Below are 115,343 nucleotides of genomic sequence, written 5' to 3'. Positions count from 1 at the left end.
GCCTTGGTGACCGCCGCCGGTGACAGCGCGGTCCGCCGGCCGATCTCGATCCGGGTGAGCGGACCGTGGGACAGCACGGTGGTGAAGACCAGGGAGGCGGCCGGCGTCGCTGCCGGAACCACGTCGGTACGAGGCGACGAGTGCATGGCCGAAACGTAAGGGGGTTCTTTTCCGCTGTCAATGAAAGAAGTAAGCTCCTTTCAAGATGTCGCCCCAGTGGGATCTTGACCTCCAAATGCAGGTGCCGTCATGGGTATTGACAGGTGATCGCAAGCGGGGTTGGCTGCCGACTGCTCTCGAGGCGCTATCTGAACGTAAGGATCCATGCCTGTGATCTCCTTCGCCCCCGACACCGGGGTCTGGCTGCTCCGCACCCCGCGCACCTCGTACGCGCTGCGCGTCGACGGGACGGGAGCGCCCTGCCACCTCGCGTGGGGACCGCGGCTGACCCTCGCGGAGGCCGAGGAGCTCGCCACTCCCCCGCCCCCGCCTGCCAGCAGCTTCGAGGGACCGCCACCCGTCGGTGAGGAACTGCCCGTCGACGGCGGAGCGCGGTTCGGGGTCCCGTCGCTGCAGGTGCGCTTCGCCGACGGGACCCGCGCCTTCGAATGGCTCGCGACGGGCCACCACGTGCACGAACCGGCGCCCGGGGCCGCCGAACTGGTCCTGGAGTTCCGCGACCGCCACTACCCCCTGGAGATCGCGCTCCACTACCGCGTCCACGACGACAGCGATGTGATCGAACGCTGGACGGTGCTGCGCAACACCGGCGACGACACCGTCACGCTGCCCCGTGCCGACTCCGCCGCGTGGACCGTTCCGGCCCGGGAGGACCACCGGCTCAGCCATGTCACCGGCCAGTGGTCGGCCGAGACCCAACTGCACCGCGACCGCGTGCCGTTCGGCGAGACGACGCTCACCAGCCGCCGGGGCATCACCAGCCATCACACCAACCCCTGGGTGATGCTGGACGCCGGCGACGCGACCGAGGACCACGGCCAGGTGTGGAGTGCGGCCCTCGCCTGGAGCGGCAGCTGGCGCATCACCGTGCAGCGGTCCCCCGACGGCCGGGCGGGGTTCACCGGCGGCGCCGGCCACGACGGGGCGGTCCTGCCGCTCGGCCCCGGCGAGGAGTTCACCACGCCCCGCTTCGCCGGGCTCCACTCGGACGGCGGTTTCGGCGCGACCAGCCGGGCCTGGCACGCGTACACCCTGGCCCACGTACTGCCGCACGCCGACGAGACGCGCCCCGTGCTCTACAACTCGTGGGAAGCCACCGCCTTCGACGTGGACGAGCCCGGCCAGCTCAAGCTGGCCGCCCGCGCGGCGGCGCTGGGTGTGGAGCTGTACGTCATGGACGACGGCTGGTTCGGCGCGCGCCGCAGCGAGCGGGCCGGACTCGGCGACTGGACCCCGTCCCCCGACCGTTTCCCCCAGGGCCTCACCCCGCTGGTCCGTGAGGTGCACCAGCTCGGCATGCGGTTCGGCCTGTGGGTGGAGCCCGAGATGGTCAACCCGGACAGCGACCTCTACCGGGCGCACCCGGACTGGGTGCTGCACTTCCCGCACCGCGCCAGGACCGAGCTGCGCAACCAGCTGGTGCTGAACTTCGCCCGCCGGGACGTCGCGGACTGGGCGTACGGCTGGCTGACCCGGCTGGTCGGCGACAACGGCATCGACTTCCTCAAATGGGACATGAACCGCGCCTTCAGCGAAGCCGGCTGGCCGGATCAGCCGGACGGCGCCGACCGCGTGGGAACGGCGTACGTGCACCACCTCTACGAGATCATCGACCGGCTGCGCGCCGACCACCCCGGCCTGCGGATCGAGACGTGCAGCGGTGGCGGCGGCCGGGTGGACCTGGGCATCCTGTCCCGCACCGACCAGGCCTGGACCTCCGACAACACCGACGCGGCCGACCGGATGCACATCCAGCACGGCTACGGCCAGATCTACCCGGCCCGGACCATGGCCGCCTGGGTGACCGATGTGCCCAACCAGCTCACCGGCCGCACCGTGCCGCTGCGTTTCCGCTTCCATGTCGCGATGGCCGGAGTACTGGGCATCGGAGGCGACCTCACCCGCTGGTCGGACGACGAACTGACCGAAGGCGCGGCCCTGTTGACGCAGTACAAGCGGGTACGTCATCTGGTGCAGCACGGCACCCTGCACCGGCCGCGCGGTCCCGTCGACGAAGGCCCGGCCGCCGTGCAGTACACCGCGGCCGACCGGAGCGAGGCGCTGCTGCTGGTCTGGCGGCGCACTCCGCGGCACGGCGGTCCGCGGCTGCCGCTACGGCTGGCCGGCCTCGACCCCACCGCCCGCTACCGCGACGCCGACAGTGGCTCCGTGCACTCCGCGGCGGTACTGACCGGGTACGGCCTGCTCCCCGACCTGCCGCACGGCGACTGGGCGAGCACGGCGGTGCACCTGGTCCGGGTCCCCTGAGCCGCGAGTGGCCCGGGGCTCACCGGCGTCCGCTCCGCAGTGCTCGGGCGTTCCGCCATGGCCGGGCCTTCCGCAACGGCCAGGCGTTCCGCAGCGGTCAGGCGTTCCGTTCGCCGTTGCGGCCGCTGCCGCCGTCGGCACCGTCCTTCTCGACCCAGTAGTCGCCGTACGCGAGGTTGCGGGACGGGGTGTGCTTCCCGGTGGGCGGGGCCGTCCGGTCGCCGTCCTCGCGGGGCCGGGTGGGGGCGCCGGGCAGCCACTCGTCGCCGACCTCGCCGAGCGGGTGGCCCATGGGCAGGCTGGAGGGGGCCTCTACGGCTCCTTGGCGACGGCTGCGCTCCGACATGACCATCCGCTCCTCACAGCAGGGGCTACCGAGCCGATCATGACCCGGATGCCGCGGTCGCGCCACACCGGCAGGCCAATCGAGGGACGCGGACCACCCGGGCGGCGGACACCGGTGGGCGGACAGCAGCGGGCGGACAGCAGCGGGCGGACATACTGATGGGCCCGGAGGGAGCCCGGGCCCACAGCTGGACCAAGTGTACGGAAGCGCGTCGCTGCTATCAGGGATACGGCGGCCTAGCCCGGGACCAGATCGGCCCACACCCGCTTGCCTCCGGCCCGCGGGACCACACCCCAGCCGCCGGACAGCCGTTGCACCAGGTTCAGACCGTGCCCGCCGGGCAGGTCCGGCCGCGCCGGTCGCACCACGGGCAGGACCGTGGAGGAGTCGTCCACGGCGATCCGCAGCCGCCGCTCGTCCCACATCAGCCGCAGGCCCACGGCGCCGGAGGCGTGCCGCACCGCGTTCGTCACCAGCTCCGACACCAACAGGGCGACCACGTTGTAGTCCGGCCGCCAGTGCGCGGGCCAGCTGAACCCCTCCAGCTGTGCACAGGCCCAGGCCCGCGCCTCCGCGACGCCGCCCTTCGCGACGGAGACCTTCAAGAACCGCTCAACCATCATCGAGAATCACCCTCGTCAGCCTTCCTCCTGGGACCGGCGACCCCACCACCCAGCGCCTCCCGGCCATTTCACGCCTGCCCTGCGCCTGCCCACCCCGGCGCGATCCACCGCCTCCGCACTCCCCCCGCTTGCCCCGGACGCTCCTGTTCCGCTTCGGAACCGGTGGGACGGGAACAGGCGATCGAGCCCGGTGGGGCCGAATACCGCCCCTAAGGTGTGCCCATGACTGCAGCGATCGCGGCCGAAGGGCTGCGCAAGCGGTACGGGGACGTCCAGGCCGTCGACGGCGTCGACCTGGAGGTGAAGTCCGGGGAGTTCTTCGGGGTGCTCGGGCCCAACGGGGCCGGGAAGACCACGACCCTCGAGATCCTGGAGGGGCTGCGCAAGCCGGACGAGGGCAGTGCACGGGTGCTGGGACTGAGCCCCTGGCCGCGCAACTCCGCGCTGCTGCCGCGGATCGGGGTGCAGCTGCAGGCGTCCGCGTTCTTCGAACGGCTGACCGCGCGCGAGCAGATCGTCACGTTCGGCTCGCTGTACGGGGTCGGAGCGGCGCGGGCGGACGCGATGCTGGCCCGGGTCGGACTCGCCGACTCGGCGGGCACCGCGGCCGAGAAGCTGTCCGGCGGCCAGGGGCAGCGCCTGGCCATCGCCTGCGCCCTGGTCCACGACCCGGAGCTGCTGTTCCTCGACGAGCCGACCACGGGTCTCGACCCGCAGGCCCGCCGCAATCTGTGGGATCTGCTGCGGGAGATCAACGCCGAGGGCCGGACCGTCGTGCTGACCACCCACTACCTGGACGAGGCCGAGATCCTGTGCGACCGGGTCGCGGTGATGGACCACGGACGGATCCTGAAGACCGATCCGCCGGCCACCCTGGTCAGGGAGCTGGACGCACCGACCCGGCTGACCGTGGAGTCCGGCCGGCTCACCGCCGACCGGGCACGTGAGCTGCTGGCCGGGTCCGGAACGCGCGCCGACGTCGCCGACGACGGCGTCACCCTGACGATCGCCACCCGCACCCCGGCCCCGGTGCTCGCCCTGCTCGCGGAGCAGGACGCGCTACGCGGCCTGGAGGTGCGCGGGGCCACCTTGGAGGATGTGTTCCTGCAGCTCACCGGACGGGAGTACCGCGCATGACCGCCTTCCGCTCCCTCGCCAGGGCCCAACTGCTGGGCTGGAGCCGCGACCGCGCCGCGGTGTTCTTCACGGTCCTGTTCCCGCTGCTGTTCCTGCTGCTGTTCGGCTCGTTGTTCAAGGGCGCCTCCGCACCCCACATCACGCTGCTGCAGAACGGCCCGGTCGTCCTCTTCGACTCCATGACGCCGGACCAACGCGCGCAGCTGAACGAGGAGGTGACGCTGGTCCGGGACGACGACCAGGCGGACGCCCTCGAGAAGGTCAGGAACGGCGACGACGACGGACTGGTCAGCCAGGGCCCCGACGGCCGGCTGGTGCTCCGCTACTCCGTCGCCGACGCCACCCGCGCCGCGACCGTGCAGGGTGTCGTCAACGGCATCGTCCAGCAGGCCAACCAGGACGCGAGCCACGCTCCGCCCACGTACGTCCTGCAGGCGTCCCAGGTCGAGGATCTGTCGACCAAGCCGATCCAGTACCTCACCCCGGGCCTGCTGGGCTGGGCCATCGCCACCTCCGGCACGTTCACGGCCGCGCTGACCCTGGTGGTGTGGCGCAAGAAGTTCATCCTGCGCCGGCTGCGGCTGGCTCCGGTGCGGCTGCCCGCCGTGGTCGCCGCCCCGGTCGCGGTGACGCTCCTGGTGGCGCTGCTGCAGACGGCCGTGTTCCTCGGGGTGGCGACGTTGCCGTACTACGGGCTGAAACTCACCGGACAGTGGTGGATCGCGCTGCCGCTGGTGCTGTCCGGGTCGCTGGCGTTCATGTCGATCGGCCTGCTCGTCGGATCCTGGGCGAAGACCGAGCAGACGGCCACGGCGGCCGCACAGTTGATCGTGCTGCCGATGGCGTTCCTGTCCGGATCTTTCTTCCCGCTGGACAGCGCTCCCGGCTGGCTCAAGACGATCTCGACGGTGCTGCCGCTGCACCATCTGTCCACGGCCATGCAGAACGTGCTGACCAGGGGCGGCGGCTGGGGCGACGCGCTGCCGACGATCGGCGGGCTGCTGCTCTTCACCGCGGTGCTCACCCTGCTGGCGGTGCGGCTGTTCCGCTGGGACGACGCGTGAGCGGCGCCGAGGTGAGCGCGCCCGGCCTGTTGCTTCGGGACACGAGGGTCAGCGGATGATGCCCGCGGCGGTGGCGGCGGTGATCCAGGAACCGAACTCCTGCGTGAGCCGCTGATAGAGCTCGGCATCGGACAGGGCGCGCGGATCGTCTCCCGCGGGGAAGAACCCCGCGTTGTCGACCACGCGCTTGGCCGGTACCGGCAGGTCGTCGAGCTTGCGGAGGAAGTCGAACTGACGGTCGTCGGGGTTCCCGAAGGCCACGAACTGCCAGAAGATCGGCAACCGGGCGGCGGTGCACAGGACATGCTCGGCGGCGGTCCTGGAACTGGGGCTGCCGTCGGTCTGGAAGATGACGAAGGCCGGATCGGTGGCGCCCGAGTCGGCGTAATGGTCGATGACCGCCTGCATGGCCAGGTGGTAGTTGGTGCGGCCCATGCGGCCGAAGCCCGCGTGCAGGGCGCCGATCCGGCCCTCGTAGTCGGTCAGGCCGAGGTCCGCGACACCGTCGACCTCCGTCGAGAAGAAGACCACCGGCACGACACCGTCGTCGTCGAGGTTCGCGGCCAGGCCGAGCGCCTGCTCGGCGAGATGCTGGACGGTGCCGTTCTTGTAGTAACGGCGCATGCTCCCCGAGCGGTCCAGGACCAGATAGACCGCGGCGCGCTGACCGGCCATCCCGGCCTTCTCCAGCGAGACCCGGGCCGACTTGTACAGATCGACGAGCCGGGGCGCACTGGCCCGCACCTTCACGAGATCGATCGCCGGGCTGGGGGCGGCGGGACGCTTGACGTAGTCGATGGCCATGAGATTCCCCCGTGCGAGCTGCGAAAGCGACCTTGGGAGAACGGTACGTCCAACCCGCCGGGCCCCGGACCCTGTTGGGAGCGTGCGCGGCCCGGCGCCTCAACGGGTCGGAGGTTCAACGCGAGCTCCTGTACGGAGTGCCGCGGCAGATGGCTCCTTCGTGTGACGAACGTCAGCAGAGCTCCTCGGAACGTTCACCCAGAGTGACGTCTCCCATCACCTGAACAGGTGAATCAACCCCGCAAAGGGTGTTCCGACCAATCCGGGCAAACAGACTGCAACGAACACCTATTGGTGATCGAAGCGGCGATCGGCCCCTTGTGCGTGGACGCAGCGCACGGCGGGCGCTGGGCGTTCGCTCTTCGTCACCGGGCTGTCCGCCGACTCCTCCCGGGTCACGTCATACAGGCGGAACGGTCCGGACGCCGTTCCCGCCCGCCGCGGCCGGGGACGGCGTCACACCGCCCTCCCTGAATTCTGGAGCCCTTCATGTCCACCGACACCGCACCTCCCCAGGACCGTGGGGCGGACCGGCTCGGCGCCACCGCCACCCTCCCCGGACAGGCCCAGGCGGCCCACGGAGTCCTGGGAGACCAGGGGACGACCCCACCCGTCCGGGTGGAGGAGCGGGATCTGACCTTCGACGGCTTCCGCTTCACCTGCCGCATCGTGCGCCAGGGCACCCCCCGCACCGAGCCGGTCCTGGTTCTCGGCGGATCGTCCCAGGACCGCAACTCCTGGGTGCGCCACGAGAAGTGGCTGGCCCCGCTGGGCCAGGTGATCACCGTCGACCTCCCCGGCTACGGCACCGCCGATTTCCTGCCCGCCAAGTACGGGGTCGACTTCCTGGCGGCGGCCGTCCGCCACCTCGTCGAGGAGCTCGGCCTGCCCCGCATCAACCTCGTCGCCGCCTGCTACGGCGGGGCCATCGGTCTGCGTTTCGCCCAGCACTACCCCGCACTCGTCAAGCGCCTCCTGCTGGTCGGCATGACCACCCGTATCCCCGCCGGCTACGCCGAGGCGATGGAGCGCTGGTCCGTCATGATCGAACGCGGTGAGACGGAGCCGATCGCGCGCGAACTCGCGGACCGCTTCATGTCCCCTCCGGGCACCGGCCATGTCCGCAAGCACGCCGCCGTCTCCCGGCTGGTCTACCAGCAGATCGTCGGCCAGAGCCCCGAGGAGCTGCGCAAGTCCGCCGAGCACAACACCCGGTTGATGCGCCACGAGTGGTACCGCCCCGAACCGTCGCCCGCCATCCCCAGCCTGGTGGTCACCGGTGAGTACGACACGCTGACCACGCCCGAGATGGGCCGCGAGGTGGCCGCCCAGCTGCCCGCGGCGTGGTTCACCACCATCAAGGAGACCGATCACCTGGCGCCCGTCGAGCGCATCGCGGACTTCGCCGACCTCGTCACCCGGTTCTGCACCGACCTGTCGCTCTCCGATCTGCCGTACGGGAACACCACCGAGCGGCTCGGGACGACCCTCGCCCCACGCTGAACCACGGGTCGTCCCGCACGACGAGGAGCCCGGCCCCCCGTGCGGGCCGGGCTCTCCGCCGGGTTCTTCGCCGGTCGCCGATGGCCGGTCACGTCACCGGCCCTGTCGGCTCTCGGACTCAGCCGGCGATGCCGATCGCCCGGCCGACCGTCTCGGGGCGCTCGAGGACGTCGAGCATGCAATGGGCGACGTCGGCGCGCGATACCGACCAACCGCCTCGTACGTTCTGTTCGTACGCGGTGCGGTAGGTCCCGGTCAGGGCCTTGTCGGTCAGCTTCGGGGGCCGGACCACGGTCCAGTCCAGGGTGCTCCCGCGCAGGATGTCCTCCATCCGCGCGAGGTCGGCGTAGTGGTCCCGCAGTGCGGCCTTCACCAGCGGGCCGAACACATGACGCATGAGGAATCCGTCGCCGGGATCGTGCTTCGGCGGGTTCGGAACGCCGGGCGAGGCCACTGTGCCGATCGGGGCCGCGCTGACGACGACGATGCGCCGGACATCCGTCGCCCGCATCGCCTGCACCATGGCCCGCGTCCCCTGCCAGGCCACGCCCGCCTCGGACTTCGAGCGGGCACCGAGACCGGACAGAACGGCGTCCGCGCCGGAGATCGCGGACTGGAGTGTCTCCGGATCGGCGGAGGCCAGGTCGGCGGTGACGATGCGTATCGGTCCGGATACCTTGGCCGGGTTCCGCACGACCGCGGTGACGTCATGGCCCGCCCCGACGGCCTGGTCGAGGATCTGCCGGCCGATCCCGCCGGTCGCGGCGAAGATGGTGAGTTTCACTGGGTGCTCCCTGTGTCGTGGTCACCATCTGAGAGCGGCCCGGCCACTCGCGATGTGACATCCACGCCAGGGATGTGGCCCACGTCTCGTCCGCGGCCCGGGACGGCCTGCGGGAGAGAGCGGGGTTCCGGGAAGAGACCGGGCCGGCGGGGCGCCGGTCTCTTCCCGCACCCGGGGTGTCAGCCGCGGACGATGTTCTCCGCCTGCGGTCCCTTCTGGCCCTGCGTGACATCGAAGGTCACATGCTCGCCCTCCGCGAGCTCGCGATAGCCGGTGCCCGAGATGTTGGAGTAGTGGGCGAAGACGTCGGCGCCGCCGCCGTCCTGGGCGATGAACCCGAAGCCCTTTTCCGAGTTGAACCACTTCACCGTGCCGCTGGCCATCGTTTTTGCATCCTTCGTCCGTGACAGTGCCGCCCGCAACGGGCGCCGCGGACACCCCGGATCAGGATGTCCGCCACCGTTCTACCCCACCTGCGGCCCGCTTATACGACCGCCTCGGTGCGTGATCACGCCGCAGCCGGCGACCCTCGTCCGACGCGGCGGACCGGTACGGTGACCGAGCGTTTCGTACCTCACCGGAAGGCGTCGGCGTGAGCGCGGGCCCAGTCCTCGAAGGTCCGGGGCGGACGCCCGGTGAGGTCCTCGACCGTGGGGAGAACCGGGGTGTCGTCGAACTCGCCGTCGACGAAGAAGCGGAAGAACGCGTCGACATAGCGCTCCGGAACCCCGTTGCCGAGCATCTCGGCCCGTGCCTCGTCATCGGGCTGCCCCTCGAAGCGCAGCGGCCGGCCCAGCACCTTGGCGAGGATCTCGGCGCGCTCGACGGGGCGCTGCGCGGCGGGGCCGCTGAGGGGGTGACTGTGGCCGTGGTGCTCGTCACGGCCCAGCACGGCCGCGGCGACCGCGGCGATGTCGTGGGGGTCGATCGCGGCGATCGGCACCCCGGCGAACGGCGCGCGCACGATGTCGCCCGCACGGAGCTGGCCCTGCCACTCGAAGGTGTTGGACATGAATCCGCTCGGCCGCAACAGCGTCCAGCCCAGGCCGGATTCGCGCACCGCCACTTCGGAGCCCTGGTGCATCGCGACGACGGCGTTCTCCGGGTTGCCGCCCACGACGGAACGTGAGGACAGCAGCACGACATGCCGCACGCCGGCGGCTCGCGCGCCGGCCAGCACACCGGGCATGTCCGCGAACCCGCCCAGCAGGAACATCGCGTCGACCCCGTTCAGAGCCTCCGTCAGACTCTCCGGCCGGTTGAGGTCTCCCGCGGCCACCTCCGCGCCCGGCGGCGCCTCGAACGCCGACGGGTCGCGCACCAGGGCGCGCACCGCACGCCCCTGCGCGGCGAGTTGGGAGACGAGCTCCCCACCGACGTGGCCGGAGGCCCCGGTGACCAGGATCTTCATGAGGAGCGGCCTTTCCTTGACGGCGATCAGGCAGCCAGTCTCACAGCGGGTGCGGCAGACGGTGAATGGGGGTGCGGGCGAGGCGCTACGAGGATCGCCGGCGCAGCCGCGGGATCCGGTCGAAGACGGTGGCGATCCGAGCGGCCTGGTCGAAGAGCGCCGCCGGACGCGACCGGTCGCCGTCGAGGTGGGTGAGGGTCTCCATGCCGAGGTAGAACGCCACGGCCGCGCTGGCCACCACGGGCACCCGCACCACGGAGGCGAGGGGCTTGCCGCGCAGCAGCGTCGTCAGCAGCTCCTCCGCCAGTTCCTCCCAGCGCCGGGTCTCCAGCGACAGTTGGGCGGCGAGCCGCGACCCCGGTCGCGCTCCGGCGTAGATCTCCTGGACTGCGGCGATGTGCCCGACCGCGGTGTCCTCGTCGTAGAGCATCCGGAGCACCTCGACCGCGCGCCCGGCGCGGTCCACGTCCGACAACTCGGCCCGGTACCGCTTGGCGCGCGCCTCGCAGGTGTGCGCGAGCGTCGCGACCAACAGGTCGTCCAGATCGGTGAAGTGGTAGTAGATGACGCCGGGCGCGAAGCCGCCCGCCTGCGCTATCGCCCGCGCGGTGGTGCCGCCGAAGCCGTGCGCCACGAGGCAGGACAGGGCGGCGTCGAGTACCCGGCCACGGGTGTCAGACAACACGCACCGCCCGGACGCCGTTGGCGGCGAGGTACGTCTCGAGCCGGCGCGCCAGTTCCGGCAGATGGTGGCTCGGCACCTGCGGGTACAGATGGTGTTCGAGGTGGTAGGTCAGCTCCAGGAACATCGCGGGGATGATCCGGCCCCGCAGCGTACGGGTCTGGGTCAGCGGCGTGTCACCGTAGTCGTGGTGCGGCAGATACACCGTCAGCAGTGGGTACACCCAGCTTCCGACGATCATCATCACCGCGTAGGCCAGCACTCCGGGCGTGTACGGCCAGAGCACCACGCCGCCGCCGAGCACCGTGACGGGCACGGCCGCCTCCGCGAGGAGCCAACCGCGGTCCCGGCCGCGCCGGTAGGACCAGAACCACAGGCGGACGAGGAACACCGGTCCGTGCAGCAGCGCACCGAGGAGCGACAGGTCGGCGGGGTGTCCCTCCGGGTCGTCGGGGTGCGGGAAGAGCCGGTGGTGCTGGGTGTGCGTGGCGCGGTACGCGTGCCCACTCTCCAGCAGCACCAGCCCGGTCGCGAACAGCGCCCAGTCGGTGGCCCGCGCCGACAGGCCGATCGTCCGGTGCACGACGTCGTGCGTGACGGTGACGACCGAGACGAAGACGCCGAAGACGATCACCGGTGTGAGCCACCACCAGCGCAGCCACGCCACGACCGCGAAGAGCGACACCCCCGCGAACGGACGGCACAGCGCGATCAGCCGCCGCCGGCGCGAGGTGACCAGCAGGTCCGCACCGAGCTCGGCCAGGCTGGGCTGGTGGACGGCGTCGGGCCGGTCCACCGGGTCGGACTGCTTCACCGGGTCGATCCCTTCTCACGCAGCATGCCCTCGGCGACGATGCGGCTGCCCAGCACGCAGGCGACGGTGCCCAGTCCTGGCCAGGTCGAGTCCCCGACGAGCCAGAGGCCGGGTCCGCCGAGATCGTGCGGGACGGCGTGCTGATTGGTGTTGCGCAGGTGCTGGCGCGGACCGCCGACCGCGCCGGCGGGACGGAACCCGAAGCGCTCGTAGCTGCGGGGCGTGCCGGTCTGGGCGATCACGGCCCGCTCCCCCAACCGCGGGTAGGCCCGCCGCGCACAGGTGACGAGGCGCTCGCCGATCTCCTTCTTGCGCTGCTCGTACGCGGTCGCGTCGAGCCCGGCCCAGTCGGCCAGATCGGTGTGCGTGGAGATCATCACCGCCCGGTGCCCCGGCGGGGCGCTGAGCGGGTCCCCCGGCTCGGAGACGGAGACGAACATGTTGTTCCCGTCGCCCAGCGGCCGGTCGTACGACTGCAGCAGTTGATGGTGGGTCAGCTCCTGGCCGGACACCTCGGAGTCGGGCACCCCGAGGAACACCACGCACGCGCCGCCCGACGCGTCCGCGTCGCGCTCCAGGAACGGCCGCAGCCTGCGGGCGACCGGCAGTGTGGCGCAGATCCTGGCGGTGGTGACGGCGGGTATCGCGCAGACCACGCGCCGGGCCAGGAGAACGCCCTGCCGGGTCGTCACCCGATAGCTCCCCGCCGCGCCGTCGACGCGCGACACCTCGCACCCCGTGCGGAGCCGGCCGCCGAGTCCCCGGTAGTGCGCCACCAGGACCCGCCAGAAACCGTGCATACCGCCGGTGTGCCGGCTGAGTCCGGCGCCCCGGATCGTCACCCCGAGCGCCGCGTTGATCAGCGGCGCGTCGTCGACACCGGTGTGCACGGTGTCCTCGACGAGCATGCCGAGCAGCCCGACCAGCGCCGCGTCGTCCCGCAGGCCGTGGGCGCGCAGCGCGTCCCCGAGGGTCCGGTTCACATGGCGGGCGAGCGGAATCCCGGCGATGCCGATCGCCCGCAGGTCCCGCAGCGCGTCGGCGGGACCGCGGACCGGCAGCCGCACACCCGACCGGCTGGCCCGCCAGAAGGTCCCCGCCAACCGGTCGAGCAGGTCCCAGAAGCGCCGGTGCCGGTCGGTGTCACCGAGCATCCGCAGCCGCTCGGCATGCCAGGCGGCCGGATCGCGGTGCAGTACGACCTCGCGGTCGGGCAGGAAGGCCCGGTAGCCCGGCAGTTCGTGTGCGTCCAGCGGTGCGATACCGACGCTCTCCAGCAGCTCGGAGCCGACCCCGCCGGGCGCGAAGTCGACCAGCGTCGTCGCCCCCACGTCGAACGAGAAGCCCCGCTTGCGGTAGTAGCCGGCACACCCGCCGGCATGACCGTGCGCCTCCAGCACCACCGTGGACACTCCGGCGGCCTGCAGCCGCAACGCCGTCGCCATTCCCGCCATACCGCCGCCGATCACCGCGACGTCGGCCGGCCCGAGTTCGTTCTGAACGTTCGTTCTGAACATGCGTTCAGAATGATGGGCAACACGGTGCGGGTCAATACCCGGGCCCGGAGAACTCCGTCCGGATCAGGGCGATATGGAGACGTGGGCGCCAGGGCGGGGACGGGTGCGCGGCACACGGCCGGTGAATGTCCGCGGGTCCGCCCGGTGGGGTCCCGCGAAAGGCGCGGGCGGGAGATAGGTACACTGGCCACGTATCCGGTGAGCGAGGTCAGAGCGAGTGGTCAGTGCCTCAACCCGCCCTCTGGGAACGGTTGATGGCATTGCGCCGGCGCCTCCTGCGCACACCTCCTGATCCCGACAGGAGACCACGTGGCGTCCCTTCCCCCGAAGCAGTCCTCCGAGCGTCCCGACAGCTCCGAGCCCCGCTTCTCCGACACCTTCGCGCGCCGCCCCACGGTGCCCCGGAGCGGGCTGCTGCCCGGCCGGCGGGTCTGGGCGACCACCGTCGCCGTGGCGGCGGTGGTCGGTATCGCCGCCCTGACGGTGCCGCTGATCAGCCATATCGACCTCACGATGGAGACGGCGGCAGCCGACCGTCCGGTGGTCGCCGCGCCGTCCAAGGGGACCCCGACCACCCCCGCCGCGACCCCGCGGCAGACGTCCTCCGGGACGCAGCCCCAGTCACAGGCAACGGCCCAGCCGCCCGCCGCCCCGAACGGGCCCGGTTCGGTCGCGGCCCCGCCGATCGCCGCTGGGGGGCAGCCGCAGAGCAGGCCGCGGCCCGCTCCGCCGGCTTCGGTGCCGTCCAAGGCGCCCGCGCCGAAGCCCAAGCCCTCCATCGCTCCCGGCTCGGCCGTGGTCGGCACGGGTTCGGGTCGCTGCATCACCGTCCCCGGTGGCACGGGGACCGACGGCCTCGCTCTGCAGATCGGCAGCTGCAACGGGGCCAACAGCCAGCGCTGGGACTTCCAGTCCGACGGCACGGTGCGGTCGATGGGCTACTGCATGGACGTGGCCTGGGGATCCCATGACGACGGGGCCCTCATCCAGCTGGCCCGGTGCAGCGGCAACCCGGCCCAGCGCTTCATCATGAGCGGCGCAGGCGACCTGGTGAACCCGCAGGCCAACAAGTGCGTCGACGTGGCGAACAACGCCACCGCGAGCGGCTCCAAGGTCCAGTTGTGGACCTGCAAGGGCACGCCCAACCAGAAGTGGCGGCTGCGCTGACCCGACAGGGGCAGCCGCCCGGGCGCTACGTCGCGGGCTGGGTGTCGAGTTCCGGCAGGTCGAGCTCGGACAGCGTCACCAGATCGTCATCGGTCGGCTCGTCGATCTCCGCGACCCGGTAGGCCTGCCGCTCCGTCATCGCCTGGAACGCCTGGCGGGCGGAGCGGCCGTTGCCGAACCGGCCGTCCCTGGGCACATGGGCGAAGTAGGTGTCGAGCATCGCCCGGGCCGCGTCCGTCAGGTCGTACTGGTGCGAGGCGGCGTGCTGTTCGACGATCCGCACCAGTTCGGCGGTGTCGTAGTCCTCGAACAGCAGCGTCCGGTTGAACCGCGACGCCAGCCCGGGGTTGGAGTCGATGAAGTGCTCCATCTCGGCGGGGTAACCCGCCACGATCACCACCACCGAGTCCCGGTGGTCCTCCATCAGCTTGACCAGGGTCGCGATGGCTTCCTGGGCGAAGTCGTTGCCCGCGCTGCCGCCGACCGGCGCCAGTGAGTACGCCTCGTCGATGAACAGCACACCGCCCATGGCCTCCTGGAACACCCGCTGGGTCTTCGGCCCGGTGTGGCCGACGTACTCGCCGACCAGCGCCGAGCGGTCGGCCTCGACGAGGTGGCCGCGCTCCAGCAACCCGACCGCGGCCAGGATCCGGCCGTACAGCCGGGCCACGGTGGTCTTGCCGGTCCCCGGGTTCCCCGCGAAGACCAGGTGCCGGCTCAGCGGGGGCGCCGCGAGTCCCGCCGCACTGCGGCGCTGCACCATCCGCATCAGCTTGACGAGCGACGCCACATCCTGTTTGACGCGGGCCAGTCCGATGAGTTCGTCGAGTTCGCCCAGCAGACTGTCCAGGCTCTCCTCGGGCTCCCCGGCCGGCTCGCTCTCCCCGGAGCCCTTCACCTCAGGTGCTCCCGACGGGCCGGACGCCACCGCGACCGGAAGCGAAGCGGCGGGCCACAGGGGGGATGTCACCCGGACCGAGACACAGTCCTCCACCACGGGATCGGCCCCGGGGTCGGCGCTCAGGTCCTCGTCCGCGTCATGGACCCGGATCCGCCGCAGCACGGGAGTCGCCCCGGCGCCTAGGTGCACGGCGGGAAAACCGGGTCCGGTGATGTCGCAGTCCTCGAACAGTCCCGCTCCCCCGGCCTCGACGATGAGGCCGTTCTTGCCGGGCCGGACGATGCGGACCCCGCTCAGCCGCGGCTCGGCGTCCCCGGCCACCACCACTCCTGAGCCGGCCGCCTCCCGGACCTCCAGATCCGTCACCCGTGGCCGCGCGCCCGCCTCGACGACGAGCCCGGCGGTGCCCGGCCGCAGCAGCCGCCCGCCCGTCAGCTCGATCTCGCCGGGCCCCAGCACGACGGCGGCCCGCTCCCCGTCGGTCACCTCGCAGTCGAGCAGCCGCACCGGACCCCGGGACGCGGACGTGATGCCGTTGCGGCAGCGCAGCACGCTCAGTCCCCGTACCTCCGCGCGTGACTCCCCGGCGATGTCGAGACCGGACATCCCGCACTGGGCGATCGACCCGTCCGTCATCTCCACGGTCGCGTCGCCGACCACGTGCACGCCGTGCTCCGGTGATCCGGACGCCCGCAGCCTGGTGAGGACGACGGTGGCCCGCCCTCCGATGTGGACCGGGCTGAAGCGGCACTCGCCGACCTCGCAGTCCTCCAGCCGTACCGTCGCGTCGTCCGCGGCGAGCAGGCCGTTGGCGGCCGAGTCCCGTACGGTGCTCTGCCCGGCGGTCAGCCGGGCGGCGCCGTGCACCCGGAGCGCGGCGGCGGCTGTGCGGACGATCCGCGTGTCGGCGAGCCACACCCGGGAGTCGTCCCCGGCGCTCACGCCCGAACCGCCGCTGTCGCGCAGCACGCACGCGGTGAGCAGCACATGGCCGGGGCCGGTGACGCTCACCGCGTCGGTGCCGGAGCCGGTCAGTTCGCAGCCGTGCAGGCGTACGCCGTCGTCGGCGCGGACCGTCCGGTCGTCGGCCCCGGCGGGGTCCACGGGGGCTGGCGAACTGCCCAGGACGCGGACCGCCTCGGCGCCGCAGTCCCGGATCCGGCAGTCCGTCAGGAGCGCGGAGCCCTGGTCCTCGACGAGCAGGCCGCTGCGGCCCGCGCGGTCGATCCGGCTGTCGCGCAGGAGGACCCTGGCGCTCTCGCGGATGCGCAGCGCGGAGCCCGACGCTCCTCGTACGGTGGTGCGTTCCAGTTCGAGGTGGGTGGAGCCGCCGGCCACCAGTCCGGTGCCGTCGGCGTCGGCCAGCACGCAGTCGGTCAGATGCACGGTGCCGGTGGTGCGCAGCAGGGCGCCGGTGAGGGTCGCTCCGGTGAGCGTCGTGTCGCACAGCCGGGCCGCCGCGTCGCCCAGGACTTCCAGCCGGCCGCGGGTGATGCCGCCGCCGGACCATGCGGTGCTGCCGCCGGCGAGTCGTACGGCGGGACGGTTCGCCGCGCCACCGCGGATCGTCAGCCCGCGCAGCACCACCCTGGCGCCGGCGGCCACTTCGAGGCCGGGCCGGTCCTCGTCGGGGGCGTTGACGGTCACCGGGCCGTGGCGGACGGGTGCGTCCTCACCATCGGCCGTCCAGGCCAGCAGCGAGACACTCCGTTCGACGCGCAGGGCCTCGGCGTAGTCGCCGGGGGCGATCCGGATCTCGTCGCCGTCCGCCGCGGCGTTCAGGGCCGCGGTGATCGTCGGGTGCGCCGTCGGCTGCCGTTCCGGATCGGCGACGTAGAGGATCGCCGGTCGGGCGGGGGGCGGGGTCACGGGGCGTCTCCGGAGGGCGGTGGCGGCCGGTGGCGGCCGGGGTTGAGGGTGAGATTGTGCATGGCGGCCTGCAGGTCGATGCCCAGTCTGCCCAGTTCGGCCTCGGCCCGGTTCAGGGCCGTGTTCGCCCGGCGCATCAGGTCCATCGCCTGGTTGTAGGCGTGCGAGGCGCCGGACGTGGCGCGGGAAGTGCCCGCGCCGGCGCTGCCGGTCCCCCGTTCCAGCGCCTGCAGTGCCCTTTGTGCCGAGCCGAGTTCACCGGTGGCCTCGGTGTACGCGCGCCATGCGGCAGCCTCGGCATCGACGCGCGTGACCTGGGGAGCGGCCGAGGTGGAGCCGCCGGGCTCCACGCCCCGTGTGGACGACGAAGCGGTGGCCGACGCCCGGCCCTTCCCCTTGACCTGAGTGCCCGGGTCCGTCGACGGCACGCTGTGGTCCGGGCGTCCTGGCGCGTGCGGGGGCCGGCCGCCGGGCGCGTCGGTGCGGGGTCGCTTGGTCGGACCGCGACCGTCGGCGCCCGGCGGCGGGCCGTCGGACAGCCGTGCGTGCCAGCCGCCGCCCCCGGGGCCGTCGTGCCAGGTGATGTCCAGGAGGTCGCGGGCGCGCTTGCCGCTGGTGGGCCCGTTGATCAGGTGGGCGACTCCGTCGCCGCCCGTCACCCGGATGTCCCGGCCCACCGCGTGCGCGTAGAAACTGAGTACATGCAGGCTGCCCTCGTCCATGGCGAAGTGCGCACCACCGACGGTCGCGCGCAGACCCTGCAGGGTGTCCGTCGGCGGGTGGATCCGTCCCTGGACGAGCCGGACGAAGAAGTCCTCGACACCGATGTTGTGGGCGTTCAGACCGTCGGTGAACAGCTTCAGCCGCTTCTGTGCGGTCGCCGCCGTCACCCCGCCGACGCTGTCGATCCGGTCGAAGGCACGTTGCAGCATCCGGGCCGGGTCCAGATCACCCGCCGTTCCGTCGGCGCGGTCGAGCGCCGCGAAGAGCGAGCCGGGTGAGAGGTCGATGGCCCGGGTCGGCAGGTGCTCCGCGGCGAAGTACCGCAGGTGGCGCAGGAAGTGGGTGGTGTCCGCGCTGAGCGCCAGGCTGTGCGACACCAGCCGCAGTTCGGCGGGGTCGATCCCGGCGAACACCGCCGCGCCCTCGCCGGGCAGCGGGGTGGAGACCGCGGTGCCCACCGGGTGCGTCACCGGAGTGCCCAGCCGTGGGTCGAGACCGTCGGACAGGGCCCCGGCCGTGGGACGCGGCGGGTCGCCGGCGCCGTGGCGCGACGGCCACAGAGGGTCGAACGGCCGGCCGTTGTTGAGGTCCGGCCGCAGTTTGGCGTACTGCTTCGCGATCCAGTCGTCGCGGTGCGGGGCCAGGGCGAGTCCGCTGCGGCCCGCCTGCGCGTTGCCGCCCGACGCGTCGGTGTTGAACAGCCGGTCCAGCGGCTTCTTGATGTGCGCGTGGTCCTGCGGAAGGGTGCCGTCCTTCCACAGGTCCTTCAGCAGCCGGGACACGTCGGTGGGGATCGCGGCGCCCTGGAAGTCGGTGAGGAACGCGGTTCCGCGTTCCGGCAGGACGTGGTTGGCCGCGTTCAGCTCGCGCAGGGTCAGCCGCGCGTCGAGCGCCTCGCCGGTGCGCCACAGGATCTGCCGTGCCTCGCGGGCGGCGGCCGCCGGGACGCCCGGCAGGTGGGCACCGCGGCCCAGCGCGTCGGCGAGCCCGTCGAGGACCGTCGGTGCCCGGTCGGCCTTGAGCGCCCCGACCAGCGGGTCGCCGTTGCGTACGGCGTTCGCCAGGTCGTGCAGCACGGCCTGGGCCTGGTGGAGCTCCAGTTGGTTCAGCGGCGGGCGGTCGGTCCGGAAGGCGTCGTCGATCCGGCTCAGGAGGTCCGACAGCTGGATGTGGCTGACACCGCCGAAGGCCGGCAGCGGCAGGTTCCGGTCCAGTTCCCACGCGTTGAGCAGGTTGAGCCGCTCGCTGAGGGTCTGGAACTCCGCGCCCCCGTTGCCGAACCGGACCGGCGGCGCGTCGGGGCGGTGCAGCATGACGGCGGCCGCGTCGACGAAGAGGTTGGGCTCCGGGGAGTAGGGCAGTTGCGGGTGCATGCCCGCCAGCCGGTCGCGGATCCGCATGTCGAGGCGGATCCGCGCGTCGAGCGTGGGCAGGAAGTCCTCGGTGACATCGCCCTTGACCTTGGGCACCCTGGGCTTCTTCACCGCCCCGTCGGTGGCCGCCTTCGCCGGCTTCGGGGCCTTCGCCGCATCGGCGGCGAGCCGTTCGTTGGTGACCTTGACCAGGTCCTCGGAGACGCCGGCCACCGCGGTGTCGGGCATGCGGTAGCCGCCCGACATCATCAGCGGCCGCAGCGGCGGGAACCCGGGCGAACCGTGAGCGCCCAGCGCCTCGTCGAAGTGCCGGAAGACGTGCTCACCGCTGGGCACCGTGTGCGGGTGGGCGTCGAAGTCCATGATCGAGAAGTAGGGGTGCTTACCCTCTTTGATCATCGTCTCCGCCAGATGGGTGCTGGCGGCGCTGGTCATGGTCGCGTTGCGGGCCGTGCCGTACGCGAATTTGGCGCTGGGTGCCATCGGGGTGGCGACCAGGGCGAGGGGGTGCGGGAACGAAGCCCCGCCGAGCGCGTTGTCGATGGCCCCGCGGATCGCGGCGAGTTCGCTGCGCGGGCCGTTGACGCCGATGACGACGGCGACCCGGCCGTCGAAGCCGGTCAGGTTGTGGGTGACGGAGTCCAGGAACGACTGCAGGCCGCGCAGCTCCCGGTAGTTGACGATCGCGTTCACCACGTACGCGATGGGCCGGGACTCCTCGACGCTTCCGTGCACCAGGGCCGCATAGCGGTCGGCGGTCAGCGGTTCGGGGGTGTGCCCGCCCAGGTGCGCGAAGGCGTCGTTGACCGCGGTGTGCTGATCGGCCGTGGCACCCGCCGGCGGGTGCCAGGTATGGGCGCCGCCGGTCGGGGCGGGCGTGTCGATCTGCATCGCGTCGTCGCCGTGCCGCGCGGGCGGGGACATGGTGACGTCGTGGCCGGCCGGGTGCGGCACGGTGTGCGGGGTGGAGCCGCCCGGGACTGTCCGGCCGGTGGTGTGCGGGCCGGTGGAGGGCACGTCGACGTCCATCGCGTCGTCGGCGGCGGTGTGCGAGGCGGTCGGTGACGGTGTGTTCAGGTCGGCTGCGCCGGGGCGCGGCGGACGGGGGCGGGTCGAGGGGGCGCCGCCGAGCAGGCCGCCGCGGTCGGTGAAGATCTTGCCGGTGACGGAGCGGATCTCCATGCGGGTGGCACGGGCGTCGATGCCGAGCGCGATCAGGGCGTCCTCGGCCTTGTCGACGGCCGCTCCGGTCCGCTCGACGTCGGCCAGCGCCGTCCGGTAGGCGGCGGTGGGCCCGGTGGAGGCGCCCTGGCCGGGCGGCGGGGTCACGTGGTCGAGCTGTTGCTCGGCCTTGCCCAGCTTGGTCGTGGACTGCTCGTACCTGGCCCAGGCGTTGAGCTTCGCGACGGCCTCGGAGCCGCTGGAGCCGCCGATGACGATCTGCCGCGCGGCGTGGATCCGCTGGTTCATCACCAACTCCGCGGCACGGCCACCGAACCGCCCGCCGGGCGGCAGCGGGGTGACCACGGCGGGCTGATCGACCGCTATGCCCTTGCCCTTGTCCACGCGCGGGGGAAGATGCGGCACCGGGACCTCGGCCACCGCCACGTGCAGGGTGCCGGGTAGGGGCACCTCGTCGGCCTTGACCGGGGTGCCGGGTCGGGCGACCAGGTCGAGCGCGCCCTTCGCGGAGCCGGAGTGGCCGGCGCCAGCGGCGTCCAGTCCCGGCTTGGCGGAGACGCCGGCCGGGGCACCGGAGTGGGCGCTGAGCCCGGTGGGAACCGGCGCACGGAGCTCGTCGTCACCACGCAGCAGGCTCATCGCCAGGTCGTGCGTGGACAGGGTGGGTTTCGGGAGCGGTCCAGGGGTGTTGAACGCGCGCGGCGCGGGGGCAGGGTGCACCGCCGCCCCATGCGTGACGGACGGCAACGGGCGGTCCGCCAGAGCGGTGGGCGTGGTCCGGACGCCCGGCTGCACCGGCACCGTGAGCGCGTGCTCGCCCTGGACGCCGTGCACCCCGGCCGAGGGCACGCCCGTCACGGAGCCGGTCGCCACATGGGCGACGGGCGCGGGCGGGACCGGGGCGGTGTTGGCCACCGCGTGCGCGTCGATCGTCTTGGGCGCGGAGTCCCCGATGCGCAGGGTGATGCCGTCGGCCCGGATACCGGTCACGGCGACGTCCCCCGAGGCCAGGGCGCGCAGTTCGGGGAAGGTCAGGTCGTTCAGCGCTTCGGCGTGGCCGACGGCGCCGCGGGCCATGGTGACGCCTTCTCCCATGCCGACGGTGTGCGGCACGCTCGTCGTTCCCGGGTGCACCCCGGAGACCACCTGGTCCATGTGCACCATCGGGGACGAGCCGTGCGCGTCGCGCAGCAGGTCGATGGCGGTGTGGCCGGGCAGCAGCAGATTGCTGTCGAGCCGTACGTGGCCGGCCGCGAGGTCCGCGTTGTGGACGAGCTGCGACCCGGCGGAGATGCCGGCGCCGTGGGTGAGCGGCACGCTCAGACCGCCCGGCAGCATCGTCATGCCGTGCGGCAGCGGCGGGGTGACCAGGGACGACCCGCCGACGCTCAGTCCGCCCGGGTGCGGCGCCCCGAGACCGGTGATGTGCAGGCCGGGCGCACCGCCGGCGTGGCCGACCACGGAGGGGGATCCGATGCCGTGCAGACCGCCGATGCTGAGCGCGCCCGAGCCGGGGTTCACCGCGGTGGGGACGCTGAGGGAGGCTCCCGGCGCGTGCAGGCCGTCGAGCCCGGCGCCGCGGATGGTGCCGAGCGAACCGATGCCGAGGTGGGCGAGGTTGACGGTGGGCATCGAGCCCAGGGCGAGGTGGACGAGGTTGGTGGTGCCGGCCGCGCCGAACCCCGCGCCCGGCCGGAAGAGCGAGCCCAGCGAGGAGTTGGGGCTGAACGTCCCCGGCGAGAAGTGCAGTCCGCCCGGCGACACCATCGGGGACGGCACCATCGTGCCGTGTCCGCCGCCCGCCAGCGGCGAGCCGAAGTGCAGCGCGGCGTCCGTGCGGCCCGCGTTGACGAGCAGTTCGTGCAGCTCAGGGTGGGGAATGCCCAGGACACGTTCGCCGAACGCGAGCCGGGCCGCGCCGCCGAAGCCGAGGACGCCGATCTCGGTGGCGTTGAGCGGCACGAGGGCGGCGATCCCGAACCGTCCCATCCGCTGGATGTTGACCAGCCCGTAGGTTCCGACCTTCGCCCAGTCGCCGACGACGTTCCCGGTGAACTTCACCCAGTCGCTGTGGATGGCGGTGACCATCGTGTTCCAGCCGCCCTTGGCACCGTTGCTGATCCCGCGCAGCAGGCCGGACAGGTCGATCTTGAGGGCGGGGCCGAGGTGGGAGCCGATCACCATGGGCGCGATGACGAACTTCGGCAGGCCGGTGAGCGTGGAGAAGTGGCCGATCTGCGACCAGATGTTCTTCCCGGCCATCGCCAGGCCGTTGACGCCACCCTTGAGGCTGTTGCCCAGCCCCTTCAGCAAGGCGCCGACGTTGATGCCCTTGGTCGTCGGGAAGAGCACACCGAGGAAGGCGAGTCCGAGCTCCAGACCGCTGGCCTTTCCCTGGCTGAACGAGACGATCGTCTTGATCAGCAGGACGGCGTTCATGCCCCAGGCGATGACGGCGAGGATGCCGCCGGTGAAGATCGCGAGCACCGACAGGATGATCGTCAGCCACTGGAAGACTTCCCAGAACAGGTCGCAGTCGCTGACCGGTTGGACCATCAGCTCGCCGGCCGTGTGCAGCTGCTTGCGCAGTTCCTTCGCCGCGGTGGACACGTCGCCCTTGGCGTCACTGGCGCGCTGCTTGAGGCCGGGCAGCTGCGCGTCGTCCTGCGGCAGCCCCTGCGCCGCGGACAACGCCTGGTCCGCCTCGGCCTGGGCGTTGGTGACGACGGTGCTGTAGGTGCGCAGCGCGGTCTCCGCCGTGTGGAAGGACTCCTCCACCCGCCCGACGAACTTGAACAGGTGGTCGTCGACCTTGTCGCGCAGCGCGTCGGCGGTCTTGCCGATGAAGCGCTGGCCGTCGCCGGCGGTGACCTGCAGTTCCTTCAGCCCGGTGTTGATGGTCCCGGCCGAGGTGGCGAGATCGCGCATCGCGTCGGCGACGACGGTGAGGGTGGCGGGGTCTCCCGGGGTGGGATCGCCGTCCAGGCCGAGCGCACTCCAGTCCCCTGGACGCGTTCCCACGTTCAAGCACCCCCTGGCGGCGATCGGCCGTAGGCAAGAGCCGGGCTCCACGGCACCGGACATCATGTCTACGCAGAGCGCGCCTGATCGGTTCACTCTGTGAACGACGTCACAGGCTGACGTCACAGGCCGCGGAGCCGGGTGTAATCCGGATCACTGAACCGTTCGGATCCCGGGTGCGTTTGATCTTACGTACGCGTCCCGTCCCCGACTCCGTCCCCCGGGAGTGGCTGTGCCCGACATCGCGGTCGACTACGAACTGCTCAACCAGGTCGCCCAGAAGGCCCGCACCCTCAAGGGGCAGGTCCAGGCGGCGCGCGAGGGCAAGCAGGACTACACGGTCAACGAGACCGGTGCGGCGTCGGTCTCCACGGCCATCCGCGCCTACTACTCCGTGTGGAAGAGCTCCTTCAAGCGCTCGGAGGAGAAGCTGGAGAAGCTCGGCAACCTCTACGACGGGGTGGCGCGGGGCTGGGCGGACTGGGACTTCCGGCTGGCCGGTGAGGCGAGCAAGCAGGAGGCGTCGCTCGCCGCGGATCTGTACACGACCCAGAAGAAGATCTGGGACGACTGGCAGGCGGCGGTCGCGGCCGGAAACGCCGACCCCAACGACCCGCACGCGCCCAAGCCGCCCGCGGACCGGCCCGGCACCTGGACCACCGACGACGGTCACGGCAACACCACCACGACCACGTACGAGTACGGCCCGGACGGCAAGCCGACGAAGATCACCACGACGCAGCACACGAACACCGGCCTGACCAGTACGGACACCACGAACTACCACGCCGACGGCACGTACGACTCGTCCGCCACCGATGTCTACGGCAATGTCACGACCACGACCGGCAACAGCCAGACCACCGAGTCGGGGAACACCAAGAACACCAACGACCACTTCACCAGCACCACCAAGGACCCCGACGGCAAGGAGAGCACGACCACGGGCACGACCACGTCGGTCTACGACACGACCACCGGTCACCGTGACTCGGACACCACCTACACCACCGTCGGCCCCGACAAGGACGGCAACCAGCAGACCGTGAAGGGCACCACGCACTCCTCGGTGGACCTCAACGGCCACGAGGTCGTCACGACCGTCGAGGTCAACGAGGACGGCAGCGGCACCAAGACCGTGGTGACCGACGGCCGGACCGAGGAGTGGAAGAGCGACAGCGCGGACCACGACAGCGGCTGGACGACGTCCGACGACGACTAGGGCCGGAACCGGCCCGACCCGTGAGCCGGGAACGGCACCACGGTCACCCCACAACCAAGGGAGCGCACCATGCCCGCAGGCAACATCAACCTTGACTACACCGAGATCCTGCGCGTCTCAGGCGTGATGAACCAGGCGGTCAACGACATCAACCCGCACCTGCTGTCGACGAAGACCTCCGTCGAAGGGCTGCTGGACAACGGCCTGTTCATGCAGCAGAGCAGTCCCGCGATGAAGGCCGCCTACGAGAAGCTGACGGCCTCGCTGCAGCAGGCCGTGGAGAGCATCAACAGCTTCGCGATGCAGTTCACCAAGATCAAGGAGTCCGTCGAGAAGATGGACGCCGACATCGCGGCCAGCACCAACCAGGCCTGACGGCAACGCGCGCGCCCGCGGCCACCTTTCCGGGTGGCCGCGGGCGCGCGCGTTTTCCGCGACAGGCCGACGACGGATCAGGCGTCGTCCGCCCGCAGCACCGTCTCCGGGACGAGCACCGACACCAGCAGACCCGACACCGGGTCGACGGTCAGCCCGCGGCCGGGCGTCGGCCGGCCGCGCAGCAGGTCGTACGGGACGCGGATGCCCAGCAGATCGCCCTCGGCCGGGGACTGCGGGGACAGCAGGACGCCCTTGCGGACCCGTCGTACCTGGCCCAGCCAGCCGATGCCCGCCGAGGTGAGGGTCTCCGCGGTGGCGGCGACCGCCAGCCCGTAGCCGCGGTCGCGTCCGGTGGCCGCGATGTCACGGAGCACCGAGTCGGCGGCCGGCATCTGGGCGAGCAGGTCCGCGTCGTCCACCAGCACGACCGCGGGCCCGGTCCCGGACTCCAGCGCCTCGCGGACCTCGTCGGCCATCGGGTCGGGCGACTCCAGCACGACGGCCTGCGGGTGCCTGCGCAGCCCGCGCAGCGGCGACTCGCGCGGGGTGATCGCCACCACCCGGGTCCCGCCGGCCAGCAGCGAGACCGCGAGACTGGCCAGCGCGGTGGAACGGCCCGCCCCGGGAGGACCGCTGATGAGGAACGACGGCGAGTCCGCCGCGAAGTCCACACCCACCGGCTCCAGATCGTCGCCGCCGATGCCCAACAGCCCCCACAGGGGACGCCGCTGGGCCGCCGGCACCTTCGCGTAGGCATCGGTGAACGTCACCTGCTTCGGCAGCGTCATCACCCGGGCCGGGCGCCGGGCGGCCGGGACGTCCCGGTCGCGGCGCGTCGCCTCGGCGCCGATGCGCTGCAGCGCCTCCGCCTGTTCGCGGCCGGTGGGCACGCCGCCCGACACCTCGCCGAGCAGCGCCACCTGCACCTCCGCGGCGCTGCCGCCGCGCCAGCCGCGCCCCGGCGGGACCACGGCCGGGATCAGCTTCGCCGGGATACCCGCCAGCATGTACTCGCTGCGGTCGGTGAGCCGCAGCAGCAGCCGCTCGTCGTTGAGCGAGGCGACCTTGCCGGACAGCAGGGCGCGTTCCGAGGTGGCGATCACGTGCACGCCCATCGGCGCGCCCTCGCGGATCAGCGCGGTGAGCTCCTGGACGGGCCGGCCGCCGTCGTGGTCGCCGAGCAGGGCGGTCAACGAGTCCCAGCCGTCGATCAGGACCACCAGGTGGGCGGGCCGCTCGGCCGCCGGCAGCAGGGTGCGCAGTTCGGCGAGGTTGGCCACGCCGTGCTGGGTCAGCAGCTCCTGACGGCGGCCCATCTCCCCGAGGAGGCGGGCCAGCAGGCGGTTGAGGCGTTCCAGGTCGGCCCGGGGGACGACGGCACCGCAGTGCGGCAGCGCGCTGAGCGCCGCGAGCGCGCCGCCCGCCGCGTCGATCCCGTACAGGTGCACGTCCGCCGAGGAGTGCCGGCGGGCCAGCGCGCCGCCGATCGTCCGCAGCGCCTGGGAGCGCCCCGACCGCGGGGTGCCGATGATGTACAAGTGCCCGAACTGGGAGAAGTCCAGCTCCAGGGGCTCCTGTCGCTGGATGCCCGGCAGGTCGGCGAGCGCCCAGGGGACCGCGGCCAGCCGGCCGTTCGGCAGGTCCGGCCGGTCGGGCAGGTCGTGCAGCGAGACGGCGTGCTCGAGCGCCGGCAGCCACGGGCTGGGCTGGTGCGGCACGTCCAGTTCCTCCGCCGCCTCCCGGATCGCTTCGACCAGCGCCGTCAGATCGGTCGGGGCGTCGGGGTCGTCCGAGTGGTCCGGGGCGTCGGCGTCCGAGGCGTGCTCGGGGCCGGGCTCGGCGGCCGTGCGGCCCAGCAGCGACCAGTTGACCTCGCTGGTCCAGACGGGAGGCTCAGCCGTCGGTCGGGCTTCGACCCCGGTACCGGCTGCCGCGTCCGGACGCGGCAGCTCGCCCTCGGCGCTCTTCCCCGCGCGGGGCGCTCCGACGAAGGCCGTCTGGAACGGCAGGACGGAACGGTGTCCGATCCGGGCCAGGGCGCGGCCCGGAGTCGCGGCGGAGATGGTCACCGCGTCGTTGACCTCCAGAACATCCATGCTGTCCATGCTGTCGGTGACACGCAGCGAGATCCGCAGGTTGGTGTTGGCGCGGATGTCGGCGGTGACGACGCCGGCGGGCCGCTGCGTGGCCAGGATCAGGTGCAGGCCGAGGGAGCGGCCGCGCTGGGCGATGGAGACCAGGCCGGGGATGAACTCCTGGACGTCCCGGGCCAGCGTGGCGAACTCGTCGATGATCAGCAGCAGCCGGGGCAGCGCGGCCAGCGACGGATCGCGCCGCCGCATGGCGCGGTACTCGATATGGTCTTTGGCGCCCACATTGGCCAGGATCCGCTCACGCCGGGTGAGTTCCGCGCCGAGGGACGCCAGGGCGCGCTCCACCAGGTGGCTGTCGAGGTCGGTGACCATGCCCAGGACGTGCGGCAGTCGCACGCAGTCCTGGAACGCGCTGCCGCCCTTGTAGTCGACGAGCACGAACGTCATCTCGTCGGGCCGGTTCACGGCGGCGAGCGAGGCGACCAGCGTCTGCAGCAGCTCGGACTTGCCGGCGCCGGTGGTACCGGCGACCAGCCCGTGCGGGCCGTCCTTGACCAGGTCGAAGGTGACGGGACCGGTGTAGCCGACGCCCAGCAGCGCCGCGGTGGAGGCCGGCCGGTTGGACCACCTGCGGGCCAGTTCCTCGCCGCGCGGCGGCTCCAGCTCCAGTAGGCCGAGCAGCCCGACCCGGTCCGGCAGACCGTCGGAGCCGTCAGGAGTGACGTCACGGACGGGCGCGAGGGCCCGGCCGATCCGCTCGCACCAGTCGGTGTCGACCAGGTCCGGGCGGATCTCGGTGAGGTCGGCGCTGCCGGTGCGGCGCAGCGTCACGTCCCGGGCGTTGACGACGCAGACCGAGACGCACTCCTCGGGGAGCATGCGCTCCTCCTGGTCGATGCAGATCAGGAAGACCCGGACGGCCGGGCCCTCCTTCAGCACCTGCACGACACCGGGCACGTCACGCAGCCGCCGCGCCCCGTCGAGCACCACCACGAGGTCCGGTTCGCTGAGCAGCGCCCCGCTCATCGCGGAGTTGCGGGCGCGCATCCGGGCGCGGACGGCCGAGACCAGTTCCGAGACGCGGTTGGCGACGGTCTCCGGGTCGTTGCCGAGGGTGACGGCCGGACCGCCGGAGTTCTCCGCGGAGACACCGCCACGGCCGGGCCGGGCGTGCGGCAGCCAGCGCACCCATTCCCAGGCCGGGGCTCCCGCCGTATCGGTGAGGACGGTGATCCGCACATCGCGGGGGCTGTGCAGGATCGCCGCCTGGGCCACGGCCCAGCGGGCGAGCGCGCGGGCCGCGTCGCGCTCGCCGGCGATGCCGAGCACACCGTCACCGGCCAGGTCGACGCCGACCGGCATGTCGGGGATCCGCCAGTTGACGGAGCGGTGGTTGTCCTCGCGGGAGGTGTCCTCGACAGTGAGCAGCGAGGACTGGTTGACCGTTCCGACCCGCAGTACGAGATGGTCCGGGTGACCGCGGCGGCGCTCCCACAGGCGGGCGCCGGGGCCGACCGCCCACAGTCCGGCGTCGGCCGGGTCGGGCCCGCCCGCCACCCGCAACCGCCGTTCCCGGTCGACCTTCTGCTGGATGTCCTGTTCCAGGGAGGCGCGCCGGGCGCGGTAGCTGGCGACGCCGTCGGTGTACTCCCGGCGTCCGCTCTTGCGGCCGCTCATCCAGTTGCCGATGGCCAGGACCGGGCTGAAGACCGCGAACATCAGGTAGAAGTACGAATGGAGGATGGTGACCATGCCGACGCCGAGGAGGAGCGGCGCGAACACCACCAGCAGCGGCACCGGGCGCTTGGTGGGCGGGCTCGGCGGCGACGGCAGGACGAAGCGTTCCGGCAGCAGCGGCGGAATGATCCGCGGCGGCCGGTTGAAGTCGAGGAACGCGCCGTCGGCGGAGACGGTGACGGCCGCGTCCGCCTCGGTGGGTTCCGCCACCCGCAGCAGGAATTCGCCCAGCACCAGTTCACCGCCGAGCGGCCACTCCTGCCAGCCTCGCGGCAGCGGCTCATGGGCGTCGGCGTACGGATCGGGCAGTTCCGGGGCGGGGGCGGGCGGCAGCGGGATCGCGTCGGCGCGCGGCCGGGCCGGCGGCGGCTCGGGCGCGGACAGCGCGACGCCCTCGGCCTGATGGGTGTTGAGCAGGACGGTCCCGTTGGGACGGACGGTGATCCGCACTCCCTGCGACGGCACGTCCCGGCCCTCCAGGAGGACCGCGCTGCCCGGCAGCGGGCCGGCACCGTGCGTGCCGGGCTCCAGCAGCCAGACCCGCCCGGCGTCCCGGCCGCCGACCAGCTGGAGTTCCACCCGGGGGCCGCGCGGCAGCCGCTCGCCGTCCGCGGACCGGGACGGCGGCGGCAGCAGGTCGCGCAGCGGGCCGTAACCCCCGCTCTCCGGCGCGGCCGGTCCACCGAGGCCGAGCCTGGCTCCGTCCCGCACCCCGGCGGCGGACAGCGGCAGCTCGGCGGGAAGCCGGCGGTCCCCCAGATACAGCGGGGGCAGTTCATCGCCGCCGTGAGCACCCGTCGTCTCCCGGCCGGCAGAGGCCAGTCTGGCGACGAGCGCGCCGACGGTGGTGGCGCCGGTGGCGTCGATCATGAGATCGCGGCCCTGGTCCGGCGTTTCGGCCGGAGTGATGCTGAGGAAGAGTCTCACTGGGTGGAAGAAGTCCGATCCGGGATTTCGCCGGGGGCGGCGGGCAGGGGACGTGACGCGGCGGAGATGCCCGCTGACCGCGCGGGCGCGGCGGCGGGCTCGGGCTCCGCGAGGTCGAGGTCCGGGTCCAGGGAGAGGGCTGGGACGGCGGCGGAGGCGGCGGCCGGGGCGGCGCTTGGAGCGGGTTCCGGGTCCAGTTCCCCTTCCGGGTCCGGGTACGGGTACGGGTCCGGGGAGGAGTCCGGTGCGGGCGCGGGGGCGGGGACGACGGCCGTCGCGGGGAGCGGATCGCGTTCGTTCCGGGAAGGGTCCGCGGGCCGCGTCGAAGAGCCGGCGGTGGCAGCGGGCGATACGGCGGCTGGTTCGGTGAAGTCCGGGTCGCCGGAACCGGGTTCGCCGGCCGTCGCTTCGGCGGTCGTCGCCACCGGCGGCGTTTCCGCAGCTCCAGGCGCTGCGCTCACGGAAGGAGTCGTCACCGGAGCCGTGGCACGAGCGCGCGACCGGAGGCGCCGGATGGCGCGGCCCACGGCCCGGCCGAGCGAGGCCGCCTCGACGTCGATCTGCATGCCGGGGCCCAGCAACCGCCCGTCGGACTCCGCGTGCAGGGTCCAACTGGAGCCGGGGAGGCTGCCGCCGACGAGTACCCGGGCCCTGCCCTCGGCGCTCAGCACGGCCAGCCGTTCCGCCTGCTCCGGTGTCGGCATCCAGCACGCCAGGATCGGCGGCAGCCCGGCGTACGAGCCACCGTCCGGGTCCGTGTCCCCGTCCGTATCTCCGTCCGATTCCCTGTCCGGATCGACTTCCGGTGAAGCCTCCGTGCGCTCGCGCACGGACAACTCATCGATGAGTTCGTCGAGTTCAGGACCGGGAAAACGCGGATGCAGGCCCCGTGAGACGAGGACCTCCGGCCCGTCCGGCAGGCTGTCGAGCTGCGCGGTCAGCGCGTGCACGACGCTGCGCGCCACCCGCCCGTCGCCTTCGACCACCAGCGAGGGCGGGCCGCTCAGCCAGTCGACGAGGACGACCCCCGGCACTCGGCGGTCGACACCGACGACGAGCAGCAGCCGGTCCCGGTCCTCCGCGACGGACGAGGGCTCCGGCGGCTCCGCCTGCGCCGGGGCGGACCAGGTCCACTCCCCCGGCCCGTCGGTGGCATCCGTCCACTCCCCGGAGGGGCCGAGCGGATCCCGGCCGGCGATGACCACCCGCGTCCGGTCACGCGACGGAGCGATCCACACGGTCGGGGCGTAGCAGCCGACGCCCTGGGCCGCGTCGGCGCGGTCGAGCGCCGCGCCGGCGAGCACCCGGGCCTCCGGGTCGGCGAGGAAGGACGTCAGCATCCGCGCGCAGCGGCGGTGCAGCCGGTAGGCGCGGAACGGCTGGGAGAACGCGAGGCGGGTCATCCGGGTCTCCCAGACGACGCGCCGGCACGTTCGCCGGAACCCGCCCTGGGACTTGATGATCCGGGCGGCCACCCAGATCAGCAGGACCAGCGCGACCAGCAGGCCGATGATGATCAGCCAGGAGTTCCGGTCCGGCATCGCCAGGGCGAGCGGCTGCGGGCCGGCGACGGGTGCCGTCCGGCCGGTCACGCGCACTCCCGCGAGTAGGCGGCCGAACGTCGCAGGTCGCGCATCGCGTGGTGCAGACGGGACTTGACGGTTCCGGTCGGGATTCCCAGGGCGAGTGCCGTGTCAGGGCCGGAACATCCGAGCAGGTACGTGTACACCAGAACCTCACGGTGGGGGCGGGAGAGTGGGGCGAGCAGCTCGACGAGGTGGGTGCGGTCGACCACCCGGGCCTGGTCGTCCGCGACGGCGGCGGTCTCGGGCAGATACGCGGTGGGCAGGGCGGGGCGGACACCGTCCCTGCGACTCCAGTCGATGACCACGTTGCGGGCCACGGTGCAGAGCCACGGCAGACCGGGCTGGAAGCCGTCGGCGCGCCGCGACCCCGAGCCGGTGGGGGACGCCAGCCAGGCCCTCAGAAGGGTCTCCTGCACGGCGTCCTCGGCCCGCTGCGGGTCGCTGGGCAGGAGCGAGCGCACGTAGCGCAGAAGCGGTTGGCGGTGGGGTCCGATCAAAGCGGTGAACCGCTCGTCCGTCTCGCGTGTCGCGTACCGCGGGGCGGAGAGTGCCGCTGAACTCATGGTGCTGCTGCCTCGGAGTGTTCGGGGTGATCGGGGCGCCCGGCGCGCGGGGAACCGGGCGAGGGAAGGGAGCGCCGGATAGGTGGATCCACCACAGACCGCACACCCTAGTCACCGGACGCAGCCGGAGGCAAAGGCGCCAATTGGCCAAATCGCCCTTGGGGAAGGCAGTTTGCGCCATCTTCGCGTGATGCGTCACCCTGCCGCGTGCGGCCGCTCAGCGGGCCTCCGGCCGCGGCCCGCACCCCTTCGGGCCAACGGGCGCAAGGCCTCGGAAGCGATCACCCGGCCCGTGACGGCTCCGCCGGGAACGAGTCGACCATCACACTCGGTAGCCGCCCGTGCGGGGAGCGGGTTCCCTGGCCCGACCTGCGGAAAGGGCCGGGAATAGAGACGCGGGCCCCGTCGTTCCCGGTGATAGTTGAATCAGCAACTACATGGATGTGGTGAGCACAGTGCAGTTCGGGATCTTCAGCGTCGGCGACGTCACCGCCGATCCCACCACGGGGGCGACGCCCACGGAGAACGAGCGGATCAAGGCGATGGTCGCCATCGCGCTCAAGGCCGAGGAGGTCGGTCTCGACGTCTTCGCGACCGGCGAGCACCACAACCCGCCCTTCGTGCCGTCGTCCCCGACGACCATGCTCGGCTACATCGCGGCGCGCACCGAGCGGATCATCCTCTCCACCTCGACGACGCTGATCACCACCAACGACCCCGTGAAGATCGCCGAGGACTTCGCGATGCTGCAGCACCTCGCCGACGGCCGCGTCGACCTGATGCTCGGCCGCGGCAACACCGGACCGGTCTACCCGTGGTTCGGCAAGGACATCCGCCAGGGCATCCCGCTCGCGGTCGAGAACTACGCGCTGCTGCACGAGCTGTGGCGCAACGAGGTGGTCGACTGGCAGGGCACGTTCCGTACGCCGCTGCAGTCCTTCACCTCCACGCCCCGGCCGCTCGACGGCGTTCCGCCGTTCGTCTGGCACGGCTCGATCCGCAGTCCGGAGATCGCCGAACAGGCCGCCTACTACGGCGACGGGTTCTTCGCGAACAACATCTTCTGGCCGAAGGAGCACTACGTGCGGCTCATCGAGCTCTACCGGGAGCGGTTCGCCCACTACGGCCACGGCACCCCCGAGCAGGCCGTCGTCGGTCTCGGCGGGCAGGTGTTCATGCGCAGGAACTCGCAGGACGCGGTGCGGGAGTTCCGCCCGTACTTCGACAACGCGCCCGTCTACGGCCACGGCCCGTCGCTGGAGGAGTTCACCGACCAGACACCGCTGACCGTGGGCAGTCCGCAGGAGGTCATCGACAAGACCCTGACCTTCCGTGACACCTTCGGCGACTACCAGCGCCAGCTGTTCCTGATGGACCACGCGGGCCTGCCGCTGAAGACCGTCCTGGAACAGCTCGACCTGCTCGGCGAGGAGGTCGTGCCGGTCCTGCGCAAGGAGTTCGCCTTGGCCCGGCCGGCCGGGGTGCCCGACGGCCCGACCCACGCCGCTCTGGTCGCCCGCGACCGGGCCGCCGACCCGGCCGGCCCGGCCGACGCCGCCTGAGCCGTCGTATCCGTCGACCCCTGTCGACCCTCCGGAGAGAAGGAGCCCATGAACACCGTGCATCTCGTCGTCGTCTCGGCCGGCCTGAGCCAGCCGTCCTCGACCCGGCTGCTGGCCGACCGGCTCGGTGAGGCGACCCGGCGCGCGCTGAGCGACCGGGACGAGGACCGTACGGTCACGGTCCGCGTCATCGAACTGCGCGAACTCGCCGCCGACATCGCCAACCACCTGGTGACCGGTTTCCCCGGTGCGGCACTGCGGGACGCCATCGAGGCGACGGAACAGGCCGATGGCCTGATCGCCGTGACCCCGATCTTCAGCGCCTCCTACAGCGGCCTTTTCAAGTCGTTCTTCGACGTGCTCGACAACGGGGTGCTGGCCGGAAAACCCGTACTCATCGCGGCCACCGGCGGTACCGCCCGGCACTCGCTCGCACTGGAGCACGCGATGCGACCGCTCTTCGCCTATCTGCGGGCGCTCGTCATGCCGACCGCGGTCTACGCCGCATCGGAGGACTGGGGCTCAGGCGGGGACGCGACGACGGACGGTCTCGCCGCCCGCATCGCCCGCGCGGCGGGAGAGCCGGCCGACCAGCTGGCCGGCAGGCCCGCCGCCGCCCCGGCCGCGGCCGAACAAGTGGTGCCGTTCGCACAGCAGCTGACGGCACTCCGGCCCGCAGGCCGCTGACAGCATCCACGCACCTCGATGAACCCACCGCCGGCCGCCCTGCTCAACGGGGCGGCCGGCGGTGGCATTCCTCAGGCGGACGGCAGCAGCTGGAACACCGGATGAAGCACGGACTCGGCGGCGAACTCCTCGTCCGTCGAATCCTGAGTCACATCGAAGTACGCACGGGTGACCGGGACTTCGCGCAGGTACTGGCGCAGCACCGGGACGCTCTCCGCCGGCCCGAGCTCGACGCTGCGCAGGTCCTCTGAGCGGCCGCCCCGGCTGATGGTGACCTGCCCCGCGGCCCGGGTGTTGTGCACCCAGTTGGTGACTCCGTACGCGGCGACCAGCCAGCGCCGGCCGTCGGACTCCATCACATCGACGGGCGTCGAACGCGGCTGCCCCGACTTCCGGCCCCGAACGGTCAGTATGTGCCGGTACCCCTTGCCGATACCGAAGCGGGTCATCACCGCGAACACCCGGTTCACCACCCGTGCACCGGCACCGACCCGATAGCTCTTCGCCATCACCGCTCCTGCTCTCAGCAGAGGTCCAACGGGCCCCGCAGCACTGCGGGACAGACCCCATCACGTTCCTGGATACAAGCACATCCCCGGTCGGGGATGCCCTGGCCGGGGCTATCGCGGGGCGTTCTCCGGTTCCTGGTCGAACTCACCGTCCGACTCCGCCGCGGTGAACGGGAGAAGGGCCGGCGAGAGGAACGGATCCGTCGACGGTCCCGGGGACTGCTGGTTCGGGCTGGTTTCCGGGCGGAGCGTTTCGGAGAACAACGAAGACATGGGCACCTTCTGACAATCGGTCCCGTCCGCTGAGGCGAACGGGCAGCGCTACCCGAAAGGTACACGCGTACGAATCAGCCGAGATCACACCACGCCGCCGTGGCCGGTCCCCGCCCGTCGAAAGATCATCATGTCCGGGCACATTGACGGACCCTTTCGGCCGCATTAACTTCTGTGAGCGCTCTCCGACTTCGTGCCCGTCGCTCCCCCGGCCGTCAAGTCTCCGGAGGTCCTGTGAAGGCAGTCCGGTTCTTCGTCATCGTGCTCGCCGGAGCACTGTCGACAACGTTGTCAGTGCCTGCTGTGTCGGCTTCGCCGGAGGCATCCTCCCTCCCTCCGGTCCAGGCCGTCATGGCGCCCGTCTGCAACAGGTACTGCGACGGCCGCGATCCCGCCCTCTCCCCGCAGGACCGCGCGCCCGTGACCGCGGGCGTCTTCTCCCGTGTCATCGCCCTGCACTTCGACGACCAGGACGCGATGGGCTGGGCGTCGATCGACAACGGCAACGCCGGCGATGAGGTCTGGCTCGACCGGTCCTTCGACGGCGGCCGTACCTGGAGCTCGGGCAGCCGGCTCGGGGACGGCACCGTGCCCGCGGGCCTGCGCGGCCGGCGGACGCCGATGTACAATTTGGACGACTGGAACGCCCACGGCGTCGGCGCCCTGCGCGCCTGCGGCAAGGCCGGCGACCGGGCGGACTTCGCCTGCACCGCCTGGGCGCGCTCCACCTGGAACGCGGGCGAACGGCGGACCGCGGCGGCCACCGCGCAGATGCAGTTCTACGACTACGGCACCGGACTGTTCGACACGACGGGCTGGTGGAACTCGGCGAACGCCCTGACCGCGGTCATCGACAACATCCGTGTAACGGGCATGGCGAGCTACACGTACGCCGTCGCGCGCACCTACGACCTGAACATCAACGCCCAGGGCGGCCAGTTCCGCAACGGTTATCTCGACGACTCCGGCTGGTGGGGGCTGGCGTGGGTGGCGGCCTACGACCTCACCGGCGACAGCCGGTACCTGAGCACCGCCCGCGCGGACGCCGACCACATGGCCGCGTACTGGGACACCACCTGCGGCGGCGGGGTCTGGTGGAACACCTCGCGGACCACCAAGAACGCCATTCCCAACTCCCTGTACATCCAGCTCAACTCCGCGCTGCACAACCGGATTCCGGGCGACACCGGCTATCTGCAGCGGGCCCAGGCCGGCTGGTCCTGGTTCCAGCGGACCGGCCTGGTCAACTCCTCGCACCTCGTCAACGACGGGATCAGCATGTCCACGTGCAGGAACAACGGCAGCACCGTCTGGTCCTACAACCAGGGGACGCTCCTGGCCGGCCTCACCGAACTGCACCGCGCGACGAACGACGCGGCGGTCCTGGCCGCGGCCCGCCGGATCGCGGTCGCGGCGACGACGTCCACGGTCCTCAACACCGCCGACGGCATTCTCCGGGACCCCTGCGAGACGGGCGGGTGCGGCGCCGACGGCCCGTCCTTCAAGGGCGCTCACGTGCGCGGCCTGGCCCGGCTCGACGCGGCCCTGCCCGACCATCCGTTCACCGCCTACCTGCACCGGCAGGCGGATCGCGCGTACGCGGCCGACCGCAACCCGCTGGACCAGTACGGCCTGCGCTGGTCGGGCCCACCGGACGCGGCGGACGCGGCCCGGCAGCAGAGCGCGCTCGACCTGATGAACGCGGCGTCATGAGCCCGCGCACCAGGACGCGGCGGATCGGCGGCGCCCTCACCGTCACCCTCGGCGCAGCCGTGGCGCTGGCGCTGCTGCCTTCCGCAGCGCACGCCGCGCAGCCCGCCCCGCCGCCCGTCCTCCGGGTGATGCCGCTGGGCGACTCGATCACCTGGGGCGTCGGCAGCGCCACGAGCTCGTCGTACCGGCTGCCGCTGTGGAACCTGGTGGCCGGCCAGTCCCGCTACTCCGTGCGGCTCGTGGGCTCCCAGGCCTCAGGAACCCTGCCGGACTTCTCCAACGAAGGGCACAGCGGCTACACCATCGACCAGATCCGCAGCGGTGTCGACGGCTGGCTGGCGGGGACGCGGCCGGATGTCGTGCTGCTCCACATCGGCATCAACGACCTGGACCGCGGCATCGACATCGCCCATGCCCCGGACCGGCTCACCGCACTGGTCGACCGCATCTTCGCCGACCGGCCCGGCATCACCGTCCTCACCATGGGTCTGATCCCGACCACTCCCGGCCTGGAGACGCAGACCGGCGTGTACAACGCGCGGCTGCGGGCCCTGGCGGGCGCGGAGCAGCAGGCCGGCAAGGAGTTCCGCTACGTCGAGCCGCCCGCGCTGACCGCCGCGGAGCGGGTCGACCGTCTGCACCCCAACGACGCCGGTTACCGGCGCATGGCCCAGCCGTTCTACGGGGCGCTGGACCGGGCCTTCACCGATGGCTGGGCGGTGGGCGGAGCTCCGTTGGGCGCGGGGACCGAGGCGGGCGGTACGGGCAAGGTCCGCTGGGCCGACTTCGACGGTGACCGCAAGGCGGACTACCTGGCCGTCGCGAGCAGCGGCGCGGTCTCCGTGCACCTCAACCGCGGTGGCGACGGGCACGGCGGCTGGTCCGACCTGGGCCGGGTCGCCGCCGGTCTCACCACCGATCCCGCCAGGGTCCGGTTCGCGGACTTCGACGGAGACGGCCGCGCCGACTACGTCCTCATCAACGCCAACGGCTCGGTCACCGTCTACCTCAACCGCGGAGGCGACGGCCACGGCGGCTGGTCCTCACTCGGCCAGATCGCCACCGGCGTCACCACCGACGCCTCCAGGGTCCGGTTCGCGGACTTCGACGGAGACGGCAGAACGGACTACGTCCTCATCAACACCAACGGCTCGGTCACCGTCTACCTCAACCGCGGAGGCGACGGCCACGGCGGCTGGTCCTCACTCGGCCAGATCGCGACCGGCGTCACCACCGACGCCACCAAAGTCCGGTTCGCGGACTTCGACGCGGACGGCCGCGCCGACTACAGCGCGATCGCCGCGAGCGGTGCCGTCCAGACGTACCTCAACCGGGGCGGTGACGGCCACGGCAGCTGGTTGTCGCTCGGCGGGATCGCGTCGGGCGTGACCAGCAACGCCGCACTGGTCTCCTTCGCCGACTTCACCGGTGACGGAAACGCGGACTACGTCCTCACCGAGGCGGGCACCAACGCCGCAGGTGTGTACAGCTGGAACGGCGGCGACGGTCACGGCGGGTGGACCGACCGCGGGCGTGTCTTCGCGGGAATCCCCATCGGCTGACCTGCCCAAAACGGCCTTCCGACTCGGTGCTTGCATCGTTGTTTGCCTTGGTTTTTGCCTTTGCGGTTCCTTTGCATTCACCTTTGCGATCACCAAGTTGACAGGAGCCGCGCAGGCGTTGACGATGAGTGACGACCCCAAAGCCCGCGTGCCCGAGACCGGTTTCTGACGGTCTCGACGTTCACGCGATGGCGCGGGGCACCGTGCGGACACCGTTGCCTTTGGCGCGCCCGCCGTCATGAACTGTGTGGAGGAATCTGTGATATCCAAGCGCGGGCTGGTCGCCGCCACCGCAGCCGGGGCGGGCGCGCTTCTGCTCGCCACCGGTCCCGCCGTCGCCTGCAGCATCGGTGACTTCAGTGCGAACGCCGTAGCGGCGTGCGACACGAGCACCGGTACGCCGATGGCTGCGATCACGGTCACGGACAAAGACCCTTCGGATACTCCGGCCGACATCTCCGTGGTGCTCCGCATGGCGTCCGGCATGGCGGGACCGGTGTTCGGCACCGTGCACATCGCGCACCCGACCGCGGCCGGGGTCACCAGGAAGATCCTCGTGGAGTGGGCGCCCGGATATCAGTGGTACGTCCAGGTGACGGCCGGAAACCTCGTCGCGCAGAACCTGGACGTTCTCCCCACGTCCCCCGACACCGCCTGCACGGTCCCCACGAAGCCGACGACCACGCCGGCGAAGCCGTCGTCGACCCCGACGAAGGCCACACCCGTCTCCGCGACGCCGTCCACCACGCGTCCCGCCACGCCGTCCCCTTCGGACTCCTCCAGCGCAACGGTCCTCGCGACGACCGGTGGTGGCGGCGACAGCACGACGATCGCGGCGCTCGCCAGCGCGTTCCTCCTCGTCGGTGCCGGCGGTCTGTTCGTCCTGCGCCGCCGTGCCGACACGGGTCGGCACTGACACAGCACCCTCCGACGGCACAGCTCGCGGACGACACCTTCCCCCAGGCGCTCTGGGCGGTGTCGTCCGTGAGTGGTTAGCTGGTCACCGTCCGTAACGGATCGGTTCGCGGCCGCCAGGCCCTGTCGTCGAGGAGACACGTATGACCTACCGCTCGAAGCCGCGAGGTGCCGCGATCGGCGCCTGTACCGCGGCTCTGGTGGCGAGTTGTGGCCTGCTGGTCCTTCCGGCGCAGGCCGCCGACGGGGCGGCGCCCGCCTCCGTGGCGGCCGTTCGTCAGGAGTCGAACGCCGTCAAGCGGGTCACGGCCTTCTACGACCAGTACCGTGCCGCCGTCGAAGGCACCAACCCGGCCATGAACCCGCGCGAGGTCCGCAACGAGTTCCTCACCCCCGCGCTGAACCACAAGCTCGATGCCTGGGCCGAGACGAACGTGGCCGACCCGGTCTTCCGAGCACAGAACGTTCCGGCCGACAGGTCCGTGCGGTACGAGGGCAGCGGCGCGGGCCACGCGACGGTGGTCGTGACCGAGTACTGGGGCTCCGGCTCCCCCACCGAGGTCTGGTACCAGGCCCCTCTCGACGGCTCCCGCATCTCCGACCTGACAGACCCGCCCTCCGCCTGACCCGGCTGCCTCCCCGCCCCCGGCCCGGCGTCAGGTCCCGGGCAGCTGCTCCTGCTCGACATCATTGACCCCCGGCCGGGGCGCACTACGGGTATCAAGCTTGTTCCGACACCCCTCCCCCAGCCCCCACAACCGCGATTCCGGATCGTTCAACGGCCGCCCACAGAGCCGACACAGCACCCGCGGACGCCCGCCGACCGGCTCGTCGGAGGTGGCGAAGCCGGGCAAGGTCGCGGGGTCGGAGTCCGGTTCGTGAAGCATGGCCCCAGGTCTATCAGCTCGCGGTGCCGCCCGGGCGGTCCGGTGGGGTGATCGCTGATCACTACTATCGGGTCCATGTCCAGTGACAGCGGGACCGTAGGCGCCGACACCGGCCTTCCGGCGAAAGGGGTCTCCTGGGTCGAGCTCTACTTCGACCTCGTCTATGTGTACGTCCACCGGCAGCGAACGCACTCACCGGCCGCCTGACGCCGGCGGACGACCCGACGACAGCCGCGACAGCCACGGCGGCCACGCGCCGCCGCCCGCCCGGGGGCTTCCGGGCGGGCGGCGTTACTGCGACGACAGGACTCAGGACCGCGCCTAGTTGAACGGGTCCAGAGTGATGTACGCCTGCTGCGGGTTCGAGTCGTTCACCAGCGACTCGTGGTTGCCGACGTCGTCGAAGGCGAAGGCGTACGCCTTGCCGTCGGCCATCTGCGCGTGGATCTTCCGGGCGAAGTGGTTGGTCACCGCGTCCTGGTAGAAGCTCGCTGAGCTCGTGTCGGGCTGGTTCGCGTTGACGAGCAGCGTCGAGCGGTTGTACGCCGCGCACAGGGTGCGGGAGATCGGGCCGCGCACCAGGTCGTTCGGCGCGTCCAGCAGCTTGTAGCAGCCGAAGATGCTGTCGGCGTCGGGCTTCTGGAAGGTGGTGACCACCGCGCCGGAGCTGTTGGTGAAGTTCATGACGTTGCCGGAGACCTTGCCGAAGTACTTGGTGTTCGGCTGGTCGGCGAACGGCGTCACGGTCAGCGTGGAGCTCGCGTACTTGCTCCACACCCGGTTGATGTAGTCGTTCATCACGGTGGCCGGCAGCGCGCCGGATTCGATGCCGTGGCCGGGCGCGAGCGCGCGCAGCACGGTGCCGTCGGCGCGGGTCTGGATCAGATGGGCCCAGCCGCCCGGCTGACCGCGCAACGCGCTGTAGAAGCCGTTGTATCCGCCCGGCTTGAGGTGGCCGGTGGACTTGGTCGAACCGTTGGGAAGCTTGACGCCTACGGCGTAGGGCGCCGAGAACATGTCGACCTGGGTGCTGTTGATCCACAGCCCGGAGTCGTTGAGCGTGTATTCGGACCAGTTGAAGAGAATGTTGTGGTTCGGGTCGCTGGGATTCTGCACCGCGGGCTGCACCAGCCCGCCGAGGGCCAGTTTGAAGACGAGCTTCTGGCCGTAGGAGAAGTAGACCCGTCCGGAGAACTTCGGCATCCGGAGCGTCATGGACTTGCCGTTGGCAGGTCCCGTGATCGCGGCGTCCGGCGCCGGGGCGGGGGGATTGGCACCGCCGGGCCAGGCGTGGAACGTACCGTTCGCGTCGGCCCAGCCCTGCCGGCCCGTCGAGAGCTGCGTCCCGAGGTTGTAGATGTAGATCTGCTCGCCGCGGCCGGAGTTGTTCGTAAAGGTGAGCGGAATCGTCGCGGGTATCGCGGCTCCGGCGGGCGCGATGGGCCCGATGGTGGCGAGACCTGTGCCGATGACCGCCGCCGATATCAGCGACACCAACAGCTTCCATTTTTTGGCGAACACGCTTGCTCCTTGCTCTTGCACACCACGTGGGGGGAGGTGGGGGGTCGGGGCCGGTACGGCCGCCCGGGGGCCGGCTCCTGGCCGGGTGGTCCGGACCACCCGGGCTGAGAGCGCTCTCAGAATGCGAGCGCAGCAGTGCCCTGTCAATGGTCCGGACAGAAACTGCTCCAACTCCGACAAGCCCCATGAGGAAGATCCCGGTTTGACGAACAGCCCGCCCGGGCCCGTACCGTCGACACGGTCGTCGACGTGATCGACACCCTGCCGAACACCTATGAAGGAGCCTCACCCGTGGCCAAGCCGATCGTCGGGATCCTCCACCCGGGCAGCATGGGTGCGGCCGTCGCCGCCCAGGCCGCGACCCACGCGGCGACCGTGCTGTGGTGCCGAGCCGGGCGCAGTGAGCGGACGGTGGCCCGCGCCACCCGGTTCGGGCTGGAACCCGTCCCGACGGCGGCCGAGTTGCTGGAACGGGCGGACATCGTCATCAGCCTGTGCCCGCCGGCCGCGGCCGAGGACGTGGCGCGGGAGGCCGGCACGCACGGGTTCGAGGGCCTGTACGTGGAGGCCAACGCCATCTCGCCGGAGCGCATGGAGCGGATCGTGGGCCTGCTGCCGGAGGCGCTGGTCCTCGACGGCGCGGTGACCGGGACTCCCCCGTCCGGCCGTGAGGCGCCGACGCTCTACCTCTCAGGGCTCGCGCCCGCGGCGGCCGTCGTGGAGAAGCTCTTCGCCGGAACGGACGTGACGACGAAGGTGCTCGGAGCCGAGGTCGGCCAGGCCTCCGCACTCAAACTCGCCTATGCGGGCCTTCGGAAGACGTCCGAGGTGATGGCCGCGTTGTCGCTCGGGATGGCACAGGAGCACGGCGTCGGGCAGGAGCTCATCGCCCTCACGTCGCGCCTCACCGGCTCCCCACTCGCCGAACCGGGTCGCATCGCGGGTACGGCCGCCCGGGCCTGGCGTTGGGGACCCGAACTGGAGGAGGCTGCCGACCTGGCGGCCGCCGCCGGCCTGCCGGACGACCTGCTGCGGGCAGCCGCCAGCACCCTCGCCCGCTGGAACGACAGCAAGGACGACGACTCCCTCAGCGCCGAGGAGGCCCTGCGGCGGCTTCGCCGCGCCTGACCGTCGTCGCAGCGCCGTGGAGCGGAGGTGGCGGCAACCGGCGGAAACACCGCGCCACCGTCCGCCCCGCCAACTGCCCGCCGGTGGCCCCGCTCAGCCGAGTGGGATCGTGAAGTCGTCCTCGACCGGCGGGGCGACTTCCTGCTCGCGGTAGCCGGTCGCCGCGAAGCACCGGATCCGCAGGTCCTGCGGGGTGACGTCCAGGCGCAGGAAGCTCTTGAAGAACGGCGGGGTGTACGTCACCGAACCCGGTGAGAGCACCTGTGTGTAGATCTTGCGGACCGGGAGCCGGAACCAGGACCTGCCGTGCGGACGGGAGGGCACCCCGAGAAGGGAGGCGACCAGCCGGGTCCGCAGGGTCACCGCAGCCGTCGTCGTGCGCGTCGGGGGAATGCCGAGCCTTTTGGCGATGACCGCCGACGCCTGCTCGGAGGTGAGTGCGAAGAATCGTTTCATCCGCAACCGCCGACCGTAGAGCCCGCCGTAGAAGGCCAGTGAGTCCCCGCGCAGCGGATAGCAGTGGAAATCCTGCTCGGTGACTCCGGCCACCGTCACCCGCGGAATGATGTGGGTGGCGTGCATGAACGCTCCGCCGCCTCCGGAGACGACGTACTCGATGGTGCGGCCGTCCACATCCACCGGATAGTGCTGGTAGTTGTGGATGTCACCGCCGATGGCCGCCACATAGTGGCAGTCCGCGTCGCGGACTATCTCATCGACGGTGCCGCCGCCCTCGATGGCGCACGGATGGTACTTGTCGTCCACGTATATCGGTGAACCGGTCACGAGGATCTTGGGCCTGGGGCCCTGGGAGACGCGGCGCAGCCACTCCCCCTGCTCCTTGTCGATCCCGCCCAGCAGCCCGGTGTCGATGCCGATGATGCGCAGCGGCCCCGAATCGATGGCCCAGTACGGTCCGGGCTGCTCGGACTGTTGCGCGGGGGCCGACCGCAGCGAGCGCGCCTCCGCCAGCCGCTGCTCGTCGGCGGCCGCCGGGCTCTTCCACAGCAGCGTCCGCCACCAGCCGGCCGACAGGACCTTCGGGCGGGCGGCCGCGGGCAGCGCCAGTGCCTCGCAGAAGACCCGCATGAATCCCGTCAGACCGTCGTACCAGTCGTGGTTGCCGGGTATCGCGTAGATCGGCGCGTTGTAGTCCCGGTAGGGCCGGAAGAACTTGGGCCCGTAGTCGTCGGCGCTGCCGACGGGGTAGATCACGTCACTCGACAGCACCGCGAACCGGGAGCCCTCGCCCGCCTCCAGCAGTCCGGGAACCACGGCGTACTGGGGCGCGTCGCCCTCGCCGGTGTCCGCGATGAGCATGAAGGAGTACGTTTCCGGGTCGTCCCGCTCGATGACGAAGTCCGCCGGGACCCCGCGGTCTAGCTGCCCGGCCACCCAGCGTTGTCGTTCCTCGTTGGTCGGGTCACCGAAGAGGGAGGCGAGCGGTCCGTTGCGGGCGCTCCACAGGGTCGCCGGGTTCAGCCAGGAGAGCTTTTTGACCCGCTCCGGCATCAGGCTCTCGAACTGGCCGGGCTCCTGGCCGTGCCATCCGGCACCGGCCGCTGAATCGCGCGAAGAAACTGACACCGGCGCACCCTAGCAACCCCCCGTCCGGCGAACCGATTTGGAGCCCGTTCCCGGTTCGTCGCGAGGAACCGCAGGGAGTGGCGGGGAGCCGCAGGCGGTCGGAGCGGCGGCGCGGGCCGCGTCCGGACAACGTCCGTCCGGGCCCGCGCCGCGGCTCCCGCAGTTGTCACCGTTCGCGGCTACGCCTCGTCCGCGGCGGCGTAGATGGCGGCCACATCGAGCTTCTTCATCCCGAGGACGGCCGACATCGCCCGCTGGGCGCGGCCGGGGTCCGCGTCGTTCAGCAGCTCGTCCATTCCGGCGGGGACGACCTGCCAGGACAGCCCGTACTGGTCCTTCAGCCAGCCGCACGGGCCCTCCTCGCCGCCTTCGGAGAGCTTGCTCCAGTAGTGGTCGATCTCCTTCTGGTCGGCGCAGTTGATCATCAGCGAGACCGCCTCGGTGAAGGTGAACTCCGGACCGCCGTTGATCGCGATGTACTCCTGGCCGTCGAGCACGAAGGCGACCGTCAGCACCGTTCCCGCCGGCCGCGGACCGGCGTCGTTGTAGTGCGTGATGCTCGTGATCTCCGAATTCGGGAACACGGAGACATAGAACTCGGCGGCCTCCTTGCCCTCGGTGTCGAACCAGAGGTTGGGGGTGATCCGCGGCATGGGACTCTCCTCGCTTCGTCGGTGTTCTGCCCTGCTCCTGTATTGACCGTCGCACCGGTCGAAAGTCATCGCTACTCAGGAAGAAAATGTGGGAGCCCGGGTGGCGGGGCAGGGCCCGCCCCGACGGGCCGGTCCTCGACGTTCCCTGCCAAGACGCCCGATAGCGGCGAGGATGGGAGAACGACCTCGTCAGGAGATGCCATGACTGATGCAGCACACCGTCATGCCGGCCTTCGCCGGTCCGCCGCCGCGCTCCAGGCCGAGCTGGTGGCACTGCGCCGGGCGCTGCACCGGGAGCCGGAGATCGGACTGGACCTGCCGTTGACGCAGGCCAGGGTGCTGGCCGCGCTGGAGGGGCTGCCGCTGGAGATCACCCTCGGCAAGCAGCTCTCTTCCGTCACCGCCGTGCTGCGTGGCGCGCTGCCGGGACCTGTGGTGCTACTGCGCGGGGACATGGACGCGCTGCCGGTGCAGGAGTCCAACGACGTGCCGTACGCCTCCGCCGTGGCCGGGGTGATGCACGCCTGCGGCCACGACCTGCACACCGCGGCGCTGGTCGGCGCCGTACGGCTGCTCTGCGAGCGGCGCGACGAGCTGGCCGGGACGGTGGTGTTCATGTTCCAGCCCGGCGAGGAGGGCCTGGGCGGCGCCCGGCTGATGATCGAGGAAGGTGTGCTGGAGGCAGCGGGGAGCAGGCCCGTCGCCGCGTACGCCCTGCATGTCGCCGCCTCGCAGCTGCCCAACGGCTGGGTCGCCACCCGCCCCGGACCGATCATGGCTGCGGCCGACACCCTCACTGTGACGATGCACGGACGCGGCGGGCACGGCTCCAGTCCCCATCTCGCCCTGGATCCGATCCCGGCCGCCTGCGCGGCCGTCACCGCACTGCAGACCATGGTGACCCGCCGTTTCGACGCGTTCGATCCGGTCGTGGTCAGCGTCGGCAGCTTCCACGCCGGCACCGCCGAGAACGTCATCCCGGACGAGGCGGTCTTCGGCACCACCATCCGCTCCTTCTCGCCCGAGGCGCGGGCCCGCGTGCTGGAGGAGGCGCCCCTGGTCGTCCAGGGAATCGGCCGGGCACACGGGCTGACGGTGGAGGCGGTCGTCACCGAGGGCTACCCGGTCACCGTCAACGACCCCGAGGAGATGGCCTTCGCGGCCGAGACGGCCCGCCAACTCCTGGGAGCGGGCCGCTACCTCGACATGCCGCGCCCGGTCGCCGGCTCCGAGGACTTCGCCGTCGTCGCCGAACTCGTCCCGTCGGCCTATCTGATGCTCGGCGCCTGCCCGGCCGACCGCGACCCGTCCACCGCCGCGTACAACCACTCCCCGCAGGCCGCCTTCGACGACTGCGTCCTGGGCGACGCGGCGGCGCTCCTCGCCGAACTGGCGCTGGGCCGGACCGTCAGAGGCTGAGAGCCTGCCGAGGGAATCGGGTGGCGGACCGTCCGCGGCCCGGCAACTCGCCGACGACAGAAGGACTTCGGGTACTCGTCGTCGCGGACGCGGAATTCCGGCTGCGCGGGCAACGGCAGCCATGGCAACGGACGACGACGGCCCCGGAGCTCCGGAAGAGCGACGGGGCCGTCGTAGGACGAGACGAGTACGGGTTTCAGTGCGCCTTTTCGTATGCCTCGCGAACCGCCGCGGGGACGCGCCCGCGGTCGTTCACGTCATAGCCGTTCTCCTTGGCCCAGGCCCGGATCTTGGCGGTGTCCTCGGAACCGGCGCCGGCGAGCTTGCGCGGTCCGCTCGCGCCCTTGTTCCGGCCCACCTTGTGTCCGGCCGCAATGAAGGGGTTCAGCGCTTCGAGAAGAGAGTCGAAGCTGTCAGGGGCGAGGTCGATTTCATAGACAACGCCATCAACGGCGAACGTGTGAGTGGCCGCCTCCGCCGACTCTTTGCCGGTGAGGTCGTCGGTGTAAATGGTTACGATTTTCTGAGCCATAGGCCGCAGATTAGCAGTAATGCGGGGGGTCGTATAGAAATCACTTACCGTCCGCTCACGTGTACGGACGGGTAGCACGACAGAGCGATCCGGTGCTGCGCCCGGGCCGCTATAGGAGCTCCCTCCGGCTCCGCATAGCGCCCCGCCGGGAGTTCACGGACGGCCGCCCGAACTATGCGGGAAGCGCGGGGAGTACGTAGGCCCGCACAAAGTGCGTTTCCACCCGAGCATGGAGCAGATGCCCAGCGATGGCCTTATCGCCTGCTATCGCCAGAACGGCATGAATGTGAACGTCGCCGTCCCGGATCTCCCCCGTTCCGCCGAGTTCGGCGGGACAGGTGTAGTACGTGCGCTGATCCTTCGTGGCATCGGTCCCGGACATCGTCGAGACGGTAAAAGCGTCCACCGCGCCGATCAGGGACACGATGGCCCCGTCCGCGATGCCCGCAGTCGCCGCCTGGTCCGCTATCGACTCCATCAGCTCGCCGCGGCGTACCTCGAATACGTGCATACGATCACTCCCCAGCGCAATGCGGGCTACGGACCCGGAGCCTATCGGCGCGTCCCGCGGCCGCGGGTGGATTTCCTCCATCGACGTGGCCGCACCGCTTCAGGGCTTCTTCCCGCCTCCTCTGGGTCTCTTCCCGGCCGCTTCCCGGAGAATCGGCGGCTCACGCGATCGGAGCGGCATCCTTTTCCGTGCGCCCGCTCGGACCGCCGGACGATTCCCGCCACTCCTCGCGCAACATCCCGAACAGCACGTTGTCGTACCACTCCCCCGCCACCAGCACCGCTTCCCTTCGCCGGCCCTCCTCACGGAACCCGGCCTTGGTGAAGGCGCGGACGGCCCGCTCGTTGCCGCTCCAGGTGTCGAGTTCGACCCAGTGCAGTCGGCAGGTGTCGAAGAGATGCCCCACGAGCAGGCGCAGCGCTTCGGTCCCATGTCCCCGGCCCCAGCGGTCCCGTTCACCGATGGTGATGCCGACCGTGGCCCGCCCCGCGAACGGGTCGAGGTCACGGTAGTCGGCCATGCCGATCGGCCTGCCGCCGACCAGGTCCTCCACGGTGAAGACCCGTGAGTCGGCGGGATCGAGGCCCAGCATCGTGTCGAAGCCGCGCTCCACGGCGACCCGGGTGACGGGGCCGAAGCGCGGATCGCCGCCGGTGGCCCAGCGCACCACCTCCGGGTCGTTGCGCCAGCGGACGTGATGGTCCAGGTCCTCCGCGTGCAACGCGCGGAGTCTCACCAGGTTTCCTTCGATCATCAGCGCATCGTAGATCGCCGCAGAAGCGGGGCACCAACCGCTGGACAGATAGTCGTCGCGCAGATAATCTATGGATAGATTAACCAGTCGAGGAGGCCACCATGTGGGAATACGAGAGCAGCATCGAGACCCGCGCCACCCCCCAGGCGGTCTGGCGGCTCTGGGCGGACGTCGAGAACTGGGGCGCCTGGAACGCCGAGATCGAGAAGATCGAGATCAGCGGCCCGTTCGCACCCGGCGCGCGGATCACGATGACGCCGCCCGGCGACGACCCGGTACTGCTCGTCGTCGCCGAGGCGGTCGAGAACGAGATGTTCGTCGACGAGGCCCGGTTCGGCGATCTGTTGCTGCGGACCATGCACCGGATCGAACGGCTCGGCCAGGACCGGATCCGAGTGGTGTACCGGATGGAGATCAGCGGCGCCGGCTCCGACGAGGCGGGACCGCAGATCGGCCCGGGCATCACCGCCGACTGGCCCGGCACGCTGGCGTCGCTGGCCGCCCTGGCATCGCGGGGCTGATGGCGCCACGGCTTGAGGATCTCCGCAACCCCGGCCGGGGTCCGGCCCGATGGCCCGATCGGTCGGCGACACCGGTACGGCCCGCAGCCCCGGTCCGTCCCGCCGCTCCAGCGGAGCGGCGGGACCGGGCCTCGTCCCCTGCGTCTGCAGCACACGGCCGTTCGCTGCAGACACGGCCGGCCCCGCATCCGGGAGCCTCAAGGAATCAGAACGACCTTGCCGCGGTTGGCCCGCGCCTCGATGATCTCGTGCGCCCGCGCGACCTCGGCCAGCGGGATCTCGGCGTGCACCGCGGGCCGCAGCCGCCCGGACAGCGCGAGCTCCCACAGCAGCTCGCCGTGCCGGTCGTACAACTCCCGCTGGGTGGTCGAGAATCGCGCCATGGTGAGACCGGTGATGGTCTTGGCGCCCGCGAGGAGATCGAAGGCGGAGACCGTGCCACCACCGGAGCCGAAGAAGACCATCCGTCCGCCGGGCGCGAGAGCGGCCACGGCCCGCGGGAGAAGATCACCGCCGACGCCGTCCAGGACGACATCGACGGGCTCGCCCCAGTTCTCGCTGTCGTACAGCACGACCTCGTCCGCACCCTGCGCGCGCAGGAAGTCCGCCTTGGCGGGCGAGCTCACGGCCGCGACGATCCGCTGAACGCCCTGGATCCGGGCCAGTTGGACCGCCAGGTGCCCCACCCCGCTGGCGGCTCCCGTGATCAGGACCGACTCGGCCGGCGCGGTACGGGCGGTGGCGAGGGCGGCGAGGGCGACCTGCCCGCCGCGCACCAGGGCGACGGCCCGCACCGCGCTCGCGCCGTCCGGCAGCCGGCTCGCCATGACGGCGGGCGCGACGGCCAGTTCGGTGTACGAGCCGGTGAAGGTGAGGGACGTGACGCGGTCCCCGACCGCGAAGTCCGTCACGCCGGGCCCGAGCGCGACCACCTCTCCGGCGACCTCCCCGCCCAGAATTCCCGGCAGTGGCGTTCCGCCGCCCTCACCGCGGACCTTGCGTACCGAGGGCAGCGTCACGCCGATGGCCTCCGTGCGGACGAGCAGTTCACCGGGTCCGGCCGTGGGCTCCTCGGCCTCCTCCACGCGCAGCACTTCCGGGCCGCCGTACTCGTAGAAGCGGACACGCCGCATGAACGCACCTCCAGGTCATTGGTGAGCCCAACGGTATCAGAATGTCATTGGGCGCCCCAATGATTTGTTCGGTACGCTGACGGCATGGCCGAAGACCCGTACGCCCCCGCCCGGATCCGTGAACTGCCCAGCTGGCTCCTGGGGCGTGCCGCCGCCCGGGGGCACCACCTGGTCGCCGGGGCCCTCGCCCGCGAGGGCCTGCGGATGATGCATCACGCGGTCCTGTCGGCCGTCGCCGAGCTGGGGCCGGTGTCGCAGGCGGAGCTCGGCCGCAGTCTCAGCATCGACCCCAAGGACATGGTCGCGATCGTCAACGAACTCCAGAGCCGCGGTCTGGTGACCCGTACACCCGACCCCAAGGACCGCCGCAAGAACGCCATCGCCATCTCGGTGAGCGGCCGGCGGCGCCTGCGGCGCACGGAGGCGCTGGGGGACGAGGCGAACGCCGAACTGACCGCGGCTCTCTCCCCCGCGGAACGTGAGCAGCTCATCGCCCTGCTCACCCGCATCATCCAGCCGGAGGAGCTCGCCTGCGACACCACCGAGAGCAGCGAATAGCGCGCCAGGACCGTGCCAGGATCGCGCCGGGACCGTTCTCCGGTCACATCGACGGGGCTTCGCGGGTCATGGATAGGACACCGGGCGACGGGAGAATGTGACCGATGAACGACGAAGAGTTTCTCGCGGAGCGGTTCGAGGCCCACCGCACCCATCTGCGCGCAGTGGCCTACCGCATGCTCGGTTCGCTGAGCGAAGCGGACGACGCCGTGCAGGACGCGTGGCTGCGGGCCAGCCGCGCCGGCACCGACGGTGTGGAGAACCTGGGCGGCTGGCTGACGACCATCGTCGCCCGGGTGTCGCTCGACACGCTGCGGTCGCGCACCACGCGCCGCGAGGACCCGTTGGACGTCCATGTGCCCGACCCGGTCATCAGCAGCGCGGAAGGACTCGACCCCGAGCACGAGGTGCTGCTGGCGGACTCGGTCGGTCTCGCACTGCTCGTCGTCCTGGAGACGCTGCCGCCCGCCGAACGGCTCGCCTTCGTCCTGCACGACATGTTCGCCGTGCCGTTCGACGACATCGCCCCGATCGTGGACCGCTCCCCCGCCGCGACCCGGCAGCTCGCCAGCCGGGCCCGGCGCCGCGTCCAGGGAGCGGCGCCGGCTCCCGACGCGGATCTGAGCCGTCAGCGCGAGGTCGTCGACGCCTTCATGACCGCGGCGCGCGGCGGTGACTTCGACGCGCTGGTGGCGGTGCTCCACCCCGACGTCCTGATGCGGGCCGACATCGGCACCGCCTCCGAGGCCGGCAAGGTCTCCCGGCTCATCCGCGGCGCACGGGAAGTGGCTCAGCAGGCGGTCACCTTCGCGGCCTACGCCCCGTACGCCAGGACCGCGCTCATCAACGGAGCACCAGGGATCGTCACGGTCCCCGACGGGCAGCTGTTCTCGGTCATGGGCTTCAACGTCGCCAACGGCAAGGTCACCGAGATCAACCTCCTCGCCGACCCGGACCGGCTCGCCAAGCTGGAATGGGAACTCCTCGGCGACTGAGCCGGGCTCTCCCGCTCCCGCCGCCCGCCGCCCTCAAGGGGGCGGCGGGCATCAGGCCTGTGCGGCGAAGACGTCGTAGGCGTCCTGGTCGAACAGCACGAACCGGGCCTCGGTCACCGCCGTCTGCGCCGCCCCGACCGTCGCCAGGGCGATCCGTGCCCCGTCCTCCATCGGCCATCCGTACACGCCCGTGGAGATCGCCGGGAAGGCCACCGTCCGCGCTCCCAGCTCGTCGGCCACCCGCAGCGACTCCCGGTAGCAGGACGCCAGCAGGTCCGAACGGTCCTCGTCCGGCGACCAGACCGGGCCGACGGTGTGGATCACCCAACGTGCGGGCAGCCGTCCCGCGGTGGTCGCCACGGCCAGGCCGGTCGCCAGCCCCTTCCCGTAGTGGGACGCCCGCAACGCACGACACTCCGCCAGGATCTCGGGCCCGCCCTTGCGGTGGATCGCCCCGTCCACTCCCCCGCCGCCCAGCAGCGAGGAGTTGGCGGCGTTGACGATCGCGTCGGCGTGCTGTCCGGTGATGTCGCCGAGGGCGAAGGTGATGTCGATCATGAGCCATCCTCCCAGACCCGCGGACGTCCGGGCCGGCGATTTCACCGCCGCCGCCGGGAAGCCGTCCCGTCCGGTCCGCGGAACGGCTCGTGCCGTACCGCCGGGCCGGACGTCGTTCACCTGCCCTTGCAGTCCACCTTGACCTGGCCGACGGCGATGTGACGGTTCGTGTTGCCACTGCCCCAGTCCACGCCCCGGTTGTCCAGGAAGACTTCGAGCCGGGGCGTCGCGATGTTGTACGTACCCCCGTTGACCCAGCGGCCGGGATTCGCGGCCTGGTCGATCTTGAAGTACCCGAGGTGGTCGCTGGAGGACGATCCGCGGACCGCGTAGTGGGCGGGGTTGCCGCCCACCATGGTGATGTCCTTCGACGACGGGACGTACACATAGACCGTGCACGTCCCGCTCTTCACCGAGCCGGTGGAGAACAGCCAGCTCGCGTACTGGCCGCTGTCGGCCTTGGTCGCGGAACCGCTCATCGGCATGGCGTTGAAATCACCGTCGCAGCCGTTGCCGATCCAGCCGGAACTGCCGTACCGCCAGCCCTTGGTGCCGTCCTTGTACGTGCCCTTCACAGTCAGTCCGCCGCTTCCGCAACCGGGACCGATCAGCATGCTGAAGACCGGTACGGAAGCCGCCGGACGCGAGTTGGCGGGGCCCGTCGTGCCGCTGCCGCTCGGCCGGCCCTGCGGGGCGCCGGTGGAGCCGTTCGGCGCCGCGCCGGACGCGCCTCCGGAACTGGCGGAGCCGGAGGAGCCGCCGGAACCGGACGTCTGCGGCGGCCCGTCCGGCAATGCCTGCCGGTTGGTGTTGCCCTGGCCCGAGGGCGCGTCACCCGCCGGTGCGCCGGCCTGCGGCGGACCGCCGGCTGTGGCCTGGGTGGGCGCCCCGCCCGGATTACCGGTCGTCCCGGGCGATGCGGAGGACTGCGTGCCCGGGACCAGGCCCGGCAGCGTGCTGTCGGGGCCGATCGGGCTGCCGTCGGCGAGTTTGGCGGTGTTCTTGGCGGGAGCGTCGTCCGAGCCCGAGACGAGGAACGGCACCGCGACCAGGAGCAGACCCACCACGGCGGCCGCCGCGAGCATGGGCTTGCCCGGACGGCCCGGCACAGAAGCCAGCAACCCACGCGGACCGCTCCCCGTACCGCCCGCGGCCACAGCGGCCGCCTCGGCCTCGCCTTCCGCCTCGCCCTCCGCCGTTGCGGTCGCGGTCGCGGCAGCCGTCGCCTCAGCGGTCGCGCCTTCCGAAGCACTCGCGGCTGCCGCGGCCGGCTCCCGCTCCCCGGTCGCTGCGGACGCGGACGCGGGGACGGTGCCGGTCGCAGGATCCGGCGCGGTGACGGCAGCGGCCACGGTGGCCGGAGCGACCGGCACCGCGGCTGTGGTCGCGGAGGTCGATGGGGTAGCAGAGGTCGATGGGGTCGCGGCAGCGGCGGTCGCGGCAGCGGTCGCGGCGGCCACCGCCGGTATACCGGCACCCGGCATCGCCGCGCCGAGCAGCGCGCCCGCGCCCGGTTCACCGCTGACGACGGGGAGCACGGCGGCGTGCAGCACGGCGGGGCGTGCCTGCTCGGCACCTGACTCCCCGCTCGTCGCCGGACGTCCGCCTCCGTCACCTGACTCGTTCTCAGGCGTCCGGGGTGTAGAGGTACTCATGGTGCTGACCTGCTTTCCAGGGTTACGAGGCGGAGAGGTACGAGCCGAGTCGGCCGGTGCATTGCCGCGGCCAGGCGGTCGCGGAGGACGCGACGTCGGTGCCGCAGCGGGCCGCCTCCTCCAGCCGGGAGAGAGTCGCGGCGGGCAGCGATCGTCCGCCGGCGCCGGACGGGGTCTCATGGAGCAGCAGCCGCCCGGGGAGTTCTCCGGTGGCCGGGTGGACGGCGCAGACGAGCAGCCGGGTGCCCGGCAGGATGACGATCTGTTCGGGAGCGCCGCCGCTGTCCGGCGCACCCAGCAGGGCGCCGGTGCGGCGACCGGTCGTGGTGTGGACCGCGTAGCGCCCCACCGCTGCCGGAAGGTACCGGGCGGCGGAGGCTGCGGGCAGCGCGGTGACGGGTTCCCGCACCAGGAGCGATCCGCCGGTTTCCTGCCCGCCGGCCGGATCGGTGCCGGGGTCCCAGGCTCGCAGCACCGGGCCGCGGTACACCGGCAGCCGTCGCAGTCCGGCGGTCAGACAGGCCCAATAGGCCGCGGTCCCCGCGTCTGCGCGCCGCATGCCCGCCACCAGGGCTTCCGGGCCGAACGGATCGGCGTCGCCGGAACCCAGGAAGAGGTGCGCGGCGCCCAGTTCGACCCTGGCCACGTCCTCGTCACGGGCCCGCAGTGCCGGCATCCGGACCATCGCCCGGGATACCGCGCCCGCATGCCGCTCCCAGCGGTCGCCGACCAGGTCACGAAGGGCTGCCCGGTCGGCAGCGGTGCAGGCCGGTACGGGCCAGGACTCCGCCTGCACCGCTTCGGACTCCGCGGCGGGAGGGGAGAACGAAGGCGCACTCACCGGGAGTGCCGGCGTCGAGGATGGCAACACTGGGAGTGGCGACACCCGGGACGGCGTCGACGCCGGGGACGACGGGACCGGTGCGGCCGACCGGACTACCGGTGCGGCCACGGCAGCCGCAGATGCCGCAGCGGTCGCGGGACCGCCCGTCGCGGCTACCGCGGGCTCGGTCACGGACGCCTGTGCCCCGCCGAAGGAGGGCACGGTGGCGCTGCTGGTCGTCAGGGGTACCGGCGCCGGGGGTGTCGCCGCTGCCTGCCCGTCCGGCTCCCGCGCCGGCGACTCCCCGCCCGTGAGGGGCACGGAGTTCGGCGAAGCCGTCCGGTCCGGTGCGACGAGCGGCTCCGCCGTCGAGGCCAGGACGGATGCAGGCAGCTCGGATCGTCCTTTGCTCCGGGCGTTCTCCAGGCGATGTCCCACGGACAGGGCGGGAACGACGGTGCGGCCCGCCGTCGACACTTCCTCCCGGGTCGCTGCACCGCCGGTGGCGGACGGCGACGCGGCCGGCTGGGCGCTCAGCGATGCCTGGGATGAGGCGACCTGGGCGACGGCCGCAACTCCGCACGTCGCAACGGTGACCGAGCGGGCCGCCACGGCGGCGGCCGGCTCGGCCACCGTTCCCGTGGGAGGCGCGGCAGCGGAGGTCGGCAGTGGTTCGGGCGCTGTCCCGCGTTCCGGCCGTACCGCCCCGGTGACGGCGGCGGCCTCGTTGCGCGCGGTCGGGAAACCGTGCCCCCTCGGCTGGTCCGCCGCGAGGGTGAACCGCCGGCCGGACGCCAGTCGGCGCAGCGCGTGCCGGTCCTGGAAAGTGAAGGCGCCCTCGGCCGTCAGCAGGGCGTGGTCGCGGAAGTCCGGTTCCAACGCGTCCAGCACATCGGTCAGCGCCAGCCAGAACGTCGCGTCCTGGGCGGACTCGGTACCGGCCGCGGACACGACGACCACCGCGGTCTCCGGGTTCACCGGCCGGGCGCCGAGATCCGTGGGAAGCCCGTCCCCGGCGCCGAACCACAGGCCCCAGCGGGTGAGGAGGACGTTCCAGCCGTCGCCCAGATCGAAGGTGCCGTCGCCGATGGGGCGGGCCCCGCGGATGGGCGGGCTCCGCCAGGACATCGGCGAGTCCGGCGGGCGGATGCCGTCCGCACCGACAGGGGCGCAGGACACCGACTCGACGAAGGGGCGCCAGAGCGCGGCCCCGTCGACCCCGCCGACCAGCACCTGCGTCCGCCGGACCGCCGTCTTCCGCGTCGCGCTCTCCGCTGCCTCCGGTGCGGCACTGGTGGTGGACGTGGCGAGGGGCAGTCCCGTCAGCACCTCGATGTCCGCGCCCAGCAGGTCCGCCACCTCGTACGCGGCCGGGAGCAGGTCCCGGTGGTCGGCGGGCGCCAGCCGCAGGGCGGTGCGGGACCGGGCCGGCAGCGCAGCGAGCAGTTCGGCGAGATCCCCGGCGGGTACGGGGCGGCTGCGGGCGCTGCCGACGAGCAGGGTGGGGCGGTCCGCGTCGGCGGGCACCGCGAAGGCCAGGTCGCCCGCCGCCGCGGCGGACGACTCGGCGGGTCGCAGAAGCAGGCCCGCGGGTATCTGTTCGACGACGCAGCCACCGACGTCACGGGTCCCGATCCTGGCGATGTCGGACTGCCAGGCCGGGGCCGGGTGCCGCCGGCCGAGCGGCGCGGGCGGGAGACCGGGGGCGCATTCCCACCAACCGCCGCCGGGAGAGGCGGGGTCGGGGACGAAGAGGGTGCCGCCGGGTGTCACGACCGCCGGCGCGTCGGGCGCCACGACGGTGAGCCGCCAGGCGTCGGCGAGTTGCTGGGCCGGCGAGGCATGGCCGGGCCGCCCGGCCGCCGCTCCGGACATCACGAGCCGGACGCGCTCGCAGCCCTCGTCCGTCAGCCGCCGCAGTGCCGCGCCCAGCGCGGGCCAGAGGGCGTCGGCCGCCGTATCGGGCACGGCGACCAGCACCGTCGGCAGCCCGGGCACCGGCTCGACGCGGCCGGCCAGCGCGATCAGCGCGTCGGTCTGCTCGGCTGCGGCCCCGGGGTCGCACAGCAGCACGGTGCTGCCGAGCCGATGTGTGCCGGGTGCGCACGCTTCCGGTTCGCCGGTGCCCGGGCCGGTGGCTGCCAGGGCGACCGCGGTGGGTCGGCCGATCGCCGGGGCGGGGGCACCGGCGGCAGCGTCCGGTGTTCCGTCGGTTCCTGGTTGCGGCCGCTCCGCCGCACCGAACCAGCGCGGCAGCGCGGGACATCGCGGCGTCATACGACGCTCCGCGGTCCGACGCGCGGGCGGCAGCCGTGGCGGCCAGTTGTCATGCGTGTACTCCGATGTCCGGTGCCTGCGATGGTGTGCGTACGACCGTGCGCGCGGCGGATCACACTTCCGTCAAGGTGATCAGCTCGTACTTCCGTGGCTCCAGCGCGCCGTTCGGCCCTGGGACGTACCTCGTTCGCCACTCCCGCCCGGTGATCCGGAGCCGGGCACCGGGGAGGAAGGTGACCTCCCCCTCCCCGTCGATCGCGGAGAAGGGGTGGATGTCCCGCCCGTTGGCTCCGTTCGGCGTGATCTCCAGGAGCACGCGGTGCGTCATGGGCAGCAAAGGGTTGTCGGTCGCGAAGCCCAGCGCGACGTCATGGTCGGTGCTGCTGCTCGCGATGCTGCTGGTCGTCACGGTGTCGCCGGAATAGGTGAACATCAGCGAACCCAGGACCCCGAGTGACGTCGTGTCGGCGCCGGCCGCCCAGTCACCGCGCCACAAGGGTCCGGCGGTGGCGCCGGGAAGGATACGGAGCGCCTCCACGGCCATGTCGGCGTGCAGCTTGGCCTCCTTGACGATGCGGGGCAGGAGTTCGTCGACCCTCGCGTAGAGCTCCGCTTCGAGCCTGCCTCTCGTCACGAGGTCGGTCGCGGGAGCCGCGTGGAAGTCCCTGATGTTCTCGGCCACGGCCCGGTCGTGGAAGAACATGCTGGGGAGCTCCGGATCCGTCCCCGCCAGTTCCTTGGCCACGAAACCCCGGAGCTTGAGGCGAGCGGCGACCGAGATCGAGTCCAGGAGCGGAACCCTGCTGTCCGCGCCAAGTTGCCTCTCGATCGCCAGGTTGATCAGCGTGTGGTTGCTTCCGGTGTACGCGAGCAGCGCGATGATGTGCGCCTTGTTGAAGGTCACCACGAGGTCCGCCGCATCGAGGTGGTGGGCGGTGAACCAGTCGGCGAGTTCGGTGTTTCCCGAACTTCCGGGGGTCACGCTCTCCTCGAACAGCTCCCGTGTCAGATCCGTCGCCAGCTCCAGCGGATCGTCCGCCTGGGGATCGAGCGGATCACGCTCGAGCGCCAGGAACCCTTCGGGGCTGTGCGCCGCATCGCGGTAGAGGAGTTCGTGCGGCAGCAGGCCGTACCGCCAGGGGATCGGGTCGGGGTTGTCCGGTCCCAGCCGGTCGGCCACGGGTATCTCGCGGAAGGTCCGCATGTCGAAGGCCGGTCCGAGCGCGCTGAGGCTGCGGTACATCGACGCCGCGTCGGTCAGGTCGAACTTCCGGCCGCCCTCCCCCTCGAAACCGGCCATCTGCGCGCCGCGCAGGATCTCGTACAGCGAGTGGTCGTTGTGCAGGCGCATCCAGCCGATGAGGCCGACCAGGAATTCCGCCTGGGTCGCGCCGCTGACATTGAGCCACTGGAACGCGCTGAGCATTCTCGTCGTGGTGCCGGACAGTCCCGCGATCACGGGGATGCCGCGCTGCTCCATGTCCCGGGTCCAGCGGGACTCGGCCAGCGTGTAGTAGGCCTCGCCTCCGATCGACCTCAGCGGCAGTTCCGGCCCCGAGACCGGAAGTCCGTTGATGAACGGCGGGAGGTCACCTTCCCGCGGCCGCATCCGCGCCTCCACCAGGACCGTCACTTCGTGGAGGGTGAAATGGCTCTCGAAGGCTCCGGGCAGCTCCACCGACGCCCGGTACCTCACGTTCACCGCCCCCGGCGTATCGCGCATGATCTGTTCGATGTCGGGCAGTCCGTTGGGCAGTCGGGGGACGGTGGCGAGTTCGGCGGCGGCGAGGTCAACCCCGAGAATGCGGACCAGCTCCTGATGGTCCTGGAGGAAGCGCAGTTCCCGCGCGCTGAGTTCGGCCTTGTGCCGCTCCAGTTGAGCCGGTGTGAGCTTCCCGGAACCGAACTCGTGGTCGTCCACCGGGCGGGCCGTGCGGTATATCTGGCTGAGCACCATCTCGACCAGGCTCGAGGTCGCACCGTCCTTCGACAGGATCAGATTGCCCAGCGCGAAGGGATCGTTGGCGAACATGTAGGCCTGCCCGGGGAGCGCCCGCTCCAGGAAACCGTGGAGGTTCTCCCGCCGCGGTCCGTACAGCTGCGCCCGGTAGGACTTCAACGCGTCGACGTCGAGTCCCATTCTTCCCGCGGCGGCCCAGTCCTCGGTCCTCATCAGTTCGATCAGGGCCTTCTTGAACCCGCGGTCCTCCGCGGGAGTTCCCGCGTTGGAGGCGTAATAGGCGGCGTTGTAGAAGGCGGTGAACTTCTCCCGCGGATTTCCGCCCGTCAGCATTTCCACGACATGGCCGTCGGCGAGACCGGTGCGCTGGATCTGGCCCGCACTGCCACGGTCATTCTTGAGGAACGGCCGCAGGGATACGGCCGCCGACGCGGTACCGAAGAACTCGTCAAGCCCGTTCTTGAGCCGTGCGAGGGCCTTGGTGACCGGCGAGTTGGTGTCCAGAGCGGGGCCGGCACCCCTGCTCAGCCGGTAGGCGTGCTTCGCGACCCGGGTCTCGAACGACTCGGCGGCTGCCTTCCAGCCGGGAAGCTCGACGGCCGGCCGCCGGGGGAAGAGCCGTTGCAGGCCCTCGCCCTCCCCGCCGGGCAGCATGCCGAAGTCACGGCCCGACGTGCCTTCCGCATGGTCGTGGTACAGCGACTCGTCGTACTGTCCCTCACCCCTGAGCAGCATGCCGTCACCGTCACGGACGTGCGCCCACACGCTGTGCCGCGACGAGTCGTCGGGCAGCGGCGGGGTGGTGTCGCCCTGCGTGATGTCGTGAACGGTCCGCTGCTGGGGGTCGATCAGCTGGATCCGCCCGTCGGCGGTGTGCAGCACCGTGACGGCGTGCCCGACCTCACCGTTTCCGGCGACGAGCACCAGAGCACGGGTGCCGGGGCCGCCGTCACGGACGAGCGTGCGGACCTGCTCCATGCCCTGGGGGCCCTCGCCGAAGTGCCAGGCGGGACCCTGGAGCTTGCTCAGGGACCAGACGGCGAGCCGCTCGGGGCTGCTGCCGGGCAGCGTGCCGGCCGCACGGGGGCGGCCGTCGAGGGTGTCCCAGAGGGACAGGTTCGCTTCCAGACAGTTCGCCCGGTCCTCGGTGGGTGCGACGAAGCGCAGCAACTCGGAGGTGACGTGCGGCAGTTGGCCGTCGGCGAGGTTCAGCGAGGCGACGTGGTCGTTCAGGGCACGGTGCTGTTCCGGGGTGGGCGGCACGAGTCCGCGGTCGATGAGTCCCCGGTCGCCCTGGGGGGCGTCGGTGTACGGGCGCTTGGCCGGTGGCGTCTCCTGCGACGGATCGGTGTGCGCGTCCGGGTCCGCGTCGCGGAGTCGCTTCGTGCCCTGTGGGTGTTCCGGGGCTGCCGTGTCCTGGCCGCCGATGATGGCGAGGAACGTCTCGTCGGCGAGGGAACCGGGACGGGTGGAAACCGTCGTGGAACCGGGACCGCCGGTCTCCGTCGGCAGTTCCGAGGAGAGTGTGCTCATGTTCCAGACACTGCCGAGCAGGCCGTCGGAGGAAACGGTGTCCGGAACCGGTTCCGCGACGGCGCCCGGGACGGGGTCCGGGTTCGCCGGCAGGTCGTAGACGCCCATGTAGAGGGAGTCCACATCGCCGTACTCGATGAATCGCGTGCGGTTCGTCAGGAGTCTGGAGGCGTTCGGGCGTCCGGCGCCGTCGGCGACCTTCACCTGACGCATCGCCCCCACGGGCTTGGGGTCCTCGATGATGGTGCTGTGGTCGGTGGCGTCGTTGAAGACGCCGATGCCACCGTCCCGGAGAGCGGAGTTGCGGAGATCGGAGCCGTGCGCCACGAGGATCTGGACATCGGCGGGAGTCCGCTCGTTGACCGCGCGCCGGTTGTTGTGGTCCTGGCAGATCTCCAGAGCGATGGTGCGATTGCCGACGGTGAACGTGGCTCTGTCGGTGACCTGACTGCCCGCGGCGTTGAACCCGTTGTAGAGATCGTTGGCCAGGGCCTGCGCCTGCCGCTTCCGGTCCTCCTTCCAGTCGGCGCGGTCCTCCCGGCCGGGGGTATAGCCGTCGACGTCGAGTCCCTCCCGCATCTTGGTCGTTTCATGGACCAGCCGGCCGTTCAGCACCGCGGACGATCCGGCCTTGATGACGATGCCGTTCCCGGAAGGGTGCGGCTCCGCCCACACCGTCGACCCGGGAATGATCAGAAGATCCGGGTGCTCCCGGCTCAGGGCGACCATGGACGTAATGATCATTTCCTTCTCGCCCAGGGTGAACGGGATCTTCGGGCGCTTGAAGTACCACTCGGGGGCGGTGAACAGCCCCAGAAGGGCGTCCGGGTCGGCCTCCGACCGCTGCCGCACCAGAAAATCACGGTGCGCCTCGCGGACCCGGTCGCTCAGCATCTCGATGCGGATGTCGACCTCGGTGGCCGTGCTGGGCAGTCGTGTCATGACGCGGTCGTGCGCGGCCTCCGACTCACGGAGAAAGGCACCGTTCCGGTCCGTCATGGCGCCGGCCCCGTAGACGGCGATCCGCTCGAACCGCCGGGCAGGACCCGGATCGGGGGCGAGGGACGACCGCAGTTCGAGTGTGAGGTTCCTGCGGACCTCGTCCACCGACCCCCGCAGCCCGGCGACCGCGCCGGAACGGTCGCTGACGACGGCTGCTCCGGTGAAGTCCCGTTTCGTGCTCTCCCAGGCCTCGATGGCCTTCTGTACAGTGCCGAGCCTGCTCAGCCGGTCCTGCGGAGTGATTGTCCGCTCCGATCCGGACGGTGCGTGGTAGGCGTCGAGAGCGGCATCGATGTCCCGCAGTCGCCGCGACCTCAAGGAGCCCGAAACCTCCGAGGACGCCTTCCACTCGGCGGTGGACGGCATCCTGGGCGGCGTGCTGACCGACGGGTTGTCCCGGTCCGTCGCACCGAGCGGCCCCTCCCGTCCTTCGTCGCCGCCCGCGTCCGCCACGTGGTGCGGCGACGGGTCCCGCTCGGGGAAGTCGCCGTGTGTGGGGAGGAATTCCAGCCGGTCGGGCGCGGGCGGGAGGTCGGCGAGACGCCCGGTCTGGCCGTCGAGGAGCACGACACCGTTCTCGTCGTGGACCACGTTGAAGACATGCGCGACGGGATCGCCGGCGGTCCCGACCACCACCATGCCCCGGGCCCCGGGCCCTGCCTGGTGCATCGCCGCCACGACCTCCGCGTACGAGGTGACGGTGACCGGCGGGCGGTCCCGGTAGTTGGCCAGGTCGTGGGCAGGGCTGAGCTCGCTGGGCGGGGCCTGGTGGCCGACGCCCTCGGACAGCGACAGATCGGTGGCGATCGCGGTCAGCAGACAGTTCGTCCGGGCCTGCTCGATCGTGTCCCGGAACGGGTTCACGCCCGGCAGCCACGGATAGTGCCGCTCCACCAGCCCGGCGCGGGTCAGCTGGTCGGACGAGCCCCCGTGCACGACGCGCTGCGTGCCCAGATCCGGTTCCGCTCCCACCGTCGGCACGTGGTGGCCGCCGGACACGGCACCCAGGAGGTGCTGGGCAGCGCCGGGCAGGTCGTGGATGCCCATGTCGAGGTTGCGCACGTCGGCGTACGTGTGGAACTCACGCACCTCCGTCGCCGGCCTGGCATTCCCCGGCGGCCGCGGGAAGTGCACCATGGCCTCGTCGTCGACCCGGTGCACCGAGCGGACGGCGCCGGCCGTGTTCCCGGAGTGGTCCGAAGCATCGTTGTGGACGGCGATACCGCCCGCCCGCAGGGCGGAACGGGTGAGTGCGGCGCCGTGCGAGACAACGATCTGGAGATCGGCCTTCGGGGCTGCGCTCAATTCGTCGAACGCCCGGTTCTTGGCGTGGTCGAGGCAGATCTCGACGGTGATCGTCCGGTTTCCGACGGTGAAGGCCGCCGTGTCGGTGACGCCGGATCCCGCGCGGTTGAAGTCATGGGCGAAGTCCTCACCTCGCTTCTGCGCGACGGCCGCCCGGTCCGGGCCCATGGTCCGGCGGGTATCCCGGTCCGGCGTATAGCCCGTGACGTCCATGCCCTCGGACTTCTTCGTCGTCTCATGGACCAGCCGTCCGTTCAGCACAGCGGACGTACCGGCTTTGAACGTGGTGTCGCCGCGGAAGACCTGCCCGTCGGTGGCAACGCTCCCGGGCGTGCCCGGCTCGGACCACACCGTCGATCCGGGCACGATCAGCAGCCCGGGGAGTTCCGCGCTCAGGTTGAGCATCGACGTGATGATCATTTCCTTCTCCCCGAGGGTGAAGGGGATCTCCGGTCGCTTGAAGAACCACTCGGGCGCGGTGAACAGACCCAGCAGGTCCTCACCCGGCGGATGCGCCTCCTGCTTGCGCACGAAGTCGGCGTGGGCCTCCCGGATCCTGGTCTCCAGCATCCGGACCCGGATGTCGGCCTCGCGGGCCGAGCCGGGAAGCTCCTGCCTCGCCGCCTCGTAGTCCGTCCTCGACTCCCCCAGGAACGTCCCGTCCCGCTCGGTCATGGCACCGGCGGAGTAAACGGCCACCCGGCGGTACTCCACGAACGGCAGGGGGTCGCCGGCCTGCGGACCCCGCAGGTCAAGAGCCAGCCGCACCCGCGCCGCGTCCACCGAGCCGCGCAGGTCCCGGACCGCGCCCACCCGCTTCTCGGTGATCTCCTCGCCGGTGAACGTCCGGTGCTTGTCCTCCCAGCTCTCGACGGCCGTCTGCAGGGCGTCGAGCCGGCTCCGGCGCTCGGACGGTGTGGCCGACGGGGCGGCGTGGAAGGCGGTGACGGCGTGGTCGAGGGCGGTCAGCGCGTCCGGCCGGGACGCCAGCGCCACACTCGACGAGCTCTTCCACTGCTTCTCGGACGGCACCTCCGCCGGCCAGCGGTTCTTGCTGACGATGGCGCCCAGTGGCCCGCTTCCGCCGTCCGGTACGCCCTCATGGTGCGGGGTGGTCGGTTCGCTGAAATCGCCGTGGGTGGGAAAGAACTCCAGCCGGTCGGGGGCATGCGGGAGATCGGCGAGAAGGCCGGTCTGGCCGTCGAGGAAGACGATGCCGTTCTCGTCGTGAACGACGTTGAGGACGTGCGCGACGGGGTCGCCGGCGGTCCCGATGACGACCATGCCGCGCGCGCCGGGGCCGGCCTGGTGCATCGCCGCCACCACGTCCTCGTACGAGTGCACGGCCAGCGGAGGGCGGTCCTGCCGGTAGTTGGCCAGATGGTCGGCCGGACTCAGCTCCGCGGGCGGCGCCTGGTGGCCGACGTTCTCCGCCAGTGACATGTCGGTGGCGATCGCGGTCAGCAGACAGTTGGTCCGCGCCTCCTCGATCGTGTCCCGGTGCGGGTTCACGTCCGGCAGCCACGGATACCGTTCCGTCACCTGCCGGATCTGCTCCTGCACGGAACCCTTGAACACCACCTGCCGGTCGCCGAAATCCGGCGCGGGGTGCGGGGAGTCCGGGTGTGTGGCGCCCACCTGGTCAGGGCTGTGGAGAGCGGTCGGTGCCGTCGGCTCCTCGCTGGTGGTGTGGATCGGGGCGGGGGCGTCCTGGTTCTCCCCGAGCTGGCGCTTGAGCGTCTGGTGGTAGCCCGTCGCCTGCTCACCGTCCACGCGCCGGGGCCGCTCCGCATCGAAGGTCGCCGGGTCCACTTCCAGCAGTTTGTACGAGCCGAATTCGGAGAGCCCGTCGAACGCCTCGTGCTTGAAGGACTCCCCCAGCACCTTTCCGTCCGGGCCGAGTTCTCCGTCCGCCCGGAGGGAGAGCAGTTCGACCCGCCGTGCCCACTCCTCGCGGGCCGACGTGTTCGCGAACCAGTCGCCGGGGTCCTGGAACATGCCCCGGGGCTTGCCGATCCCGGCGTAGGTGCGGTGGATGCTGTCCGTGTTGATGTCCTGGTGCAGGGCGAGGGAGTTGACGACGACGTCGGTCCGGTCCTTGTCGACGAAGTACTCACCCAGCAACCGTTCGGCCGCGAACAGGGAGAGGCCGCCCTGGGTGTAGTCGATAAGCACCACGCTCTTGCCGAGCGGGATCTCGGGGACGAACTCGTCGAAGTGAGCGAACAGCATGTCCCGCTGTTCGAGCGTCAAGGGAGCCGACGGTATGCGCTGGGGCCCCTGCAGGAACGCCTGGTACTGGATCGAGCCGGGGCTCTCCGGCCCCGGGCGGAACGCCGACAGGGGTATCGAGTGGGCCTGGGTCTCCGTGGTCGCGTGCACCTGAAGTGCCGCGATCACCGCGCCCGGACTGCGTCCGAGCCCGATGTAGACGTGCTCTTCCGGTGGATACGTCTCGGTGATCCTCCTGGCGAGCCCTGACACCGCCTCCAGGACCCGCTCCTGCGCCTCGGCGTGCTTCGCCGAGGACTGGGCGGCGAGTTCCGTCCTGAACTGCCGCGCCTGATCAGGTGTGTAGACGACGGGAGCGTCCCGCGCGGTGTCGTAGAGGAAGTGGTCCAGGGCGTCCCGGATACCACCCGGCGGCAGCGCGATGCCGTGTTCCGCGAACCAGTCGGTGACCTTGTCGGGTGTGAGGCCCTCCGCGCCGTTCGGCCCCAGCAGTTTCACCGTCGCCGAGTCCTCGTAGCTCTGCCACGTGTATTCGCCCGCCCTCGGGCCCTCGGTGGGCACGTAGTAGCGGCCGGCGATCCGCAGGAGCGGCGGGGCCTGCACCGGGGGCTGAACGGGGGGCTGCACGACGGCGACGTCCGGCGTCGCCGTGACGACGGGGGTCTGGGAGTGATCCTGCGGCGTGGTCACATCCGGCACGTGTGCGGTCTGGGTGCCCGGCAGGGCTCCCAGCATCCTGGTCGGCGGTGGCTGTACGGCGGCGGGGGGCTCGGTCGGTGGCGTGGTGGGCGGCCTTGTGGGGTCGTTCGCCGACGTCGTGGCCACGGAGACGGGCGCCTCGGTTTCCGGCGGCGCGGTGTGGTGATCGTCTCCGACGGCGAGGTACTGCAGCTCCCCCGACTCGGTGTCCGGCTGAACCCGGGGGGAATCCGGCGTCCCGTCCGGATTCCCGTCCGGGGTTCCATCCGGCGTCACGTCCGGGTTCAGGTCCGGCGAGGAGTCCGTCGTGGTGATCGGCGTCGGCGAGCTCTCGCCGCCCTCGGACGTACCGCTGCCGGTGCCGGTGCCGGTGCTGCCGGGAGTCTCCGCGGCGACGGGGGTGCCGCCGGGCTTCTCCTGCTGTCCGGATACGGTCCGGCCCGCGTTCCCCGGGGTTGCGGTCGTCGGGGTCGTAGGAGTAGTCGAGCTGGCCGGTCCGGAGGCCGTGGGAACGGCGATCGGTGCCGCCATGACGGGAACAGGAGGGCTGCTCTCCCCGTCGCCCTTGTCCATCGTGGAGTCATCCGCGCCGGAATGAGCGTCCGGCGCACCCCAGTACTCCTCCCAGTCGCTGTCCGTCACTTCACTGAGGGGAAGCACGGGGAGCGTCTCGTCGGTCCCCGTTCCGGTGGTGGAATCGCCGGTCGTGGTCGGGGCCTGTGTCGTGGTCGTGTCGCCGCCGGTCGTCGCGGCGGCCGCTGTCCCGCCGTTCCCGGAGCCCGCCGTGAGCCCTGTGGGAGGGGTACCGATGCCCGCTGCCTGCGGTGATCCGCCGAACACCTTCTCGTGGAGCCCGACGCCGATATGACTGCCGGCGGTCTCCGCCAGATGCCCGAGCCGGCCCCCGACCACACCGGAGCCGAAGGTCAGCGCGGACGATTCGAAGGTGTGGTTCTCGCCGAAGATGAGGTTGTAGGTGCCCTCGGCCAGTACCTGGGTCACGCCCTCGGTCAGGCCCTGGCCGAGGTGATTGCCGAACGAGCGGGCCAGATCGCGGGCGAGCGTGTCGGGCACGCCCTTGCTCAGCGCCTTCATCAGGTCCTTGCCGATGACGCCTTCCAGCCCGGCCAGCGAGGTACGCAGAGCGGCGGGCAGCGTCGACTTCCCGAAGTTGCCCAGCAGTTCTCTCGCCCACTTCTCACCTGCTGCGCGTGCGATCTCCCGCTCGCCCGCGGTGCCCAGCCGGTCGGCGAAGGCCTTCCCGACGTTCCTGGTGAGCGCGTTGGCCGCCGCTTCGCTGAGCGGGCCGTTTCCGCGGGTCAGCGCGGGGCCGAGGATGTCCCCCAACTCCTTGCCGAACGCCTTGTTCCCGAGGGTGTTGCCGACCGTGTTGCTGATCTCCCTGGAGATGTTCTTGCCGAAGAGGTTGCCGAGACCCTTCCCGAGCAGCCCGCCCACCGCGCCCATCGGCAGCGTGATCAGACCCTGGATGGCACCGAACTTCACCGCTTCGATCAGCGACTTGGTGTCGAAGTGGTCCCGGGTGCCCTGCAGCAACTGGATCCACTGGACCATGCTGTCCATCGCCGCACCCATGCCGATGCTGATGACTTCGTGCAGCAGGATCTGGCCGAGGATCCTGGCCAGCATGTTCTTCATGAAGAACTCGACGACGGCGCGGCTCGCCAGATACTCGAGGATCGAGGCGCCGCCGGTGAAGAAGGCGAGCGCGAGCGCGATGGCCAGCTCCAGCATCAGTTCGATGCACTGAGCGATGATCATGTACTTGGCGTACTGGATCTGGGTCGCCGTGTCCGAGGTGAACTCGGCGATCATGGCGGCCTGTCCCGACATCGACTTGATGTAGTCGATGCCGGTGCTGTTCAGGAAGGGCGCCATCGCCTCCCGGTACTGCTGCGCGGCCGGGCCGCTGAACGAGCCGGCGGTGTAGGACACGCAGTCGTTGAGCATCTGTGGCAGATCGTTGAGCCGCTTCTCCAGATCCCGGTGCACGCCGGCGAGCGCGAACATCTTGTCCTCGTTGCCGTCGGGCATCTTCATGCCGCTCAGCACTTCCATGAAGGACTTGAACTCCGACGGGATCTGGATCGCCACTGGGTGCTACTTCTTCCCGCTGTGGTGCGGCATGGCACCGTTCGCGTTGTTCTGGGTGTGCTGCAGCCGGGCGGCCCCGTCGAGAACGGTCTGGGCACTGGATTCGACGGCGGTGCCGTAGCCGGTGACCGCGTCCGCGAGTGCGCGTCCCGACTGGTCGTACTTCTCGCGGAACGCGGCGCCGATCTCATCGGTGCCCGCGTAGGAGGACCAGCCCTGGACACCCTGCGTGAAGTCTTTGATCATCTCGTGGACATAGGCGGACACATCGCTCGTCGTGACGGCCCCCGCCTTCATGCCGTGGGTCGAGGCGTTCAGGGCGCTCATCGTTCGTCCTTCCGGTCGGTGGGGAAAGGGGCTGCCGGGGCGGCGGGTTCGTCGTCCTCGGTGATCTCGTCGGAGAGTGCGGTGCGTGCGGGACCACTGCCCGAAGGGGGCCGGACGGGCGGGGTGGTCATCCCCTCCGCCCGCAGCGGTGCGAACAACTGCTCCCAGTCCAGGCCGCCGCCTCCAGCACCGCCACCACCGAGCTGCTTCCCACTCAACGGCTGGAAGGCCTCCAGCACCTGCTGGGCCACCTGCGCGCGGGCGTCACCGATCGTCTGCATGAGCACGGCCGCCAGTTCGGCGGACGGCATGGTGCGGTACTTCGTGTTCAGGAAGCGCAGTCCCGTGATACCGCCCTGTGCGTCCACGGTGACCTCCACCGTCCGGTCCTTGCTGGTGGAGGTGACCGCTGCGCTCTGGAACTCGCGTTGCAGCTCCATGATCTGGGCGCGGCGCTCCTCGAACTCGGCGAGCGACTTGTTGATGCTCTCCTCCATGGAACTGCCCACGGTGGTTCCTCCTGACTGCGGGTGCGGTGGGGTGCGGTTTGTGCGGTGCGGGGTACGGGAGGTGCGTGGGTCAGCGTCCGATGACGGCCGGTGCGCCGCCTTCGTCGGTGCCCCAGACGTCCTCGTCCGCCGCCAGCCAGGTGACGCGTTCCCGTTCGTCGCTCTGGGTTCCGGCACCGGGGGCGCCGCCACCGCCACCGCCCGGCGGCATCATCGGCATTCCGGATCCGGAGGTGGTCGCCGGACGGGCTCCGGCCTTGAGGGCGGCGGCCTCCTCGGCCGCCGCCAGTGCCGAGCCGGACGCACGCGTCGACGTGGTGCGGACCGCCGGCCCGCCGGCGGTCTCGCCCGGCGCGCCGGCCGGCCGCGATGACAGTCCGCTGCCGCCTCCCAGGCCGGGCGGCGGATGCGAAGAGCCCAGCGGGATCGGCGTGTTCAACGGTCCGCTGCGGTGCATGGAGTCCTGCAGCAGTCTGGTGGCGTTCGACGGTGTGGTGGTCACCCGGCCGTCGGGAGCCGTGGTGTAGGTGCTGCCGTCCCGATAGGTGGTGGTCACCGTGCCGTCCGCCAGCTTCTTGGTGACCGTCCCGTCGGAATAGGTCGTCGTGGTCGACCCGTCGTTGCCGTGGCGCACGGTGGGACCGCCCGGGTTGCCGGCCGAACCGTCGTCGGTGGCCCCGAGGTGAGTCGTGGTGCTGTGGCCCGACGGGTCCTTGGTCGTCAGCGTGCCGTCCTGGGCGAGGACAGTGCTGCTGCCGTCCTTGTGGTGCGTGGTGACCCTGCCGTCCTGGCCCACCTCGGCCGTGCTGCCGTCGGCATAGCGGATCGTCGAGGTGCCGTGCTGCAGATCGGAGACGGTCCTGGTGCCGTCCGGGTCCGTCGTGGTGACGATGCCCTTCGGGTCGATGGTGGTCTTCGTCCCGTTGATGTGCGTCGAGGTCGTGCTGCCGTCGGCGTTGTAGGTCGTGGTGCCGCCGTCCGGGTTGTGGACCACGGTTCCGGGTGGCGGGCGGGTGACCGTGCTGTGGCCGGACGCGTCGGTGGTGACGAGCTTCCCGTCCTTGGTATGGGTGGTGCTGCTGCCGTCCTGGTAGTGCGTGCTGGACGTGCCGTCCTTGGTGATGGTGGTGCGGGTGCCGTCCGGGTAGGTGACGGTCTCACTGCCGTCCTTGTGCAGCACCGTGGTGGCACCGTCCGGGTTGACGGTCGTGGTGGTGCCGTCCTTGGCGATCGTGGTGGTGGTGCCGTCGGGGAACTTCGTGCTGCGGGAGCCGTCCGCCGGGTTGTACGTGGTCTGGCTGCCGTCCGGGTTCCGTACCGTCCGCGGACCGCCGCCGCCCGGATTGAGGGGGTTGCGCGGGTCGGAGCCGGGAGGGATGTGCGACTGCGCCGGCGGGGGCGGGAGCAGCACGTTGGGACCCCCTGCATGGGTCTGCCCGTTCCGCTCCGTCGTGATCTGACTGCCGTCCGGCTTGCGGACGGTCACGCTGCCGTCCGGGTTGTGTGTCGTGGTGCTGCCGTCGGGGTTACGGGTGGAGGTACTGCCGTCCGGGTTCTTGATGGTCTGACCGGGACCGCCGGGCGGCTTGATGTGCGAGGTCACCTGATTCGGCGGAATGTGGCCGCCCTTACCGCCTGGATCGTCCTTGTCGCCCGCCCCGCCGGACCCGTCCTTGTCCTTGGTGTCGTTGCCGTCCGGGTCCTTCTTGTCGTCGAGAGTCCCCTTCGTCACGTCGTCGGCGAGGTCCTGGGTCAGCGTGTGGATCACGCCCGGATTGAATCCGCCGCCCGTGACGGAGCTGCCGTCGCTGATGTCGTTCCAGGCATCGTTGAGCGCGGACAGAGCGATGACCACCTGGGCGTCGAGCTGCGCCTTGATGTTCAGTTTCCAGCGATTGACCGCCTCGTCCGCAATGGCCTTCCAGGTGGCCATGTCACTGAGCTTTCCCCATGTCGTCGTGGACTTGAACGTGCTCTCGCCCGTAGTGACGAACGTGCCGTACTGGATCTTCCCGGTGTTGTTCGCATTGACCCAGTCGACAATTTCGTTCAACAGAACAGTGGTGGTGTTGGTGGGCAGGTAGTGGGCACCCGATGTGCCCGCCGTCCCGTCCGGCAGCGTGGAAGCCACTGTCGCCTTGTCGGCTTTGATCCACTTGTCCCATGCGGTCTGGAGGGTCTCCACACAGGTGTGCAGGGCGATCTGCGCCCGGATCAGCCCGTCCCCCTGCAGCGTGAGGCTTGAGTACGAGGGGTCGGTGACCGAATGGTTGGTGGTGGTCCAGCCGGTCGGCTCCAACTGCTTCTGGTAGCTCTGATAAGCCGTGTCGAGTTCGTCGATCAGATGGGCGAACATTCCTGCGGCATTTCCCCGCCAGGCCGATTCCGGCTCACCCAGGCTCTTGGACCAGGCCGCGAGAGTGTCCGCGTGCTTCCTGAAGAACTCTCCCGCCCGGTCGAAAGCCCTGGCCGTCTTCTCGAAGCTCGTCAGATCGACGGCCGCGGTGTCGTCCACGATGTAGTCGAGGCCGACGGAGAATCCCTTGGTGGTGTACGGAGCGCTCTTGAGCTTGGCCAGTGCGTTTCCGTACCCCCAGTCGTAGACCCCCGCTATGCCACCGTTGCTGAAGTCCTGGCCGCGGGTCGCCCCGCTGAACGGAAAGTCGACCGTGATGTATTTGTAGGTGGGTTCGAGGAGAGTCACACTCCACGCCCCGTCCGGTTCGTCGCAGTACTTCAGCGTCAAGGTGTGGGAGGTCGACGGCGAACTCTTGGAAATGTTCACCTTGAGCCACGGGATCTCGCTGCTTCCGGGTATCTTCCCGACCTCCTCCCGGGTGGGTCCGACGAAGCCGGTGACCAACGCGACCGCCCCCTCCCAGGTGTGGGGGTCGGCGGGTGTTTTCTCTGCCATGACGGTGCGTCTCCAGAAGCAATGCGGAACAGGGCGGAAGGACCGGGCCGGTGGTGTTCTACGGCTTGGTCACCGGCGGCGGTACGGTCGGCGGGACCGTCGGCGGCTGGCCCTTGGGCACGAGGTCCAGGTCCACGTCCTTCATGCCTTCCAGGAATTTCTGGCCGTCGATGGAATCGAGGTTGTCGCCCTGGGCTTTCAGGTATTTGTCGATCGTCGCCAGGAGGTCCTTGTTGATGTCCCTGAAGAGCTTCTCGTGCGACGTCATGACATCGCCGACGGACTTCGCCACCGCCACGGTGTTCGCGATCAGCGCATGGCCGACGATGCCCCCGCCGTCGTTTCCCATGTACCCGATGTTCAGGGGCGGGGAGAGATGAACCGCCTTGGTGTCGGCCAGCCGCTCGGCCACGTGAGGCATGGACGCGATGCCGTCGCTGGTGTCGTCCTGGATCGCCTTCAGATCATTGGCGAACGGCATCAGGTGGTCCTGGAGGAAGGTTTTCAGGGACGCCCCGTCGAAGTGCGTCAGGTTTACGGCCTCTGCCACGACTTGCTCCTGCTGGTTGTCCGGACCCCGCTGACAGGGTGGGGGAAGGGGGGAGTCGGGTGCGGCGCCGGCTGTCGCCACGGGGGCGGGCGGCGGCCGGCGCCGCGGCTATGGGGGACCGGCGTCAGCCGATCTTCACGGAACTCCACATCTGCTGCAGGCTGTTCTCGGTGTACTTGTAGCTGTCCGAGATCTGGCCGAGCAGACCGGCGTGCGAGGTGAGCATCTGCTCCAGTGCCTTGACCGCGTTGTCCCACGCCTGCTGCTTGCCGGTGTAGGTCTCGGCGTCGGTACCGGACCAGCTGGCCTTCAGGGTGCTGAGTTCCTGGTCGAGACTGGCGATGGTCGCCGCGATGGCCTTGGTCTGCTGGACCATGTCGTCGGCGGAGTTGTTCATGGAGCTGTAGTCGACGTGGATGAAGCCGTCGCTCGTGTTGCCGGCCATACGGGGTCTCTCCTCGGTGAGCGTGCCCGCGGTTCGCGGGCACCGTGCTGGGGGAACGATTCGTCAGGAACCTGATTCGGCCGGGGTCAGCCCTGGCCGACCGGAGTCGGGCGATCAGCCCGTGATGGCCTTGAAGGCGGCCTCGGACCGGCTGAACGCCGAGTCGATGTCCTGGTTCGTGGACCCCTGCTGCTCGTTGTGCTTGGCCATGGTCTGGTTGAGCGTGTCGACCATGCTGTCGAGGTTCCGCAGGATCACGTCCACCTGCTCGTCCCAGGCGGTGAGCAGCTTCTGGAAGCCGCCGCCGTCGGAGCCCTGGTAGCCCGAACCGAGCGTGTGCTGCGTGGAGTTGACGTCGTTGCGGATCCGCATGATGCCGCTGAAGGCCTGCTCCAGCGCCGCGATACCGCTGCGGGTCGACGCGACGGACGACTTCTGCCCGTTCATGATGTTCTCTTCCGCCATGGAGGAGTCCTTCCCTGAGTCGGCACCGCTCTGACGGGCGGTGCTGAGGTCTGAGGTCTGGCGCTGCACATCTGACATGCGGAGTCGCGATGATCAAACATGTGACCGGGGAGAGTGCCGCAGGAACCGTCCGGTTCCACCGTGGCGCAATATATCCGGCCGAACTTCGACAACGTCTGATATCTGCCGTTCGTCAACTTCCCTTCCACCGGGCGTTGGTGCCGCGGCTCGGGTCCTGTACCGGGTCAGCCCCGGCACCCGGTGGAGAGAGGCGGAGCCGTCACCGTTCGCGCGGCGACAGCCGGATCCAGCGTCGGTCCGGTGGGGAGCATGGCCAGCAACCGGGACGGCACCCCCTGAGCGGCGGTCCCGTCGTAGCCCAGTGCCTTGGCCGTGGCCTTCGACGCCAACCGGTACTTCACTCCGGTGTCCGTGACCAGGTACGCGGTGGATCCGATGCTGCCGCCGCCCGCGCCCAGCGCCTGGACGAGTGCTCCTCCCCCGGCGGACACCGACACCTGGTCCACCGGCAGGCAGGCCGGCGCGGTACCCAGTCCGGTGGGCACAGCGACCGTGGTGACCGCGGCCCGCGCATCCGGCACGACGGTGAGCCCGACACGGGGATTGGCCCCGTCCGGCAGCACCGTGACGCACAGTCCGTCTCCGTCCGCGGGTGCCAGCAGCCGGGGAGGCACCGCCGGCAGCCCGTCCGAGGCACTCGGAACCGTCGTCCCCCCGGTCGCGGGCGGCACGGCGCCCGCCAACTGGTCGGCGCCCAGCGGCAGGGCCGTGGCCGGCCTTCCCGCGTAGGCGTGTTGTGTGGTCCGCGGGTCACCGAGCACCAGGGCCGCCACCGTCGCGGACACCGGCCGCAGTCCACCCGTGGTCATCAGGTAGTACTGCTCCTGGCCACCGGGCGGACGGACCAGGAAGACCTGCCCGACTCTCGTCGCCGCTCCACCCAGCGAGCGCCCGGAAGTGCCACCGCCGGAGATCTCCGGCGCCGTCAGATCGGGGCCGGCCGGCACACTGTCGAGGAACGCTCCGCTGACCGGGCGGGCAGGAGCGGACGCGTAGCCGAGTGCCTGTGCCGCGCCGTGGGCCGTGTCGAGCCGCAGTCGCTGATTGCGCCACAGGACGTACCGGGCACCGTCCGGAGCGGACACCAGCAGTGCCTGGTCGCCCGGGTCCCGGCCGGCAGCCACCGGGTCGGGACCGGAGCGCGGAGTCCCGATCCTCAGTGAGGTCCGCGCGAGCGGGGTTCCCGACGGGTCCGCGACCGTGGTGGCGCACACGAACCACATGCCCTGATTGAGATCACCGGGCGCGGGCAGTGCTCCCGGCGCGCCGGCGATGCCCATCGGCAGTCCGTGCGGCAGCCCGCTCAGCGACCGGACCGTGACGGTCCGCACCTTGGGCTGCTCGCCGAGAATCAGCCGCACCGAGGCGTAGTCCGTGACGGGCCGCAGGGTGCCTTCGATCAGCAGGTACCGGTTGCCGGTCTCCTTCTCCACGATCAGCGACCGGCCGTCTCCGAACGACTGGCCGCCGCCGGGCGAGAGCATGCCGTACAGCCCGAAGCCCACCGAGAGCAGCAGCGACACCGCGATGCCGACGCCCAGCCCGCGCATGGTGCGGCCCACCGGGCTCTCCGGGGCGTCCGGGTCCGCCCGCAGCATGCCCGAAGTGAGCCTGCCGACGACGAACATGTGCGCCTGTACCTGATCACGCCTGGACTGCATGATGTCCCTCCCCCGTTGTCGTCGAAGCCGTTGTCGTCGGAGCCGTAGTCGCCGGAAGCGCTGCCGTGGAACGCACTGTCACCGGATCAGCTGCCGAGGCCGCGGAGTGCGCCGAACGCGCCGAGCACCCACAGCGCCAGCGGCAGCAGCGCGACGGCGGCGATCGAGTGCAGCAGGTCGGCGATCCGGCCCCAGTACGGCACCAACCGCCGGCCGGGCACGGACCACGAGGCGATCGCCGCGGCGGCCGCCACCGCCAACAGGACGCCCACCAGGACCGGTCGCGTGCCCGGGGAGATCGCGGCCGACGCGACGCAGGCCATCAGCAGCCCGCCGGCCAGTCCTGGCAGCAGCACCGCCAGCCGGGACCACGCACCGCCGATCCCGCGTGCGTGCAGGAGCAGGACCAGGGCCAGCACTCCGGCCGTGATCAGGGCCGGGAGCTTCGGGTGGTCCAGCAGCAGACCCGCAAGGCAGCCGCCGCAGACCAGACCGGCCGCCGCGAACAGGGCCGTCATCCACTCCTCGGCGAGCGCGGCACGCACCACGACCAGTTCGTTGCTGTGCGGATCGATGCCCTGCTGCAACTCCTCGGCATTGGTCGGCAGCGCCGGCAGTCGCAGTCCGGAGAGCCGCGCGGACAGCGCCGGCACCAACGCGCCGAACACCAGGGCCAGTACGGCCGTCATGCTCGCCGCATGGGACGCGGGAACCTCCATCAGCAGCATCAGCGAACCCCACGCCACCCCCGCCAGGGCCACCAGAGCCGGTGCCGTCAGCAGGGGCACATACGCGGCCACTGCCGCCACCGCCAGTACGGCGCCACCCGCTCCGGCGGCGGAACCGGCCAGCAGCTGGGCTCCCAGCAGCTCTCCCACCGGCGCCTTCGCCGCGCCGCCGGACGGCAACAAGGCACCGGCCAGGGCCAGATACGGCGCCGCCATCAGGCCGATCGCCGCACCCGCGGCGGAGTCTCCCACCGCCCGGCTCGCCGTTGCGGCGCCGGCCAGCACGACGATTCCGGCCACCGCCGCCACCGCGGCACGCAGTTGCCGGTCGCCGCCGGGCAGCGCGAGCGCCAGCAGACCCGCCGCCAGCACCGCCATCACCACAGCGCGGAGCACCACCCGGCTGCACCGCGCGTCCCAGGCGTTCCCACGGGCCCGCATCGTCGTGGCGACACCGTCGACGAGGTCGTCGAAATGTACCTCGGGCAACTGCTCGGCGCGAGGCCGCAAGTAGAGCACTTCGCCGTCGCGAAGTCCCAGCGACTGTGTGGTGCTCTCCTCGTCCAGCGGCTCGCCGCCCAGCTTCTGGAGTACCCAGCCGCTGTGTTCGAGGCCACTCTCCGCCAAGTCGTCGCCACCGTAGGAGACGAGGGCAGGCAGCAGGTCGGCGATCGGGACCGCGACGGGTACTGCCAGGTCAACGACCCTTTCTGGGGTGCGGACCGTCAGCCGGCACAGGCCGGCCACCGTGGATTCAGTCATGGGAGCGCCACACTTCGATGAGGGGTTGTTCCGAGGATGAGGAGGCACGTTACCGCTGTGGCGTTGCCTCACGATCACCTGACGATCGGACAGCATCATGACAGAGCGGTGATTCGAGACCCTAGCTCGCCATCGGGCGCACTCCTGACGTACGGTCTCCCTGAGCCGTGATCGGGAAGGGGTTCCCCGGATCGGCTCAGCCAGACCAGCCCGTCGTTCGCAGTCCGCCGCCACGCCATGGGAAAACCCGTGACGCGGAGATCCCTGGACGATCGATCGTCGTGCGAAACCAGTACGCAGATGGCTTCGCCCCGCGCGTGAGCGCCTTGGCAGGACAGAGCCCCGATCCGTAGGAGTCTTCCCCTTTGAGCACGGTTCTGTTCCGGCGGCCTGCCCGGCGCCGGGGTCCCGACATGCCCCAGGGCGAGCTGAGTCTGCAGGAGCCGCCGACGCTCCCGGAGGCCCAGCCGAACTCCTCGGCGATGTGGATGTACCTGCCGATGGGACTCACTTCGGTCGCGATGCTGCTGATGTTCGTCCGCCCCGGCGAGGCCACCGTCATGAGCTACATGGCGATCGGCCTGATGCTGCTCTCCTCCGTCGCCATGGTCGTCGGCCAGTTGGTGCGCACCTCCGGAGACCGCAAGCGCCGGCTGCGCGGCGAGCGCCGCGACTACCTGCGGTACCTGGCCCAGACCCGGCGCCGGGTCCGGCGCACCATCGGTGAACAGCAACTCGCCCTGGCCTGGCGCCATCCCGAGCCGGCCGGACTGTGGGCCCTGGTCCGCACCACCCGGCTCTGGGAGCGCCGGCCCACCGACGAGGACTTCGCCGAGATCCGGGTCGCGGTCGGCGACCAGCGGTTGTCCGTCCGGCTGGCACCGATGTCCACCAAGCCGGTCGAGGACCTGGAACCGCTGTCCGCGCACGCACTGCGCAGCTTCATCCGGGCCTACGGCACCGTGCCCGACCAGCCCATCGCGCTGTATCTGCGGGCCTGGTCACGGGTACTGCTGCGCGGTGACGAGGCGCAGAGCCGGGCCCTGGTCCGCGCGATGCTCGCCCAACTCGCCGTCTTCCACTCGCCCGAGGATCTGTGGATCGCGCTGTGCGTCAGTGACGAACGGCGCGCCGAGTGGGACTGGGTGAAGTGGCTGCCGCACACCCAGCACCCGGGCGAGCAGGACGGCGCGGGCCCCGCCCGGTTGGTGGGTGCCACCCTCGGCGAGTTGGAGGACCGGCTCGGCGCGGACTTCACCGCCAGATCGCCCTTCGACCCGGAGGCCATGCCCGGCAGGGAGGAGCCGTACACCGTCCTGATCGTCGACGGCGGCAAGGTTCCCGGCGGGCACCGTGCGGACGGCCCCGGCTACCGCAACACCGTGGTCATCGACCTGTCCGGCGAACTGTCCTGGAAGCCCGGCCGCACCACCCTGCGGCTCCAGGTGGACGACGGGACGGTGGGGCTGGTCCGCACGGACCGCGAACGCAAGGAACAGACCACCGACCTGGGCCGCCCCGACGCGCTGGGACCGGTCGGCGCCCGTGGCCTCGCCGCCCTGATCTCCCCGTACCGCGTGGGCATCAACACCGATGCCGGCGAGCCGATGGCCGCGGACACCGAACTCACCGCCCTGCTCGGCATCCCCGATCTGCGGCGGCACGTACCGGCCACCTTGTGGCAGCGCCGCGCCGAGGGTCCCGACCGGCTCAAGGTGCCCATCGCGATCGGCGAGGACGGCACCGCGGTGGAGCTGGACATCAAGGAGTCGGCGCTCGGCGGCATGGGACCGCACGGCATGCTCATCGGCGCCACCGGATCCGGCAAGAGCGAACTGCTGCGCACGCTGGTGCTGGGCCTGGCCCTCACCCACTCCTCGGAGACACTCAACTTCGTCCTGGTCGACTTCAAGGGCGGCGCCACCTTCCTCGGACTCGACAGCCTGCCGCACACCTCAGCGGTCATCACCAACCTCGCGGACGAGAGCGCGCTGGTCGGCCGTATGCAGGACGCCCTGCACGGTGAACTGATGCGTCGGCAGGAGCTGCTCCGCAAGGCCGGGAACTACACCTCGGTTCTGGAGTACGAGAAGGCCCGCGCCGCCGGGACACCGCTCGCCCCGCTTCCCTCGCTGTTCGTCGTCGTCGACGAGTTCAGCGAACTGCTCGCCGCACACCGGGAGTTCATCGAACTGTTCGTCATGATCGGACGGCTCGGGCGCAGCCTCGGCGTACACCTGCTGCTCGCCTCCCAGCGCCTGGACGAGGGGCGCATGCACCAACTCGAGAGCCATCTGTCCTACCGGATCGGACTGCGCACCTTCTCCGCGATGGAGAGCCGCGGCGTTCTGGGCGTCCCCGACGCCTATCACCTGCCGCCGCAGCCCGGCAGCGGCTACCTCAAGAGCGGAGTCGAAGCCCTCACCCGCTTCCGGGCCGCCTACGTGTCAGGACCGCACCGCGGCAGCAGGGCCGGTGCCATTCCACCGTCACGGGTCGCCGGCCAGATCGTGCCCTGGACCACCTCCTGGACGGTCCCCCGCGATCTTCCCTCGACGCCCGACCCGGACCCGGATCCCGTCGGACCGGAACCCGACAACGGGGAGACGCTGCTCTCCGTCGCACTGGAGCGGCTCGCCGACGCCGGACCGGCGGCCCACCAGGTGTGGCTGCCGCCGCTGGGTCTGCCACCCACCCTCGACCAGGTGCTTCCGCCGCTGGAGCCCGACGCCGCACACGGACTGACCGTCTCCGATCCCCAGGTACGGGCCCGGTTGGTGGTCCCTGTCGGCATCGTCGACAAGCCCTTCGAGCAGCAGCGCGAACTGTTCACCGTGGACCTGTCGGGAGCCGGCGGCCATGTCGGTATCGCGGGCGGTCCGCAGAGCGGCAAGAGCACCCTGCTGCGCACCCTGATCTCGGCTCTCGCCCTCACCCATAGTCCGCGCGAAGTGCAGTTCTACTGCCTGGACTTCGGCGGCGGCACCCTAGCGGGGCTCACCGGCCTGCCGCACATCGGCGGCGTCGCGGGCCGGATGGACACCGAGCGGATCGGCCGCACCGTCTCGGAGGTCACCTCACTGCTGAACCAGCGCGAGCTGTTCTTCGCCGAGCGCGGGATCGACTCGATGGCCACCTACCGCCGGCGGCGCGCGGCCGGGGAGTTCCCCGAGGAGCCGTTCGGCGATGTCTTCCTGGTGATCGACGGCTGGTCCACGTTGCGCAACGACTTCAACGACCTGGTCTCCGTGGTCAACGGGGTCATCGGCCGTGGCCTCAACTACGGCGTGCACGTGGTGATCACCACCGCCCGCTGGGCCGAACTCTCCCCCGCCGTCCGCGACCAGACGGGTACCCGCCTCGAACTGCGGATGGGCGACCCCATGGAGTCCGGCATCGACATCCGCAAGGCCGCCGCGGTTCCGCGGGTACCCGGCCGGGGGCTGACGCCCGACAAGCTCCACTTCCTCGGTGCGCTTCCGCGCATCGACGGTATCGAGGATCCCGAGGACCTCTCCGAGGGCGTGGCCGCGTTCGTCGAGGCGGTCGCCGAGAGCTGGGATGCCCCGCCGGCCCCGCGGGTCCGGATGCTGCCGACCTCACTCAGCGCCACCGAAATGCCCGCACCCGACGGCGATCTGCGGATGGCCATCGGGGTGGACGAGGATCTGCTCGCCCCCGTGTGGCACGACTTCGCGGACAACCCGCACCTGATCGTGGTCGGCGACAACGAGAGCGGCAAGACGTCCGTCCTGCGGCTGGTCGCCAAGGCGATCACCGACCGCTACACCCCGGCCGAGGCCAAGGTCCTGGTGGTCGACTACCGCCGCGGTCTGATCGACGCCGTTCCCGAGGAGTACCGGCTGGGACACGCGGTCTCCGCCGACCCGCTGCGTGACCTCATCGACGGCACCGGCCGGGCGATGACCACCCGGCTGCCCGGCGAGGACATCACCCCCGCCCGGATGCGGTTGCGCGACTGGTGGACCGGGCCTCGTATCTTCGTCCTGGTCGACGACTACGACATGATCGGTTCCACCGCCATGCGCAGCCCGTTCGACGCGATCCTGGAGCATCTGCCGCTCGGCTTCGAGGTCGGACTGCATGTGATCGTCGCCCGCTCGGCGGCCGGCGCGGGCCGCGGCCTCAACGACGCCCTGCTGCGCCGCATGCAGGAGGTCAACACACCCGCCCTGCTGATGTCCTGCCCGGCCGCCGAGGGATATCTGTTCGGCAACGTCAAGCCGCGCACCCTGCCGCCGGGCCGGGCGCTGCGGATCGCCCGCCGCAGGACGACGATGGTCCAACTGGCGCTCCCGGACGCTCCGCAGGAGCCGGCGACCGCACCGTAGGAATCCCGGGACGCCCGGCCGCCGCTCCGGCGGCCGGGCGTCCCGGTGTATGTGCTCAGGCTCCGAAGGTACCCGGCCGCCAGCGGCGGGCACGGCCCCGGGGAACCACGGTCATCAGCACCACGGAAAGCACCAGTACACCGGCCGCACCGCCCGCGACGAGCAGCGCGGTGTGCCGCGCACCGCCGCCCACGACCGCGGCAGGCACCGCTACCGTGCGCGGCCCGACCGCTCGCTCGGGGCGCGCGCTCGGCGGCTGCACCGCCGAGACCGCGGCGTACACATCCAGCGCGGGCTGCGCTCCGGGGTACGCCGTCGCCAGCAGCCGGTCCCGTACCCCGGCCCCGGTCAGCTCCGGGTGGTACGAACGGACCAGCGCCGCCGCCCCGCCCACCACGGCTGCCGCTTCCGCGCTGCCGGACGCCGTCCAATGGCCGCCGCCGCGCGGTCCCACGCTCACCATTCCGTCGCCCGGCGCCGACAGATCGGCCCGCTCCGGCACCGGCGCATTCTGCGGCCTGACGCCCTCCGGGCCCGTGTCGACCACCGAGAGGACCCCGGGCAGCGCCGCCGGATACGCCGGGGCCGGTGCGGCGTCCGGTGACGAGGTCTCCGGCGCGGCGGGGGCCACCACCAGGGCGTCCTTGTCCACCGCGTGCCGCACGGCGGCCCGCAGTGCCGGGGTCTCCTTCGACAGCGCCGTTCCGACCACGATGACCTTGGCGCCCGCGTCGGCGGCCGAGGTGATACCGGCGGCCAGCCGGCCGGCGTCCGGCTCCCCGCGATCACCCGTACCGCGCACCGCGAGGATCCGGGAGCGCGGCGCGATCCCGGAGAATCCCTGGCCCGCGCTCGGCCGCGCGGCGATCAGACCGGCCAGGAACGTACCGTGGCCGACGCAGTCCGTACCGGCGTCCCCCAGCGCGGACACCTGTCCGGTGAGGGTGGGCGCGGTGCCGGACACACCGGTGCCGACCACCGCGACCGTCACTCCAGCGCCTTGGCCGAGCTTCCACACATGGGTGAGATCGAGGCTCTGCTGCGCCCAGGGAACCGCGCGGGCCACCGTCGACGAGGCAGCTGTGCACGGCTTGTCCCGGTCCACCGCCGTCGGGACGGGCGGGAGGTCGATCCCGTCCGCGGACGCCACGGACGGTACGGCGGCGACGGTCAGCAGGACCGCACCGGCGGCCGCGGCCGGCCAGCGGCGCTGCGCGAAGGGGCGCGGACGGGCGGGGACGGTGGCATTCACGCAGTGTTCCTCGGGGTCGCGCCGGTTGGCCGGTTCCGTCCGGCCGCCGTTCGTACTCATCCGCCGACTCCGTGCCGGGCACCGGCCGGCGGAATGTCCTTCACCAGCAGCATGCGCAGATCCTCGACATCGGGCTCCGCCAGCGCGGCCACCCGGCCCGCCTGACGGGTCATCATCGCCTCGACCGTCTGCCGCGCCAGCCGGGCGTTGCCGAACGATCTGCCCCTGGGCGCCGCGTCGAAGAGTTCGGTCAGCACGGCCGCGGTTCCCGGAGCGCACTCGTACCCGTTGGCCAGCGCGTGGTCGCGGACGATGGTGACCAGTTCCTCCGACGTGTAGTTCTCGAACTCCACATGCCGGGTGAACCGCGACGCCAGACCGGGGTTGGACGCCAGGAAGCGGTCCATCTCCTCGGTGTAGCCGGCCGCGATCACCACCACCTCGTCCCGGTGGTCCTCCATCAGCTTCAGCAGGGTCTCCACCGCTTCCTGCCCGAAGTCCGAGCCGCTCCCCGCTTCCGGGGTGAGCGCGTAGGCCTCGTCGATGAACAGGACACCGCCGCGCGCCCGGTCGAACGCCTCCCGGGTCAGCTGCGCGGTGTGCCCGATGTAGCGGCCGACCAGGTCCGCCCGGGACACCTCGATCAACTGGCCCTGCGGCAGTACCCCGAGCGAGGCCAGCAGCTCCCCGTAGAGCCGGGCGGTCGTGGTCTTGCCGGTGCCGGGCGGCCCGGCGAACACCAGATGGTTGCTGATCCGGGGACCCGGCAGCCCGGCCTCGGTCCGGCGCTTCGTCGTCGCCAGCAGATTGACCAGGTCCGTCACTTCGCGCTTGACCGCGGCCAGACCCACCATCGCCTGGAGCCTGTCCAGCGGTCCGGGCCCGGCGGTTCCGGCGGTGTCGTCCTCCGTGGAGACCCCGACGTCCTCGGCCACCAGGAGCGTCAGGTCGCGCTCGTTGGCGTCCGGCAGTTCCGCGAGCCGGAACGCCTGCCGGTCGACCATCTCCTCGAAGGTCTTGCGCGCGGTCCGGCCGTTGCCGAACAGCGCGTCCCGCGGGATCCGGTCGAAACACACCACGAGCGCCTCACGGGCGGACGGATCCAGTTCGTAGCGGTGCGCGGTGCACATGCTGTCGACGATGGTGACCAGTTCGTCGGTCGTGTAGTCGACGAACTCGATGCTGCGGGTGAACCGCGAGGCGAGTCCCGGGTTGGACGCCAGGAACGACTCCATGTCGGGGCCGTAGCCCGCGGCCACCACCACAACGTCGTCGCGGTGGTCCTCCATGAGTTTGACCAGGCTGTCGATCGCCTCCTGGCCGAAGTCGGCGCCCGAACCCTTCCCGTCCGAGAGCAGGGTGTACGCCTCGTCGATGAACAGCACACCGCCCAGCGCCCGGGTGAACGCCTCAGTGGTCTTGATCGCGGTGCCGCCGATGACCTGCGCCACCAGATCCGCCCGCGACACCTCCACCAGATGACCGGAGCGCAGAACGCCCAGCTGCGCCAGGATGCTGCCGTACAACCGGGCGACCGTGGTCTTGCCCGTGCCGGGCGGTCCCGCGAACACCAGATGACGGCTCATGGGCGGCAGCGGCAGACCCAGGCTCGCCCGGCGCTGCGCGAGCCGGTTCAGATTGATCAGTGTCAGCACCTGCTGCTTGACGCCGGCCAGGCCGATCAGCGCCTCCAGTTCGCCGATCGGACCCTCGGTCGCGCGCCCGGGAACCGGCGCGGGTGCCGTCCCGGCGGGCAGCCGGCCACCGCCCGCCTCCCGCGCGGCCTCGGGGGTGCCCCAGATGTCGGGAACTCCGTTGCCCGAACTGTCGAGTTCCGCCACGACCAGCCGTTCGCCGGCCACCGTCTGCCGCAGTCCGCTGTCCCGGTTCTCCCGTACGGAGCAGGCGGTGATCGTCACCGGCCCGGTGCTCTGCACCCTGATCCCGTCACCGTCGCTCGTCGACACCTCGCATGCGGTGAACGAGGCGCGGCCGCCGGCCGCGACCAGCACTCCGTGGGTTCCGGACCTCTCCACCCGGACGCGGGTCGCCGCGACCTCTCCCCCGTCCTCCACCAGGACGCCCCCGGCCACGGCGCCCTCGACATCGCAGTCGCGCAGCGTGACCGTGCCGGACGACCCCACCGACACCCCGAAACCCTCCGGCGCGCGCACCACGGTGCCGGCCACGCTGAGGGTGCCCTGCACCTCCACCCGGATCGCCGCTCCGCCGGACCGGTCGATGCTGCTGTCCTCCAGCCGGCCGCGGCCGCCGGCCGTGACCTCGACCCCGGGTCCCGCGCCGTCGGATATCCGTACGCGGCGCAGCACCGGAGCGGCGCCGGACCGGACGCGGACGGCCGCTTCCCCGGCTCCCTCGACGTCGAGTCCGTCGAACTCCGCGGCCGACTCCTCTTCCAGGAGCACGCCGACCGCGGCACTGTTCTGTACCCGGATCCCGGTGAACACCGGCGAGGACGGTCCCGCGACCCGGATCGCCGCGCCCTCGGCGGTGTGGAACACACACTCCTCGAACGTGCCACGGGCCCGGTCCGTCACCAGCAGGCCGTGGCCGCGGGTGCGTTCGCTCCGGCAGCGCGTGAGGTGCGGTGCGGTGCCGGCGGTGAGGACGAAGCCGTGGCCGGTGGTTCCGGTGACCGACACGTCCTCCAGGACGCTGCGGCCGCCGGAGGTGATGTAGACGCCGACCACCGCGTCGTGCACCTCGGTCCTGACGACCCGCAGGGCGCTCTCGCCCTCGAGCGCCACCGCGGGTTTCTCGGTTCCCGAGATCCGGCAGTCCTCCACGACGCCCTGCGCCTCGCCGTTGGCGAGTATGCCGTTCCCCCGGGCGTCGCGGAGGACACAGCGGCGTACCGTCGCGCTGCCGCGTTCGGCGATCACCACACCGGAGGTGCCCAGGTTCTCCATGACGCAGGCTTCGAGGTAGCTCTCCGCGCCAGAGGTGATCACCACGGCAGCACCGGTCGAGTTGGAGATCCGGCAGTCGCGCAGTGCCAGCGAGCCGCTCGCACGGCTGAGGATCGCGGTCCAGGCGGAGCCGGTGATGTCGCAGCCGTCCATGGCGAGCTGGCCGCGCGGTGTGTCGGCGACCGGCAGCTCGGCATCGTAGCCGCGCAGTCCGAGGTCGGTCAGCTGGACGGCGTCGGTGAGGAGAGTGAGGGCGGTTCCGTGCCGGGGGGCGATCTCCACCGTGCCGGGACCCTCGGCGGCGAGCAGGGTCACCGAGCAGGTGATGGTGAGCCGTTCCTCGTACTTGCCCGGGAGGATCCGCAGTACGGCTCCGGACCGGGCCCGTTCCAGGGCCTCACCGATGGTGCGGAAGGCATCCGGCCGGTCCGGACCGACGGTGTGTACCTGGCGTGACACGTTGGATCCTCCCCGGCCCTCGTGCCCGGAGGCAGTGCGAGGGCAGGCCGGTGCATGTAGTTGGCGTAGAGACCGTCCATCGGTCGCAGGTTTCCCCCTGCCGTCCCGGCCGGTCGGACGGCCCCCCGGCCGCGACCGTACGCCGGAAGTGCGGCATGTGGCGTTGATCAGCCTATCGTCCCGGCCGCCACGAACCGAGCACCGAACCGGGTCCCGGGCGCGCCCACCCGCGCGGGTGGACACGGTCCGTAATTCGCCAGGCAGTGCCAGGGTCTCGCCAGAAATCCGCATCCCGGAAGGCGTCAGAGGTTCACCGCACTGGCCGCGTCGGCCGCCTTGGGCCTCACCGGCCTCACGGCGGTTGCCGCCCCGGCCCACGCGGTCCCGGCGGGTGCCACGACCGCCTACGTCGCCAACGCCAGCGACAACACGGTGTCGGCGGTCGACACCGCCACCAACACCGTCACCGCCACCATTCCCGTCGGCTTCGGCCCCCAGGGCGTGGCGGCGGCACCGGACGGTGCGCATGTCTACCTACCCAACGTCAGTTCCAACACCGCGTCGGTCATCGACACCGCCACCGACTCCGTCGTCGCCACCACACCGGTGGGCTCCAGCCCGACCGCCGTGGCGGTCACCCCGAACAGCGCCCATGTGTACGTCGCCAACCTCGGCTCCAACACCGCCTCCGTCATCGACACCGCGACCGCCGCGGGCGCCACCACCACCGCGGTCGGCCGCAACCCGATCGGCGTGGCGATCGGTACGACCGTCGCGCCCGTTCCGCCGCCCGTCGTGACCGGGGTCAGCCCCAACACGGGCCCGCCCGCGGGCGGCACCACCGTCACCATCACCGGTACGGCCCTGTCCGACGCCACCGCGGTCACCTTCGGTGCCGGGCACAACGCCACCGCCGTCACCTGCTCGCCGACCTCCTGCACCGCGGTCGCTCCGGCGGGCACGGTCGGCACGGTGGATGTGCGGGTCACCACACCGGCCGGCACCAGTGCCGTCAGTGCCGCCGACCACTTCACCTACGCCGCCGCCGATGTGAGTGTCCCCCTGGTGGCCGGCCCCGCGCCGGGACTGCTCGGCGGGAAGATCAACTACACGCTGACCGTCACCAACCACGGTCCCTCCGCACTGACCTCCGCAGCGGTCACCGCGGCCCTGCCCACGCCGATGACCGCCACCTCCAGTGACTGCGGTGTCAGCGCGGGCCACATCAACTGCACCGTGGGAACGCTGGCCTCCGGCGCCGCCGCCACGCGCCACTTCACCGTCCCCGTGGGCCTGTTGTCGCTCAACCTGCCCTACAGCGTCACCGCGACCCGCACCGCCAGTGCGCCGGTCGACCTGAACTCCGCCAACAACAGCGCCACCCGCACCTGCACCGTCATCACCTCGCTGATCATCAGCTGCTCGTGATCAGTGACGCACGACCCGGCCGGCCGGCCGTTCAGCCGGCCGGGTCGTGCCCCGACCGAACTACGCGGGGGAATCGGCGTGGTGCCGTTGGTAGTGGCGTGCGACGCGGGCGCGGTTGCCGCAGTTCGCCGAGCACCATTCCCGGCGGGGGTGGGCCCGCACGAAATACAGCACGCAGCCGGGAGCCCGGCAGGCCCGCAGCGCTCCCCGGTCCGGTCCGGCGAACAGTTGGACGGCCTGTTCCGCGATCCGCGACAGGGCTGCGGCCGCCGCGGTGGCGTGTGACGGCGCACTGGCTGTGGCGAGGGACGGCGTTCCCCCTTCGGGCCACACCAGCCGCGACCACTCGGGCGCGTAGGCGCAGGCCTGGTTGACCGCCTCCACCGCCGCCGCGAGATCGGGAGCCGCCGAGGCCGCCGCCGGGCGGGGGTCCTCGGTGACGACGGCCGCCAGCCGCCGCAGCGCGTCACGCAGCTGCTGATACCGGTCCAGGAGCGGCGCCGGCAGCGACGGCCCGGAAGCCGCGGCCGGTTCGTCCAGGGCGAGCGCGGGCTCGAAGCGCGGGGCCACGGCTCGCAGCCATCGCGCCAGGTCGTCGGTGTCGGCCAGCGCGTCATGGAGACCGTCCCGGTCGGCCCGGACGGTGTTCATCAGCTCGACCGGCAGCGGCTCACCGAGCAGCGGCGCGCCGGGCTGCGGATCCGAGGTGTCCATGGTCCCGACTGTAAACCTCTTCCTAATGGTTTTCCAAGCCATCAGCCATTTGGAAGGGCGGGTGGCCGGTTGCGGGTCCACTCCTGGTCCCGATTCTGGTCCCGCTCCCGGCCCACTCCTGGTCCGCTTCCGTCACAGGCCGTAGACGCGGGTGGCGGTGCCGGAGAAGACCGCCTCGCGCTCGGCCGGGCCGAGGGAGCCGGTCAGCTCCCGTGCGGTGGCGACGACCTGGGCGTACGAGCCGGCCAGCCGGCAGACCGGCCAGTCCGATCCGAACATCAGCCGGTCCGGGCCGAACGCGTCGAGCACCGTGTCCGCGTACGGTGCGAGACCGGCGGTCGTCCAGGTGTCCCAGTCGGCCTCGGTGATCATCCCGGAGAGTTTGCAGACGGTGTTGGGCAGCGTGGCCAGCTGGCGCACGGTATCGGCCCAGGGTCGGAGTTCGTCGCTCGCGATCGGCGGCTTGCCGAGATGGTCGAGGACGAAGGTGAGCTCGGGCCGCAGCTCGGCGGCCGTGTACGCGGCGGGCAGCTGGTGCGGAAGGATCACCAGCTCGTAGACGAGTTCCGCCGCGGCGACGGCCGCCAGCCCGCGCAGCACGTCCCGGCGCAGCAGCCACCGCGGATCCGGCTCGCTCTGCACCTGGTGCCGGATGCCGACGAGCCGGTCGCCTCCCGGCAGTTCCCGCAGGGCGGCGAGGGTGTCGGCGATGCCCGGGTGGGTCAGGTCGGCCCAGCCCACCACACCGGCGACCAGGTTGTCGCCGTTCACGAGAGCCAGCAGTTCCGGCGTCTCCTCCGGGACGGTGACCGTCTGGACCACGACGGTCGCTTCGACTCCGGCGGCACGCGCCTCGGGCTCCAGGTCCGCCAGGGCGAAGTTCCGGCGCAGCGGGGCCAGCGCGTCACCCGTGATCCAGTCCTGGTCGCGGACCGCCAGGTCCCACAGATGGTGATGGGAATCGACGATGCGCATCCGGGTCACAGCTCCCACACCACGGGCAGCGACGCGTCGGAGCCGCCCGCCGAGTAGTCGTGCGCGATCTCCGTCAGCTCACCCATCCGGGCCTGCCAGGCAACGTTGACCGGGAGCTTGGCCAGTTCGGCGATCATCGCCGCGTAGTCCTCGACCTCCAGGACATGGAAGAGGTCGGTGCCACTGCGCCAGATCGTCCATGAGGTGGCACCGGCCGCGCGGATCGCGGTGACCAGTTCCTCCGGCACCTGCCGGTGCGCGGCCTCGTACTCCTCGATGCGGTCCTCGCGGACCTTCGTGTGCAGCGCGACTCTCATGGCGGGTCTCCCTCCGTGCCTGTTCGTGGTCAGGCCTGATCCTGCTGGGGCCCGTTCCGTGTCTCTTCCCGGCTGTGTCTGTTCCCGACGGAAAGGTCACTCATGCCGCGGTCTCCCGGCCGACGAGATCGGCGGCCCAGAAGGTGCCGTCCGGATAGGTGTACTCCTCGATCGACGTGGCAAGCATCTCGGCGGAGAATCCGGGTGCCAGCGGCGCGGCATAGTGCCCGCGCCGCATGACGACCGGGTTCTCGAAGTGCCCGTGCAGATGGTCGACGTACTCGATTACCCGGTCCTCGGTCGTACCGGACAGCGCGACGTAGTCGAACATCGACAGGTGCTGCACCAACTCGCAGAGTCCGACTCCGCCGGCGTGCGGGCACACCGGGATCCCGAACTTCGCCGCGAGCAGCAGGATCGCGAGATTCTCGTTGACGCCGCCGACCCGGGCAGCGTCGATCTGCAGGATGTCGATCGCCTCCGCCTGCAGCAGCTGCTTGAAGACGATGCGGTTCTGGACGTGCTCCCCGGTGGCGACCTTGACCGGCGCCACCGCGCCGCGCACCGCCGCGTGGCCGAGGATGTCGTCGGGGCTGGTGGGCTCCTCGACCCAGTACGGGTCGAACTCGGTCAGCGCCTTCGTCCACTCGATGGCCTCGCCCACGTTCCACCGCTGGTTCGCGTCGATGGCGATCCGGAAGTCGGGACCGACGGCGGCACGGGCGGCCCGCAGCCGCCGGATGTCGTCACCGAGGTTGGCGCCGACCTTCAGCTTGATCTGGGTGAAGCCGTCGGCGACGGCCTGCCGCGCGAGCCGCGTCAGCTTCTCGTCGGAGTAGCCGAGCCAGCCGGGCGAGGTGGTGTATCCGGGGTAGCCGCGTCGCAGCAGGTCCGCCTCACGCGCGGCCCGGTCCGGCGCGGCCCGGCGCAGCAGGCCGAGCGCCTCCTCACGGGTGAGGACATCGGCGATGTAGCGGAAGTCGACCTGGGAGACGAGCCACTCTGGGTCGGCGTCGGACAGCAGCTTCCACAGCGGCTTGTCCGCGCGCTTCGCGGCGAGGTCCCACACCGCGTTGACGACGGCACCGATCGCCATATGCATGACGCCCTTCTCCGGGCCGAGCCAGCGCAGTTGGCTGTCCCCGATCAGGTCGCGGTTCAATGATCCCGGGTCGGCGCACAGGGCGTCGAGGGGCCGGCCGACGATGTGCCCGCGCAACGCGTCGATCGCGGCGACCTGCACGTCGTTGCCCCGCCCGATGGTGAAGGTGAACCCGTGGCCCTCCAGCCCGTCACCGGCGTCGGTGCGCAGGATCAGGTACGCGGCGGAGTAGTCGGGATCCGGGTTCATCGCGTCCGAGCCGTCCAGCTCACGCGAGGTGGGGAACCGGATGTCGTACGTGTCGACCGCGGTGATCCGGGCGGTGGTCGGCGTCATGAACGGGCCTCTCACGCTTGGGCGAACGTCTGACGCTGCGCGCCGAGACCGTCGATGGCGAGTTCCACGGTGTCGCCGGGGCGCAGGTACGGGGTCCCCGGCAGGCCGAGGGCGACCCCCGCCGGAGTGCCGGTGTTGATGACGTCGCCGGGCTCCAGGACCATGTACTGACTCAGGTACCAGACGAGATACGCCACGTCGAAGATCATGTCGCCGGTCGCGCTGTTCTGCCGCTGCGTGCCGTTGACCGACAGCCGCAGGCCGAGCTTCTGCGGGTCGCCGGCCTCGTCCGGCGTCACCAGCCAGGGGCCCAGCGGATTGAACGTCTCGCAGGACTTGCCGAGGTCCCACTGCGGGGAGAACTCCAGCTGGAACTCGCGCTCCGAGACGTCGTTGCTGACCGCGTATCCGCCGACGGCGTCGAGAGCGTGCAGCGGCGATTCCAGATAGCGGGCCCGGCTGCCGATGACGACCGCGAGCTCGACCTCCCAGTCGGTCTTCGACGATCCGCGCGGGATCAGTACCTCGTCGTACGGCCCGACCACCGTGCCCGGATCCTTCATGAAGACCACGGGTCGCGGCGGGATGGCCGCGCCGGTCTCCTCGGCGTGACCGCGGTAGTTGAGGCCGACGCAGACCACCTTGCCGGGGCGCGCGACGGGGGCACCCACCCGCAGCCCCGTGACGTCCACGACGGGCAGGGTGCCCGCGGCGAGCGCGGTCCGGACCCGGTCAGGACCGCCGGAGGCGAGGAACGCCCCGTCGATGTCGGAGGTGAGCGCCGACAGGTCGAGCACCGCACCTTCGTCGGTGAGGACGCCCGGCCGCTCATGGCCGGAGGCGCCGAAGCGCAGCAGTTTCACGGAGCTTTTCTCTCTGATCGGCCGGGGTGTGGAGCGCGGGCAGTGGAGAACCGGAGCCTGGAAGACATCCGATGTCTCGACTTTCGCTCGGACTCTACGTCGCCCTCGAACCCCAAGGCAAGTGGCCAATATCGCTTGTGCGATGCCATCTTGAACAAAAGGAAGCGCGGTTGTCTCCATCGAGGCAGGGGTGGGCTGGACTGAGACATCCCATGTCTCTAGAGTGGGGATTCCGGGCCGCGTGGGCGCTGGGAGCCCGGCCCGCGACGAGCGCCCCCGTGACCACCCCACGCCGGCGGGTGGGCCGCTATCGGCGCGCTACTTCGGGGTAGCCCTTGGGTATGGCATCGGACGAGCCCGCACCGTTCCCGGACATCTGCGACCTCTGCGGCCAGCGCATCGGTGCGCAGGGCCGCCTCGATCTGGTGCCGGACTCCTCGGCGGTGCATGCCCGGGATCCGGGCAAGGACGGGAAGCGGCTGATCGTCGTCTGCTCGCCCGAGCACCTGACCGCACTGCGGGACGAGTACCGGAGGCGCCCGTTCGTGGCCGAGGAGTTGTGGGCGGGAAAGATCAGCCGCGCGCTGCAGGGCCGCCCCGAGGACCTCATCGGTCCTGACACCCTGTCGGCCGCCACGGGGCTGAGCGTGGAGGAGATCGACCGGGCGGTGATCTGGAAGATGGAACGGATCCGGCGCTGGTACGAGCAGCACGGCGACGGCGCGGAGGGTGATCCGGAACCCGGATGACCGGAACCAGGTGATCCGGGGCTCGGGCGGTCCGGGGCCCGGTGACCCGGAGCCCGGGTGATCCGCGGAGCCCGGGCGAGAACAGTCCCTACCCGGACGACTCCAGGCCGCCACGCCGCCCGGCCCCTGACGGCCGGCCGATGCGTCAGGGGTTTCGGGGGCGGCGGCCCGGGATCAGGCGTCCGGCTGCGAGCCGTCGCCCAGCGGGCGCCTCGCGGACGCCGGTTCCGCCGGAAGCTGCTCCTCCACCGCCGCTCTCGCCGCTTCCGCGGCCGCGCGTTCGGCGGGCGTCATCGCCCGTTGGGCCCGCCCCTCGTCCGGATCGGTGTCGGGGAGCGGTCCGGTGCCCAGCGGGCGGCGTTGAACTGTCATTGGTGCAGTCTCCTCCCCCTGAGCTCCGCACCGGACCCCGGCGCCCGGTCCCGGGCGGACGGACAACCGGCCACGGCTCGGGGAAACGTGCGTGGGGCTCCGGAGCCGCCTGCCGGCTCCGGAGCCCCATACGGTTTCCCGCCTCATCCACACGGCGTTGCCCACGCCGGCGCACAACACTGTGGTACCAACTGGACGGCCCTTGCCGGACCGCCCGGCCCGGCAGCCAACCCCGCGGCCCTCCCGCACTGCTCGGCCCCGGGATTCCACTGCCGTGCCCCACGCTTCGCGCGCCGGTTCCTGCACCTTCATGCCGTTCTTCACCTTCATGCCGTTCTTCGCGCTCGGCGGCGGTCACAGCCCGCTCTCCGACGAGAACCTGCACAAGGTCGCGCAGCGGCACCGTGCGACCGCGATCCCAGTGGCCATCGCCTGGGGCCTGGCCCGTTCGCCCTCGATCGTTCAGATCCCCGGCACCGGCTCGCTCTCCCACCTGGCGGAGAACATGGCGGCGGGCGCCCTCGTACTCGACGAGGCGGACATGGCTCTGCTCGGCCGGCGCTAGGTCCCTGGAGAAGGCCGGTCCTCAGTCCTCGGTCCGGGCGCGGCCGGAGGCGAAGGCGGCGTCGAGCCAGCGGCTCACGGCGAGCGCGGCGGCCGGGTCGGCCTGGACGATCCGGGACACCACGGACTCGTTCTCGCTGCCGGCTCCGTCCCGTACCCCGGTACGGGCCAGCGCGCGCAACAGGGTGTCCCTGGCGTCATCGGCGCCGGCTTCGCCGGTGTCCGTGCCGTCGGTGCCGTTGGTGTTGCCGTTGCCTTCGGTCCGCCGGGCCGCTGCCCGGTTGGCGTGCGCGGTCAGTTCGCCCTGCACGAACGGATCGGAGTCCGGGTCGTAGGGGCCGGCGTGCGTGGTGAGCAGATCGACGATGCGCTCCCACTCCTCGACCGCCGGGCTGATGGGACCGTCCTCGCCGTCCTCACCGTGCTCCCCGCCGTCCTCCTCGGACCGGGCCTTCGCCAGCGCTTCCTCGGCCTCGTGATGCACCATGCCCCGCGCGTCCCGGCGGACCGACGACCGGACGGCGTGCGCCTCGTCGACGGAATCGGCGGTCTCCGAACCCGTGGTGCCGGGAATGAGGGGGTACGGGTGCTGATCGGCGGTCATCGGTCTGCCTCGCATTCATGGACTCAGGCGTACGTCGTCCCGCCCAGCGGCTGTGCGGCGGCCGCTACGGCGGCCCCGTTCCGAAACCGGAGTCTACGGAATCGGCACCGGCCCTCCCCCGCCGGCCCGGGGCGGACGGGGAAGTCGCCCTGGTCGATGACCGGTTGCCGACGGACGGCGGATAGGATCTGGGCCGGCCGCCAGAAGCCGACCATAGGAGTGCGCGCGTGACCGGGATATCCGTCCGACAGGCCGTCATCGCCGAGGAGGAGACCGTCGCCCGGCTCCTGGCGACCGTCTTCGACGAACTGCCGCTGCACAGTTGGCTGGTCCCCGTGCGCGAACGGCACCCGGCGATCTTCCCGCACTTCTTCCGGATCCTCGTCGGACACGCGCTGCGCCACGGCACGGTCCATGTGACCGACGATCTGCGGGCCGCCGCGGTCTGGCTCCCGGAGCCCTCCCCCGCCATTGAGGGCTACGACGAGCTGCTGTCGGCCGCGTGCCAGGAGCACGTCGGGCGGTTCCACGAGCTCGATGAGGCCATGGAGCGCGCCCATCCCACCGATCTCGGCGACTACGAGCACCTGGCGTTCCTGGTCGTCCACCCGGACCTGCAGGGCAACGGCATCGGCTCGCTGCTGCTCCGGCTGCACCACGAGACGCTCGACCGGGCCGGCCGCCCGTCCTATCTGGAGGCGACCAGCCCCGCCAGCCGCAAGCTCTACCTGCGGCACGGCTACACCGATCTCGGCGAGCCGCTGGCCCTGCCCTTTGACCCCGAGGCGATGTACCCGCTCTGGCGGCCGGTGCACGGCACGGAGTGACACCGCCTCCGCACGCGTAGCGGACGCGCAGTGGCGTCAGGCGGCGATCCAGGGCCGCGTGGAGCGGACCTGGAGAGCCGCCACCGCGACCATCGCCGCCAGTGTCAGAACGGCGATCAGCAGCGGCAGCGCCGGGTCGGAGTTGTGGATGAGCAGCCCGCCGGCCACGGCTCCCAGGAACATCGCGATCGCCGACAGGGCACGGGTGCCGGTCTTGCCGGCGGTGCCTCCCGCGAGCCGCCCGTCGGCGGCGATACCGGTGATGGTCTGCGTCAGGACCGTGGTGGTGAGATCGGGGACGCCCAGCCGTCGGGCGGCGGCGTTCTGCCCGCCCATGGCCAGGCCGAGCAGAACGATGAGCAGATAGCGGGCGGCCGTGGACGGTGGATCGGCGGTCAGTTCGCTGCTCAGGTAGGCCGCCAGGACGAGGACGCCTTCGAGGGCGGTCGCCGCGAGCAGCAGTCGTGCGCGGTGGTCCGGAAAGCGGTTGGCGCTCCGCCCGCCGATCACCGCCCCCACGACGAAGGAGGCGAGCGACACCAGCGAGGCCATCAGGGAGAAGCCCTCGGCACCGGCCAGTGAGAAGGCCATGAAGACGACGTTGCCCGTCATGTTGGCCACGAAGACATGTCCCAGCACCAGATAGCTGAAGGCGTCGACGAGCCCAGTGACGACGGTCAGCGCGAGGAGCAGCGGTGGCAGCGGCCCATGCCGGCTGTCGAGATCAGGGACCAGGGTCTTCCAGGCATCACGCAGGACAGTGGCCACGGCGGCGGCTCCCTTCGGGTGATGCGGGGACGGCGTCCGGGCAGCGCCGGATCCGTCCTCCACGCCCAGGGATACACCACAGCACCTCCGGGTTCCGGCTACGCCGGTACGATCCCCTGCCATGTCCTCTTTTGCCGTACCGCCCCTTTTCGCCCGCCTCGGACCGGCCCGCCGGGTGCTCATCGCCGGCGCGGGCGGTGGCTTCGATGTGTACGCCGGTCTGCCGTTGGCGCTGGCGCTCCGGGCCCAGGGCAAGGACGTCCACCTGGCGAACTTCTCGTTCAGCGATCTCCACGGGCTCGACTCCGAGGTGTGGCTCGCGCCGGACGTCGCCGAGATCGGGCCGGACACCGTGTCGGCCGCGGAGTACTTTCCCGAGCGGACGCTGGCGCGCTGGCTGCGGCGGCAGGGCATGCCGGAGACCGTGTACGCCTTCCCGTCGATCGGGGTGCAGCCGCTGCGGGCGGCTTACGAGGCGCTGGTCGGCCACCTCGCCGTGGATGCGATCGTGCTGGTCGACGGGGGCACGGACATCCTCATGCGCGGCGACGAGTCGGGGCTCGGCACGCCGGAGGAGGACATGGCGAGCCTCGCGGCCGTGCGCGGACTCGCGGTACCGAACCGGCTCGTCGTGTGCCTGGGCTTCGGCATCGACGCGTACCACGGGGTGAACCACTCCCACGTGTTGGAGAACATCGCCGCTCTCGACCGCGACGGCGCGTATCTCGGGGCGCTGTCCGTCCCCCGGGACACCCCCGAGGGCGCCCTGTACCTGGACGCGGTGGCCCATGCCCAGGCGGAGACCGCCGTGCACCCGAGCATCGTCAACGGCTCGATCGCCGCGGCGGTACGAGGGGAGTTCGGCGATGTGCGGTTCACCGACCGCACCCGGCGTTCCGAACTCTTCATCAACCCCCTCATGACCCTGTACTTCTCGTTCGATCTGGACGGTGTCGCTCGCCGTTCCCGCTACCTCGACCGCATCGAGGACACCCAGCTCGTGCGTCAGATCAGCAGCCGAATAGCGGAGTTCCGCGACGACCTGCCCCGGCAGCGGCCGCCGCGTACGTTCCCGCACTGAGCCGTGCCCCCGCGCCCTTGGCGGTGGGGTGGCATGCCGTGGGCGTCAACACGCCGTTCCACCATTCGGCTGTACCGCGGTCGGCGACACACGGGTGCCGCACGGGATTTAAGCCCGGCTTCAACCAATCTTCCTACTCTTCCCGCATCGGTACCTCCCTTTCTGCCGTAGGAGACCCCCCATGCGTTTCTCCACTTCACGGACGTCGGCCGCCCTCGCTCAGGAGCAGGTGCTGTCGCTGTTCCGGATCGTCGTCGGGTTGCTCTTCGCGTGCCATGGCGCCGCTTCGCTCTTCGGTGTCCTCGGTGGTGCGTTCGGCGGCGGGACCGTCGCGGCCGGTACGTGGCCCGGCTGGTACGCGGCGGTGATCCAGTTCGTCGGCGGCGGGCTGGTGATGCTCGGCCTCGGGACCCGGTACGCCGCGCTGATCTGCTCCGGCTCGATGGCCTACGCGTACTTCACCGAGCACCAGCAGCACGCCCTGTGGCCGATCCAGAACGGCGGCGAGCCGGCCGCGCTGTACGCCTGGACGTTTCTGCTGATCGTCGTCGCAGGGCCGGGCCGCTGGTCGCTCGACGCGCTGTTCGGGCGGATCGCCGCCAACAACACCGCGACGGCCGTCGCACCGGCCGCGGCGGTCTTCGCCTCCGGCTCGCACGACGGCAACGACACCGGTTCCGTGACCCCCGCGCGGTCCGAGGTTCCCGCCTCCTCCTCCGTGTAACGGGCGGAGCCCGCCCGGTCGTACGGAGGGGCGGACCCGGTTCGGGTCCGCCCCTCCCGGGATCTTCACGGGGGCGGCGGTTCCGGGGACAATCGCGTCCATGAGCGAAGAGTCACCACGAAACTATCTGGCCGCGGTGGAAAGCCGGCTGACGGCCGACGGCTGCAACCCGCAGTGGCAGGACTGGTCCGGTGTCCGCGTGCTGGTCGGCCGGCGGTCCGACTTCCGGCTGCGCTGGATGGCCACCAATCTGCATGTGTTCACGATCGCCGCGGCCGTCCCCGAGATAACCGCCGCCACCATTGACACGTTCACCACGCAGACCCTGAGCTTCGCCAAGAAGAACAAGGGCGGCCTCCCCGTGGGGTTGCAGACCGGGGTCGCCGTCTTCCCCGTCCTCGTCAGCGAGCGCGTCGATCCGGCCGCGATGGCGTGGGCGGAGGAGAAGCAGCGCAACCAGTTCGCCTGCTTCGCCCGGCCCGTCGTGGTCGACACCGCCCGGCACTACGTCGGACTCTTCCGCGGCAAGCCCGCTCTGGGCTGGATCTACTCGTCCCATCTCATCGAGAAGGGTGACCGCTACTTCAACCACCCTGCCTGAGGGGTCCTGACGCGTTCCCCGCGGCGACGAGCGTCCTCAGCCAGTCGAAGTCGATCCCTTCGAGGCTGCCGCGCACCGTCCGGCCGGGCGCCGCGGGGATGGGTGCGAGCGACGGCACCGCGAGCACGACGCAGCCCGCGGCCTCCGCCGAGGCCACCCCGACCGGGGTGTCCTCCACCGCGACGCAGGCGGCGGGCGGCACGCCGAGTGACCCGGCGGCGGCGAGATACGGATCGGGGGCCGGCTTCGTGGCGGGGGTCTCGCCCTCGGCGACGGTGACCTGGAAGCGGTACGCGCCCAGGGTTTTCAGTACGGCGTCCATGACACTTCGCGGCGACGCCGACACCAACCCGACCGGAACGCCCTCGCGTTCCAGCAGGTCGAGGAGTTCGACGGCACCGGGCCGTGCGACGGTCCGCTCCTGGACGGCGGCGAGGAACCGGCGGTCGAGTTCGGCGGCGAGCCCGGCCGGCTCGCGGCCGGTGCCGGTGACGTCGTGCAGATGGGCGGCGGTGTCGTGGACGCTCCGGCCCAGGACGGCCGGCAGGTCCGCGTCGCCGAGTTCGTGGCCGAGCTCCTGGGCGAGCGCCGCGACCGTCTGCCACCACAGGGATTCGGTGTCGACGAGGGTGCCGTCCATGTCGAACAGCACCGCGCGCGGCGCCGCGGTGAACGGACGTCCGTCGAGCGTCCAGTGCCGGTCGGCGGTCCGCCCCAGGGCCGCGTACACATGCGCCGCCACGTCCTCGTGGCGTACCCGGTCCGGGGTGCGGCCCGCAGTGACGTCCGGTCCTGAGCAGGCCACCCAGGCGGTGCGTTCCGCGCCCGACCGACCGCCGTGGCCGCCGGCCCGGACGTGGCCGTGGTCGGTCACCACGATCACCGTCCAGGTCTCGTCGTCGTAGCCGGCCCGGTGGCGAACGGCGGCCAGTATGCGGCCCAGCCGCTCGTCGGCCCGGACGACGGACCGCTCGTACTCCGCCCCGCAGCCCAGGAAGTGGGCGGTCTCGTCCGGGGCTCCGAGGTAGACGAACGAGGCCTCGGAGTCGTCGGTACCGAGGACCCGCACGGCGTCCTCGGTGATCTGCTCGTCGCAGTCCTCCCACGCCTGGGGAGTGTCGGCGGCCGGGGCGCTGTAGCTCAGCCGGGACGGGTGCGCGAAGAGTGGCCCGCCGTTCGCGACGGTGACCAGCGGGTCCCAGCCGGCGGCGACATACGTGCGCCTGCCGTCCTGCCGGGCGAGGCGGGTGGCGAAGTCGGGAAAGACCCTGAGCCGGTTCCCGGAGAAGTCGTTGCTCCAGACCGCGTGCTTGTCGACGGTGACCCCGGTGGTGATCGTGGCCCAGCACGGCCCCGACATCGTGGGCGTGCCGTCGGCGACCTCGACGGCGGCCAGGAAGCCGGCGGCCGCGACCGCGTCGATGTGCGGGGTCGGGAGCGCGAGGAGGACGTCGTGACGGACACCGTCGATCCCGACGACCAGGACACGGCGCGCCTTCTCCGGCGTGGATGCGGGCTGGGACGGCTCGGACAACGGGGTTTCCTCTCGGGCGGAACGTACGTGGCCGGTGGTGGCGGACGAGACGGATCAGGCGGAGTGCACGAGTGCGGCGGCGTGCACCGGGTGCGCGAAGGGCAACCCCTGCGCGTACCGCTCCAGTTCATCGATGGCCGTGTCGGCGAGCCGCCGCAGTTCGCCGCCCAGCGAGCCGGCCATGTGCGGGGTCAGCAGGACGTTCGGCAGGTCGTAGAGCGGGGAGCCCGCCGGGAGGACGTCGGGGACGGTGATGTCCAGGACCGCGTGCAGGCGGCCGGAGACGAGTTCGGCCGTGAGCGCCTGGGTGTCGACGAGCGAACCGCGCGCGGTGTTGACGAGCGTGGCGCCGTCCCGCATCAGGGCGATCCTGGCGGCGTCGAACAGGTTCCGGGTCTCGGGCAGTTCGGGGGCGTGGATGGTGACCACGTCGCTGCGCCGCACCAGGTCGTCGAGCTCGACCGGGGTCGCGCCCAGAAGGGCCGCTTCCGACGGTTCGAGATACGGGTCGTGGACGAGGACGGTGAGATCGAACGGCCGCAGGAGTTCGATGACGCGGCGGCCGACGGCGGAAGCGCCGACCACGCCGATGGTGCGGCGGTAGTTGCCGACCGTCGGAAAATGTTCGAGCAACCGGACCCGGTCGCGGGTACGCCGGTAGGCCTCGGCGCCCGCCAGGACGCGCTTGTTGGCGAACAGGACGGCGGCGAGCGTGTACTCGGCGACCGGCAGCGCGTTGGCGGCCGCGGCCGTGGACACCGTGATGCCGCGCTCCCAGGCCGCCTCCGTCATATGGCCCTTGACGGAGCCGGCCGCGTGCACGACGGCGCGCAGCCGGGGCATCCCGGCGAGCGCCTGCCGCGTCAGAGGCGGGCAGCCCCAGCCGGTGAACAGCACTTCCGCTTCGCTCAGGGCCCTGGTCAGCGCGGTGTCACGGGGGCTGAAGTCAACGGCCAGCAGGCCGGTGTCGATCTGCGCGGTGCGTTCCAGCCGGCGCAGCGCGGCCGGGTCGAGGACGGAGTCCCGGGTCTCGGCGCTCATGGCCAGGACGGTGCGGGGACGGTTCACTTGACGGCTCCGGCGGTGAGGCCGGAGCGCCAGAAGCGCTGCAGGCCGATGAAGACGGCGATGAGGGGCAGTACGGCGACGAGGGCTCCGGTGATCGCCAGGCTGTAGTACTCGGGGTTGTTCACGACGACGGTGTTCCAGTTGTAGATGCCCAGGCCGACCGGGTAGAGGTGCTGGTCGTTGAGCATCATCAGCGGCAGGTAGAAGCTGTTCCAGCTGCCGGTGAACGAGAACAGGAAGATGGTCATGAAGCCCGGCGCCAGCATGGGCAGCGAGACGGTCCGGAACGTCTTCAGCTCGCCCGCGCCGTCCATCCGGGCCGCTTCCAGCACCTCGTTCGGGATGTAGCCCTCGGAGAAGACCCGGGCCAGATAGACCCCGAACGGGTTGACCAGGGACGGGATCAGCACCGCCCAGTAGGTGTTGACCAGGCCGGCCTCGGAGGCGAGCAGGTACATGGGCAGCGAGATGACGGTGCCGGGTACGAGGATGCCCGCCAGGACGACACCGAAGAGCTTGTCCTTGCCCGCGAAGTGGTACTTGTCGAAGGCGTATCCGGCGGCCACGCAGATGAGGGTCGAGACGAGCGAGCCCACGAGCGAGTACAGCAGGCTGTTGAGCAGCCAGCGGCCGTAGATGCCGCCGTCGGCGGTGAACACGGCCCGGAGGTTGTCGAAGAGGTGGAACGCGCCGAGGGTGAAGCCGCCGGTGCCGAACAGATCGCCGTGGTCCTTGGTCGCCGCGATCAGCAGCCAGGCCAGCGGCATCAGGGTGTAGAGGGCGGCGACGGCGAGCAGGCCGTTGACTGCCGCCCGGGACAGCAGGGCGCCGGTGGGGCGCCGGCGCCGGGAGCGTCCGGTGGGGCGGTGGTCCGGCCCGGGTCCTTCGCGAACGGGGGTGGCCGGAAGCGTGCCGGGGACGGCCTGGCGGCCGTCGAGATCAAGGGTGCTCATGCCGTCTTCCCCCGGTTTCCGATCCTGCTGACGATGAAGGAGAGTGCGGCGGCGGCCAGGGCCAGCAGCAGCGAGGACGCGGCGGCCAGACCGTAGTCATGGCGTTCGAAGGCGGCTTTGAAGATGTACATGGTCGGTGACCAGGTCGAGCCGAGGGAGGAGGCCCGACTGGAGAGGATCTTCGGCTCGTTGAAGAGCTGGACCGCGCCGACGCAGGTGAACAGCAGTGTCAGCACCACGGACGAGCGGATCACCGGCACCTTGATCTGCCAGGCGATCCGCAGTTCGCCCGCCCCGTCGACCACCGCCGCCTCCAGCGTCTCGCGCGGGACGGCCTGCAGCGCGGCGTAGAAGATGACCATGTTGTAGCCGATCCACTGCCACACCGCGATATTGATCATCGAGGAGAGCGCGTGGTCGGCGGAGAAGAAGGCCCAGTTGCCGCCGAGGCTCTCGATCCAGCCGGTGACCGGGCTGAGGCCCGGCGTGTAGAGGTAGATCCAGATGATCGCCGCGATCATGCTGGGCACCGCGTGCGGCAGGAAGAGGGCGAGCTGCAGGAAGCGCTTCGCCCTGCTGAGGGCGGAGTCCAGGAGTAGCGCGAGGACGAGCGCGCCGCCGATCATCACCGGGATGTAGGCGACGCAGTACACGGCGATGTGCAGGAACGAGGTACGGAACGCCGGGTCGGACAGGGCTCTGGAGTAGTTGCCCAGGCCCGAGAAGACGCGTTCGGTGCCGCCGAAGCCGAGACCGGAGGAGCGTTCCTGGAACAGGCTCATCCACACCGCGTAGCCGATGGGCGCCACCATCACGAGGCCGAACAGGGCGAAGAACGGGACCAGGAGCACGGTCACGGCGCCGCGTTGGCCCGGTCGGGCGGCGGCGCGGCGGCGCGGGGTCCGGGCGAGTGGTACTGCCACGGGGGACTCCTTGGGAGCGGGGTCGTGGGGAGTGGGGCCCGCCGGGCACGTCAGCGCGTGCCCGGCGGGTGGCCGGAGACCGGACGACGGGGCCGGCGGGCGGTCCCGCCGGCCCGGCGGTCACTTGACCAGGTTCAGCCCGCGCTCCTTGATGCCCTTCTCGGCGGACGCCTGACCTGCCGTCAGTCCCTGAGTCAGGTTTCCCTTGGCCGCCGCGTCGGTGATGGCGGTGTTGGTCGCGATCTGCACGGGGCCGAACGTCCAGCCCGGGACGATGGTGTCGACCTGCGCACCGGCGATCTTGTAGACGTCGAAGCCCGCGTAGTAGGCCCCGCCCTTGAACGCCTTCGCGGCCACGTCACGCATCTCGACGTTGGCGGGCAGGGCGCTGCTCGGCGAGGTCAGCGAGCTGAGGCGGGCGGTGACGGCGGCGGCGTCCGTGGTGACCCACCGGGAGAACTCGGCCGCTTCCTTGACGTGCTTGCTGCCCTTCGGCACGGCGTACGTGGTGCCGCCGTAGCCGCCGCTGGCGGGCTTCCCGTCCCAGGTGGGCAGCGGGGCGATCCCCCACTTGCCGCTCAGCTTCGGCATCGCGACGGTCATGCCGCCCGCGCTCCAGGAGGCACCGAGGAAGCTGGCGACGGTGCCGGAGGTCCTGGCCTTGGTCTCGTCCTCGCTGCCGGCCGGGATGGAGTTGACGACGCCGCTGTCGACGAGTCCCTGCCAGTAGGAGGCGACCTTCTGGGACGCGGCGTCGTTGATGCCGACCTTCCAGGCGTCGCCCTCGGTGCTGAACCACTTGCCGCCGCCCTGCCAGGCGAGGGCCGCGAGCAGCACGGCGTCGTTGTCGGGCCAGGACGCGATGTGCACGTTCTTGTCGGCCTGCTGGAGCTTCTCGCCGGCGGTCTTGAACTCTGCCCAGGTCTTGGGGACGGCTATGCCGTACTTCTGGAACAGGTCCGTGCGGTAGTAGTACAGCTGGGGCGCGACGTCGTAGGGCACGGCCCAGGTCTTGCCGCCGAAGGTCACCAGGTCCTGGATGGAGGCCGGGAACTTCTGCTTGACGGTGTCGCCGGCCCGCTCGGTCAGGTCCTCGAGCAGTCCCTGGCTGGCGAACTCCGGAAGCTGGGTGTACTCGATCCCCGCCACGTCGGGGGCGTTGCCGGCCTTGACCGCGTTGGTGATCTTGGAGTATCCGTCCGGACCCCCGGCGATCTCCGAGTACCTGACGTGGATGTCCTTGTGGGTCTTGTTGAACGCGTCGACGGTCGCCTGGGCCCCCTTGGCCCACCCCCAGTACGTCAGGGTGACCGGCTTGGCGTCCGGCGCGGCGCCGCCGGCCGCGGCCTTGTCCCCACCGCAGGCGGTGGTGGCCAGCGCGAGGGAGGCCACAACGGCCGCGAGCGCGAGACGGGTCGTACGGGAGGTGGGCTGGGAGATGGGCTTCATTGCGCGTGCTCCTACGGTGACCCCGACAGATGAGGTGAATGCAGGCCATCATTTGCGCAACATCGATCGCCGTCAAGAGCGAATGAGTGATTCGATCGTCTAGATCGAATATCGATCAGATAACTGCGATCACTCGCTCAGCGTGCTACCGGCCGCCGCACCGCAGGACTGCCGTACCCGCAGCTCCGGCAGCAGCTCCACATGCCGGCGCGGCTGCGCCGGGGCCCCCTGGGAGTGCTCCGCGAGCCGGTCGAGCAGCAGGTCGGCGGCGAGCGCCCCGACCACGCGCTTCGGCGGGGCGACCGCCGTCAGCGGCAGATCCGCGAGACCCGCGACCTCGTCGTCGTACGCGATCAGGGCCAGGTCCTCGGGCACCCGCACACCGCGCGCCTGCAACCGTGGGATGAGCACGATGGCGTCCGCGTCGCTGTGCACCAGCGTCGCCGTCACCCCGTGCTTGCCGACCGCGTCGCACAGGTACTCCAACGTCCGGTCGAACCGGTCGGACTCGTCGCGCGACGGCTCGAGTTCCAGCGGCGACCGGGGGGCCGGGTCGAGTCCCAGCGCTTCGACCGCGGCCGCGTGCCCGATGGCCAACTGCACGGCGGTCGGGCTCTCCTGGGCGGCCAGCGCGACCGTACGGTGCCCGAGCGAGGCCAGATGGCGCACGGCGAGCGCGGCGCCGTGCGCGTGGTCGGTACGCACTCGGTCCAGCGCCGCCGCCGGACTGCCGAGCGGCGCCCAGCGCTCCACCAGCACGGCGGGAACGCCCTGCTGCGCGATCCACTCCTCCTGGCCGGGCTCCGGCACGCCGTGCCCCCAGCTCGGGGTGAGCAGCAGCCCGTCGGCGCCTGTCGACAGCAGCCGCGCGGCCTGCGCGCGGTCCTCGTGCGGCAGGTACTGCGACAGGCCGATGACCAGGCGCGCGCCACGGGCGGCGGCGGCCTCGCGGGCGCCGGCGACGACGGCCGCGAAGTAGTAGTCGGTGGTGGGCACGACCATGCCGATCACGGGCCCCTGGCCGCCGCCGGCCGGGGCGGCGGGAGCGCTCGGCGCGGCCCGGTCGGCGGCCTGCGGATCGTGCGGCCAGACGACCGATCCGTGCAGCCTGCGCACCCGACCCTGCTCGGCCAGCGTCTCCACGTCCCGGCGTAGCGTGACGGAGGAGACGCCCAGCTCGGCGGCCAGGTCGGCGACCCGGATACTGCCCCGTTCGCGGACGAGCTTCAGCACCAGTTCATGACGCTGGTCGACGTGCATCCGCATTGGATTCCCCCTGGTCGCGGCAGCAATGGCCGGCCGTGTGCGATCCGCTCACGACATGACCGCACTCTACGCCTCTATCATATCGATCGCTTTCCGATCGTTACGATCGATCGCCTGCGCAGGAGGCCGCCACGACACCAGCTGAAGGAGAGCGGAGCTCACACCACCATCGCTGTGTGGATCCAGCGCTGGATCCGGTACGGCAGCCACCACGCCAGCTCGCCGACCTCACCGATCAGCCGCTCCTCGCGGAAGTCGGCCAGCACGTCCGCGGGAAGCTCCGCGGCCGGTGCGCCGTGCTCCAGCAGGGTGATCGCCCGGTGGTAGTGCGGCTCCTCGGCGGTGAAGCGGTGCAGTTCGCCCCAGCGCCGGTCGCGGATCTGCACGAAGCCGGGACCGTTGCGCCAGATGCACTTGCACAGGTAGTGCCCGTCGCGCCATTGGCGCACCACCTCCTCGGGGTCCGGCGGACCCTCCACCTCCAGGGGCGGGTGCAGATGGTTCAGCGGCAGCCAGGCCTCCGGATCCGGTCCGGTGCGCAGCCGCCAGTCGACGTAGACGGCGCGGGCGGTCAGATCGCGGATGAGGCACAGAGTACGGACGGTGTCCGCGGCCGCGGTGGGGTCGGTCAGATCGACGACGCCCGGCAGTTCGACCCGGCGCGCGCCCTGGTCCCACAGTTGCCGGACCGCCGCCGATCCGCCGCCCTGGACCTCCAGCCGTCCCAGCAGCATGCCGGGAAGCTCGCAGGCGGCCGGATCGTGGTCGCGCCAGGCGGTGATCGTCAGCGTGGCCGGTGGCCGGGTGGTGTCGGTGGTGATGCTCAACGGAGTCTCCTTCGCGTGCGCGGACGCTGGTGCTGTTGTGTGCGGGGCCGGTGCTGATCCAGCGACGAGAAGGTGCCGGGGCCGGTCACACCAGGGCCGGGGGCTGTACCTGCCGGACCTGGTGGGCGTAGCGCATGAAGTCCAGCCGCAGCATGTCCTCGTTGACCGCCGGCGGCGCCACGTGGACGTACTGGCCGCCGTCGGTGAACACCACTCCCAGCCGGCGCCATTCGAGCAGCAGCTCCTCGACCGACGCCTCGGTGACCGCCACCCCCGGGTTACGGGCGGCGATCTTGCGGGTGAGGGCGGCCGGCGCGTGCGGCTGCTCCAGCAGCCGGAACGCGGACACCTGGACGGGGTCGGCGAGTTCGAGGGTGGTCCAGTCGAAGGCGCGCCGGCGGTTGACCAGGATGACGCGGTCACCGAGGTCCGCGTGGGTGAGACGGCTGCTGCGGTAGTTCGTCTTCCAGGCGGCAAGGGCGTCGTTGAGCGGCTTGACCGTCTCGTCGCCCACGCCGCGCGGCGGCACGTCGAAGACGTACGCCAGATCGAGCATCTCCGATTCCGGCAGGTCGTACGTCAGCCGGTAGGGCTCCGCGGGACGCAGTTCGGAGAAGCCCAGTTCGGGCTTGTTGAAGTAGGGGCTGAACCGTTCGATGGCGATCCGCGCCGACAGGTCGACCGGCGGGTTGAGGTGCTCGAGTGCCGGAATCTGGGCGATGACGTCGTCGTAGTCGGCGGCGGTCTCGCCGGGGAAGCCGTGCAGGTAGTTCCAGGAGATGGACAGCCCCACCGCGGCGCCGTCGCGCAGCATCCGCACGTTCTGGGTGCCGCTGACCCCCTTGTCCATCAGGTCGAGCACCCGGCTGTTGAGGCTCTCGATGCCGGGCTGCACATAGATCAGTCCGGCGTCGGCGAGGATCTGCAGCTGGTTGACGCGCATGTTGGACTTGATCTCGATGTGCATGCGCAGGTCGTAGTCGCTCTCGATGATGCACGGCAGGACGGTGCTGAGGTAGCCCATGTCGAGGATGTTGTCGACGACGTACATGTCCAGCACCTTGTGCTTCTCTGCGAGGCCGATGATCTCCTCGTAGAAGGTGTCCGGGCTCTTGCTGCGGAACTGCATCGACGAGCCGTTGAGGCCGCAGAACGTGCAGTGGTGCTTCTCGCCCCACCAGCAGCCGCGGGCGCCCTCGACCACCAGCTTGGGCTCCACCCAGGACCGGGCCTTCGACGCGGCCAGCCGCTCGAAGTAGCCGGTGTAGTCGGGCGGCAGGATGGCGGCCGGCGGCATCGGCACGGTGCTCATCGGGTTGGCCACGCTCCGCCCGTCCACCCGGTGGCACAGACCGGGGACCTTCGTCAGGTCGGTGTCCTCCTGGAGCGCGGTCAGGAGCGCGGGGAACGTCTGCTCGCCCTCGCCGCGGATCACGAAGTCGACGAACGGGAAGTTCCGGTGCACCGACTCGCCCTGCGCGCCGTCGCAGTTGGCGCCGCCCATGACGATGCGGATGTGCGGGGCCATGCGCTTGACGTACTTGGCCGCGGCCAGCGCCGCGGTGTTCTGCTGGAACGTCGAGGTGAAGCCGACGACGTCGGGCTCGGCCGCCACGATCCGGTCGGCCATCAGCTGGACGAACTCGGCCGCGTCCTCGTGCAGTTCGAGGGTCATGGCCATGCGCTCCTTGCGCAGCCGGCCCTTCATCGCCTCGGTGAACTCGGCGACCCGCCACTGCGGGTCCTCGTACAGGGCGGCGGAGAAGACCCAGTCGCCGCATCCCATGAAGTAGGAGGAGAGCGAGAAGTACTCGTAGTCCTCCAGCGTGAACTCCCGCCGTCGGGTGATCCAGTCCACGTATTCGAGGTTGGCGTGCAACACCTCCGCACTCGCTCCGGGGGTCTTCTCGTCGACGCTGCGCTTGAGGATGCCCAGCGCGAGCGACGGAAGGTCGATGGGGGACCAGGGCATGTTCACCAGGAGTACGCGCACGGCTTCTTCTCTTCCTCGTCGCACAGGGGTTCAGCACAGGGATTCGGTAACGGGGTGCATCGGGTGGTGCGGAGTGGGCCGGCCCGGCGGCTTGAGCCGGGCCGGCCTCCGGACTCAGCTGTTCTCCGGCTCGTCGGCGTTACGGAAGGGGATCCTGATGACCACCCCCACGCCCGGCTTCCGGTTCTCCGCCTCGTCCTCGAGCGGATCGTTGTGGATGACGTCCTTCTGCATGGTGGCTACCTCCTCTCTGCGTTCCGGCGGGTGGAACCGGCGGGTTCGGCCGCCGGTCCCCTGGCCCCCACCCCTGACGGGGCGGGGAGCTCTTCGTACGCGGCGCGCTGCGGACGACGGGGGCCGCGCAGATGCCGGTCCAGGAAGACCAGCGCCCGGTGCAGCACCTGTACGTGGTCGCCGCCGTCGTGCCCGTCATGGCCGCTGTCCAGCCACAGCGCGTCGTGCCGGACGCCGGAGGCGCGCAGCGCCGCCAGATACGTCTCGACCTGTTCCGGCGGGCACTTGGCGTCCTGGGTCGCGGCGACCACCAGCAGCGGTGCCCGGACCGAGGCGGCGTAACTCGACGGGGACGAACGCGCGTAGATCTCGGGCACCTGCAGCGGGGTGCCGCCGAACAGCTCGGTGTCCAGGGCGCGCAGCGCCGGGGTGCCGGCCGCGAACGCCGTCGCGCAGTCGGCCAGCGGTTTGACCGCGACGGCCGCCTGCCACAGGTCGGGACGGGTGCCCAGCGCCAGCAGCACCAGGTAGCCGCCCCAGGAGGTCCCCCACAGGCCGATCGCGTCCGCGCGGGCGATGCCGCGGCGCACCAGGTCGGCGCGGACCAGCGCGAGATCGGCGACCTGGGTCAGTCCCACGCCCTGTCCGTACGCGGCCCGCCAGCGCGGTCCGTAGCCGGTGGAGCCGCGGTAGTTGACGCGGGCGACGGCGAAGCCGGACTCCACGAGCGAGTGCACGGCCGGGTCGTAGGCGTCCCGGTCGTGCGCGGCGGGGCCGCCGTGCACCAGGAAGACCAGCGGGTACGGTCCCGCCGTGCCGCTGGGCACGGTGAGCAGGGTGTGTACGGGGCCGTCGGGACCCTGGGTCCACACATCGTCGGCGCGGCCGGCGATCGGCGGCGGTACCGCCTCGAGACCGGGCAGCGGCGCACCGAGCAGGGAGCGGGTGCGCGGCGGGGTGAGCGCGTCGGTCCACAGGTAGTGCACATCGCCGCCGGGCTGCGGGGCCGCGTCGAGCACGGTGCCCACGGGGACGGCGACGGGCGCCAGTTCACGCCGGTCGAGGTCCGCGGTGACCAGCCTGCTGCGGCCGTGCCGGTCCTGGCGGACCAGTACCGTGCGGCCCTGCGGGCACCAGCGGGCGGTGATCTCGGTGTCGAAGGAGCACCAGCGGTGCAGTTCGAGTCCGGTGTCGGCGCGCCAGGTGGCGATCACGTAGCGGCCGTCGCGCTCGGCGACGAGCAGCAGTTCGGGGGTGCTGCGCCCGGGGCGCAGTTCGGGGGTGCTGCGCCCGGGGGCGAAGCCAAGTGCCCACAGCCGACCGTCGGTGCCCGGCAGGCTCTCCACCACAGCGCCGTCCGGTGTCAGCAGGGTGACCGCGTCCTTTCCGGCCGCACCGCGCGCGACGGCCAGCAGGTCGCCCGCCGGGGCGAGATCGACCAGCAGGCCGTGACCGTCGGTGCGCAGCACTTCGCGTCCGGCGCCGCCCCGGGGGCCCAGGTGGACGCGCAGTCCGTGCTCGTCCCCGAGCCCGAGCGCGACGGTCCCGCTGTCGCTGACGGCCAGCCCGCAGGGGCGGCCAGGTCCGGTGCCGGTCAGCCCCGGGGTGTCGGGACCGCCGGAGAAGGGCTGGATCCACCAGGTGCCGCGGCCGTTCCGGTCCTCGTCGAACCACCAGATGACGGCATCGGCGTCGATGGCGTACAGCAGGGTGCCGTACGGGCGGTCGGTGACCTGGCGGGCGGCGCCGGTGGCGGCGTCCCACGCGAAGACCTCGCAGCGGCCGTCGACGTCCCCGGTGAGCACCATCAGACCGGGCGACCGCCGGCAGGTGGCGGGCAGCACGGGCCGGTAGACCTGGTAGCCCAGTCCGGAGTCCCGGCCGACGGGGGTGGCGGGGACGGCGGGCAGATCGCTCATGAGGGCTCACCGGCTTCCAGCGGCTGGGGACGGGACAGCAGGGCGGGGTCGTGGTTCGGGTCGGTGGCCGGGTCGTTGTCGGAGCCGGGTTCACGGTCGGGGTCGTGGTCCGAGGGCAGGAACCGGCGGGCCGCGGTCGCGGTGGCGTAGGCGGCGAGCACAGCCAGCCCGGCCGCGCAGAGCAGTGCCGTACGGGTGGACCCGAGGTGGTCGGTGAGCAGTCCGGCGGCGGCCGGGGCCAGGACGGAGGCGACTCCGCAGGCGGTGTCCAGCGTGGTGCCGACCCGGGACTGGAGCTGGTCGGGGGTCACCAGGACGGCCCGCGAGTGCAGGACGACCGCGACCGCCGGGACGGTCAGCGACACGGAGCCCAACAGCAGGCCGTAGACCCAGGCGTGGGTGGCGAAGGCCAGGCCGGCGGCGACCGGCACCATGGTCCAGGAGGCGGCGATCACGATCCGCGCGGCGGGGATCCGCCGTGCGAGCCGGGGCGCGGCGGCGGCGCCGACCAGCCCGGCGGCCCCCGACAGCGCGAGGACGAGACCGGTGGACGCGGTGCCGGAGCCCTGGCCGCGGATGCTGAACACCGCGCCGTAATACAGCGCTGTCAAGAGCCCGTTGACGCCTGCCGTCCACAGCAGCACAAATCGAAGAAACGATTCGTTGCGCACGAAACGTAATCCGGCCAGGAATTCTTCGGTAAAGCGCGGAGGCGAATCCTCCGATTTCTGGTGCGGATTGAGATCGGCTCGGATGGCCCGTACGCAGAGAGCGGAGAACACATAGGAAAGAGCGTCCATGAGAAACGGCAGCCAGCGGGCCAGCGGGAACAGCAGGCCGCCCAGCGCGGGGCCGGCCACCAGCGCGCCCTGCTCCCCCGCCTCCAGCCGCGCGATGGCACGCGGATAGTGGACCGGCGCCACCACGGTGACCAGCGTCCCGCGGGCGGCCGCCTCGTAGCACGCCGTGGCCACCCGCTCGACGAGCGCGGCCGAGCACAGAAGGAGCAGCGAGGGCCGGCCCCAGGCCGCGGCAGCGGCTATCGCACCCATCGCACCTGCCGCCACCAGCGCGGATCCCACCATCATCCCCCGTCGCCAGCGCCGGTCGGCCAGCACGGACGCGGGCGGCCCGGCCAGCAGTCCACCGATCGCGGAGACCGAGGCCAGGACGCCGACGGTGCCGGGCGACGAGCCGAGACCGAGCAGCAGCAGCGGGAGTACCAGGCCCGAGGCCTGGGTGCCGAGCGCGTCGGAGGTGCCCGCCGACCAGTACAGCCAGAAGTCCCGGGACTGGCTGCCGGGCGACGTGCGACGTGCAGCGGTCATGGCGAGGCCGTCCTACGTCCCGGGCGGAATACCCGCAGAGATGGGGAAAAGGGGAGTGTTTCCTCTCGAATCCCCGGAAGCGTAGCGAGGCGGATTCCGGCTCCGCAATATGAACATACGATCCATTACTTCGAGTTGACGTGCCATTGAGAAAGAATTGGCCACGATTCGACCGGTATTCGAGCACGACTCAAGTCCTCTCGGGCATTTTTCTGCGGACTTCTCTTCCCCGGTGGAACGGCCGCGCCCCACCGCCCCTCCATGACCTCGGCCTTTGGCCGCCGCGGGGCGGCGGGAAGCGCCGCGTCACTCGTTCGGCAGCACGAGGGGCTCCCCGCGGTGCCGCCGGGCCGCTGTACCTGTCGAATGGGTCAGACGTGAGTCGGAAGCGGGTCCACCGACACGTCGTGACGCCGGCACATCGCAGTACCGGCACCGCGACGGGGAGCGGGCCCACGCGTCGGGAAGGGCTGGACCAATGGCCGATACGACAGATGCTCCCAAAGTGGTGGGCCGGCTGGCCTCGCACCGGCTGCTGGGCGAACTGCTCGCCGAGTTCCTCGGCACCCTGGTGCTCATCCTGTTCGGCGTGGGAGTGGTCGCCCAGGTCGTCGCCGCCGACCTGGGCGACCACGACAGCATCGCGTGGGCGTGGGGGTTCGGCGTCACCTTCGGTGTGTACGTCGCGGCACGGCTGTCGGGCGCGCATCTCAACCCGGCCGTGACCCTCGCGCTGGCCATCTTCCGCGGCTTCCCATGGGCGAGGGTCGCCCCGTACGCGCTGGCACAGACGGCGGGAGCCTTCACCGCCGCGCTGCTGGTGCGCTGGAACTCCTCCGAAGTCCTCGCCAAGGCGGACCCGGGTCACACCATCAAGACCCAGGGGGTGTTCTCCACCCTGCCCGGCAACGGCGTCTTCCCGATCAGCGAATGGGGCGCGCTCCGCGACCAGATCATCGGCACGGCCATCCTGCTGCTCGTCATCATGGCGCTGACCGATGTACTCAACACCGCTCCCAAGGCGAACCTGGGCCCCCTGCTGATCGGGTTCCTCGTGGTGGCGATCGGCATGGCCATCGGCACCGACGCCGGGTACGCGATCAACCCGGCCCGTGACTTCGGTCCGCGGCTGGCGAGCTACATCACCGGCTACAACAGCGCGTGGCGCGACCAGTACGGCGATCTCTACTTCTGGGTGCCCATCGTCGGCCCGCTCATCGGCGGCCCGATCGGCGCCGCCGTCTACCACTACGTCGTCAGACCGTTCCTGCCGGAGCACGCCGAACAGCCGGCGGGCAGCATCCTGCCCGAGGACGAGTGACCGCGGCCGTCTCCGACAGATACCCGGATCCCGTCCCCGGCACGGAGCCGTCCCACCGGCCGTCCCGGCCGGCCGTCAGCAGCGATCACGCGTGGAGGAACCGACATGGCGGACTACGTCGCCGCGATCGACCAGGGCACGACGAGCACCCGTTTCATGATCTTCGATCATGGCGGTAACGAGGTCGGCCGCCATCAGCTGGAACACGAGCAGATCCTGCCCAAGGCCGGCTGGGTGGAGCACAGCCCGGTGGAGATCTGGGAGCGCACCCGCTCGGTCGTCGCCACCGCCATGAACAAGCACCATCTGGCGGCGAGCGACCTGGCCGCCCTCGGCATCACCAACCAGCGCGAGACGACGTTGGTGTGGAACCGGCACACCGGGCGGCCGTACTACAACGCCATCGTCTGGCAGGACACCCGCACCGACCGGATCGCCAGCGCCCTGGAGCGCGAAGGCAAGGGCGAGGTGATCCGCGCCAAGGCCGGCCTGCCGCCTGCCACCTACTTCGCCGCCGGCAAGGTCCAGTGGATCCTGGAGAACGTGGACGGGGTCCGCGCGGACGCCGAGCGCGGCGACGCGCTCTTCGGCACGATGGACACCTGGGTGCTGTGGAACCTCACCGGCGGCCCGAGGGGCGGCGTGCACATCACGGACGTCACCAACGCCTCCCGCACCATGCTGATGGACCTGCGGACGCTGGCCTGGGACGACGAACTCCTGTCGTTCTTCGCCATCCCCCGCGCCATGCTCCCGGAGATCAAACCGTCCAGCGAACCGGCCGGGTACGGTCAGTCGCCCGACGTCAGCCCGCTGGCAGGCGTACCGATCAGCGGAATCCTCGGTGACCAGCAGGCCGCCACCGTGGGCCAGGTCTGCTTCGCGGAGGGCGAGGCGAAGAACACCTACGGCACCGGCAACTTCCTGCTCCTCAACACCGGCAACCGTCCGGTGCGCTCCCAGCACGGGCTGCTGACCACCGTCGCCTACCAATTCGCCGGCCAGGACCCGGTCTACGCGCTGGAGGGTTCGATCGCGGTGACCGGATCCGCGGTGCAGTGGCTCCGGGACCAGTTGCACATCATCGGTGACGCGGCGGCCAGCGAGACCCTGGCCCGCCGTGTCGAGGACTCGGCGGGCGTCTACTTCGTGCCCGCGTTCTCCGGCCTGTTCGCGCCGTACTGGCGCTCCGACGCGCGCGGCGCCATCGTCGGTCTGGCCCGCTTCCACAACGACGCGCACATCGCGCGGGCCACCCTGGAGGCGATCTGCTACCAGAGCCGCGACGTCGTCGAGGCCATGGCCAAGGACTCCGGTGTCGACCTGGCCGTACTGAAGGTCGACGGCGGCGTCACCGCCAACAGCCTGTGCATGCAGACCCAGGCGGACGTACTGGGCGTGCCCGTGATCCGTCCGCAGGTCGCCGAGACCACGGCGCTGGGCGCGGCCTACGCGGCCGGCCTGGCCGTGGGCTTCTGGCGCGACACCGACGAGCTGCGGGCCAACTGGAACCAGGCCCACCGCTGGGATCCCGAATGGGACGAGGACCGCCGCGAGTCGGGCTACGCGGACTGGAAGCGCGCGGTGGAACGCACCATGGACTGGGTCAAGGTCGACTGACCGCCCGACACCCCTGCGGGCTCGTGTCCGGCATCACGGATCGGCCCGGGAGAGGCGCGGACCCGAGCCCAGCAGGCGCCGCTTGAAGGCGTCCAGGCGCGGGAAGCGCTCGCGCTGCTCACGGGAGTAACGGTCGAGTTCCTCCACCAGCCGGACCGAGCGCTTCTCCACGTCCAGCTCGTCCAGGATCCGGTCGATCTCCGCCAGCAGCGCCCCGTGCAGCTGCCATTGGCGCGGGTGCTCGCGCACCTTGTCCAGCAGCAGATGCGCCACCGTTTCGCGGTGCGCGCCGCTCTGCTCGAGCGCCCGGCTCAGCTCGTCCTCCGCCTCCTCCGCGTTCGCGCTGACCTGCGTGGTGATCAGCACGGCGAAGTTCTCGATGGCGATGGCCACATGGCGCAGCAGTTCGTTGAGCGCGACCGCCACGTCGGCGGGGAACAGCGCCTCTTCGGTGCGCTCCTTCGCGAGGTCCGTCAGCGTCCTGGTCAGGACCCGCAGCACCACGGCGCAGATCTCCAGCGTGTCCAGGCCCGTCCGCAGGACGACCCGGGACAGCAGCCCCTCGCGGACCCGCGGGTTCCACCGCAGGCTCTCCTCCGCCTGCCGCAGGGAGGCGTCCACCTCGACGATGTCGTGGTCGAGACGGCGGGCCTCGTGCAGCCGGCCGGCGGCGCGCTCGACGGGGGTGTGCCCGGACAGCTCGGCGCCGATGTCGCGGAAGAGCCGGCCCATGCGGCGGGACAGCCCCTCGATGGACTCCCCCGCGGACTCCACCCAGACGGGTGGCGCGAACAGGAGGTTGAACAGCAGACCCACGCCGGCCCCGATCAGGGTCTCCAGGATGCGGTCCCACGCGGTGTTCGCCACCTGGCTGACACCCAGGACGAGCATGGCGCTGATCGCGACCTCGGGGACGAACTCATCCACCCGTACGAAGCGTCCGATGACCAGCGAGGTGAGGATCGTCAGGCCCAGAGTCCACCAGTTCAGCCCGACCAGGGAGCTGAAGGCGCTCGCGATGAGGACGCCGGCCACCACCGCGTTGACGCGGCGGATCCCCGTCGTCAGTGTGGCGTACAGGGTGACCTGGACGACGAGGAGCGCGGTCAGCGGCGCCGTCAGAGGGGCCGGTTGGGGGGTGAGCCACACCGCGGCCTGATAGGCGATGACCGCTGCCGCGGTGGAGCGCAGGGTCTGGGCGACGACCGGTTCGTTGGACCTCTGGACGAGTTTGACGACGGGATCAGGTACGACGGGCATCTCCCACCCCTTCCCGATCATGGAGGGCTCAGGCATCGGACCTGAGCCGGTGACCGGCACGGGGCTTCGGGCGGACCGGCGTGGGTGTGAAGTTACCCGCGCCGGTCCGGGCCGCGACGCATCCTCCTGGTGTCGCCGGCAGCGTCACCCGGTCGCCGCCCGGGAGGAACAGGAGGACCGGGAGACGGCGCCCGAACTGCGGGTGCGCTCAGCTGACCAGTTCGTGGCCGGCCTTCACCGCGTCCTTGCCCGCCTTCACGGTGTCCTTGACCGCTCCCACCTTCCTGTCCAGCTTGTCTCCGACGACGCCCTGCGCCGCTTCCTTGGCCTGCTGGCCGGTGGTCGCGGCGGTCTGCGCCGTGCCACTCAGGGTTCCTCCGAAGTCAAGAGCCTGGGCACAGGGGGCGGCGGCGGCAAGAAGCGCGGAACTTGCGGCGGCGGCAGTGAGAAATCGACGAACGTTCATGATCGATGTAACGCGCGGGACGCCGAGAGGGCACGCAAACCATGAACAACCCACCCTCCGGGACGTAGCAGCGTGAGGGCGGGCAGCCGGTGCCACCGGGGCGCGGTCAGGCGTTCTCCGAGGTCGTCCCGGGCATCCCCGTCCACTCGATCGTGTAGTACCGCAGCCGCTCGTCCTCCGCGACGAGCCGCATGCCCGCCGCGGCCATGACACGCTGCGACGCGATGTTCTCCCGCGCGGTGTCACCGTGCACGCGGGAGATGCCGCG

Annotated in this window: 88 protein-coding genes and 1 pseudogene (2 of these 89 running past the window's edge); 29 read left to right on the top strand and 60 right to left on the bottom strand. The window is 71.3% G+C overall.

All coding sequences use genetic code 11. From position 1 onward, the window contains the following. Positions 1-146 carry the 5' portion of an ROK family transcriptional regulator gene (locus tag C6N31_RS12920; RefSeq protein WP_138354372.1) on the bottom strand. The gene continues 1,027 nt to the left of window position 1, outside the view, so the window shows 146 of its 1,173 coding nt (coding positions 1-146); it begins with the start codon at positions 144-146; the stop codon falls past the left edge of the window. A gap of 178 nt (positions 147-324) precedes the next feature. Between C6N31_RS12920 and C6N31_RS12915 the strand changes: the two genes are divergently transcribed. Continuing rightward, a complete protein-coding gene (locus tag C6N31_RS12915) occupies positions 325-2,448 on the top strand; it encodes an alpha-galactosidase (protein ID WP_198357548.1) in 2,124 nt (707 codons plus the stop codon). Positions 2,449-2,545: 97 nt separating this feature from the next. On the opposite strand, the gene C6N31_RS12910 is transcribed toward C6N31_RS12915, so the two are convergent. Together C6N31_RS12910 and C6N31_RS12905 are read right to left on the bottom strand one after the other, a co-directional pair. Further along, the gene (locus tag C6N31_RS12910) at positions 2,546-2,794 is read right to left on the bottom strand and encodes a hypothetical protein (protein WP_138354370.1); all 249 of its coding nucleotides are present in this window, start codon (positions 2,792-2,794) and stop codon (positions 2,546-2,548) included. A 236-nt stretch (positions 2,795-3,030) separates the two neighbouring features. Then, positions 3,031-3,417 (bottom strand): ATP-binding protein, encoded by a 387-nt coding sequence (locus C6N31_RS12905; RefSeq protein ID WP_138354369.1) that lies wholly within the window; start codon positions 3,415-3,417, stop codon positions 3,031-3,033. Between the two features lie 222 nt (positions 3,418-3,639). Between C6N31_RS12905 and C6N31_RS12900 the strand changes: the two genes are divergently transcribed. Beyond that, positions 3,640-4,554, top strand: coding sequence for an ABC transporter ATP-binding protein (locus tag C6N31_RS12900; protein WP_138354368.1), 915 nt, complete (start codon positions 3,640-3,642; stop codon positions 4,552-4,554). After that, positions 4,551-5,618: an ABC transporter permease gene (locus C6N31_RS12895; protein WP_164293876.1), complete on the top strand. Its 1,068-nt coding sequence runs from the start codon at positions 4,551-4,553 to the stop codon at positions 5,616-5,618. Before C6N31_RS12900 ends, C6N31_RS12895 begins: the two co-directional genes overlap by 4 nt. 48 nt (positions 5,619-5,666) lie before the next feature. Here the strand turns inward: C6N31_RS12895 and C6N31_RS12890 are convergent, their stop codons facing one another. Beyond that, positions 5,667-6,422 (bottom strand): vWA domain-containing protein, encoded by a 756-nt coding sequence (locus tag C6N31_RS12890; RefSeq protein ID WP_138354366.1) that lies wholly within the window; start codon positions 6,420-6,422, stop codon positions 5,667-5,669. A 489-nt stretch (positions 6,423-6,911) separates the two neighbouring features. Between C6N31_RS12890 and C6N31_RS12885 the strand changes: the two genes are divergently transcribed. After that, positions 6,912-7,925 carry an alpha/beta fold hydrolase gene (locus C6N31_RS12885; RefSeq protein ID WP_138354365.1) on the top strand — a complete coding sequence of 338 codons (1,014 nt, stop codon included), beginning with the start codon at positions 6,912-6,914 and terminating at the stop codon, positions 7,923-7,925. A gap of 118 nt (positions 7,926-8,043) precedes the next feature. On the opposite strand, the gene C6N31_RS12880 is transcribed toward C6N31_RS12885, so the two are convergent. From C6N31_RS12880 to C6N31_RS12855, 6 genes are all read right to left on the bottom strand, one after another. Beyond that, a complete protein-coding gene (locus C6N31_RS12880; protein WP_138354364.1) occupies positions 8,044-8,709 on the bottom strand; it encodes an NAD(P)-dependent oxidoreductase in 666 nt (221 codons plus the stop codon). 179 nt (positions 8,710-8,888) lie between these two features. Beyond that, entirely contained in the window at positions 8,889-9,092 is a 204-nt protein-coding gene (locus C6N31_RS12875; RefSeq protein WP_138354363.1) for a cold-shock protein, read from the bottom strand. A gap of 191 nt (positions 9,093-9,283) precedes the next feature. Further along, positions 9,284-10,120 (bottom strand): NAD(P)H-binding protein, encoded by an 837-nt coding sequence (locus tag C6N31_RS12870; protein WP_138354362.1) that lies wholly within the window; start codon positions 10,118-10,120, stop codon positions 9,284-9,286. An 85-nt stretch (positions 10,121-10,205) separates the two neighbouring features. Beyond that, positions 10,206-10,802, bottom strand: a complete 597-nt coding sequence (locus C6N31_RS12865) for a TetR/AcrR family transcriptional regulator (RefSeq protein ID WP_138354361.1) — start codon at positions 10,800-10,802, stop codon at positions 10,206-10,208. Continuing rightward, entirely contained in the window at positions 10,795-11,616 is an 822-nt protein-coding gene (locus C6N31_RS12860) for a fatty acid desaturase family protein (RefSeq protein ID WP_198357547.1), read from the bottom strand. The genes C6N31_RS12865 and C6N31_RS12860 overlap by 8 nt, the downstream gene beginning before the upstream one ends. Further along, the gene (locus C6N31_RS12855; protein WP_138354360.1) at positions 11,613-13,133 is read right to left on the bottom strand and encodes a phytoene desaturase family protein; all 1,521 of its coding nucleotides are present in this window, start codon (positions 13,131-13,133) and stop codon (positions 11,613-11,615) included. The genes C6N31_RS12860 and C6N31_RS12855 overlap by 4 nt, the downstream gene beginning before the upstream one ends. A 309-nt stretch (positions 13,134-13,442) precedes the next feature. Between C6N31_RS12855 and C6N31_RS12850 the strand changes: the two genes are divergently transcribed. Then, entirely contained in the window at positions 13,443-14,300 is an 858-nt protein-coding gene (locus tag C6N31_RS12850) for an RICIN domain-containing protein (RefSeq protein ID WP_244809643.1), read from the top strand. Between the two features lie 25 nt (positions 14,301-14,325). Here the strand turns inward: C6N31_RS12850 and C6N31_RS12845 are convergent, their stop codons facing one another. Further along, positions 14,326-17,070 (bottom strand): right-handed parallel beta-helix repeat-containing protein, encoded by a 2,745-nt coding sequence (locus C6N31_RS12845; RefSeq protein ID WP_138354359.1) that lies wholly within the window; start codon positions 17,068-17,070, stop codon positions 14,326-14,328. Next, complete coding sequence (locus tag C6N31_RS12840) at positions 17,067-23,369, bottom strand: putative T7SS-secreted protein (RefSeq protein WP_198357546.1); 6,303 nt, start codon at positions 23,367-23,369, stop codon at positions 17,067-17,069. The genes C6N31_RS12845 and C6N31_RS12840 overlap by 4 nt, the downstream gene beginning before the upstream one ends. Before the next feature lie 232 nt (positions 23,370-23,601). Between C6N31_RS12840 and C6N31_RS12835 the strand changes: the two genes are divergently transcribed. Both C6N31_RS12835 and C6N31_RS12830 read left to right on the top strand, forming a co-directional pair. Further along, the gene (locus tag C6N31_RS12835; RefSeq protein ID WP_138354357.1) at positions 23,602-24,591 is read left to right on the top strand and encodes a hypothetical protein; all 990 of its coding nucleotides are present in this window, start codon (positions 23,602-23,604) and stop codon (positions 24,589-24,591) included. Positions 24,592-24,660: 69 nt separating this feature from the next. After that, positions 24,661-24,966 carry a hypothetical protein gene (locus tag C6N31_RS12830; protein ID WP_138354356.1) on the top strand — a complete coding sequence of 102 codons (306 nt, stop codon included), beginning with the start codon at positions 24,661-24,663 and terminating at the stop codon, positions 24,964-24,966. Between the two features lie 77 nt (positions 24,967-25,043). Here C6N31_RS12830 and C6N31_RS12825 read toward each other — a convergent pair whose 3' ends face one another. Genes C6N31_RS12825 through C6N31_RS12815 form a run of 3 tightly spaced genes read right to left on the bottom strand, consistent with a single transcriptional unit; the run spans position 25,044 to position 31,875 of the window. Continuing rightward, positions 25,044-29,726: an FtsK/SpoIIIE domain-containing protein gene (locus C6N31_RS12825; RefSeq protein ID WP_138354355.1), complete on the bottom strand. Its 4,683-nt coding sequence runs from the start codon at positions 29,724-29,726 to the stop codon at positions 25,044-25,046. After that, a complete protein-coding gene (locus tag C6N31_RS12820; RefSeq protein WP_198357545.1) occupies positions 29,723-31,318 on the bottom strand; it encodes a hypothetical protein in 1,596 nt (531 codons plus the stop codon). The genes C6N31_RS12825 and C6N31_RS12820 overlap by 4 nt, the downstream gene beginning before the upstream one ends. After that, positions 31,315-31,875: a sigma-70 family RNA polymerase sigma factor gene (locus C6N31_RS12815; protein ID WP_138358501.1), complete on the bottom strand. Its 561-nt coding sequence runs from the start codon at positions 31,873-31,875 to the stop codon at positions 31,315-31,317. The genes C6N31_RS12820 and C6N31_RS12815 overlap by 4 nt, the downstream gene beginning before the upstream one ends. A gap of 455 nt (positions 31,876-32,330) precedes the next feature. Here C6N31_RS12815 and C6N31_RS12810 point away from each other — a divergent pair, with 455 nt between their 5' ends. Together C6N31_RS12810 and C6N31_RS12805 are read left to right on the top strand one after the other, a co-directional pair. Continuing rightward, the gene (locus C6N31_RS12810; protein ID WP_198357591.1) at positions 32,331-33,437 is read left to right on the top strand and encodes an LLM class flavin-dependent oxidoreductase; all 1,107 of its coding nucleotides are present in this window, start codon (positions 32,331-32,333) and stop codon (positions 33,435-33,437) included. A 48-nt stretch (positions 33,438-33,485) separates the two neighbouring features. Next, positions 33,486-34,124 (top strand): FMN reductase, encoded by a 639-nt coding sequence (locus C6N31_RS12805; RefSeq protein WP_138358503.1) that lies wholly within the window; start codon positions 33,486-33,488, stop codon positions 34,122-34,124. A 71-nt stretch (positions 34,125-34,195) separates the two neighbouring features. Here the strand turns inward: C6N31_RS12805 and C6N31_RS12800 are convergent, their stop codons facing one another. Then, positions 34,196-34,633, bottom strand: a complete 438-nt coding sequence (locus C6N31_RS12800) for a nitroreductase family deazaflavin-dependent oxidoreductase (protein ID WP_138358505.1) — start codon at positions 34,631-34,633, stop codon at positions 34,196-34,198. A 111-nt stretch (positions 34,634-34,744) separates the two neighbouring features. Beyond that, positions 34,745-34,906, bottom strand: a complete 162-nt coding sequence (locus C6N31_RS12795; protein WP_164293887.1) for a hypothetical protein — start codon at positions 34,904-34,906, stop codon at positions 34,745-34,747. A gap of 351 nt (positions 34,907-35,257) precedes the next feature. Between C6N31_RS12795 and C6N31_RS12790 the strand changes: the two genes are divergently transcribed. The 4 genes from C6N31_RS12790 (at position 35,258) to C6N31_RS12775 (ending at position 39,722) form a co-directional block, all read left to right on the top strand. Next, positions 35,258-36,619 carry a glycoside hydrolase family 76 protein gene (locus tag C6N31_RS12790; protein ID WP_198357590.1) on the top strand — a complete coding sequence of 454 codons (1,362 nt, stop codon included), beginning with the start codon at positions 35,258-35,260 and terminating at the stop codon, positions 36,617-36,619. Then, positions 36,616-38,181 carry an FG-GAP-like repeat-containing protein gene (locus C6N31_RS12785; protein WP_138358507.1) on the top strand — a complete coding sequence of 522 codons (1,566 nt, stop codon included), beginning with the start codon at positions 36,616-36,618 and terminating at the stop codon, positions 38,179-38,181. Before C6N31_RS12790 ends, C6N31_RS12785 begins: the two co-directional genes overlap by 4 nt. 259 nt (positions 38,182-38,440) lie before the next feature. After that, entirely contained in the window at positions 38,441-39,097 is a 657-nt protein-coding gene (locus tag C6N31_RS12780) for a hypothetical protein (protein ID WP_198357544.1), read from the top strand. Positions 39,098-39,239: 142 nt separating this feature from the next. Next, on the top strand, positions 39,240-39,722 hold the full coding sequence (locus C6N31_RS12775) for a hypothetical protein (protein ID WP_198357543.1): 483 nt from the start codon (positions 39,240-39,242) through the stop codon (positions 39,720-39,722). Positions 39,723-39,752: 30 nt separating this feature from the next. On the opposite strand, the gene C6N31_RS43740 is transcribed toward C6N31_RS12775, so the two are convergent. Then, entirely contained in the window at positions 39,753-39,983 is a 231-nt protein-coding gene (locus tag C6N31_RS43740) for a DUF6011 domain-containing protein (RefSeq protein WP_232485106.1), read from the bottom strand. Positions 39,984-40,058: 75 nt separating this feature from the next. Between C6N31_RS43740 and C6N31_RS45125 the strand changes: the two genes are divergently transcribed. Beyond that, positions 40,059-40,190 carry a hypothetical protein gene (locus C6N31_RS45125; protein WP_269770758.1) on the top strand — a complete coding sequence of 44 codons (132 nt, stop codon included), beginning with the start codon at positions 40,059-40,061 and terminating at the stop codon, positions 40,188-40,190. Between the two features lie 114 nt (positions 40,191-40,304). Here the strand turns inward: C6N31_RS45125 and C6N31_RS12770 are convergent, their stop codons facing one another. After that, on the bottom strand, positions 40,305-41,477 hold the full coding sequence (locus C6N31_RS12770) for a glycoside hydrolase family 64 protein (protein ID WP_438817416.1): 1,173 nt from the start codon (positions 41,475-41,477) through the stop codon (positions 40,305-40,307). 276 nt (positions 41,478-41,753) lie between these two features. Here C6N31_RS12770 and C6N31_RS12765 point away from each other — a divergent pair, with 276 nt between their 5' ends. Next, a complete protein-coding gene (locus C6N31_RS12765) occupies positions 41,754-42,632 on the top strand; it encodes a DUF1932 domain-containing protein (RefSeq protein WP_307811358.1) in 879 nt (292 codons plus the stop codon). A 93-nt stretch (positions 42,633-42,725) separates the two neighbouring features. Here the strand turns inward: C6N31_RS12765 and C6N31_RS12760 are convergent, their stop codons facing one another. After that, positions 42,726-44,219, bottom strand: a complete 1,494-nt coding sequence (locus C6N31_RS12760; protein ID WP_198357541.1) for a metallophosphoesterase family protein — start codon at positions 44,217-44,219, stop codon at positions 42,726-42,728. Between the two features lie 179 nt (positions 44,220-44,398). Further along, entirely contained in the window at positions 44,399-44,872 is a 474-nt protein-coding gene (locus C6N31_RS12755; protein WP_138358519.1) for a VOC family protein, read from the bottom strand. Positions 44,873-45,073: 201 nt separating this feature from the next. On the opposite strand from C6N31_RS12755, the gene C6N31_RS12750 reads away from it, so the two are divergent. Then, positions 45,074-46,291, top strand: a complete 1,218-nt coding sequence (locus C6N31_RS12750) for a M20 metallopeptidase family protein (protein ID WP_138358521.1) — start codon at positions 45,074-45,076, stop codon at positions 46,289-46,291. Between the two features lie 196 nt (positions 46,292-46,487). Here the strand turns inward: C6N31_RS12750 and C6N31_RS12745 are convergent, their stop codons facing one another. The 3 genes from C6N31_RS12745 to C6N31_RS12735 form a co-directional block, all read right to left on the bottom strand. Beyond that, complete coding sequence (locus C6N31_RS12745) at positions 46,488-46,823, bottom strand: histone-like nucleoid-structuring protein Lsr2 (protein ID WP_138358523.1); 336 nt, start codon at positions 46,821-46,823, stop codon at positions 46,488-46,490. Between the two features lie 172 nt (positions 46,824-46,995). Further along, positions 46,996-47,334 carry a PCC domain-containing protein gene (locus C6N31_RS12740; RefSeq protein WP_138358525.1) on the bottom strand — a complete coding sequence of 113 codons (339 nt, stop codon included), beginning with the start codon at positions 47,332-47,334 and terminating at the stop codon, positions 46,996-46,998. Between the two features lie 160 nt (positions 47,335-47,494). Then, the gene (locus tag C6N31_RS12735) at positions 47,495-48,088 is read right to left on the bottom strand and encodes a GNAT family N-acetyltransferase (RefSeq protein WP_198357540.1); all 594 of its coding nucleotides are present in this window, start codon (positions 48,086-48,088) and stop codon (positions 47,495-47,497) included. A 101-nt stretch (positions 48,089-48,189) separates the two neighbouring features. Between C6N31_RS12735 and C6N31_RS12730 the strand changes: the two genes are divergently transcribed. Continuing rightward, on the top strand, positions 48,190-48,609 hold the full coding sequence (locus C6N31_RS12730) for an SRPBCC family protein (RefSeq protein ID WP_138358529.1): 420 nt from the start codon (positions 48,190-48,192) through the stop codon (positions 48,607-48,609). Positions 48,610-48,806: 197 nt separating this feature from the next. Here C6N31_RS12730 and C6N31_RS12725 read toward each other — a convergent pair whose 3' ends face one another. Then, positions 48,807-49,742 (bottom strand): quinone oxidoreductase family protein, encoded by a 936-nt coding sequence (locus tag C6N31_RS12725; RefSeq protein ID WP_138358531.1) that lies wholly within the window; start codon positions 49,740-49,742, stop codon positions 48,807-48,809. An 84-nt stretch (positions 49,743-49,826) separates the two neighbouring features. On the opposite strand from C6N31_RS12725, the gene C6N31_RS12720 reads away from it, so the two are divergent. Next, entirely contained in the window at positions 49,827-50,300 is a 474-nt protein-coding gene (locus C6N31_RS12720) for a MarR family winged helix-turn-helix transcriptional regulator (protein ID WP_138358533.1), read from the top strand. Between the two features lie 104 nt (positions 50,301-50,404). Next, the gene (gene sigJ, locus C6N31_RS12715; RefSeq protein ID WP_198357539.1) at positions 50,405-51,295 is read left to right on the top strand and encodes an RNA polymerase sigma factor SigJ; all 891 of its coding nucleotides are present in this window, start codon (positions 50,405-50,407) and stop codon (positions 51,293-51,295) included. A 51-nt stretch (positions 51,296-51,346) separates the two neighbouring features. Here sigJ and C6N31_RS12710 read toward each other — a convergent pair whose 3' ends face one another. The 12 genes from C6N31_RS12710 to eccD all read right to left on the bottom strand — a co-directional run bounded on the left by C6N31_RS12710 (position 51,347) and on the right by eccD (position 75,896). Continuing rightward, entirely contained in the window at positions 51,347-51,853 is a 507-nt protein-coding gene (locus C6N31_RS12710) for an O-acetyl-ADP-ribose deacetylase (RefSeq protein WP_138358537.1), read from the bottom strand. Between the two features lie 116 nt (positions 51,854-51,969). Further along, positions 51,970-53,508, bottom strand: a complete 1,539-nt coding sequence (locus C6N31_RS12705; protein WP_198357538.1) for a hypothetical protein — start codon at positions 53,506-53,508, stop codon at positions 51,970-51,972. A gap of 22 nt (positions 53,509-53,530) precedes the next feature. Then, positions 53,531-56,608, bottom strand: a complete 3,078-nt coding sequence (locus C6N31_RS12700; protein WP_198357537.1) for a hypothetical protein — start codon at positions 56,606-56,608, stop codon at positions 53,531-53,533. Between the two features lie 112 nt (positions 56,609-56,720). Next, positions 56,721-67,454 (bottom strand): toxin glutamine deamidase domain-containing protein, encoded by a 10,734-nt coding sequence (locus C6N31_RS12695; protein WP_198357536.1) that lies wholly within the window; start codon positions 67,452-67,454, stop codon positions 56,721-56,723. Between the two features lie 6 nt (positions 67,455-67,460). After that, positions 67,461-67,781 carry a hypothetical protein gene (locus C6N31_RS12690; RefSeq protein ID WP_138355673.1) on the bottom strand — a complete coding sequence of 107 codons (321 nt, stop codon included), beginning with the start codon at positions 67,779-67,781 and terminating at the stop codon, positions 67,461-67,463. Then, positions 67,778-68,290, bottom strand: coding sequence for a YbaB/EbfC family nucleoid-associated protein (locus tag C6N31_RS12685; protein WP_138355671.1), 513 nt, complete (start codon positions 68,288-68,290; stop codon positions 67,778-67,780). The genes C6N31_RS12690 and C6N31_RS12685 overlap by 4 nt, the downstream gene beginning before the upstream one ends. 70 nt (positions 68,291-68,360) lie before the next feature. Further along, positions 68,361-71,204: an AAWKG family protein gene (locus C6N31_RS12680; RefSeq protein WP_198357535.1), complete on the bottom strand. Its 2,844-nt coding sequence runs from the start codon at positions 71,202-71,204 to the stop codon at positions 68,361-68,363. Between the two features lie 58 nt (positions 71,205-71,262). Then, positions 71,263-71,754 (bottom strand): type VII secretion system-associated protein, encoded by a 492-nt coding sequence (locus tag C6N31_RS12675; RefSeq protein ID WP_187145147.1) that lies wholly within the window; start codon positions 71,752-71,754, stop codon positions 71,263-71,265. A gap of 124 nt (positions 71,755-71,878) precedes the next feature. Next, positions 71,879-72,199 (bottom strand): WXG100 family type VII secretion target, encoded by a 321-nt coding sequence (locus tag C6N31_RS12670; protein ID WP_138355667.1) that lies wholly within the window; start codon positions 72,197-72,199, stop codon positions 71,879-71,881. 114 nt (positions 72,200-72,313) lie between these two features. Then, complete coding sequence (locus tag C6N31_RS12665) at positions 72,314-72,664, bottom strand: WXG100 family type VII secretion target (protein WP_232485105.1); 351 nt, start codon at positions 72,662-72,664, stop codon at positions 72,314-72,316. Between the two features lie 245 nt (positions 72,665-72,909). Next, on the bottom strand, positions 72,910-74,406 hold the full coding sequence (gene eccB / locus C6N31_RS12660; protein ID WP_198357534.1) for a type VII secretion protein EccB: 1,497 nt from the start codon (positions 74,404-74,406) through the stop codon (positions 72,910-72,912). Positions 74,407-74,492: 86 nt separating this feature from the next. Next, positions 74,493-75,896, bottom strand: coding sequence for a type VII secretion integral membrane protein EccD (eccD, locus tag C6N31_RS12655; RefSeq protein ID WP_138355664.1), 1,404 nt, complete (start codon positions 75,894-75,896; stop codon positions 74,493-74,495). Positions 75,897-76,261: 365 nt separating this feature from the next. Between eccD and eccCa the strand changes: the two genes are divergently transcribed. After that, entirely contained in the window at positions 76,262-80,248 is a 3,987-nt protein-coding gene (eccCa, locus tag C6N31_RS12650; protein WP_198357533.1) for a type VII secretion protein EccCa, read from the top strand. Between the two features lie 55 nt (positions 80,249-80,303). Here the strand turns inward: eccCa and C6N31_RS12645 are convergent, their stop codons facing one another. Continuing rightward, positions 80,304-81,560 (bottom strand): S8 family serine peptidase, encoded by a 1,257-nt coding sequence (locus C6N31_RS12645; RefSeq protein ID WP_138355663.1) that lies wholly within the window; start codon positions 81,558-81,560, stop codon positions 80,304-80,306. Further along, positions 81,557-84,889: a right-handed parallel beta-helix repeat-containing protein gene (locus C6N31_RS12640; RefSeq protein WP_269288321.1), complete on the bottom strand. Its 3,333-nt coding sequence runs from the start codon at positions 84,887-84,889 to the stop codon at positions 81,557-81,559. The genes C6N31_RS12645 and C6N31_RS12640 overlap by 4 nt, the downstream gene beginning before the upstream one ends. 336 nt (positions 84,890-85,225) lie before the next feature. Between C6N31_RS12640 and C6N31_RS12635 the strand changes: the two genes are divergently transcribed. Continuing rightward, positions 85,226-86,317 (top strand): IPT/TIG domain-containing protein, encoded by a 1,092-nt coding sequence (locus C6N31_RS12635; protein ID WP_232485104.1) that lies wholly within the window; start codon positions 85,226-85,228, stop codon positions 86,315-86,317. A 60-nt stretch (positions 86,318-86,377) separates the two neighbouring features. On the opposite strand, the gene C6N31_RS12630 is transcribed toward C6N31_RS12635, so the two are convergent. From C6N31_RS12630 to C6N31_RS12610, 5 genes are all read right to left on the bottom strand, one after another. Next, positions 86,378-87,031, bottom strand: coding sequence for a CGNR zinc finger domain-containing protein (locus C6N31_RS12630; RefSeq protein WP_198357531.1), 654 nt, complete (start codon positions 87,029-87,031; stop codon positions 86,378-86,380). A gap of 132 nt (positions 87,032-87,163) precedes the next feature. Next, on the bottom strand, positions 87,164-88,006 hold the full coding sequence (locus C6N31_RS12625; protein ID WP_138355659.1) for an amidohydrolase family protein: 843 nt from the start codon (positions 88,004-88,006) through the stop codon (positions 87,164-87,166). A 5-nt stretch (positions 88,007-88,011) separates the two neighbouring features. After that, the gene (locus tag C6N31_RS12620) at positions 88,012-88,323 is read right to left on the bottom strand and encodes an L-rhamnose mutarotase (protein ID WP_138355658.1); all 312 of its coding nucleotides are present in this window, start codon (positions 88,321-88,323) and stop codon (positions 88,012-88,014) included. Positions 88,324-88,423: 100 nt separating this feature from the next. Beyond that, positions 88,424-89,761 carry an enolase C-terminal domain-like protein gene (locus C6N31_RS12615; RefSeq protein WP_198357530.1) on the bottom strand — a complete coding sequence of 446 codons (1,338 nt, stop codon included), beginning with the start codon at positions 89,759-89,761 and terminating at the stop codon, positions 88,424-88,426. A gap of 11 nt (positions 89,762-89,772) precedes the next feature. Continuing rightward, positions 89,773-90,624 (bottom strand): fumarylacetoacetate hydrolase family protein, encoded by an 852-nt coding sequence (locus C6N31_RS12610; protein ID WP_138355656.1) that lies wholly within the window; start codon positions 90,622-90,624, stop codon positions 89,773-89,775. A gap of 341 nt (positions 90,625-90,965) precedes the next feature. Between C6N31_RS12610 and C6N31_RS12605 the strand changes: the two genes are divergently transcribed. Continuing rightward, positions 90,966-91,373: a hypothetical protein gene (locus tag C6N31_RS12605; protein WP_232485103.1), complete on the top strand. Its 408-nt coding sequence runs from the start codon at positions 90,966-90,968 to the stop codon at positions 91,371-91,373. 174 nt (positions 91,374-91,547) lie between these two features. On the opposite strand, the gene C6N31_RS12600 is transcribed toward C6N31_RS12605, so the two are convergent. Continuing rightward, positions 91,548-91,745: a hypothetical protein gene (locus C6N31_RS12600; protein ID WP_198357529.1), complete on the bottom strand. Its 198-nt coding sequence runs from the start codon at positions 91,743-91,745 to the stop codon at positions 91,548-91,550. Between the two features lie 274 nt (positions 91,746-92,019). Between C6N31_RS12600 and C6N31_RS12595 the strand changes: the two genes are divergently transcribed. Beyond that, positions 92,020-92,310 (top strand): aldo/keto reductase, encoded by a 291-nt coding sequence (locus tag C6N31_RS12595; RefSeq protein ID WP_307811351.1) that lies wholly within the window; start codon positions 92,020-92,022, stop codon positions 92,308-92,310. Between the two features lie 21 nt (positions 92,311-92,331). Here the strand turns inward: C6N31_RS12595 and C6N31_RS12590 are convergent, their stop codons facing one another. Next, entirely contained in the window at positions 92,332-92,913 is a 582-nt protein-coding gene (locus tag C6N31_RS12590) for a hypothetical protein (RefSeq protein ID WP_198357528.1), read from the bottom strand. A 227-nt stretch (positions 92,914-93,140) separates the two neighbouring features. Between C6N31_RS12590 and C6N31_RS45900 the strand changes: the two genes are divergently transcribed. Further along, the gene (locus tag C6N31_RS45900; protein ID WP_138355653.1) at positions 93,141-93,740 is read left to right on the top strand and encodes a GNAT family N-acetyltransferase; all 600 of its coding nucleotides are present in this window, start codon (positions 93,141-93,143) and stop codon (positions 93,738-93,740) included. A 36-nt stretch (positions 93,741-93,776) separates the two neighbouring features. Here C6N31_RS45900 and C6N31_RS12580 read toward each other — a convergent pair whose 3' ends face one another. Next, positions 93,777-94,508 (bottom strand): YoaK family protein, encoded by a 732-nt coding sequence (locus C6N31_RS12580; protein ID WP_138355652.1) that lies wholly within the window; start codon positions 94,506-94,508, stop codon positions 93,777-93,779. Positions 94,509-94,629: 121 nt separating this feature from the next. On the opposite strand from C6N31_RS12580, the gene C6N31_RS12575 reads away from it, so the two are divergent. The 3 genes and pseudogenes from C6N31_RS12575 to C6N31_RS12565 all read left to right on the top strand — a co-directional run bounded on the left by C6N31_RS12575 (position 94,630) and on the right by C6N31_RS12565 (position 96,914). After that, a complete protein-coding gene (locus tag C6N31_RS12575; RefSeq protein ID WP_138355651.1) occupies positions 94,630-95,589 on the top strand; it encodes a DUF1152 domain-containing protein in 960 nt (319 codons plus the stop codon). A 181-nt stretch (positions 95,590-95,770) separates the two neighbouring features. Next, a pseudogene (locus C6N31_RS12570) lies at positions 95,771-96,208 on the top strand (DoxX family protein); the annotation flags it as partial. Between the two features lie 205 nt (positions 96,209-96,413). Continuing rightward, positions 96,414-96,914, top strand: a complete 501-nt coding sequence (locus C6N31_RS12565; RefSeq protein ID WP_198357526.1) for a levansucrase — start codon at positions 96,414-96,416, stop codon at positions 96,912-96,914. Here C6N31_RS12565 and C6N31_RS12560 read toward each other — a convergent pair. The 10 genes from C6N31_RS12560 to C6N31_RS12515 all read right to left on the bottom strand — a co-directional run bounded on the left by C6N31_RS12560 (position 96,898) and on the right by C6N31_RS12515 (position 110,408). Further along, positions 96,898-98,448 carry an HAD-IA family hydrolase gene (locus C6N31_RS12560; RefSeq protein WP_198357525.1) on the bottom strand — a complete coding sequence of 517 codons (1,551 nt, stop codon included), beginning with the start codon at positions 98,446-98,448 and terminating at the stop codon, positions 96,898-96,900. The two genes, C6N31_RS12565 and C6N31_RS12560, sit on opposite strands and share 17 nt — an antisense overlap. Before the next feature lie 54 nt (positions 98,449-98,502). Beyond that, on the bottom strand, positions 98,503-99,489 hold the full coding sequence (locus tag C6N31_RS12555) for a hydroxyacid dehydrogenase (protein ID WP_198357524.1): 987 nt from the start codon (positions 99,487-99,489) through the stop codon (positions 98,503-98,505). 23 nt (positions 99,490-99,512) lie between these two features. Next, positions 99,513-100,469: a carbohydrate ABC transporter permease gene (locus C6N31_RS12550; RefSeq protein WP_138355646.1), complete on the bottom strand. Its 957-nt coding sequence runs from the start codon at positions 100,467-100,469 to the stop codon at positions 99,513-99,515. Further along, positions 100,466-101,281, bottom strand: a complete 816-nt coding sequence (locus C6N31_RS12545; RefSeq protein ID WP_187145362.1) for a carbohydrate ABC transporter permease — start codon at positions 101,279-101,281, stop codon at positions 100,466-100,468. The genes C6N31_RS12550 and C6N31_RS12545 overlap by 4 nt, the downstream gene beginning before the upstream one ends. A 231-nt stretch (positions 101,282-101,512) precedes the next feature. Continuing rightward, positions 101,513-102,841, bottom strand: a complete 1,329-nt coding sequence (locus tag C6N31_RS12540; protein WP_138355645.1) for an ABC transporter substrate-binding protein — start codon at positions 102,839-102,841, stop codon at positions 101,513-101,515. Between the two features lie 129 nt (positions 102,842-102,970). Beyond that, positions 102,971-104,107 (bottom strand): substrate-binding domain-containing protein, encoded by a 1,137-nt coding sequence (locus C6N31_RS12535; protein WP_138355644.1) that lies wholly within the window; start codon positions 104,105-104,107, stop codon positions 102,971-102,973. Between the two features lie 158 nt (positions 104,108-104,265). Then, positions 104,266-104,934, bottom strand: coding sequence for a DUF5825 family protein (locus C6N31_RS12530; RefSeq protein ID WP_203672314.1), 669 nt, complete (start codon positions 104,932-104,934; stop codon positions 104,266-104,268). A gap of 85 nt (positions 104,935-105,019) precedes the next feature. After that, positions 105,020-106,927, bottom strand: coding sequence for a RiPP maturation radical SAM C-methyltransferase (locus tag C6N31_RS12525; RefSeq protein ID WP_198357523.1), 1,908 nt, complete (start codon positions 106,925-106,927; stop codon positions 105,020-105,022). Between the two features lie 239 nt (positions 106,928-107,166). Beyond that, positions 107,167-109,080, bottom strand: a complete 1,914-nt coding sequence (locus tag C6N31_RS12520; protein WP_138355642.1) for a S9 family peptidase — start codon at positions 109,078-109,080, stop codon at positions 107,167-107,169. Continuing rightward, entirely contained in the window at positions 109,077-110,408 is a 1,332-nt protein-coding gene (locus C6N31_RS12515) for an MFS transporter (RefSeq protein WP_138355641.1), read from the bottom strand. Before C6N31_RS12515 ends, C6N31_RS12520 begins: the two co-directional genes overlap by 4 nt. 478 nt (positions 110,409-110,886) lie before the next feature. Between C6N31_RS12515 and C6N31_RS12510 the strand changes: the two genes are divergently transcribed. Next, positions 110,887-111,729 carry an MIP/aquaporin family protein gene (locus C6N31_RS12510; protein WP_164293926.1) on the top strand — a complete coding sequence of 281 codons (843 nt, stop codon included), beginning with the start codon at positions 110,887-110,889 and terminating at the stop codon, positions 111,727-111,729. 105 nt (positions 111,730-111,834) lie between these two features. Further along, entirely contained in the window at positions 111,835-113,349 is a 1,515-nt protein-coding gene (gene glpK / locus C6N31_RS12505; protein WP_198357522.1) for a glycerol kinase GlpK, read from the top strand. 33 nt (positions 113,350-113,382) lie between these two features. On the opposite strand, the gene C6N31_RS12500 is transcribed toward glpK, so the two are convergent. From C6N31_RS12500 to C6N31_RS12490, 3 genes are all read right to left on the bottom strand, one after another. Beyond that, positions 113,383-114,609 (bottom strand): FUSC family protein, encoded by a 1,227-nt coding sequence (locus C6N31_RS12500; protein ID WP_164606770.1) that lies wholly within the window; start codon positions 114,607-114,609, stop codon positions 113,383-113,385. A gap of 208 nt (positions 114,610-114,817) precedes the next feature. Continuing rightward, positions 114,818-115,075: a hypothetical protein gene (locus C6N31_RS12495; RefSeq protein WP_138355637.1), complete on the bottom strand. Its 258-nt coding sequence runs from the start codon at positions 115,073-115,075 to the stop codon at positions 114,818-114,820. 106 nt (positions 115,076-115,181) lie between these two features. Continuing rightward, positions 115,182-115,343, bottom strand: partial view of a GNAT family N-acetyltransferase gene (locus C6N31_RS12490; protein ID WP_198357521.1) — the final stretch only. 360 nt of this gene lie beyond the right edge of the window; 162 of the gene's 522 nt are visible here — the last part of the coding sequence; the start codon falls outside the window, past its right edge; it ends in the stop codon at positions 115,182-115,184.

The organism is Streptomyces fildesensis, assembly GCF_016107395.1.
GTDB classification, from domain to species: Bacteria; Actinomycetota; Actinomycetes; order Streptomycetales; family Streptomycetaceae; genus Actinacidiphila; species Actinacidiphila fildesensis.
This window is presented reverse-complemented; position numbering and strand designations above follow the sequence as displayed.

Excerpts from the sequence above, each read along its gene's own strand:
- C6N31_RS12915 (WP_198357548.1), top strand. The coding sequence starts at position 325 with ATGCCTGTGATCTCCTTCGCCCCCGACACCGGGGTCTGGCTGCTCCGC.
- C6N31_RS12910 (WP_138354370.1), bottom strand. The coding sequence starts at position 2,794 with ATGTCGGAGCGCAGCCGTCGCCAAGGAGCCGTAGAGGCCCCCTCCAGC.
- C6N31_RS12905 (WP_138354369.1), bottom strand. The coding sequence starts at position 3,417 with ATGATGGTTGAGCGGTTCTTGAAGGTCTCCGTCGCGAAGGGCGGCGTC.
- C6N31_RS12900 (WP_138354368.1), top strand. The coding sequence starts at position 3,640 with ATGACTGCAGCGATCGCGGCCGAAGGGCTGCGCAAGCGGTACGGGGAC.
- C6N31_RS12895 (WP_164293876.1), top strand. The coding sequence starts at position 4,551 with ATGACCGCCTTCCGCTCCCTCGCCAGGGCCCAACTGCTGGGCTGGAGC.
- C6N31_RS12890 (WP_138354366.1), bottom strand. The coding sequence starts at position 6,422 with ATGGCCATCGACTACGTCAAGCGTCCCGCCGCCCCCAGCCCGGCGATC.
- C6N31_RS12885 (WP_138354365.1), top strand. The coding sequence starts at position 6,912 with ATGTCCACCGACACCGCACCTCCCCAGGACCGTGGGGCGGACCGGCTC.
- C6N31_RS12875 (WP_138354363.1), bottom strand. The coding sequence starts at position 9,092 with ATGGCCAGCGGCACGGTGAAGTGGTTCAACTCGGAAAAGGGCTTCGGG.
- C6N31_RS12870 (WP_138354362.1), bottom strand. The coding sequence starts at position 10,120 with ATGAAGATCCTGGTCACCGGGGCCTCCGGCCACGTCGGTGGGGAGCTC.
- C6N31_RS12855 (WP_138354360.1), bottom strand. The coding sequence starts at position 13,133 with ATGTTCAGAACGAACGTTCAGAACGAACTCGGGCCGGCCGACGTCGCG.
- C6N31_RS12830 (WP_138354356.1), top strand. The coding sequence starts at position 24,661 with ATGCCCGCAGGCAACATCAACCTTGACTACACCGAGATCCTGCGCGTC.
- C6N31_RS12815 (WP_138358501.1), bottom strand. The coding sequence starts at position 31,875 with ATGAGTTCAGCGGCACTCTCCGCCCCGCGGTACGCGACACGCGAGACG.
- C6N31_RS12805 (WP_138358503.1), top strand. The coding sequence starts at position 33,486 with ATGAACACCGTGCATCTCGTCGTCGTCTCGGCCGGCCTGAGCCAGCCG.
- C6N31_RS12800 (WP_138358505.1), bottom strand. The coding sequence starts at position 34,633 with ATGGCGAAGAGCTATCGGGTCGGTGCCGGTGCACGGGTGGTGAACCGG.
- C6N31_RS12795 (WP_164293887.1), bottom strand. The coding sequence starts at position 34,906 with ATGTCTTCGTTGTTCTCCGAAACGCTCCGCCCGGAAACCAGCCCGAAC.
- C6N31_RS12790 (WP_198357590.1), top strand. The coding sequence starts at position 35,258 with ATGGCGCCCGTCTGCAACAGGTACTGCGACGGCCGCGATCCCGCCCTC.
- C6N31_RS12785 (WP_138358507.1), top strand. The coding sequence starts at position 36,616 with ATGAGCCCGCGCACCAGGACGCGGCGGATCGGCGGCGCCCTCACCGTC.
- C6N31_RS12775 (WP_198357543.1), top strand. The coding sequence starts at position 39,240 with ATGACCTACCGCTCGAAGCCGCGAGGTGCCGCGATCGGCGCCTGTACC.
- C6N31_RS43740 (WP_232485106.1), bottom strand. The coding sequence starts at position 39,983 with ATGCTTCACGAACCGGACTCCGACCCCGCGACCTTGCCCGGCTTCGCC.
- C6N31_RS45125 (WP_269770758.1), top strand. The coding sequence starts at position 40,059 with ATGTCCAGTGACAGCGGGACCGTAGGCGCCGACACCGGCCTTCCGGCG.
- C6N31_RS12755 (WP_138358519.1), bottom strand. The coding sequence starts at position 44,872 with ATGCCGCGGATCACCCCCAACCTCTGGTTCGACACCGAGGGCAAGGAG.
- C6N31_RS12750 (WP_138358521.1), top strand. The coding sequence starts at position 45,074 with ATGACTGATGCAGCACACCGTCATGCCGGCCTTCGCCGGTCCGCCGCC.
- C6N31_RS12745 (WP_138358523.1), bottom strand. The coding sequence starts at position 46,823 with ATGGCTCAGAAAATCGTAACCATTTACACCGACGACCTCACCGGCAAA.
- C6N31_RS12740 (WP_138358525.1), bottom strand. The coding sequence starts at position 47,334 with ATGCACGTATTCGAGGTACGCCGCGGCGAGCTGATGGAGTCGATAGCG.
- C6N31_RS12735 (WP_198357540.1), bottom strand. The coding sequence starts at position 48,088 with ATGATCGAAGGAAACCTGGTGAGACTCCGCGCGTTGCACGCGGAGGAC.
- C6N31_RS12730 (WP_138358529.1), top strand. The coding sequence starts at position 48,190 with ATGTGGGAATACGAGAGCAGCATCGAGACCCGCGCCACCCCCCAGGCG.
- C6N31_RS12725 (WP_138358531.1), bottom strand. The coding sequence starts at position 49,742 with ATGCGGCGTGTCCGCTTCTACGAGTACGGCGGCCCGGAAGTGCTGCGC.
- C6N31_RS12720 (WP_138358533.1), top strand. The coding sequence starts at position 49,827 with ATGGCCGAAGACCCGTACGCCCCCGCCCGGATCCGTGAACTGCCCAGC.
- sigJ (WP_198357539.1), top strand. The coding sequence starts at position 50,405 with ATGAACGACGAAGAGTTTCTCGCGGAGCGGTTCGAGGCCCACCGCACC.
- C6N31_RS12710 (WP_138358537.1), bottom strand. The coding sequence starts at position 51,853 with ATGATCGACATCACCTTCGCCCTCGGCGACATCACCGGACAGCACGCC.
- C6N31_RS12705 (WP_198357538.1), bottom strand. The coding sequence starts at position 53,508 with ATGAGTACCTCTACACCCCGGACGCCTGAGAACGAGTCAGGTGACGGA.
- C6N31_RS12700 (WP_198357537.1), bottom strand. The coding sequence starts at position 56,608 with ATGACGCCGCGATGTCCCGCGCTGCCGCGCTGGTTCGGTGCGGCGGAG.
- C6N31_RS12690 (WP_138355673.1), bottom strand. The coding sequence starts at position 67,781 with ATGAGCGCCCTGAACGCCTCGACCCACGGCATGAAGGCGGGGGCCGTC.
- C6N31_RS12680 (WP_198357535.1), bottom strand. The coding sequence starts at position 71,204 with ATGGCAGAGAAAACACCCGCCGACCCCCACACCTGGGAGGGGGCGGTC.
- C6N31_RS12670 (WP_138355667.1), bottom strand. The coding sequence starts at position 72,199 with ATGGCCGGCAACACGAGCGACGGCTTCATCCACGTCGACTACAGCTCC.
- C6N31_RS12665 (WP_232485105.1), bottom strand. The coding sequence starts at position 72,664 with ATGGCGGAAGAGAACATCATGAACGGGCAGAAGTCGTCCGTCGCGTCG.
- eccB (WP_198357534.1), bottom strand. The coding sequence starts at position 74,406 with ATGCAGTCCAGGCGTGATCAGGTACAGGCGCACATGTTCGTCGTCGGC.
- eccD (WP_138355664.1), bottom strand. The coding sequence starts at position 75,896 with ATGACTGAATCCACGGTGGCCGGCCTGTGCCGGCTGACGGTCCGCACC.
- C6N31_RS12645 (WP_138355663.1), bottom strand. The coding sequence starts at position 81,560 with ATGAGTACGAACGGCGGCCGGACGGAACCGGCCAACCGGCGCGACCCC.
- C6N31_RS12630 (WP_198357531.1), bottom strand. The coding sequence starts at position 87,031 with ATGGACACCTCGGATCCGCAGCCCGGCGCGCCGCTGCTCGGTGAGCCG.
- C6N31_RS12625 (WP_138355659.1), bottom strand. The coding sequence starts at position 88,006 with ATGCGCATCGTCGATTCCCATCACCATCTGTGGGACCTGGCGGTCCGC.
- C6N31_RS12620 (WP_138355658.1), bottom strand. The coding sequence starts at position 88,323 with ATGAGAGTCGCGCTGCACACGAAGGTCCGCGAGGACCGCATCGAGGAG.
- C6N31_RS12615 (WP_198357530.1), bottom strand. The coding sequence starts at position 89,761 with ATGACGCCGACCACCGCCCGGATCACCGCGGTCGACACGTACGACATC.
- C6N31_RS12605 (WP_232485103.1), top strand. The coding sequence starts at position 90,966 with ATGGCATCGGACGAGCCCGCACCGTTCCCGGACATCTGCGACCTCTGC.
- C6N31_RS12600 (WP_198357529.1), bottom strand. The coding sequence starts at position 91,745 with ATGACAGTTCAACGCCGCCCGCTGGGCACCGGACCGCTCCCCGACACC.
- C6N31_RS12590 (WP_198357528.1), bottom strand. The coding sequence starts at position 92,913 with ATGACCGCCGATCAGCACCCGTACCCCCTCATTCCCGGCACCACGGGT.
- C6N31_RS12575 (WP_138355651.1), top strand. The coding sequence starts at position 94,630 with ATGTCCTCTTTTGCCGTACCGCCCCTTTTCGCCCGCCTCGGACCGGCC.
- C6N31_RS12565 (WP_198357526.1), top strand. The coding sequence starts at position 96,414 with ATGAGCGAAGAGTCACCACGAAACTATCTGGCCGCGGTGGAAAGCCGG.
- C6N31_RS12555 (WP_198357524.1), bottom strand. The coding sequence starts at position 99,489 with ATGAGCGCCGAGACCCGGGACTCCGTCCTCGACCCGGCCGCGCTGCGC.
- C6N31_RS12550 (WP_138355646.1), bottom strand. The coding sequence starts at position 100,469 with ATGAGCACCCTTGATCTCGACGGCCGCCAGGCCGTCCCCGGCACGCTT.
- C6N31_RS12545 (WP_187145362.1), bottom strand. The coding sequence starts at position 101,281 with ATGGTGGCGCCCATCGGCTACGCGGTGTGGATGAGCCTGTTCCAGGAA.
- C6N31_RS12540 (WP_138355645.1), bottom strand. The coding sequence starts at position 102,841 with ATGAAGCCCATCTCCCAGCCCACCTCCCGTACGACCCGTCTCGCGCTC.
- C6N31_RS12535 (WP_138355644.1), bottom strand. The coding sequence starts at position 104,107 with ATGCGGATGCACGTCGACCAGCGTCATGAACTGGTGCTGAAGCTCGTC.
- C6N31_RS12520 (WP_138355642.1), bottom strand. The coding sequence starts at position 109,080 with ATGAGCGATCTGCCCGCCGTCCCCGCCACCCCCGTCGGCCGGGACTCC.
- C6N31_RS12515 (WP_138355641.1), bottom strand. The coding sequence starts at position 110,408 with ATGACCGCTGCACGTCGCACGTCGCCCGGCAGCCAGTCCCGGGACTTC.
- C6N31_RS12510 (WP_164293926.1), top strand. The coding sequence starts at position 110,887 with ATGGCCGATACGACAGATGCTCCCAAAGTGGTGGGCCGGCTGGCCTCG.
- glpK (WP_198357522.1), top strand. The coding sequence starts at position 111,835 with ATGGCGGACTACGTCGCCGCGATCGACCAGGGCACGACGAGCACCCGT.
- C6N31_RS12500 (WP_164606770.1), bottom strand. The coding sequence starts at position 114,609 with ATGCCCGTCGTACCTGATCCCGTCGTCAAACTCGTCCAGAGGTCCAAC.
- C6N31_RS12495 (WP_138355637.1), bottom strand. The coding sequence starts at position 115,075 with ATGAACGTTCGTCGATTTCTCACTGCCGCCGCCGCAAGTTCCGCGCTT.